This window comes from Kitasatospora purpeofusca, from assembly GCF_034043715.1.
GTDB lineage: Bacteria > Actinomycetota > Actinomycetes > Streptomycetales > Streptomycetaceae > Kitasatospora > Kitasatospora purpeofusca_A.
This window is the reverse complement of sequence record NZ_JAXCLC010000015.1, coordinates 1-115343: the sequence shown is the minus strand read 5'-3', so window position 1 is coordinate 115343 and position 115343 is coordinate 1. Positions and strand designations below refer to the sequence as shown.

Below are 115343 nucleotides of genomic sequence, written 5' to 3'. Positions count from 1 at the left end.
GCCGAACTGATGAACGCCAAACTGATCAACACCGAGTACGCGCTGGACTCGGCGCGCAACGCGATGGAGATCCACGCCGCCCGCGGCCTGCACGCCGATTTCCACATCGAGCGCTACCTGCGCGACGCCACCCACGTCTACCCGCCGGCCGGCACCTCGGACGTCCAGCGGCTGCGGCTGGGCCAGGTGGCCTCGGGCACCTACGGGAAGCAGTGGTCAGCCGAACTCGCCCCGCTGGCCAGCTGGGCGTGGACCGAGCTGGCCGAGCGCGAGGCCGGGGCGGAGGCGCAGGCGCAGGGCGCGTCGGCGGCCGTGCTGCGGATGCCGCTGGCGGGCTGAGCCGGGCGGCGCCGGGACCTCCCCACAGGTCTCCCCGGTGTTTCCCTGTTCCCCCCGTCGCTCCATCGCTGCTTCACCGCCGCTTCACCGCCGCCCCCTCGGCGCTGCCCGGTCGTCCCCGCCACCGGCGGGGGCCCGGTGGAGCCGCTTGGTCTTGACACGTCCCTGACGGCTTTCCGGTGATCGAACCCCCGCCTCCGGAAAGCCGTCAGGCCCTCCCCGCACCTCCTCCGACCTGCCGTAACGACCCCCGGGGCCGACCCCGGCCGCCCCTGCCGCCCAGTCATCACCCGTTCACATATCGTCAGTTGATGTTGCCTTGAGGGCACCTGGGGCTGGTAGCGTTCCTGCAGTCGGCGGCCGTGCAGCATCCGTCCGGACGGTGACAAGACGTCACCAGATCCGGCAACCCTCCGGGCACCGCCGGCCGTGGCGCCCCGCGACCGCGGTCGGACCGCACACGGACAACCGCCGTTCGGCCCTGCTACAAGGAATCAGATGCCAGGCATATCGGCCCCCCGGACGGGCCACCGCGCCGGCCGGTCCGGCTCCCTCCGCAGCTCGCTCCTCGCCCTCGTGGTGGTCCCCTGCCTCGGCCTCGCCGCCGCCTGGGGTTACGCCGCCTACCTGCTGCGCGACGCCGGGGAGCGCACCGCCCTCTACGGCGGCACCGCGGTGGTCGCCGTCCTCCTGCTCTGGAGCCTGGTCCGCGGCCTGCGCGCCGCGCGCACCCTCCCGGGCCGGCTCGCGGACCTGCACGCCGAGACCCTGGCCCTCGCCCAGCACGAGATCCCCCAGGTGGTCGGCCGGCTCCAGGCCGGCGAATCGGTACCGACCCCGCCCGCCTGGACCCCCTCCCGGCGGATCGGCGACGAGGTCCAGCAGACCGCCGACGGCCTCGCCGCCGTCCGGCAGGCCGCCGTCGCAGCGATCGTGCACCAGGCCCAGGGCCGCGAGGGGACGAAGAAGGTCTTCCTCAACATCGCCCGCCGCACCCAGATCCTGATCCACCGCCAGATCAGCATGCTGGACGCGCTGGAGCGCGAGCACGAGGAACCCGAGCTGCTGCGCGAACTGTTCGCGGTCGACCACCTCGCCACCCGGATGCGGCGCAACGCCGAGAACCTGGTCATCCTGGGCGGCGCCCTGCCGGCCCGGCGCTGGCGCAACGCCGTCCCCATGGTCAACGTGCTGCGCAGCGCCGTCTCGGAGACCGAGAACTACTCGCGCGTCGTCGTCCAGGGCGTGCCCCGCGCCTCGCTCAGCGGCCAGGCCGTCGCCGACGTGATCCACCTGGTCGCCGAACTGATCGAGAACGGCACCACCTTCTCGCCGCCGTACACCCAGGTGCAGGTCTCCGCGCAGGAAGTGCCCAAGGGCCTGGCGGTGGAGGTCGAGGACCGCGGCCTCGGCATGGCCGAGGACGAGTACGAGCGGTTCAACGACTACCTGGCCAACCCGCCCGAGCTGGACGTCTCCGCGCTCGGCGACGACCTGCGGCTCGGCCTGTTCGTGGTCGCGCGGCTCGCCGCGCGGCACGACATTCAGGTCACCCTGCGGCCCTCGCCGTACGGCGGGACCAGGGCCGTGGTGCTGGTGCCCGCGCTGCTGCTGGAGCAGGCCGGGCAGCCGGCCGCCCTCCCCGGCCTGCCGTCCGGCGCCCGGGTCACCCGTACGCCCGTGCCCGACCTGCCGCCGGGCGGCGGGGCGGACGCGGACGCGGAGCTCGGCGAGATCGACCAGGAGCTGTCCGGCGCGCTCGCCGGGGTCCTGGGCGGGCTGCTGGGCACCCGGCCGGGTGCGGGACAGGAACAGGCGCAGGCGCAGGCGCTCGGGCAGGGCTCGGGCGGCGGGGCCGACGCGGGGGCGGAGTACCCCGCGGTCGGGCCGTCGGACGTCGAGCGGTGGGGCGGCGGACAGTCGGACCTTGGACAGTCGGACGTCGAGCAGTGGGGCGGCGGACAGTCGGACCTTGGACAGTCGGACTTCGGTCAGTCGGTGGCCGGTGGGATCGGAGCCGCCGCGACGGAGGGACTCCCCGCCCTCGGCGCGGGCCCGGCTGCGGCTTTCGCTCCGGTGCAGGCTCCGGCTTTCGCTCCGGCTCCCGTCGCGGACCCGGTTCTCTACGGTGACGATCCGTCCGGAGTGCTCGGCGGGACGGCGGACCGCTTCGACGGCAGCGTGGTGATCGGCGAACTGCTCGCGCGCTACCCCCAGGGCGGCACCCGCGACGAGGACGACCCGACGGTCAACGCCGGCCTGTCGGTGGGCTCGTCGATCCCCGGCCTGCCGGGCGCGGTGGTGGTGGCCCGACCGGCCATGCCCCGGCCGTACGACGGCGCGGAGGACGAGCCCGGCCCGGAGGACGGGGCCGGACCGGAGGACGGGGTCGGCCCGGACGGGGTCGGCCCGGAGGACGGGGCCGCCGTGGCCGGGTCCGGGGAGTCTGCGGCGCTCGCGGCGACGACGACGCCCACGCACCAGCGCGCCGAGGAGGCAGCGACGGAGCGCGGCCCCGACGGCGAGCTGCGCACCCCGCGCGTGCTGCCGCAGCGGGTCCGCAACGCCAGCCTCGCCGAGCAGTTGCGCGAGGCCAAGGTGCCGGGCACGGCGTTCGGCCAACCCGGCGCGTACGGACGGCCCGACGCTCCCGCCGCCGCACCGTACGGCCGCACCGGTCCGGCGGGTCCCGCCGGGGCCGACGGCGCCGGCGGGACCGGCTCCTTCGGACCGTCTGCGGACGACCCCTCGCCGCAGCGCTCGCGCGCCACCATGGCCGCCATCCAGCGCGGCACCCGCACCGCCCGTGCGACGACACCCGACGCGGACGCGCCGGACGCGCCCGCTGCCCCGGCCGCACCTTCCGCAGCTAAGGAACAGCAGTGATGACGCAGTACACCGATACCCAGCGCGACCTCAACTGGCTGCTGGACCAGCTGGTGGCGCGGGTCCCGGAGACCCGGCACGCCATCGTCCTCTCCGAGGACGGCCTGCTGATCGGGCTCTCCCAGGGCCTGGACCGGGCCGACGCCGAGCACCTGTCGGCCGTGGCCTCCGGTCTGCAGAGCCTCGCCCGCGGCGCCGGCCACCGGTTCAACGGCGGGCGGGTCCGGCAGACCGTGATCGAGATGGACCAGTTGTTCCTGTTCGTCACGACCGCCGGCCAGGGGGCCCGGCTCGCCGTGCTCACCAGCGAGGCGGTCGACGCCGGGCTGATGGCCTACGAGATCAACATGCTGGTGAAGCAGGTCGGCCAGTACCTCACCGCGGCGCCGCGCAGCGACGCCGGCCAGCCGGGCGTGGGTGGCGGTGCGTGACCGTCGACGCCGACGAGGCCTGGTTCTTCGACAAGGACGCGGGCCATCTGGTCCGCCCTTACGCCATCACCAACGGGCGTACCGGACCGGTCCGTGACGGATTCGCGCTGATCACCCTGGTGGTCACCGCCGACCCGCGTACGGACACCAGCCGGTTGACGCCCGAACCGGCCGCGATCCTGGACCTCTGCCGCGAACGCCCGCTGGCGGTGGCCGAGATCGCGGCCACCATGGATCTCCCGGTGAGCGTGGTCAAGGTATTACTCGACGACCTCGCCGAGGCCAGGATGATCCTCACCCGGGCACCCGTCCAGCTCGCCGAGGCACCGGACATCGCGTTGATCCGGGCTGTGATCGAGGGTGTCCGGCGGCTCTGACCGGGTCGGGTTCGGTCGGAGGCCGGGGTTCGGTCGGGCCCAGTCCGACCGGGCCGGGCCTGCTCCGGCGCTCTCCGCTTTCAGCTCCTCCGACTTCCCAGCCCCTCCGACTTCCCAGCTCTCCGACTTCCCAGCTCTTTCGACCTTTCGCTCCTCCGCTCAGTTCCCCTCCAGGAGACCAGACGTGACGACCCAGAGCCTGGTGCCGGGCGCGGTCAAGATCCTCGTGGCCGGCGGCTTCGGCGTCGGCAAGACCACCATGGTCGGCTCGGTCAGTGAGATCGAACCGCTCCAGACCGAGGAACGGATGACCCGGGCCAGCATCGGGGTCGACAGCCTCGACGGCGTCCAGGGCAAGTCGACGACCACCGTCGCGATGGACTTCGGCCGGATCACCGTCCGCCAGGACCTCGTGCTCTACCTGTTCGGCACCCCGGGCCAGTTCCGGTTCTGGTTCATGTGGGACGACCTGGCCCTCGGCGCGCTCGGCGCGATCGTGCTGGCCGACACCCGCCGGCTGGAGTCCAGCTTCGCCGCCGTCGACTTCTTCGAGCAGCGCGGCATCCCGTTCGCCATCGGCGTCAACTGCTTCCACGGGCGCCGCGACTGCGCGCCCGACGACGTCCGGCGCGCGCTCGACCTCGACCCGGGTGTGCCCGTCGTGCTCTGCGACGTCCGCGAGCGCGCGTCCAGCAAGGAACTGCTGCTCGCCCTGCTCGACCGGGTCCACGAGGAAGCGCTCACCTCACGCCGCTGAGCACCGGCCGTCCGGGCGCTCGGGCATCAGGTCCTCCGGGCGGCCTGATGCCCGGGCGCCCGGGCGTCCCGCTCCCCCGCGCCGTGCTCAGGACCCGGCCGGGGAGGCGGGAGCGGGCTCCAGGTCGTGGAGCGCGCGCACCAGCGGCGCCAGTTCGGGGATCTCGGCGGCCCCGGTGAGCGTCGCCTCCAGGGTCGCGTCGTGCAACGGCCGCGCCGCCCGGAGCAGTTCGCGGCCCTGCGGGGTCAGCTCGGTGTAGATGCCGCGCCGGTCGTCCGCGCACAGGTAGCGGCCGAGCAGCCCGCGCTCCTCCAGTCGGCTCACCAGCCGGGTGGTGGCGCTGCTGCTCAGCGCCGCCGCGCGGGCCAGCTGCTGCATCCGCATGTGCCAGCCGTCCTGCCGCGACAGCGCCTCCAGCACCGTGTACTCGACCACTGAGAGACGGTACTCAGCCTGCAGGGCCTTCTCCAGGGCCGAGTCGATCAGCCCGTGCAGCGCGGCGAGCGTGCGCCAGCCGCCGGCACGGACCTCGGCGGCATCGTCCTGGATCCCCATGGCTCGCGTCTCCCTGCTCGGGTCGTGTGCTCGTCGAACGTTCCGCTTCGTTCAAGTATGCCATTTGGCGCGGCATATCTGCTTGTGCAAATAGTTCTCCTTATGGCTGACTGCCGGGAGCCTCCTCGGACCAGGCGGTCGCGCAGAGGGCCGAGGCCAGCTCCTCCTCGTACCAGGCCGCCGCCGACCAGGCGGCCGCGAAGGTTCCGTGGTCGTCCGCGACCACCCGGCCGAAGACGTCGCGCTGCTGGTCCACCGCCGCCCCGAGCAGAGCCTCCAGCAGCGAGGCGCCGGTGGCCAGCCCCGCCGACCGCAACCGGGCCCGGTCATCGCGCGCCGCCCCCGTCCCCAGCGCCAGCGCCGCCCGGCCGCCGGTCACCGCCTGCTCCACCCTGCGGGCCAGCAGATGCACCGGCGTGGTCGGCGGGAGCGGTCCCGCCGGCAGGGCCGTGAGCGGCGGCGCGGCATCCCGGGGTGGGAGGGTCAGGTCCGCCGTCTGGAGCCGCTCCAGGCCGAGATTGACCCGGCCGGCGCGATCGGCGGGCAGGGCGAGGGACGGGGCCAGGGGCCGGGGCTGGGGTTGGGGCTGGGGTAGGGGCTGGGGCTGGGGCTCAGAGGGTTGGGTGGACGGGGGCTCGCCGACGGCCAGCAGGCGCAGCTCGGGGCGGGCCGCGCGCTCCAGGCGGCCGATCACCCGCAGCCGCAGACCCGGGGCGGTCGCGAGCAGCGCGAGATTGCCCCGGTGGGCGAGCCCCGGGTGGTCCTGCGCGGCGCGCAGCGCCACCACCACTCCCCCGCAGTCCGCCAGCAGTCGCGGCTCACCGCCCGGCCCGTACGGGACCGCTCCGAGCAGCGTCACGTCCAGGAACAGGAGTTCGCCCCCGGCCGGCCGGACCTCCGGAGGCAGTGCGGCCGCGCCGAGCGCCCGCGCCACCTGGGCGGCCGGCGGCTCGGCCCAGAGCCGGGCCGCCGGCTCGGCCGTCCAGGCCGCCCCGGCCGCGCGCACCGCCCGGACCGAGGCGCCCGCCCCGAGCCGCCCGGCCGCCGACCTGGTGGCGCCCTGAACGGCCAGCCCGGCCCGGGTGAACTCGCGGTGGCTGAGCATCGCGTCACCCAGCCGGACCGCCCGGTTGCCGGCGCCGACCGCCTGCGGCGCCGCTGCGGCGGCGTCGGTGTGCGGCATGATCTCGGCCATCGTGTGCAGACCGCCGCCCGCGTCGACCGCCCAGGTCAGCACGCCCGCGTGAGTGGCCGTCAGCACCGGCTCGGCGAAGAGTCCGTACAGCCGCAGGCCGCCCGCCGGCGCGTACACCTGGCGGGCCGTCCCGCGCAGGGCGGCGACGTCCGGACCCGTGGAGTCCGCCGCCGCGGCGGCGGACAGGGCCGTGCTGAGACCGAGCAGCTCGCGCAGACCGGCCACCAGATCGGCGAGCCGGTAGTCCGGCTCGCCCGAACGGGCCGCCCGGATCCGGGTGACCACCGCCACCGCCGCGGCCGCCGGCCGGTGCAGCCCGGCCAGCCGGGCCCGGTGGGCCGCCCGCAACAGCTCCGCCTGGAGCACCGCGCCCGTACCGCCCACGCCCGCCGCGAGCGCGGCGGAGCCCACCCGGTGCAGCTGGTCGACGGCGGCGCGTTCGGCGGCGCCGAGCGTTCCGACGGCCGGAGCGTCGCCCTGCGGACCTTCCGGGAGAGGGGCCGGGGCGGAGGTCCGGGACTCGCTGTCGGCCACGGCCCGTTCGGGCTGTCCGGGCTGATCGGCCTGCTCGGCCTGCGCTGCGCCTGCGGCCGACTCCGCCGGCGGTTCGCCGTCGGCCAGCGGGCAGACCGTGACCGCCGCCGCCCGGTGCACGCAGGCGGGCGCCAGCAGGCAGCCGCAGCGCACATCACCCGGCGCGGCGACCACCCCGCCCGGCGCGTGCAGGACGAGTTCCGTCTCCTCGTCCACGGCGATCCGCCAGTCCTCGCCCGTCCGTTCCACCGGCCGTTCGGCCAGTTTGGCGGCGGCCCCGTCCAGGCGCTTCTGCAGGCGGGCCGAGAGTCCGGCCACCACCTCGGCGACCACCTCCGGCCGCACCGCCGGCCACTGCAAGCGCGTCCCCGTCACGTCCCGTACCGCCTCCGTCATCGGACCTTCTCCCCCACCCAGCGGGCCAGTTCGAGCGGGCTGAGCGCCGCCACCGGCATCCCGGCCGCGACCAGCCGGCTCGCGATCGCCTTCGAGTACCGGGCCGTGCCGGTGTCGTCCAGCGCGGCGCAACCCAGCAGATGGCACCCGGAGTCGACCAGCGCCCGGGTCTGCGCGAGCAGCCCGCCCACCGGACCGCCCTCCTCGAAGTCGCTGACCACCGCGATCAGCGTGCGGGACGGCACCGTGACCAGCTCCCGCGCGTACTTGAGCCCGGCGGCGATGTGGGTGCCGCCGCCGATCCGGACCTCCAGGAGCAGGCCGAGCGGATCCGTCACCCGGTCGGTCAGGTCGACCACCTCGGTCGAGAAGGCGACGAAGTGCGTGCTCAGCGAGGGCACCCCGGCCAGGATCGACGCGGTCAGCGCCGCCCAGACCGTGGACGACTCCATCGAGCCGGAGACGTCCACGACCAGGATCAGGCGCCAGTCGGACGCCTGCCTGGCCCGGGTGCGGAAGATCGGGCGCTCCGGCACGATCACCATCCGGCCCGGCTCGGTGCCGGAGCCGGTGCCAGGGCCGGTATCGCTGCCGGCCGAGGGGGCGGCGGGGCGGGCGGTCGCCAGGTTGGCGCGGATGGTGCGGTGCAGGTCCAGGCCGCCGCCGGGGCGCCGGCTCGGACGCGGCACGCTGATCCCGGTGAGGGCGGGGCGCAGCCTGGTCGCCAGCTCCCGGCTCAACTCGTCGACCAGGCGCCGGACCAGCGGCCGCAGTCCGGCCAACCGGGCCTCGGGCAGACCGCCCGCGTGCTCCAGGACGGTGCGCAACAGGTCGACCGACGGCCGGACGGCGCCCGGGTCGATCGCCTCCAGGGCATCGCCGCGCCCGTGGGCCACGGCCGCCGCCAGCACCTCCTCCCGGATGCCGGGCCCGAACAGGGCGGTCAGCTCCTCGGACCACTCGCGCACGCCCGGGTACGGCGCCTCGCGGCCGCCCCGGTTGCCACCCGCCCCGCCCCGGCCGTCGAGACCGGGGCCGGAGCCCTCGCCGTGCCCCGTGCCGTAGAGCTCGTCGAGCGCGGTCGCGAGCCGCGAGGCACGGCCGCCGGGGCGGCCGTCGCCAGGGCGGCCGAGCAGCAGCCGCCAGCGCTCGGCCGCGCCGAGGGCGTGGGAGCCGGACGGGTCGGGGACGCGTTCGGGGACACGTTCGGGGACGGGCGCCTTGTCGGTGGGTGCCGCGCCGGTGGGTGCCGCGCCGGTGGGTGCCGGGAGGCTCGGTGGGAGCAGTCCCCGGCGGGCGAGTGCGGAACGGGCCGCGAGGTCGGCGCGGGACCAGTCGGCGAGCAGGGCGGGCGGCACCTCCTCCGGAAGCGCGTCCAGCCGGGCTCCCAGGCGCTCCTCGACGAGCGTCAGCAGCCGCTCCCGGGCCGCCGGGCTGAGCGTGTCGAACCCGCCGCGCAGGGCGGGCAGACGGTCGAGGAAAGCGTTGTCCGGGAGGGTGGCGGTCCGCTCCAGCAGTGGTTCGAGTACCTCGGGGGCGGTGGAGAACAGCCCCTCGGCGGCCGTCAGCAGACCGACCAGCGACCGGCCGAGGGCATGCCGGGCCTCGGGTGCGTTGGCGCCGTCGACCCAGGAGGCGGCCCGGTCGCCGAACACCGCCGGGACCTCCTGCCGGAGCAGCACCCGCACCGCACCGGCCGCACCGCGCACCAGGGGGCTCCCCCGGTCGGCGAGTTCGGCCAGTGCGTGGCGCAGCCGCAGACCGCCGGAGAGATCGGCCCGACGTGCCAGCTCGACCAGCGCCCTGGCGTCGTCGGCCTCGTCCGATCCGCCCAGCCCCTCCAGCTGCCGCACCGCCGCGACCGTCACCACCTCCGCGGCGGCGGCCACAGCGGCCAGGAACCTGTCCTCCGCCTCGGGGTCGGTGAGGCCGGGGGCGGTCGCGGTGGCGCCGGTGGCGGCGCTGCCCGTGCTCGTGGCCGGGACAGGGACCGGGACCGGGCGGTGGGTGGCGGTGAGGCGGTCGAGGAGGGCCAGGGCGTCGAGGAGTTCGGGCAGGGTGCCGCTCTCCGGGAGGACGGCCGTGAGCTGGGTGAGGCGGGTGCCGGTGAGGGCCGGGAGGCCGCAGGCGTCGGCGTCGGCGAGGCCCTGGAGGACCTCGCGGGCGGTCGGGCCGTCGGCCTGCCGCTCTCGGCGCAGCCGCTCGCGCAGTGCGCCTTCGGCGGCCTGGGCCGGGGTGACGCCCTGGGTGCCCGCGACCGTGAGCATCGCGGCGACGGCCGGGGTCCAGCGGACCCGCCAGCGGGTGGTGAGGGTCTCGGTGCCGCCCGCGCCGGTGGACCCGACCGGTTCGGCGTAGGGGACGCCGCAGGCGGTCAGCCGGTGGAGCAGGAGTTCGCGGCGGCGGTCGAGGGTCGAGCGGAGCGGGTCGGGGCGCAGCTCGCGCGGGGTGGGCTCGGCGGTGTCGCCCGGGCCGGGCAGGCCCAGCTCGGCGAGGAGTCGCTCGACGGCGGGGGCGAGGCCGCTGCGCGGGGCGGCCGGGGTGGGCGCGCCGGTGCGGGTGCCGACCAGGACCCGCTCCAGCGCGCGGGCCACCGCCCGGCCCCGGCCGAGCGGTTCGCCCTGGGCGAGGGCGGTCTGCACGGCCTCGATCAGTTCGCCCCGGCCGGGGGCCGCGAGGCCGCGCAGCCGGGCGAGGTCGCCGGCGACGCGGACGATCTCGCGGGCGTCGGCCGGGCCGGAGGGGTGGTCCTGGCCGCGCAGGGCGCCGCAGATCCGCACGGCGGTGGTGATCAGCGCCTCGGCCAGCCGGTCCTGGTCCCCGGCGGCGTCGAGCACGGTGTGCTGCCACTCGGGGTCGCGGATGCCGGCCGGGTAGCCGGAGCGGGCGTCGAGCAGCGGGTAGGTGTAGGGGATCAGGGAGACGACATGGCGACCGTCCGGCACCCGGTCGGGAGCGAGGTCGGGGTTGGGGTCGGGGTCGGGTGCCTCGGCGCCGTCCGCCCCGGCCGGGAGGAGCGCGGGCGCGTGGAAGGCTCCGACCACGGCGGCGACCCGGCGGCCGCCCTCGGCCGCCTCCTGGATGCGCGCCCGCATCCAGGCCTCGCGCCGCAGGTCGTACGGGTCGATGCCGGTGCCGTCCCGGGCGTCGCGGCGCAGCGCCCAGCCGACGAGCAGCGCGGCGCGGCGGACGGCCTCCGGGGTGGAGCCGGGGGCGGCGGTCTCGACGAGGCGGTCCCAGAGGTCCTCGTCGTCCTCGCGTCCGGTCAGGCGGTGGCGGAGGGCGTCGGCGACGCCGGGGCCGGGGGCGCCGGGGCCGGTACCGTCCCGGTCGGCACGGTCGGCGTGCCGGTCGCGGACGGCGAGGGGCAGATCGCAGGCGATCGTCCCGACGCCGTTCCGGCGGGCCCAGCGCAGGGCGGCGAGCTCGGGCGAGAAGTCGGCGAACGGGTAGAAGGCGAGCCCGGCGCCCTCGGCCGCGTCGTCCGGGCGGTCGGCGGCGGGTGCGGCGGCGAGGGCGACCGGGGCCCGGGTGGCCTCGTCCGCGAGCAGGTCCAGCCAGGGCTGGAACTCGGTGGGCAGTTCGACCAGCAGGACATCGGGCCGGGCGGCGTCCAGCAGCGCGGGCACGACGACGCTGAGCGAAGGGGCGTGGTGACGCACCCCGATCAGGTAGGGCCCGGGTGCGTCGAGGCCGGAGGCGGCCAGTCGGGCCGCCTCGGCCGCGACCGTCCCTCGCGGGTCGTCGTGGCCGGGGTCCGCCCCGCCGGGCGGCACCGCGCTGCTCATGTGTTGACCTCTCGGTGGAAGTTCGGGAACGGGGAGGGTCGGGGGTGGTGCGGGAGGGCCGGGGTGGTGCGGGAGGGAGGTGTGCGGGGCCGGGGGCCGGCCCGCCGCCTCGTGACGGCGGGCCGGCCGAGCCTCAGTGCTCCAGGGCGGAGCGCAGCTCCCACAGGGTGCGCCAGGTGGCGGCGCCCTGTTCGGCGCGGCGGCGGACCGGGCCGTCCCAGTAGCCGAGCAGCCGGGCGGCGTCGGCCGGGTCGTCCTTGCGGACGACGCCGATCAGCTGGCCGGGGAGCCGGCCGAGCAGGTCGCCGCCGTCGGGCAGGTACGCGGCGCCGACCCCGAGCGCGGTGGCCACCGAGACCGCCTCGGCGGTGCTCATCACGGTGGACGGGCGTTCGACGTCCCAGCCCTCGGTGGAGCGGCCGGTCCGCAGGTCGCGGAAGGCCGTGACGAGGGCCTCCAGCACCGCGTCGTCGACCGCGTAGGCGGCCCCGGCGCGGGCGACGGCGGCGGTGGACTGGCGGCGGACCAGCTCCACCTCGGCCGCCAGGCTGCCGATCGGCCCGACCGTCTCGAAGTTGAACCGGCGCTTGAGTGCGGCGGACATCTCGCTGACGCCCTTGTCGCGCAGGTTGGCGGTGGCGATCAGGGTGAAGCCGGGGGCGGCGTGCAGCTGGCCGTCCGGGGTGCCGGCCAGCTCGGGGACGGCGATCCGCCGCTCGGAGAGCAGCGACACCAGGGCGTCCTGGACCTCCGGGAGGCAGCGGGTGACCTCCTCGACCCGGGCGACCGCGCCGTTGGTCATCGCGCTGAGCACCGGGGAGGGCACCAGCGCCTCGCGGCTGGGGCCCTTGGCGAGCAGCAGGGCGTAGTTCCAGCCGTACTTGAGCTGGTCCTCGGTGGTGCCGGCGGTGCCCTGGACGGTGAGCCCGCTGGTGCCGCAGACGGCGGCGGCGAGGAGTTCGGAGAGCATCGACTTGGCGGTGCCGGGCTCGCCGACGAGCAGCAGGCCGCGCTCGCCGGCGAGGGTGACGACGCAGCGTTCGACGAGGGCCCGCTCGCCGACGAACTTCTGCTCGATCGCCAGGCTCCTGCGCCCCGCCTTGAGCTTCTCGCCGCCGCTGCCCATCACGAAGGTGACGACGGCGCGCGGGGTGAGCCGCCAACCGGGCGGGCGCGGGCCGGAGTCGTGCGCGGCGAGGAACTCCAGCTCGGCGGCGAACCTCTCCTCCGGCGGGACGACCTGCCGGGCCGGGGCATCGGTGCCGACGGTGGTAGTGGCACCGGAGGTGCTGGTGGTCGTGGTGGTGGCGGTGGTGGTGGCGGTGGTGGTCATCGGCGGGCCTTCCTGCGCTTGCCGGTCCGGAGTTCTTCGAAGCCGGGGGCGTCCCCGTCGGTGACGCGCTGCCAGGCCCGGGTGAACAGCTCCGGGACGGCGAACCGCGGCAGCACGTCGTGGTGGGTGGGGAGATCGTAGAGGGCGGCCTTCCAGGTCTCGACGGGCAGGCCGGGGGCCTTGGCCTCCTGCCAGCCGCCGGGAAGGAAGAGGGTGCGCCCGGCGCGGGCCCGCTTGGCCTCCATGACCAGGCCGGAGGCGAGGAGTTCGGTGCGCGCCTTCTTCGAACGGGCCGGCTTCCAGCCCGTCCAGCGCGCGACGTTGCGGTCGGTCGGATCGGGCAGCGCGAGCAGCTGGAGGTAGAGGACGGCGGCGTCCTCGCCGAGCCCGTGGGTCTTGGCGGCCTCGGTGACCAGCTCGGGCACCGTGAGCAGCGGGTGCTGGAGCCAGACCTCGGTCCCGGCGGCGGGAGACCCGGCGACGGGGGCACCCTCGGCGGAAGCACCGGCGGTCCCGGGGAGCTCCGGCAGGGTGACCAGCCGGTCCAGCTCCCCGCTCAGGAGAGCCGTGAGCACGGACCGCTGACGGGACAGCCAGTAGCTGTCGCCCAGGCCCGCCAACTGGTCCAGCGCCTGGTCCTGCGCCCCGTCGAGGCCGGCCGGGCGCCACCAGATCTGCTCCGCGTCGTCGTGGGTGGGCGAGAGCACCAGGGCCCCGCCGCAGCGGACCAGCCCGTCCGCGTCGGCGCCGCCCTCGGCGGGCAGGCCGTAGCGGGTGCGCAGCACGGCGGCGAGCGGCTCGCCCTTGCTGTTGCGGCGCAGGTCGTAGGCGAGCAGCAGCTCCGGGTCGGCCAGGCGGGTGTGCAGGGCCCGGACGGCGGGCGCGAGCGAGGCGCGCAGCGGACTGTTCCAGGGCAGCCGGTAGGCGAGCCAGGCGATCGCGTCGGCGGCCTCGGACAGGGTGCTGTAGTCGGGCACGGCCTGCGGGTCGTCGGCCTGGAGGACGGGCGTGGCCGACTCCCCCTGGGGGCGAATCCGTTGGCGGGTGGTGCGGCTGAGCCACGGGGTGGTCGCGAAGTTCAGGATCTCCTCGACCTTCTGGATGCTGGTGCCGCTGACGGTGGCCTGCTCCGCCTCGGGCAGGGTGACCAGCCGGCCGAGGCGCGCAGTCCAGTGCGCGGCGCCGGCGGCGCTGTCCGGACCGGTGCTCCAGAGTTCCTCCGGGTCGGCGGGCAGCAGGGCGGACCAGACCTCGCCGAGGGCGTCGCGTTCGCACCCGCGCAGCCAGTCGCGGGCGGCCTTGGCCTCGCCGGACTTGATGCCGTACTCCTTGAGCGCCTCCGAGGGCAGCGGCGCTCCGTACCAGTGGATCAGGGCCTCGGTGGGGCTGAACAGCAGCGTGGAGCGGATGGCGCCGATGCCGGTGCGCGCGCCGAAGTCGGCGGCGCGGTCGGCGCGGTGGGTCATGGCGCCGTGCTCGGGGAGCAGGGCGGTGAAGCGGGCGATCCACGCCGCGTCGACCGTCTCCTCGGTGCCGCGCTCCCCGGCGGTGCCGAAGTGGGCGACCGCGCCGAAGGCGCCGCTCGGGTCGTGGTCGACGGCGAGCCAGTACGCCCTGTCCTCTTGGTGCTGGCTGCAGGCGAGGACGATCACGGTGCGGTCGCCGTGCCGCCAGACCTGGCCGGCCCGGCGCTCGTGCTTGCCCTCGGCGGCGGTCGGGTCGGTGAGCGGCTCGGTGAGGACGATCTCGCGCAGGGTGGCGCCCCGGTCGGCGAGCGGCCCGGCGGTCAGCTCGGTCAGCAGCAGCGCGAGCGAGGCGCGCTGCTCGGCGGAGGTGAGCGGGGCGGCGGCCGCGTAGGCGAGGGTGCCGAGCCGGCCGAGCGTCCGCAGCCAGCCGTGGTGGTCGTCGTCGCCGTGCAGCTCGATCCGGTGCGGGGTGCTCCAGCCGGCGCCCTCGGCCGCGGGGGGCTCGGCGAGGACGGCGGTGACGGCCCTGAGGTTGTTGAGGACGCGGTGGTTGGCGCTGCGGTCCCAGGAGCGGCCGAAGCCGCCGACGCCGGGCAGCAGCAGGGCGACGGCCTGGCCCAGCTCGTAGTCGGTGCCGTGCTCGGGCCGGTAGGTGTACTCGGCGGCGCCGGAGCCGATGGTGCGGCCGTCGTCCTCGGGCTGCGGGAGGTAGCGCGCGACCCGGTCGAGCAGATCGGCGGCGGTGCGGGCGAGGCCGGTGACGCCGGCCAGCAGCAGCCGGTGGGTGACGCCGGGCAGGACGCCGGCGACGGCGTCGACCGGCAGGCCCTCCTGGGCCTTGCCGCTGCTGACGACCGGGCGGCGCACGCCCTGGACGGTGATCCAGCGCTGCCGGGCGGCGGGCACGGGCTCGGCGTCGGCCGGCCAGGCGGCGTCGATCAGCCGGGCGGCCTGCTCGTGGCTGACGGCGCGCAGCTCGGCCGAGCCGTGCTCGTCGCGCGGGCGCAGGACGTGCCAGTGGGTGAGCGGCAGGACGAGGGCGGTGCCGGCGCCGGCGAGGCCGCCGGGGCGGCCGGGTTCGAAGTCGGCGGTGAAGCCGGCCGGGTCCACGGTGACGGTGCCCTCCGCCGGGGAGTCCGCGGCGGGCAGGCCGAGGGCCAGGTGGCGCCCGTGGCCCTCCTGGACCACCGGCCGGCCGCCGCCGGGCAGGCTGAGCCGGCCGAGCGGGTACAGCGAGCGGCCGGCGCGGGCGTTGTCGACGACGAGCCTGGTGCCGTCGGCGGTGACGGTGGTGGTCCGGGTGCCGTCGGCCCGGACCCAGCTGCCGAGGACGGTGCCGTCGGTGCCGAGCGGGGTGGCCTCCAGGCCGGGCTGGAGCGGCAGCAGCCGGGTGCGGCCGACGTCGAGCCGGCCCGCCGCGGCGCTCGCGGCGATCCGCGGCGGCTCGGCGGCCCGGCCCGCGGTGCCGGTGGCGGCGTCGAGTTCCTCCAGTACGGGGCCGCCGGAACGCTGGTGGGCCGTCCAGTGGCCGGTGCCGTCGCCGAGGACGCGGCTCCGGGCGGGCAGCACGGTGTCGCCGACGTGCAGCGGCCGGTGGCCGCCGGTGCGGCCCCCGCCGGGGAGCGGCAGGGTCGGCGTCTCGATGTCGCCGCCGCCGTAGTAGTGGGCGATCTGCTCGCCGCCGAGCTCGAAGGTCTCGGCGGGCCGGCCGGACCAGTAGGCGCGCTGCTTGCCCTCGTGGGCCCAGGCGACCAGGAGTTCGCCGTCGACGAAGCGGAAGCGGGGGCGGTGCCAGCTCTCGAGCTTGTCGGGGATGCGCAGGGTGTGCTCGAGCAGGATGCCCTGCGGACCGGCCACGACGACCTGGTTGCCGCGGGCGAGCACCAGGTGCGGCCAGGCCTCCTCCAGCAGCAGCCCCTCGGGGAGGCTGCGGCCGTTGCCGACGCCGGGGGTGTCGCCGGCCTCGATGCCGAGCCGGGCGAGCGCCTCCTCCAGGGCGGGCCAGCCGAGTTCGTCGAGGATGCCGCCGCGCAGGGTGTCGGCGAGCAGCCCGGTCACGTCGAGTTCGGCGATCCGCCGGGCGGCGGCCGGGTTCTCGTCGCGGATGCCGGTGCGGTGGGCGCTCAGCTCGCGCAGGATGCCGTTCGCGCTCTCCAGGCCGCGGGCGGCCGTCAGTTCGTCGGCGCGGGCGTCGGACCACTCGACGAAGAGTTCGCGCAGGACCGGGCGGGCGGCGAGCCCGCGGCTGTCGACGGTGACCCAGACGGCCGGGACGGCGGCGCGCAGTGCGGGCCGGAAGCGGGGGTCGGCGGCCAGGGCGGCGAGGGTGCGGCCGTCGGTGGCGGAGGCGGCGACCCAGTCCTGGAGGACGAAGGTGTGGCCCTCGGCCGGGTCGGCGACCGGGACGCCCTCGGTGAGCAGCAGGTCGAGGAGTTCGAGCTGGGTGGCGCTGCGGCGCACTCCGGTGAAGAGGTCGACCGGCACGGCCTCGGCGCGCAGCCGGTCGAGCATCCGGTGGACCAGCTCGACGGTCTCGGTACTGAGGCCGAGGGTGCGCCAGCCCCGGCCGAGGTGGTTGGTCCAGCGCTGGAGCCAGGCGGCGGCCGGCTCGGCCGCCGGGGCCCCGGCGGGCAGGTCGGCGGGCGGGTCGGCGGGCGGGTCGGCGGGCGGGTCGGCGGGCGGGTCGGTGAGCAGGCGCTCGGCGCCGCTCTCCGCCAGCACGGCGAGCCAGGCGGCGTCCTGGCGGTTGCGGTCGTCGTTGCCCGACGGGTCGGGCAACAGCTCCAGCAGGCGGGCGCGCACGGCGGCGTCGCCCCGGCCGGCCTCGACGACGGCCTCGTGCCAGCTCTTCCAGAAGGTGCCCGGTGCGCGGTTGACGGCGGGCGAGGCGAGGAGTTCGAGGAGCAGGGCCCGCTCGTGCTCGTCCCGGTCCAGCCCGGCGGCCTTGAGCAGGGCGCGGGCGTCCTCGGCGACCCCGGCGTAGGGGGCCATGCCGGCCGCCGAGCGCTCGGTGCACAGCTGGCGGAACCGCTGCCAGGCGGTCAGCGGGTCGAGCCGGGCGCTCAGCTCCTTGACGTACTGGCGCAGCGCCTTGACGGTGAGGGCGCCGGCCAGCGCGAACTCCAGGAAGACGGCGCGCAGCCGCTCCTCGTCGACGGGGAGGTTGTGGGTGCGCTCGGCCTCGCGGGCCCGGCCGAAGAAGGTGCTCGCGTAGGTCTGGTTCTCCTGCTCGAGGAAGATCCGGCCGACCTGCTCGCAGTAGGTGGGCAGGAAGTGCGGGACGGCGCGGCCGAGCCGGCGGGCCAGCTCCTCGAAGCCGTCCTTGGCGTGGCCGGGCTTGGACTTGGCCTGGCGGGCGAGCCGCTCCATCTCCTTGACCAGCGCGAGTGCGTGGTGGCCGTTGGCCGGGTCGTGGACGAGCGCCCAGGCGGGGAAGCCCAGCGCCTCCTGGCGGACCTGGCCGACCTCGACCGGCTCCTCGGCGGGGACGAGGCCGAGGAAGTCGACGGCGAGGTCCTCGGCGGGGCCGAGGGCGCCGGGGACCAGCCGGACGATCCGGCGGCCGTCCAGCGCGGGGTGGGAGTAGCCGCGGGCGGTGAGGACGTCGGCGGCGCTGTCGGGGCCGCCGACGCCGGGCAGGGTGCCGGGGGCGAGGATCGCCCCGGAGTCCAGCAGCCGCTGGTGGCGCTCGGCTCCCCCGGGGGCACCGGTGGCGGCGCGGTCGAGCCCGGTGCGGTCGGGTCCGGTGGTGGTGGTGGTGCTCATGCGGCTTCCTCCCCTTCGATCACGCGGCCGGCGTGCAGTGCGGCGGCCATCCGCATCCCCTCGGACCAGGCGACCGGTCCGACCTCGGCCAGCGGCAGGACCTTGCCGTCCGGGCCGGTCCAGCTGAGCGCGCCGGTCTCGCACTCGTCGTACTCGTAGTAGTCGCCGACCCAGACCCGGGCCTCCAGGGCCCGCCCGTCCTCGACCACGGGCAGGACGGCGTGCCCGCCGCGGACCCGGTGGCCGAGCCGGGCGCAGCGGCCGAGCAGGTCGCGCAGCGCGGCGTAGCGGCCGCCCGCGTAGGTGTCGACCTCGGTGCCGGTGACGCCCGCCGGCCGGTGCCAGACCTCCCGGTACAGCTGCTGGACCTGTTGGGAAACGCCGAGTTCGACGGCGAACTCGCGCAGCTCGTCCAGCTCGTCCAGCAGGACCGGGTGGGGTATCCGAAGCTCGCTGCCGGTGAGCCGGACGGTGTCCCCGTCGAGGTCGACCAGGCCGATGCCTCGCTCGGGGTCGGCCCCGCGCAGGAAGCCGGCCACGGCGCCGTCCGCCCCGGTGACCACGAGGTCGCGCAGGACCTCGCGCCACGCCTCGTCCGCCCAGACCGTGGTGACGACCGCGGCGGGCACCGGCAGCGAGCGCACCATCCACCGCTCGGCGGTCTCCAGGCAGCCGCGCCGGTGGGCGTCCAGCCACTCGGTGAGCTGCCGGAGTCCGAGGACCACCGGATCGTCGTTCAGCTTCGGCGGGACGGCTTTCAGCTGACGGCCCGCCGCATTGCGGCAGACCACCTTGCCCTCCTCGTCGAAGGCGACGGAATAGCCGCCCGAACCTGTTTCCACCCACGCCACGGCCGCTCTCCTACCAGCTGGTCGATCAGTTGGGAGGAACGTAACGGGACACACTGACAACGCCGCGGGCAGGGAGGGGTACTGAACGGTAGGAAGCGGCGGATCCCCGGTCGAACCGCGTTCAAACCGCTCGAACGGGTGGCCGGATGCGACTCCCCGTCACCCGCTCTTGACGTCCAGTCGCAGAATCCGGTCGTCGCCCGGCCGCGGCGAGCCCCGGCCGTCGGTGTTGTCGGTGACGAGCAGCAGGGTGCCGTCCCCGTCGGCCGCCACGGTGCGCAGCCGGCCGTACTCGCCCCGGAGGAACTCCTGCGGGGCGCCGGCCGCCCGGTCGCCGTCCAGCGGGACCCGCCAGAGCCGGGTGCCCCGCAGTGCGGCCACCCAGACGGCGCCGGAGGCGAAGGCGATGCCGCTCGGCGAGGCGTCGGCGGCGTGCCACTGGGCGACCGGATCGGTGAATCCCGCCCGCCCGGCGGCGCCTTCGACGGTGGGCCAGCCGTAGTTGCCGCCGGAGGTGATCAGGTTCAGCTCGTCCCAGGTGTCCTGGCCGAACTCCGAGGCCCAGAGCCGCCCCTGCGGGTCCCAGGCCAGCCCCTGGACGTTGCGGTGGCCGAGCGACCAGACCGGCGAGCCGGGGAACGGGTTGCCGGGCGCGGGGTCGCCGTCCCGGGTGAGGCGCAGCACCTTGCCGCCGAGGGAGTCGCGGTCCTGGGCGAGCGAGCGGTCGTTCGCGTCGCCGGTGCCGGCGTAGAGGAAGCCGTCCGGACCGAACGCGATCCGCCCGCCGTTGTGCCGGGGGCCGTGCGGGATCCCGCTCAAAAGCACTGTGGGAGTGCTGAGTTGGGAGCCGGCGGGCCGGGAGGGGTCGAGGTCGAGCCGGGCGATCCGGTTGTCCGAGCCGGTGGAGAAGTACGCGTACACCCGGTGGTCGGTGGCGAAGTCGGGCGAGAGGGCGAGGCCGAGCAGGCCGCCCTCGCCGCCGGAGGTGACGCCCGGGACGGTGCCGGCCACCGTCCTGCCGCCGTCCTTCGCCGAGACGCGCAGGATCCGGGCGCTGTCGCGCTCGGAGACCAGCAGGTCGCCCCCGGGCAGGACGGCCAGGCCCCAGGGGGACTTGAGGCCGTCGGCGACGGTCCCCCGGACGGCCACCGAGGCGGCGGCGGGGGCGGAGGGCTCGGCCGGGGAGGGGCTGGGCGCCTCGGCCGGAGCGGAGTCCGTCGGAGCAGTATCCGTCGGAGCAGTATCCGTCGGAGTGGAATCCGTCGGCGCAGGAACCGTCGGTGCGGAAGCCGTCGATGCGGGAACCGCCGACGTGGAAACCGCCCCCGAGGACGCCCCGGCGGCACGGTCGGGAGCGGCGGCCGAGGAACAGCCCACCGCGGCGGCCGAGCCGAGGGCGATGGCGACGAGCAGGGCGGCGGTACGGCGGGGCATCGGTGACCCTTCCGGAGGCGGCGCGGGCGCGGCGGCGGCACGGACGTCCGGCGGACGCCCGTCCAGCAGACCACACCGGACCCGCCGGCCGCCCGGCAACCCGCCGCGCCGGTCAGGCAACCCGCCGTGCCCGTCAGGCCGTTCGAGGGATCCCCGGGCGGGCGGCCCGGTCAGACCGCCGTCCGGCTCCCCGCACGCGGGACGATCACCGGCGCGCCGTCCCCGGGGGCCTCGAGCACATCGCTGTCGATGTCGTACAGCGCCCGCACCAGCGGCGCGTCCACCACCTCGCGCGGCGGGCCGCAGGCGATCACCTCGCCGCCGCGCAGCGCCACCACCAGGTCGGCGTAGCGGGCCGCCGCCGCGAGGTCGTGCAGCACCATGACGACGGTGCGCCCGCCCGCCGCGACCTCGCGCACCAGCTCCAGCACCTCGACGGCGTGGCCGAGGTCGAGGGCGCTGGTCGGCTCGTCGAGCAGGACCACGGGCGCGTCCTGGGCCAGCACCATGGCGAGCCAGCAGCGCTGCCGCTGCCCGCCGGAGAGCCGGTCGAGCCGGCGGTCGGCGAACTCCTCGACGCCGGTGGCCCGCAGGGCCTCGCCGGTGAGCCGCTCGTCGTCGGCGGACCACTGCCGGAACAGGCCCTGGTGCGGGTGGCGGCCGTAGCGGACCAGCCCCGCCACGGTGACCGCCTCCGGTGCCTGCGGGCTCTGCGGCAGCAGCGCGACCCGGTGGGCGGCCTGCCGGGGGCGCAGCTTCCAGATGTCCTCGCCACCGACCAGCACCCGGCCGGAGTCGGGCCGGTGCAGCCGGGCGATCGAGCGCAGCAGGGTGGACTTGCCGCAGCCGTTCGGCCCGACGACGGCCACCACCTGCCCGCCGGGCACGGTGAGGTCGACGCCGCCGAGCACCGGGCGCCCGGGGCCGTAGCCGACCGTGAGGCCCTCGACCGTCAACTCCATGGCGGATTCCTCGGTTTCGCAAAGGTGGCGGGGTGGCGGGGAGAGGCGGAAAACGGAACGGCGGAAAGGGGAAAACGGAACGGCTGAACGGCGGAACGGCGGGCGCCCGGTGAGGAGGTCGCCCGCCGCCGGCGGGTCACTTGGCGGCGAGCGCCTTGCCGATGTCGCCGATCACGACGTCCGCGGCGAGCGGGCCGCCGCGGGTCGACCAGACCGAACCGTCCACGGTCACGGTGTGGTTGTTCTTCACCGCGCCCAGCTCCTGGTAGGCGGGCTTGGACTGGACGTCCTTCAGCGCGGCCTTGCCGTCGTCGGTGAGGGTCGACAGGAACAGCCAGTCGCCGTCGATCTCGTTGATCTTCTCCAGGCTCAGCGCCGGGGTGTGCGCGTTGCCGTCCTTGTCCTGGGCCTTCGGGCGGGTCAGGCCCATGTCCAGGGCGACCCCGCTGGCGAACTGCTTCTTCTCCATCCAGCTCGGGCCGGTCGGGTTCCAGCGGACGATGGAGACGGCCGCGCCCTTGCCGGCGCCCAGCTCGCCGCCGGCCTTGACGGCCTTGGCGTCGTAGTCGGCGATGACCTTGTTGGCCTGCTCCAGCTTGTTGAGGGCGTTTCCGATGCCGCGGAAGGAGAGCTTCCAGTCGTCGGTCGGCGCCATGGTGACCAGCGTGGCGGGGGTGATCTCGCGCAGCTGCTTGAGGACCTGCTGGTCCTGCATGTCGCCGGCCAGGATGAGGTCGGGCTTGGCGGCGATCACCTTGTCCATGACGGGCTGGAGCAGGTTGCCGACCACCGGGATGCCCTGGACCTTGTCCTTCAGGTACGCCGGCGGCTCGTTGAGCCCCTGGCCGTTGGTGATGCCGGCCGGCTTGAGGCCGAGGGCGAGCACCGCGTCGAGGTCCTCCTGGGTGAGGGTGACGATGCGCTTGGGCTCGGCGGGGATCTCGACGGCCGTGCCGGTGGCGTCCTTGACGGTCCGCTTGCCGCCGGCCGCGTCGGCCGCCGGGCTGCCCGCGGCGGCGGCGGACGGGGAGCCCTTGTCGGTGGACCCCTGGTCGGAGGAGCCCGACGAGCCGCAGCCGACGAGCAGGAGCGTGGCAGCCCCGGTGGCGGCCACCGCCTGGACCGCGCGACGGCGGGCGAGGTGCAGCGGGCTCTGGGGGGACGACATGGATGCCTCCGGGCAAGGGTGTTGCGGACGGGCGGTACGGACGACGGTGCGGACTGCGGCGGTGCGACGGCGGTTCAGCGGCGGTGCGACGGCGGCGCGGAGACCCGGACCGGGACGATCCGGACGGCTGCCGCCCCGGGTCGGACACCCGTCCGACCGCGCCGACCATTAGGTTAGCCTTACCTTATGACATTGTCGCAAGTGGGTGCCGTCGAAGCGGCCGGCGCGGACCCCTCCGCCCCCGCACCGCCGACGGCCGACCGGTCCCGCCGCACCGCCTGGATCACCCTCGGCGGCATCCTCGCCGCGCTGCTCGTCCTGACGGCGCTCTCGCTGTCCGTCGGCGCCGGCGAGGTCGGCCCCGGCCGCGTGCTGGACTACCTGCTCGACACCGGCGGCGCCCGCGCCGACAGTCACCTCGCCCTGGTCGTCGGCGACCTGCGCCTCCCCCGCACCCTGACGGCCCTGCTGGTCGGCGCCGCGCTCGGGGTGGCCGGTGCCCAACTCCAGTCCGTCACCCGCAATCCGCTCGCCGAGACCGGCCTGCTCGGCGTCAACGCCGGCGCCTCGCTCGGCGTCGTCCTCGGCATCGCCGTGCTCGGCGTCCAGACCTCCTACGGCTACCTCGCCTTCGCCTTCGGCGGCGCCGTCCTGGCCAGCGGAATCGTGCTGGCGATCGCCGGCAGCCGGGGCGGCGGCTCCCCGATGCGACTCGTCCTCGGCGGCTCCGCCGTCGGCGCCACCTTCGGCGGCCTCACCGGCGTCCTGATCGTCAACTCCCCCGAGGCGTACGACCGCTACCGGGTCTGGGTGCTCGGCTCCCTGGCCGGGGTGGAGGGCTGGACCACCCTCGGCCGGCTCGCCCCTGTGGTCGGGGCCGGCTTCGTGGTCGCCCTGCTCACCACCCGGCCGCTGTCCGCGCTCGCACTGGGCGACGACCTCGCCCGCGGCCTCGGCCACCGCCCCGGCGCCACCCGCGCCGCCGTCGCGCTCGCCGTCACCCTGCTCACCGCCTCCGCCGTCGCCCTCGCCGGGCCCATCTCCTTCCTCGGCCTGCTCGCCGGCTTCCTGGCGCGGGCGGCGGCCGGACCCCGGGTCGGCCGGCTCACCCTGCTCGCCGGACTCGTCGGCGCCGCCGTGCTGACCGGGGCGGACGTGCTCGCCCGGGTGGTCGCCCGCCCCTTCGAGGCCCCGGTCTCGGTGATCGTCGCGCTGATCGGCGCGCCCACGCTGATCGCCATCGTGCGGTCCAGGAAGACCGCCGCGCTCGGCCTGACCGACACCGCCCCCGCCGACTCCTCCGGCCGGAGCGGCCACCCGGAGGAGAAACCGCCCAGGCCGGACGTGGTGATCCGGCGCGGCGCGCTGTCCGTCCTGCTCCCGCGCCGCTCGGCACTGGCCGCGCTGGGCCTCGCCGCCGCGCTGCTCGCCGCTGTGGTGGTCTCCGCGCACGCCGGCCAGAGCGAACTCGGCCTCGGCGACACCTTCCGGGCCGTCCTCGGCTACGGCGACCGCCTCGACGTCCTGCTGGTGCAGAAGTTCCGGCTCGGCCGGATCGTCGCGGGCCTGGCCGCCGGCGCCGCGCTCGGCCTCGCCGGCTGCCTCACCCAGACGCTGGCCCGCAACCGGCTCGCCACCCCCGAACTGCTCGGTGTCAACGACGGCGCCACCGCCGCCGTGCTGATCTCCGTCACCGCGACCGGCGCGTTCGGCGCCTGGTGGGCCGGACCGATCGGCGCGCTGGTCGCCGTCGCCGTGGTCACCGCCGTGTCCGGCGGCCTCGGCGCCCGAGGCTACCGGGTGCTCGTAGTCGGCCTCGCCATGTCGGCGCTCGCCTCCGCGATCATCCAGGTCGCGATGGCCCGGCGCTCGCTCAGCTCCGCCTCCTCGCTGTACGTCTGGACCTCCGGCAGCCTCAACGGCCGTGACTACGAGGTCGCCGCCCCGGTGCTGATCGGCCTCGCCGTCCTGGTGCCGATCGCGCTGGTGGTGGCCCGCCGGCTGGCGGTGCTGCGCTTCGACGACAACGTGGCCTCCTCGCTCGGCGTCGACCCCGGCCGGGTCCGGCTCGCCTGCCTGCTGCTGGCCGTGGCGCTCGCCGGCCTCGCCGTCGGGATCTGCGGGCCGGTCGGCTTCGTCGCGCTGGCCGCACCGGTCGTCGCCGGGCGGCTGGCCGGGCCGTCCCGCGTCCCGGTGCTCGGCTCGGCCCTGGTCGGCGCGGTGCTGATCGTGCTCGCCGACACCCTCGGCCGGGTACTGATCTCCGGCGTCGAGATCCCGGTCGGCATCGTCACCACCGTGCTCGGCGGCCCTTTCCTGCTCTGGGTGTTGCTCGGCCGCAAGGGCAACCCCGCCTGACCATCGAGGAGTTATCGCAGTGCAGCACGAACAGCTCGCCGCCGCGGCGCAGAAGGACCAGGCCCTCCCCGCAGCGCAGCACGAACAGCTTGCCGCCGACGAAGCGTTCTGGGCCCGGGTGGCCGCCGAGGGCGCCCCGCTGGTCGACCCCGACCCGGAGGACCCGGCCTACCGGCAGGTGACCTTCGTGCTGCGCGACGAACCGGGCGGGGCGCCGTACGACGGCGTGCTCGCGCTCGTCCACACCGTCACCGACAAGGACCGGCACGCCGGCGACCTCACCCCGCACCTGATGGAGCGCCGGGCCGGCGGCTGGTCGCGCACCTACCGGCTGCGCGCCGACCACCGGGCCTCCTACCAGCTGTACCCGGTGCGCGGGGCCGTCCCCGGCACCCGGCGGGCCGACTGGCTGAAGGTCCTGGACGACGCCCGCCCCGACCCGCTCGGCCGGGGCCCGCGGCTGCCCGGCCGCGACGGGCGCCACCCGTCCTCGGTGCTCGCCCTGCCCGAGGCGCTCGCCCAGCCGTACGCCGAGCGGCGCCCGGACGTGCCGCGCGGGCGCACCGTGCGCGCCGAGGCGGCCGGGCGGACGATCGACGTCCACCTGCCCGCCGGGCACCGCGCGGACGGCGGCCCCTACCCGGTGCTGGTCCTGCTGGACGGCGACGTGTGGGGCGAGCAACTGTCGGTCGGCGACACCCTGGACAACCTGACGGCCGAGGGGCTGATCCCGCCGACCGTCGCGCTGCTCGTCCACACCCCGCCCCGGACCAGGCCGGAGGACCTCAGCTGCAACCCGGACTTCGTCGACCTGCTCGCCGACCGGGTGCTGCCCTGGGCCGGCGCCGAGTACCGGGCCACCGCCGACCCGGCCCGCACGGTGATCGCCGGCCAGAGCGCGGGCGGGCTGACCGCCGCCTTCGCGGCCTTCCACCGGCCGGCCCGGTTCGGCAACGCGCTCTCCCAGTCCGGCTCGTTCTGGTGGCCCGACGCCACCGAACTCAACGACGGCAGCGAGTGGCTCACCCGTCGGTTCGCCGCCGCCGAGCGGCGCGACGCCCGCTTCTGGGTGGAGGCCGGCCTCCAGGAGTGGCTGCTGCTCCCGCAGAACCGCAACCTGCGCGACGTGCTGCTCGACCGGGGCTACGACCTCGCCTACCGCGAGTTCAACGGCGGGCACGACTACGCCTGCTGGCGCGGGGGCCTCGCCGACGGCCTGGTCCACCTGCTGGGCCACCGCGGCTGACGCCCGGCCGGGGCCCCGGGGGCCGGACCGGCGCACCGCGTACCGGGGCGGCGCCGGTACCCCGGGCGTCAGGCCCGGACGGCTCCGGCGTCAGCCCCGGACAGCTCCGGCGACCGGGGCGCGCAGGCTCCGGGCGACCGCGCCGAGGAGCAGGGCGCCCGGCAGGATGCCCGCCACCGTCGCGACCACGGCCGCCGGGACGCCCGTCGCCGCGAGGGCGAGGCCCGCGGCGCCGCACCCGGACATGGCGGCGGCCAGCGCGTTCAGCGACGGCTGCCGCCAGACCGCGGCGAGGCCGAAGAAGTGCAGGCCGACCACCAGCGCGATCCAGCCGACCGTCGCCTTCGGCGCGTGCAGCACCGGGTTGATGACGACCAGGCCGACAAGGCCGACGGCCACTTCGGCGGCCACCACCAGGCGGTAGCCCCGGCCGAAGAGCGGCGCCGCGGCTTCCCCGCCAGTGGCACCGGCACCGCCATCGGTGTCGGCCCCGGTGCCGGCACCGGCCGGGCGGCGGCGGAGGGCCAGGAGCAGCCTGAGGAAGGCGAGGATCGCGAGGACCCGGAGGAGGACGCCGACGGCCGCGGGGAGGGCCGCGGCGTTCGCCAGGACGAAGGCCAGTCCGAAGGCGGCGCCGATGAACGGGGCGGTCTGTTTCTTGTGCACGGCGCAGAATCCCATCGAAGTGGATCATGATGCAACGGACGCCGCTCACCGGAGACCCGAGCCGGAGGCCGGAGCCGGTGGCCGGTAACCGGCCCCGGACCGCGAAAAGCCCGGACGGAGTCCCTCGGCGGCCAGTACCGTGTCACATGTGACGCATTCGATTCTGTCCGGCGGCCACGGGTGATCCGCCCGTTCCAGCCCGGCACCGACTACCCCGCACTGGCGGAGCTGCTCTCCGCCGACGGGGCCGGGCCGCCCGTCACGGCCGCCGAACTCCGCGGGCGGGACCGGGCGTTGCCGAGCGAGGACCGGCTGGCCACCGACCAGCGGGGGCGGCTCACCGGGCACGGCCGGGTCCGGCTCGTCCAGCCCGGGCCCACCGGCGACCTGCTCGGGTACGCCACCGCCTGGCGCGCCCCCTGGACGCTGCCCGGCGACCTCGCCTCGCTCGTCGTCAGCGCGCCGGGGCGCGCCCCGGCCTGGCAGCTGCCGCTCTACGACGGGCTGGAGCGCTGGGGCCGCGAGGCCGGAGCCGGCCGGCTGCTCGGCGAACTCCCGGACGGGCACGACGGGTCGGCGACCGCGGGGCGGGACCCCACCGCCGACCTGACCGGGCTGCTGCTCGGCCGCGGATACCGGGTGGACGCCCATGTCCGGTCGGCGAGCGCCCCGTTGGGCCCGCACCTGCCCGCCCCGCAGCCGCCGCCCGGCCTGTACCTGGACACCCTCGCCACCACCCTCGCACCCGAGCCCGATCGGCAGCTCCACCACCTCTACCGCGAGACGCTCCGCGACAACCCCGGATTCGCCGACGCCCTGCCGGAGTTCGACGGCTGGCGGGCCGAGGTCCTGGCCGGTCCCGGCAGCCGCCCCGACTGGGTGTTCACCGCCGAGTCCAGCGGGCGGATCGTCGGCGCCAGCGTGGTGCACGGGACGAACGACCCGCTGGCCTGCCGCGTCCACTACACGGCGGTACTGCGGGCCTGGCGCGGACGCGGGCTCGCCCGGGCGCTCAAGCTGCACGCGGCGCGCCACCTCGTCGGGCACGGTGTGCGGACGGCGCACACCGAGGTCGAGGCCGGCAATGTGCCGATGGTCGCGGTGAACGCCGCCCTCGGGTACCGGTGGGGCGCCGGACACCGGCGGCTCGTCAAGGAGTTCTGAGCCGGCCGGACACGATCGCGAACGGCCGCAGGACGGCACCCCGGGCGGGGTGCCGTCCTGCGGCGCGGTCGCGGTGGTGCGAGGTCCTCAGTCCATCGGCGGCGGCCCCGGGGCCTCCTTCGGCAGCCGGGCCGCGACCAGGGCGCCGAGCGCGACCGCACCCGCCGTGGCGACCAGCGCCACCCGGTAGGGCCCGGGGTCGGCGCCGTGCGTGCCGTCCTCGGCCAGCGCGCCGATCAGGGCCGCGGCGCCGGCGATGCCGAACGCGCCGCCAAGCGTGCGGACGATGGTGAACAGGCCCATCGCCCGGCCCATCGCGGGCCCCGGCACGTCCGCGAAGCCCGCGATCTGCACCGTCAGCACGGCGGTGCCCAGGATCAGGCCGACGCCGAACATCAGCGCCCGTACGGCCCAGGCGTTCCCGCCGACGCCCGGCAGGGCCAGGGCGGCCAGCACCAGGGCCGCGAGCAGCAGGGCCGGCAGCGCGAGCCGGCGCGGGCCGAGCCTCGGCAGCAGCCGGTCGACCACCTGGGAGGCGGCCATCAGGCCGATCGCCTCCGGGAACACGCTGAGACCCGCGTCGAGCGCCGAGGCGCCGAGCGCCGCCTGGTAGAGCAGCGGGAAGGCGAACAGCGCGCCCATCAGCCCGGCGGCGGTCAGCAGGGCCAGCCAGCTCGCCGCGCCGAAGGTCCGGTCGGCGAGCAGCCGCAGGTCCACCAGGGGCTCCGCGGCCCGCAGCTGGTGCCGGACGGCGAGGCCGAGCAGCAGCGCGCCGAGGATCCCGGACAGGCCCACCGCCGGGGAGGTCCAGCCGTGCGCGGGGCCGAAGCCGAGCGCGTAGGTGAGCAGGCCCAGGCCCGGGGTGGCGAGCAGGAAGCCGGTGCTGTCGAAGCGCCCGGCCGGCGGCTCCTGCTGGTCGCGCAGGGCGAACACGCCGGTCAGGACGGCCGCCACGCCGATCGGCACATTGACCAGGAACAGCCAGTGCCAGGAGAGGTGTTCGGTCAGGAAGCCGCCGAGCGGCGGGCCGAGCGCGGGCATCAGGGCCGTCGGCACGATCAGCACCCTGCCGAGGCCGGCCCGCTCGTGCGGCTCGAAGGCCCGGAACAGCAGTGTCATGCCGACCGGGGTGAGCAGGCCGCCGGCCACGCCCTGCGCCGCCCGGGCGGCGGTGAGAGCGCCGAGGCCGGGGGCGGCCGCGCACAGGGCGCTGGCCAGGGTGAAGACCGCGAGCGAGCCGAGGAAGACCCGTCGGACCCCGAACCGGTCGCCGAGCCAGCCGGCCGCCGGGAGGCCGACGGCGAGGCCGACCAGGAAGGCGGTCTCCACGGCGTTGGCGGCGGAGACGGGGCGGCCGAAGTCACCGGCGATGGTGAACAGGGCCGGGTTGACGATCGTCGAGTCCAGGCCGTTCATGCACATCGCGGCCGTGTACACGAGCACCACGGCGAGGCGCCCCGCGAACAGGGGGCGGGCCGGGGCGTCGGCGGGGGTTCCGGCGCCCCGGCCGGGCCTGGTGTCCGCGTCGGTCATCGGGCCGGGCTCAGCTCGGTCCAGTGGGCGGTGATCCAGGCCAGCGCGGCGGCGCGCTCGCACGGCCCGTGGGCGACGGTCCAGCCGGCCGGGACGGCGGCGAAGTCCGGCCAGAGCGAGTGCTGGCCCTGGTCGTTGACGAGCGCGAGGAACTCGCCGTCGCCGTCGAAGGGGTTGGCGGGGGCGTCACTCATGGGGTGGGTTCTCCTGTTGGTCGGACGGGGCGGTCGGTTCGGACCGGCGGTCAGTTCGGACCGGGCGGTCGGTTCGGACCGGCGGTCGGTTCGGACGGGGCGGCGTTCAGCGGCCGGAGTCGAGGGCGGTGAGGTGCTCGGCGACGACACCCGCGATGTGCGCGATCGGCTCCGGCAGCGTCATGTCCTTGTGCGAGCAGGCGACGTCGGTGCTGTCGATCCGCCCGGCCACGTACGGGGTCCACAGCTCGGGCACCAGGGTGTCGTCGATGGTGTCGACGACGGCGCGGAAGAACAGCACGTCGCCCGTGAGGCGGCGGTGGTCGTAACCGCGCACCAGGTGGTTGATGTGCAGGTAGATCCGGTTCAGCGCCTCGACGGTGGCCTCGTCGAGACCGGCCAGCGGGCTGCCCTCGCGGCGCAGCACCTCGGTGACGTGGGCGAGTTCCAGCGGGCGGCCGTCGAGGTCCTCGGGGCCGAAGCCGCCCATGGTGAGCAGCGCCTCCAGGGCCTCGGCCTGGTCCGGCACCGGCAGTTCGCGGAAGCCCTCGGCCGGGTAGGCGTCGAGGACGGCCAGCAGTTCGACGGCGTGGCCGAGTTCCTCCAGCCGGGCGGCCATGGCGTGGGCGATGATGCCGCCGGTGGACCAGCCGAGCAGCCGGTAGGGGCCCTCGGGCTGGACCTCGCGGAGGCGGTCGACGTAGTGCGCGGCCAGTTCCTCCATGGTGGCGGGCAGCGGCTCGCCGGCGGTGGCGGCGCCGACGCCCTGCGCCTGGAGGCCGTAGATCGGCACGTCCGCCGGGATGTTGCGGATCAGTCCGGTGTAGCACCAGCTGAGGCCGCCGGCCGGGTGGACGGCGAAGAGCGGGTTGCGGCGGCCGGGGGCGACGGGCCGCAGCGGCAGCAGGACGTCGAGCGCGTCGGTGCCGGGGGCGTCCGCGGACAGCGCGGCGTCGAGCGCGGCGACGGTCGGCGCCTGGAACAGGGTGCCGATGCCGACCTCCAGGCCGAGCACGGCCCGGATCCGCCCGGCGAGGCGGACGACCAGCAGGGAGTGGCCGCCGAGCGCGAAGAAGTCGTCCTCGACGCCGACCGCCGGCACTCCCAGGACCTCGGCGAAGAGTTCGCGGAGCTGCTGTTCGCGCGGGTTGCGCGGCGGGCGGCCGGCGCCGGCCGCGGGGGCGTCGGGGGCGGGCAGGGCGCGCCGGTCGAGCTTGCCGTTGGCGGTGAGCGGCAGCCGGTCGAGCAGGACGACGGCGGACGGGACCATGTGGACGGGCAGGTCGGCGGCGGTGCGGGTGCGCAGTTCCTCAGCGGTGACCTGGTCGACCTGGTCCGCGCCGGCCGCGAGGACGGCGTAGCCGACCAGCCGCTGGTCGCCGGGCACGTCCTCGCGGACGATCACGGCGGCGTCGGCGACCGCCGGATGGGCGGCCAGGACGGCCTCGATCTCGCCGAGTTCGATCCGGAAGCCGCGGATCTTCACCTGCTGGTCGGCCCGGCCGAGGTACTCCAGCACCCCTTCGGCGCGGCGGCGGGCGAGGTCGCCGGAGCGGTACATCCGGGTGCCGCGCTCGCCGAAGAGTCCGGCGTACGGGTCGGCGACGAAGCGCTCGGAGCTGAGTGCCGGGCGGCCGAGGTAGCCCCGGGCCAGGCCGGCGCCGGCCACGTACATCTCGCCGGTGACGCCGGGCGGGACGGGCTGCAGGTACTGGTCGAGGAGGTAGATCCGCAGGTCGGGGATGTTGACGCCGATGGTGCTGCCGTTGCCGGTGGCGGCACTCGCCCGGTCCAGGGCGAGGTGGGTGACGTGCACGGTGGTCTCGGTGATGCCGTACATGTTGACCAGGGTGGGCGCGTCCTCGGCGTGCCGCTCGTACCAGTCGTCGAGGCGGCCGAGTTCGAGCGCCTCGCCGCCGAACACCACGTAGCGCAGGGCGAGTTCGGTGCCGGGCCGGTCCCGGTCGGCGGCGCTGAGCTGGTAGAAGGCGGACGGCGTCTGGTTGAGGACGGTCACCCGCTCGCGGGCGAGCAGGTCGAGGAAGGCCGCCGGGTCGCGGCTGACCAGGTGCGGGACGACGACGAGCCGCCCGCCGTGGAGCAGGGCGCCCCAGAGTTCCCAGACCGAGAAGTCGAAGGCGTAGGAGTGGAACAGCGTCCACACGTCCTCGGCGCCGAAGCCGAACCAGTGGTCGGTGGCGGAGAACAGCCGGACCACGTTGTGGTGGGTGACCGGCACGCCCTTGGGGCGGCCGGTGGAGCCGGAGGTGTAGATGACGTAGGCGGTGTCCTCGGCGGTCAGCGGCCGGGTGCGCTCGTGCTGGGCCAGCGGGACGGCCGGGTGGCCGTCCGCCTCGCCGCCGTCGACCAGCAGCTGCGGCACCCGGTGCTCGGGCATCCGGGGAGCGGTCGCGGTGTCGGTGAGCAGCGCGGCGGGCGCGGCGTCGGCGAGCATGTAGGCGAGCCGGTCGGCCGGGTACTCGGGGTCGAGCGGCAGGTAGGCCGCGCCGGACTTGGCGACCGCGAGCAGGGCGGTGACCAGCTCGAGGGAGCGCGGCAGGGCGAGGGCGACGATGGTGCCGGGGCCGATGCCGCGCGCGGCCAGCAGCCGGGCCAGCCGGTCGGCGCGGGCGGCGAGTTCGGCGTAGCTGAGCGTCTCGCCGTCGCAGCTGACGGCGGTGGCCGCCGGGTCGGCGAGGACGGCGGCCTCGAACAGCTCGGGCAGGGTGGCGCCGGGCACCGAGTGGACGGGGGTGCCGTTCCACCCGACCAGGGCGCGGTGGTGCTCCTCGGCGCTGATCAGCGGGAGCCGTCCGATCGTGGTGTCCGGTGCGGTGGCGGCGGCGGTGAGCAGCCGGGCCAGGCGTTCGGCGAGGGCGCGCGCGGTGGCCTCGTCGAAGAGGTCGGTGCGGTACTCCAGGAAGCCGGCGATGCCGCCCTCGCGCAGTTCGCCCGCGTTGAGGGTGAGGTCGAACTTGGCGGTGCCGGAGGGGATCGCGGCGACGGTGGCGGTGAGGCCGCCGCCGAGCGCGAAGGCCCGGTCGGGGACGGACTGCCAGGCCAGCATGACCTGGAACAGCGGGTGCCGGGCGAGGGAGCGGCGCGGGTTGAGCTCCTCGACCAGGCGGTCGAAGGGCAGGTCGGCGTGGTCGTGGGCGCCGAGGACGGCGGTGCGGGTGCGGCCGAGCAGTTCGCGGAAGGTCGGGTCGCCGGAAGTGTCGGTGCGCAGGACCACGGAGTTGACGAAGTAGCCGACCAGGGCGGCGGTCTCGTCGGAGTCGCGGCCGGCGACGGGGGTGCCGACGGGGATGTCGGTGCCGCAGCCGTGCCGGGTGAGCAGTGCGGCCAGACCGGCCTGGACGGCGGTGAACACGCTGGTGCCGGTGGTGCGGGCGAGCGCGGCCAGGGCGGTGTGGGCGTCGGCGTCGAGGCGGAACGGCACGGTGGCGCCCCGGTGGCCGGCGACGGCGGGCCGGGGGCGGTCGGTGGGCAGGTCGAGCTGGTCGGGCAGGCCGGCCAGGGTCTTGCGCCAGTGGTCGAGCTGGCGGACGGCGAGGGCGCTGGGTGCCTCGCGGGTGCCGAGCAGCTTCGCCTGCCAGTCCACGTGGTCGGCGAACTGCACGGTCAGCGGCGGCAGTTCGGGGGCTTGTCCGGCGAGGCGGGCGGTGTGGGCGGCGGCCAGGTCGCGGGCCAGCGGGGTGGTGGAGGCGCCGTCGCCGGCGATGTGGTGGAGCAGCAGCAGGAGGGTGTGGGTGCCGTCCTGGTGGGCGAACAGGCTGGCCCGCAGCGGCGGTTCGGCGCCGAGGTCGAAGGCGTGGCGGACGGCGTCGGCGATCTCCCCGGTGCCGGTGTGGAGTTCGACCGGGCCGGGCGGCAGGATCCGCTGGTAGGGCTCGCCGTCGGCGGACTCGCCGTAGACGGTGCGCAGGGTCTCGTGCCGGGCGGCGAGGTCGCCGACGGCGAGCGCGAGGGCGTCGCGGTCCAGCGGGCCGGTGAGGGTGAGGGCGAGCGGGATGTTGTAGGTGGGGCTGGGGCCCTCCAGCCGGTAGTGGAACCACAGGCCGCGCTGGGCCGGGGAGAGCGGCAGGTGCTCGGCGCGGTCGACCGGTACCAGGGCGGGGCGGGGTTCGGGGGCGGAGCGCTCGCGCAGCAGGGCGGCGAGGGCGGCCGGGGTGGGGTGGCGGAAGACGTCGGCGAAGCCGACGGTCACGCCGAGGGCCTCGCGGAGCCGGGCGGCGAGGCGGCCGGCCAGCAGCGAGTGGCCGCCGAGGTCGAAGAACTCGGCGTCGCGGGAGAGCGGTCCGGCCAGGTCGAGGAGGTCGGCGAACAGCCCGCAGATGATCTCCTCCTGCGGGGTGGCGGGCGCGGCGCCGCCGGCCTCGGTGGCGGACTCGGGCTCGGGCAGGGCGCGGTGGTCGAGCTTGTCGTTGCCGGTGCGCGGCAGGTCGTCGAGGACGAGGACGGCGTCGGGCACCAGGTGCTCGGGCAGCCGGGCGGCGAGGCCCGAGCGCAGTGCGGCCGGGTCGAGGACGGCTCCGGCGGCGGGTACGGCGTAGCCGAGCAGCCGCTTGCCGCCGGGGCCGGGGCGGGCGATCACCACGGCCCGGTCGACGCCGGGGAGTCCGCCGAGGGCGGCGGCGACCTCGCCGGGTTCGATCCGGAAGCCGCGGATCTTCACCTGGTCGTCGGCGCGGCCGAGGAACTCCAGGGTGCCTCCCCCGGCGTCCGGCCGGGGGTGCCCCCCTGACCGGCGTCGGACGAGGTCGCCGGTGCGGTACATCCGGGAGCCGGGCGGCCCGAAGGGGTCGGCGAGGAAGCGTTCGGCGGTGAGGTCGGGGCGGCCGAGGTAGCCGTGGGCCAGGCAGGCGCCGGCCAGGTAGAGCTCGCCGGTGGCGCCGTCGGGGGCGGGGCGCAGCGAGCCGTCGAGGACGTAGGCGCGCGAGCCGCGGACGACCCGGCCGACCGGGGCGCCGTCCGGGCCGGGGGTCCAGGTGTAGGCGTCGACGGTGGCTTCGGTGGGGCCGTAGAGGTTGACGGGGCGCAGGCCGTCGACGGCGGTAAGGCGGCGCCAGAGCGGCTCGGGGGTGGCCTCGCCGCCGACCGCGACCACGGCGGGGTGGTGGGCGTCCTCGGCGAGCAGGCCCTCGGCGATCAGCACGTCCAGGTAGGAGGGGGTGACGTCGAGGTAGTCGATCCGCTCGTCGCGGACGTGGCCGACGAGGGCGGCCGGGTCGCGGTAGGTCTCGTCGTCGAGCAGGTGGAGTTCGTGGCCGTGGAGCATCCACAGCACCGGGTCCCAGGAGGCGTCGAAGGCGAACGAGGCGCTGTGGGCGATCCGCAGCCGCGTGCGGCCGGTGCGGGCGAGGGCGGGGGCGATGTGGTCCTCGCCGTGGCCGGCGGCGAGGTTGGCGAGCGAGGCGTGGGTGACGACGACGCCCTTGGGGCGGCCGGTGGAGCCGGAGGTGTGCAGCAGGTAGGCGGTGTGCGCCGGGTCGGGGGCGGGCAGCGGTCCGGCGGGCAGGGCGGCGAGTCGGGCGCGGACGGCGGGGTCGTCGAGGGCGACGGCCGGGCGGTCGGCGGCGCCGGGCAGCGCGGCGAGGGCTTCGGCGGTGCCGACGGCGCACACCGGGCGGGTGTCGTCGAGGATGTCGGCGGTCCGCTGCCGGGGGTGGGTGAGGTCCAGGGAGAGGCAGGCGCCGCCGGCCTTGAGCACGGCGAACATCGCGACCAGGGTGTCGGCGCCGCGCGGCATGGCGAGGGCGACGGGGGTGTCGGCGCGGACGCCGAGGGCGGTGAGGAGGTGTGCGAGGCGGCTGCTGGCGGCGTCCAGTTCGGCGAAGGTGAGGGTGGTGGCGCCGCTGCGCAGGGCGACCGCGTCGGGGGTGCGGGCGGCCTGGCCGGCGAGCAGTTCGGGCACGGTGCGGGTGGCGGGCGGCTCGGTGCGGCCGACGGTGGCGCGGCGCAGCGCGTCCTGGTCGAGCAGGTCGATCCGGGCGATCGGGGTGTGCGGGGCGTCGAGCAGCAGCGTGGCGAGGCCGTCGAGGTAGCGCAGCAGGCCGTCGCGGTGGGCGGCGAGGGCGTCGGCGCCGTAGCGGTCGGGGTGGGCCTCCAGGCCGATCCGCAGGGCGCCGTCGGGGCCGGGCGAGACGGCGAGCGCGAGGTCGTCGACGGGGCCGGCGGCGAGGTTGCGGACGGTGCCGGGCAGGCCGGCGAGGTCGAGGTCGCGCTCGAAGGCCTTGATGTTGACCATCGGTCCGAACAGGGCGCGGCGGGTGCCGGTGAGTCCGAGGTCGCGGCGCAGGTCCTCCAGCGGGTAGCGCTGGTGGCGGCGGACGTCGCGGACTTCCAGGACGACCCGGCGCAGCAGTTCGGCGGCGGTGTCGCGGGGGCGGACGGCGAGGCGCAGCGGCAGCACGTTGGCGGTGGCGACGGGGGTGCGCAGGGCGGCGGGGCCGCGGCGGTTGGCGAGCGGCAGGCCGAGCACGACGTCCTCGGTGCCGGCGAGGCGGTGCAGGTAGCCGGCGGTGGCGGCGATGACGAGTTCGGCCCAGGTGGCGCGGGCGGCCCTGGCGGCGGCCTCCAGCCGGGGCAGGGTGCCCGCGGGGAGGGCGGCGGCCATCCGGGGCAGTCCGGCGGGGCCAGCGGGGGTGCCGCCGGGGAGGGTGGCGGGGGCGTCGGCGCCGGCCAGGCGGTCGCGCCAGAAGGCGCGGTCGGCGGCGTGCTCCCCGCCGGCGCGGTAGGCGGCCTCCTCGGCGGCGACCTCGGCGGGGGTGGCGAAGGTGCGGTCGGTGGGGCGGGTGCCGGCGGTGAGGGCGGTGTAGAGCTCGGCGACCCGGCCGGTGAGGAGGGTGAGGGCGTAGGCGTCGACGGCGAGGTGGTGGACGCGCTGGTACCACCAGTGGCGGTCCTCGGCGAGGCGGATCAGGGCCTGGGTGAAGAGCGGGCCCTCGGCGAGGTCGACGGGGCGGGCCAGGTCGGCGCGCATCCAGGTCTCGGCGGCGACCTCCGGGTCGGTCTCGGCGCGCAGGTCGAGCCGGTGCAGGGTCCAGGGGCGGCCGGGGGTGAGGCGCTGACGGGGCGCCGGGTCGGCGTCCTCGCCGCCGTCGGGTCCGGCGGCGTCGGCGTCGACGACGGCGGTGACGACGACGGCGGAGAGCGCCTCGGCCTCGTCGACGGTGCGGCGCAGGGCGCTCTCGAACAGCCCGGCGTCGAGCGGACCGGTGATCTCGACGGCGTCGCCGGTGTTGTAGACCGGGCTGTCGGGGTCGAGCGCCTGGGCATACCAGATCGCCGCCTGGGTGGCGAGCAGCGGTACGTCGGCTGCGGCGGGGACGGCGACGGGGTCGGACGCGGCCTGGTGGCGACGCATGGTTCTGAAAGCTCCTCGGGTCCGGCGAACGGCACGCCAACTGCCTGGTTAGGTTAGCCTAAGCTATCTACATATCGTCTGGTCAACAGCCTGCCGACGGGCAGGCCCTGACAGCCCCGGAGGCACCGATGTCCCCCTTGAACGCGAGCGTGCCCGCGCCCGGTCCGGCCGTCGCCGCCGGACCGGCCGGCCCCACGCCCAAGGAGGCCGTGCGCGAGCGCGTCCTCGCCCACCGGGACGAGCTGCTGGCGCTCAGCCGCCGCATCCACGCCCACCCGGAGGTCGCGTTCGAGGAGCACCGGGCCGCCGAGTGGTGCGCCCGACTGCTGCGCGAGCACGGCTACTCCGTCACCCCTGGCATCGCCGGCCTGCCCACCGCGTTCAGCGCGAGCACCGGCAGCGGACCGGTCACGGTCGCGATCGTCTGCGAGTACGACGCCCTGCCCGGCCTCGGCCACGCCTGCGGCCACAACCTCATCGCCGCCGCCGGCCTCGGCGCCGCGCTCGGCCTCGCCCCCTACGCCGACCGGCTCGGGCTCACCGTGCGGGTGATCGGCGCACCCGCCGAGGAGCGCGGCGCCGGAAAGGCGCTGCTGCTGGACGCGGGCGCGTTCGACGGCGTGGACGCCGCGATGATGGTCCACCCCTGCCCGGTGGAGGTCGCCGACTTCCACTCCTTCGCGCTCGGCACCCTCTCCGTCCGCTACACCGGCCGCGCCGCCCACCCCAGCCTCAACCCGCACGAGGGGCGCAACGCCGCCGACGCCCTCACCGTCGCCCAGGTCGCGCTCGGGCTGCTGCGGCAGCAACTGCCGCCGCAGTGGCGGGTGCACGGCATCACCACGGCCGCCGGCACGGCGCCCAACCTCATCCCCGACAGCGCCACCGCGGAGTACGAGATCCGGACCTCGGCCGCCGAGGACCTCGCGGCGCTGCGCGCCCGGGTCGAGGACTGCTTCCGGGCCGGCGCGCTGGCCACCGGGTGCGAGGTCGAGCTGACCCGGCCGGAGCCGGACTACCTGGACTTCCGCGGCGACCCCGGACTGCTCGCGCTGTGGCGGGCCAACGCGGCGGCGGCGGGCCGCCCGGAGCCGGTCGAGAGCGGGCCGTTCGCCTGCACCGACATGGGCAACGTCTCGCACGCCGTGCCCTCCATCCACCCGGTGCTGGACATCACCGGCGGCTCCTGCGGCCCGCACGAGGCGGCGTTCGCCGAGGCCGCCGTCTCGCCGGAGGCGGACCGGGCGATCCTGGAGGGCGCGGTCGCGCTGGCCTGGACCGCGGCCGACTTCGCGGTGGCGCCGCGCGGGTGACGGGACGCTGACGACGGGCCGCGGACAGCGGCCGACGGGCCCGGAAGTCCGTCGGCCACTGTCCGACCGCCGTCCGACCGCCGTCCACCAGGCCCGTCAGCCGCGCTCCGGGACCAGGTGCACCGGCCCCGGCTCGGGCAGCAGCTCGCCGAGCACCGACGGCGCCGCGCGCAGCGCGGTCACCCCGGCCGCCCGGACCAGCTCCCCGACCTCGCCCGGCCGGTCCGGATCGGCCAGCACCAGTGCCGCACCGGTCCGCAGCGGCCACAGGAACTCCCAGAGCGGCAGCCCCAGTTGCAGCACCCGGTCGCCCGGGCCCAGCCCGTACACGGACTGCAGCTCGCGCACCCGGCGGTCCACCTCGGCGTGGGTCGTCCACACCCCCGCCGGACGCCCGCCCGGCCCGTACGCCCGGTACAGCGGATGCTGCGGGGTCAGCGCCCGCGGCGGGTCGGTGACCGCCCGCCCGGCCAGCTCGGCGACGCTCGGCCGCTCCGCGTGCGGCAACCCCTCCCCCAGCACGCACACCGGCGCGGCGTCAGCCAGCAGCCAGGACAGCCGCCCAGGGGCGTCGTCCGGGTCCAGCGGCAGGTACGCCGCACCCGACTTGGCCACCGCCAGCAGCGCCGGCACCAGGTCGGCCGGGCGGGTCAGCGCGAGGCCAACGACCGTGCCGGGGCGGGCGCCCCGGTCCATCAGGCAGCGGGCCATCCGGTTGGCCGCGGCGTTCAACTCGCCGTAGCGCACCGGCGCCGCACCGGCCGGCAGCAGGGCCGGGGCGTCCGGCGTCCGCGCCGCCCGGGCCTCGATCGGCCCGACCACCGTGGTGGCCGGCCACCGCTCCGTTCGTGAGGGCCCCGCCACCGCCGTACCGGACTCCATCAGGACGCGCCCAGCAGTTCGGCCCAGGCCCCGACGGCCGGACGCTCGGCCAGCTGCAGGAACGCCACCTCGGCGCCCTCCGCCCGCCAGCGCTCGGCCAGCGCCATCAGCCGCACCGAGTCCAGGCCCCAGTCGGCCAGGTTCTCGTCCAGCGGGATGTCCGCCGGGTCCTCGCCGAGCAGGTCGGCGACCTCGGCCCGGATTCGCTCCACGGTGAAGGCCATGGCTGTCACTTCCCTTCCACGACGGCGTCGGTGCCGGTGACGACGCCGCAGCGCCCGGCCACCCAGCTGAGTGCGGCGCGGTGCTCGTCCGCGCCGAAGTCGGCGACCGCGTCGGCCACCACGAAGGCCCGGATGTCCCGCATCCAGGCGTCGCAGGCAGTCGCCTGCACCCCGATGTGCGCGTACACGCCGGTGATCACCAGCTCGTCGCGGCCCTGCTCGCGCAGCAGCTCGTCCAGGTCGGTCCGGACGAAGGCGCTGTACTTCCACTTGGTGAGCAGCCGGTCGCCCTCGGCCGGGGCGACCTCGTCGGCGACGGCCGCCGCCCGCGGGTCGTCCGGAATGCCCGGACCCCAGAAATCCTGCTGCAGGCCGCGCTGTTCGGCGCTCTGGCCGCCCGGCTGCGCCGAGTAGACGACGGGTACGCCGTGCTCGGCGGCCCAGGCGCGCAGCCGGTTGACGTTGGCGAACAGCTCGGTGACCGGCGCGGCCGAGGTGTCGAAGGCGCCCATGAAGTGGTTCTGCAGGTCGTGCACCAGCAGCACGGCCCGGGAGGGGTCGACCGTCCAGTCGACCCGGTTGGCCGGCAGCTCGGCGGCGGCGGGCATCGGATAGGAGGGGATGCGGGGCAGGCCCACGGCGGTGCGTCCTTAACGTTCGGGAGACTGGGAGGTCGGAGGCGGAGACTCGGGGCTCGGGGCTCAGGAGGAGGTGAGGGAGGCCGCGATGGCGGCGCGCAGGTCCTTCTTGCTGACCTTCCCGATGCCGGTGGCGGGGAAGGCGTCGACGAACTCGACCCGGTCCGGCACCTTGAAGTCGGCGAGCCCGCGCTGCCGCACGAAGCGCTTCAACTCCACGGACTTCGGCGGCCGCGCGCGGTGCTCCTCGCGCAGGACGACGTAGGCGCAGGTGCGCTCGCCGAGGTACGGGTCGGGCATCGAGACCACCGCCGCGTCGTGTACGGCCGGGTGGGCCAGCAGATGGTTCTCGATCTCCTCGGCGGCGACCTTCTCGCCGCCCCGGTTGATCTGGTCCTTGGCCCGGCCCTCGACCACCAGGTGGCCGGTGCCGGTGCGGCGGACGAGGTCACCGGTGCGGTAGAAGCCGTCCGCGGTGAAGGAGGCGGCGTTGTGCTCGGGCGCGTTCCAGTAGCCGCGGATGGTGTACGGGCCGCGGGTGAGCAGGTGGCCGGTGGCGCCGTCGGGCAGGTCGCGGTCCTCGTCGTCGACCACCCGCACCTCGTCGTCCGGGGAGATCGGCCGGCCCTGGGTGGTGACGATCAGCTCCTCCGGGTCGTCCAGCCGGGTGTAGTTGACCAGGCCCTCGGCCATCCCGAACACCTGCTGGAGGGTGCAGCCCAGCACCGGGCGCACCCGCCGGGCCGCCTCCTCGCTGAACTTGGCGCCGCCGACGAGCAGCACCTCCAGGCTCTCCAGGCCGGTACGCCCCCGCGCCTCGCGGAGCCGCTCGGCGGCGTCCAGCCAGAGCAGGGCCAGCGGCGGCACCAGGCCGGTGATGGTCACGCCCTCGCGCTCGATCAGCGGGAACGCCGTCTCCGGGCTCGGCTGCGGGCAGAGCACCACCCGGCCGCCCGCGTACAGCGTGCCGAGCGAACCCGGCGAGCTGAGCGGGAAGTTGTGCGCGGCGGGCAGCGCCACGAGGTAGACGCTGTCCGCGTCCTGGCCGCAGAGTTCGACCGAGCCGCGCAGTGAGTAGATGTAGTCGTCATGGGTGCGCGGGATCAGCTTGGGCACCCCGGTACTGCCCCCGGACAGCTGAAGGAAGGCGACGTCCCCGGGCTGCGGCTCGCCCCCGGGCTGCGGTTCGTCCCCGGGCGCCCCGGGTGCCTCCGCCGGGTCGGCCGGGTCGGCCGGGACCTCGGCCAGCGGCGTGTGCTCCCCGGCGTCCCCGCCGACCACCAGGACGTGCCGCAGCGAGGGCGTCTCCGCCCTGATCCTGCCCGCCAGTTCGCGGTAGTCGAAGCCGCCCTCGACGGCCGGGACGGCATAGCCGACCGCCCCGGTGAAGGCGCAGAAGTAGGAGATCTCGGTGTACCGGTGCGCGGGCAGCGCGAAGACCGGCAGCGCGCCGACCCGGAACAGCCCGAAGACCAGCTCGAAGAACTCGGCGACATTGGGGAGCTGGACCACCACCCGGTCACCCCGGCGGATGCCCCGGGCGCGCAGTCCGGCGGCCATCCGGTCGGCCCGCAGGTCGAGTTCGGCGTACGTCCAGCGGCGGGTGGGGTCGTCGCCGGTACCGCCGGCCGGGTCGACGATCGCGATCCGGTCGGGGTGGGCGGCCGCGCGCTCGCGCAGCATCGAACCGAAGGTCTCGCCGCGCCAGTGGCCGTCGGCCCGGTAGCGCGCGGCGAACTCGGCCGGGTAGGGGGCGAATCCCGCCAGCACCTCGGCCATCGGACGGTGCGGATCGGTCACGGCGGAGGCTCCCGGGGTGGTCGGGTCGGTCACCGGGGCACCCCGGCGGCGTCCAGGAAGGTGCGGAACTTGGCGCTGGTCTCGGCGAGTTCGGACTCCGGCCGGGACTCGGCGACCACACCGGCGCCGGCGAACACCCGCAGCGTCCGCTCGTCGGCCTCGGCGCAGCGCAGGGTGACCACCCACTCGCCGTCGCCGTCCGCGTCGCCCCAGCCGACCATGCCCGTGTACAGGCCCCGGTCGAAGGGCTCGATCCCGCGGATCGCCTCGCGGGCCAGCGGCGTCGGACTGCCGCAGACCGCCGGGGTCGGGTGCATGGCGACGGCCAGCTCCAGGGCGGAGACGGCCGGGTCGATCAGCTCGCCGGTGACGGTGGTGGCCAGGTGCCACATCGCGGCGGTGCGCACCAGGGTGGGCCGCGCCGGCACGTCGAGGTCCCGGCAGTAGGGCGCGAGCGCGGCGTGGATGGCGTCCACGACGAAGGCGTGCTCCTGGAGGTCCTTGGGCGACTCCAGCAGCGCGGCGGCGCGGCGGACGTCCTCCCCGAGGTCGGCGCTGCGCGGCACCGAGCCGGCCAGCGGGTTGGCGACGACGGCGGTGCCGCTGCGCGAGAGCAGCAGTTCGGGGCTGGCGCCGATGAGGGTGCGGCCGCCGCCGGCGGGGACGGCGAAGGTGTAGCCGCCGGGGTCGCGGCGGCCGAGGCGCTGGAGGATCGCGGGCAGGTCGAGCGGGCGGTCGGCGTGCAGCTCCAGGGTCCGGGCGAGCACGACCTTGCTCAGCTCGCCGTCGGTCCTGAGCAGTTCCACGGCCTCGGCGACGCCGGCCCCGTACGCCTCGGGCATGGGCACCGGGCGGACGTCCCAGTCGATCCGGTCGGCGGCCGGGGCGGGCAGCGCGATCAGCGGATCGTCGCGCAGCGCGCCGCAGGTGCGGAGCGTCGCGGGTACCGCCAGCTCGGCCCGGCTGTCGTGGTCGAACGCCACCGCGCCCACCACCAGCGGGTGTTCGACGCCGCTCCGGCGGGCCCGGGCGAGGGTCTCGGCGACCCGGTCGACCAGCGGGCGCCCGTCCTGGGGCACCCGGGCGTGCACGCCCTCGGCGAGCAGCGTGCGGGTCGGGGAGGCGAAGAACGCCTGGTCGGCCGCGGCCCGGTACTGGCCCAGCAGCCCGCTGGCCGCGCCGATGACGGTGTGGTCCGTCCCGGCGGGGGCGTGATGCACCGTGGTCACCTGGAATCTCCCAGTCTGCGAGTGGTCGCCGGGCCGTCGCTCGTCGCGGCGGTCGGCGGTGGTCTGGTCCGGGACGCGCCCCGGTGGGGGTGCGGTCCGGTGGGGCGCCGGGCCCCGGGTGCTGTCGTCGTGGGGTCGTGCCGAAGCAGTGCTGGAGGCGCGCCGGATCCGGGTCGGAGCCTGCGCCCGGGGCGTCAGGCCCGGAGGGTGGCGCCGCCGTCCACGTAGAGGTCGTGCATGGTGATGTGGCGGGCCCGGTCGGAGACCAGGAACGTCACCGCCTCGGCGATGTCGGCGGGTTGGGCGATCCGGCCGAGCGGGATGCCGACCCGGTAGCTGGTCGGGTCGCCGTCGATGACGCGCCGTTCGGCGGCCGCCGCGTCGTCCTGCCAGAGTCCGCGCTGCATCTCGGTGTCGGTGGAGCCGGGCGAGACGATGTTGCAGCGCACCCCGGAGCGGCCGAGTTCCAGACCGAGACACCGGGTGTACATGGTGGCCGCCGCCTTGGAGGCCGCGTAGGCGGCCATCCCGGTGCGCGGGACACCGGCCGCGTTGGAGCCGACGGTGACGATGGCGCCGCCGCCGCGCTCGGCCATCCGTCGGCCGAGCGCCCGGGTGGTGTGGAAGACTCCGGTGGTGTTGACCGCGAAGCTGTCCGCCCAGTCCTGGTCGGTGAGTTCCACCGCGGGGGCGACGCGCAGGATTCCCGCGACGTTCACCAGGATTCCCACCGGCCCGAGTTGGCTTTCCATCAGCTCGACGGTGGATTCGACCGCCGCCGCGTCGGAGACGTCCAGCAGGTAGGGGTGGACGGGTCCGCCGGAGGCACCGCCGCCCTGGACGGGCCCGACCGGACGGTCCGACAGCTCGTCCGCGAGCTCGGCGAGCGGGCCGGGGTTGCGGTCGACCGCCGCGACGACGGCGCCCGCCGCGACGAGTGCGCGCGTCACCGCCGCGCCTATCCCCTGCCCGGCGCCGGTGACCATCGCGACGGCACCCGCGAGTTCGGACTGCTGCACTGAAAATCCCCTCCGACCAGCAACATTAGGCAAGGCTAACCTAACACAATTGTTCGGACCCGCCGAGGGGTCGCGCACGCCCGGACGGACCCTGGGGGGTCGTCAACTGCGTTCGGCCGGAGGCCGGGAACGCGTCGGTCGCTCAACGGCCGACCGAGGGTCGGCCCGGCAGTGAATGTAGACGCAACGTTGCGTCCAGTGTTAGCGTCGAGATGTCGAGCCGAGACGCAACGTTGCGTCCAGGTTCAGCTCCGACGGCGCGGGCCGTGACCGAAGGCCCCGACGCGCCCTCCTCCTCCCGCCCCCTCACCTCCGAGGAGCACCCATGCCCTCCGCCCCGCCCCGGCGCCCCGGCGGCCCGCTCGCCCCGGCCGCCGTCGCCCTCGCCTTCTGGGTCACCATGGCCGGGACCACCGTCCCGACCCCGCTCTACCCGCTCTACCAACGCGCCTTCGGCTTCTCGACCTTCACCGTCACGGTGGTCTTCGCCGTCTACGCGCTCGGCGTCGTCGCCGGACTGCTGACCCTCGGCCGCCTCTCCGACCGGATCGGCCGGCGCCCCGTCGTCCTGGCCGCCCTGCTGCTGGCCGCAGCCGCCGCCACGCTCTTCGAACTCGCCGACTCCCTGCCCTGGCTGCTGGCCGCCCGGGTCCTCTCCGGCTTGGGCGCCGCCCTCGTCACCGGCGCCGCCACGGCCGCCCTGCTCGACCTCGCCCCGCCGGAGCGCCGGCTGCGCGCCCAGACCGTCGCCCTCGCCGCCAACATGGGCGGGCTGGCCGGCGGCGCCCTGCTCGCCGGCGTCCTCGCCGAATGGGCCGGCTCACCGCTGCGCCTGCCCTGGACGGTGACACTCGTCCTCTCCGGCGCCGCCCTGCTCGGACTGCTCGCCGTCCCCGAGACGGTGCCCGCCGAGGTCCGCCGCGCGGGCCGCTCCGGCTCCCCGGCCGGGAGCGCCTTCCGGCTGCGGCCACCGCACGTCCCGCCCGGCATCCGCCCCGCGTTCCTGCGCGCCGCGCTCGCCGGCGGGGCCGGATTCGCCGTCACCGGCGTGCTCACCGCCGTCAGCGGACTCTTCCTGGCCACCGTGCTCGGCCTGCACAACCACGCGCTCACCGGGCTCGTGGTCGCCCTGGCCTTCCTCTCCACCGCCGTCGGACAGCTGCTCGTCCGCGTCCTGCCCCCGGCCCGAGCCCTGCCGGCGGCCTGCGCCGGACTGGTCCTGGCCGCCGCGCTGGTGGCCGCCGCGCTGCTCGCCGGGACGCTGCCGCCACTGCTGCTCGGCGCCTGTGTCAACGGCCTCGCCACCGGCACCGCCATCGGCACCGGGCTCGGCACCGTCAACGGCGGCGTGGAGCCGCACCGGCGGGGCGAGGCGGTGTCGGCGTTCTTCGCCGTCCTGTTCACGATGCTCTCGGTGCCGGTGATCGGGGTCGGCGTGCTCGTCCGGGCGACCGGGCTGCGCACGGCCGGGGTCACCTTCAGCGCGGTGGTGGCCGTACTGGCCCTCGCCGTCGCCGCCGGACTGGTCCGCCGGCCGGGGCGCGGAGCGTCGCCGGTGCCGACGGCCGTGGAATCCGCACCGGCACCGGCACCCACGCCCGCAGCGGCAGCTGCCGCCCGTGCCGGGAAGGCGTGAGAGGATGGCGGCGACCGTCGTCAACGGCCAGCAGCCGCCCCCGGACAAGGATCACGCCGCCATCGCCGCCCAGCCCCGCCCCGCCGCCGGAAGCCGGTCCGACGCGAGCCGCGCCACCGGTGACCACGCCGTCGGCGGACGTGCTGCCGGTGCAGCGCGCGCGGCCGAAGCTGGTCGGAGCGGGAGCGCGGACAAGGGCGGCGCGGCCAAGGGCGCTGCGGCCAAGGACGCCGCGGTGAGCACCGGCGGCAGCGGTCGGCGCAGCGAGGCCGCACGGCTGGCGGTGCTGAACGCCGCCGACGACCTCCTGGTCGAGCAGGGCTTCGAGGGCCTGACCATCGAGGGCATCGCGACCGCCGCCGGGGTCGCCAAGCAGACCATCTACCGCTGGTGGAAGTCGAAGGTGGACATCCTCTTCGACAACCTCGTCCTGGACGCCGCCACCGGTCTCGCCTGGCCCGCCGAGACCCCCGCCGACCCGGCCGATCTGCGCGCCTACGTCCACCGGTTCGCGGACTTCCTCGGTGCGGCGCCGGCCGGCAAGGTCCTCCAGGCACTCCTCGGCCACGCCCAATTGGACGCCAGGACGGCCGAGTTGCTGCACGGCGGCTTCCTGGACGCACTGCGCGCCCGGGACGTCGCGCACACCCGCGCCTGCCTCGGGGCCACGACCGGCGAGGACGGCACCGAGGTCACCGAGGTCGGCACCGAACACGGCACCGACGAGGCCGCCGTGCTGCTGGACGCCCTGCTCGCCCCGCTCTACCACCGCGCCCTGGTCCTGCGCCGCCCGCTGGACCCCGCGTTCGTCGACGCGCTGCTCGACCAGCACCTGCCGCGCTGAGCCCGCCCCTTCCACTTCTCCCCGCCGCGCCGCACCGCGCCACCCGTGTCGATTCCGGGGCCGCGCCCGGCGCCACCCGATTCCCTGGAGTCTCCGTGTTCCGTCGCCCCCGGCCGACCCACGACGTACGGGTCACCGCCGTCACCCCGCTCACTCCCGCCCTCCTCCGGCTCACCCTCTCCGGACCGACCCTGGACACCCTCGCCGTCGAACACGCCACCCAGTGGGTGAAGTTGGCGACCCCCGACGGGCACTCCCGGGCCTACACCGTCCGGCACCACCGCGCCGCCGAGCGCGAGACGGACATCGACATCGTGCTGCACGGCAACGGCCCGCTGTCCCGCTGGGCCGCGACCGCCCGCCCGGGCGACCGGGCCCGGATCGCCGGTCCGCGCGGCCGCAGGCCCTCCTTCGAGGGCGCCGGGCACGTCCTTCTCGCCGCCGACGAGAGCGCCCTTCCCGCCGCGCTCACCATCCTGGAGGAGCTTCCGCCGGCAGTGCCGGTGACCGTCTTCGCCGAGGTCGGCGATGCCACCGGGGCCGGCCTGCCACTGCCCGTCCGGGCCGGTCTGACCGTCCACTGGCTGACCCGCCCCCAGGGCCACCCCAAGGGCCGGACGCTCACGGACACCCTGCTCGCGACCGACATCCCGCCCGGCACCACGGCCTGGCTGGCCGGAGAATCGCAGGCCGTGGCGACCGTCCGCCGCCACCTGCTCACCGACTGGACCCTGCCCCGCGAACGCGTCCACGGCAAGGGCTACTGGAAGCTGGGCGAGGCGAACCACAGGGACTGACGTCCCATCAGCTCGCCTCCGTCTCGGGCTACTTGCCGCTCGGGACCGCTCCGCCCGCCGACAGACGGTGCGGGCCCAGGAAGTAGGACAGGGCCGCCAGTGAGGCGCCGTCCGCCACCTCGCCCGACGTCAGCAGTCCGACCACCTCGCGCTCGGTCAGCCATTCCACCCGGCTCGCCTCGGCCCGGTCGACCGGCCCGCCGGTCGGCGTCGCCCCGGTGGCGTGGAAGGCGTGGAAGTGCATCGTCGAGATCCCGGACATCGCGTCGAACTCCGTCAACGGCTCGACCGCCCCCGGCCGCCGGCCGGTCTCCTCCTCGACCTCGCGCGCGGCGGCCGTGGCCGGCGCCTCGCCGGGTTCGATCCATCCGGCGGGCAGCTCCCAGGCCCAGCGCCCGGTGATGAAGCGGTGCCGGTGGAGCATGAGGAAGCGGCCCTCGCTGTCGGTCACCACCGTGACGGCGCATTCCTTGGGCATGCGCAGCACATGGTGGTCGACCCGGCCGACGCCGGGGATGTCGACGTCGTCCAGCCAGAGTTCGACCCACGGCGAGCCGTACACCTGGCGCCGCCCGTGCACCGTCCACTCGGTCACCGCCGCTCCCTCACTGCCGCTCCCTCACTGCCGCACCCCTCGAAGCTCAGCGCGAGGCGGTCGGGGCGGCGGTGGGCGGGGCGGCACTCCGCGCCGCCGGGGCTGCGGGCGCCGAGCCGGCCGGACCCGTGGTGCGCGCGGGCGCGGACGGGGAGACGGACGGGGAGGCGGACGGCGACGCGGGCCCGACGGCGGCCCCCGGGGCGGGGGCGAGGCCGGTGCAGCCCCGGAGCCCGTCCCGGCGCTTGAGCGCGGCGGTGGCGGCGGCACCGGTCTGCGGCACCGGCACGCCCTTGTCGTCGATGGTCGCCGGTGCGAACGCCTCGCCGAGCACCTTGCCGCCCGGGCCCACGGTCAGGGTGGTGACGCCGGTCTCGTTGGAGTTGGCGTAGTTGGAGGTGCCGTACCAGAGGAAGTTGCCGAAGCCGTACCCGATGTAGGTGGAGCCGAGCATGCCCGAGCCGACCATGGTGTGGGCGTGCGTGCCGACCACGGCGGTCGCGCCCGCGGTGGCGAGCCTCTTGGCGATGGCGGTCTGGGCGCCGGTCGGACAGGCCTTGCCCTCCTCGCCCCAGTGCAGGTAGACCAGCACCACCGGCGCCTGCTTCTTCGCCTCCTCGACCGCCTTGACGATCGCGGCCTGGTCCAGCGCCGAGGCGATTCCGGGCTTGTTCACCCCGGCGCGCCACTTCTGGTTGGTGAGGTCCTCGACCTGGCTGGCCGCGACCACCGCGACCTTCACCCCGCGCACGGTGGTGACGTACGGGGCGTACGCCTCCTGGGAGTTGCGGCCGAAGCCGACGATCGGGAGCGGCGAGGACGCCTTGGCCGCGAGGGTGTCGGCGAGCCCGTCGGCGCCGAAGTCGACGGCGTGGTTGTTGGCGAGCGAGACGACGTCGACGCCGGAGTCCTTGAGCGCCGTGAGCGCCTTCGGCGAGGTGCGGAAGGTGTAGGTCTTCGGCTCTGGAGCGCCGCGTTCGGTGATCGCGGTCTCCAGGTTGAGGACGGAGAGGTCGGCGGCGGCGAGGCTCCTGCCGATCGGGCCGAGCGCCGTCTCGGGCGGCTGGACGGAGAGCCGGCCCTCGGTGCGGCCCTCGAAGTGGACGTCCCCGGCGAACGCCACCGTGATGCTGCCGTCCGGGCGGGGCGCCGCGCCGTCGGCGGAGGTCTGGTCCCCGGGGGCGCCGGACCCGTCGGCGGCGTCCGGCGCGGGCTTCGCGGCAGCGGCGGCGTCGGCGGCGTCCTTGGCGGCGCGGGCGGCCTTGACGGCGGCCGGGTCGGGGTCGTCCGGTCCACAGGCGGCCACGGGTATCAGCCCCAGCAGCAGTGCGACGGCGGCCGCGGCACGGCGCATGTGTGTTCCCCCAAGGGTCGTTCCGGAAGCGGTCAGCCTACGCCACTCCCCCGCGCCGCCCCCGCGCCGCGGCCACGGCCCGCGCCGGGCCGCCGGGCGGCGCGCGGAGTGGCAGCGTGGAGGTACGGAGGCATCCGCAAGCACGGCGGAACCCGCCAGGACGGAGGTGCGGTGCACGCGCGGCGGGGAACGGCAGGCACGGGGGGCGGCAGGCACAGGGGACGGCAGGCGAGGGCTCGGGGACCGGACGGCAGGTGGTGGGTCATGGCTGACAACGGGAGCACGGACACCGGGCGGCGGATCGTGGTCGGGATCGACGGTTCGACGCCGTCCAGGGCGGCGCTGCGCTGGGCGGTCGGGCAGGCCGCGCTGACCGGGGCGACGGTGCACGCGGTGGCCGCGTGGGAGCCCCCCTCGCTCCACGGGTGGCTCGTACCGCTGCCGGACGACGACTTCGAGCGGACGGCCATGCGCACCCTGACCGCCGAGGTGGACGAGGTGGTCGGCCGGGACCGGCCGGTGCCGGTGGTGGAGAGCCTGCTGCTCGGGCACCCGGCCGAGGTATTGCTGGAGCTGGCGGAGGGCGCGGAGCTGCTGGTGCTGGGCGGTCACGGTCGCGGGACCCTCGCCCGGACGCTGCTGGGGTCGGTGAGCAACCGGTGCGCGGCGCACGCGTCGTGCCCGGTGGTGATCGTCCGCGCGGACGGCGGCACCGCCGCGCCGGAGGGGCGGCCCGCGGCGGTTGCCGGGGAGGAGGGCGGCGCGGAGCCCGCCGTCCGCACCACCAAGAACTGGCAGCTGAGCCTGCACCTGGCGGAGGAGCGCGACATCACCCGGGTGCACGCCGTACTGGACGCCGACGGCGAGGTGCTGCACAGCGACGCGTACGCCCGCCGCAATCCGCTCGACGATCCGGCGCCCGCGGTGGGCGACGAGTTCGCGGTCGGCCGGGCGCTGATCGATCTCGGCCACCAACTGCTCCGCGCGGGCACCCGGCACGCCACCGGGCCCGCCGAGGAGTGACATGCTGGCTGCCGGGGGACAACGGTCCACGACCGACCGGCGACCCGCGCTCACGGCTCACGGCTCACCACTGACGGACTTCGGATGACGGACAACAGATGACAGATTCTGTCGGCCCACGCCCCGGCCCGGGCCCCGGCCCACGCCCCGGCCCGGGCGACGACCGGGCGCCCGACTTCACCCCCGCCGAGGTCGCCCGGGGCCGCGCGCTGCGCCGCGCCCAGCTGCCCTGGGCGCTCGGCGCGCGGGCCACCGGCCTGGCGCTGGCCCTCGCGCTCGGCCTGACCCCGGCCGGCGCCGGACTGGTGTCCACGGCCGGCGGCTGGTTCGGCGGTTCCCGGACGGCGGAGGTGCTCGCCGGGACGGCCGCCCTGGTGCTGGTCGGCCGGGCGGCGCAGCTGCCGTTCGGCGCGGGCGCGCGGTCGGTCCGCGCCCGGTTCGGCCTGGTCACCCAGGGCTGGGCCGGCTGGGCGGTGGACGCGCTGCGCGGACTCGCCCTCACCCTGGCCCTCGCCCTGCCGGTGGTCCTCGGCCTGTACGCGCTCACCGGCCGCTCCCCGGAGCGCTGGTGGCTCCCGGCGGCGGGCGCCGCCGCACTGCTGACCGCCGCGCTCTCCTTCCTCTACCCGCTCCTCGTCGAGCCGGTGTTCAACCGCTTCACGCCGATGGCCCCGGGCCCGCAGCGCGAGGCGCTGCTCGGCCTGGCCGCGCGGGACGGCGTCCGGGTGAAAGACGTCCTGGTGGCGGACGCCTCGCGCCGGACCACGGCGCTGAACGCGTACGTCTCGGGCCTGGGGGCGACGCGGCGGATCGTCGCCTACGACACGCTGCTTACCACCGCCGATCCGCGCGAGGTGGAGTTGGTGGTGGCGCACGAGCTGGGGCACGTCAAGCACCGGGACGTCCTGACCGGGACGGTGCTGGGCGCGGTCGGCGCGGCCGTCGTGGTGGTGCTGCTGGGCCTGGCGTCCGGCTGGGACGCGCTGCTGTCGGCGGCCGGCGCGGCGGACGCGGCCGATCCCCGGTCGCTGCCGCTGCTGGCGGCGGGCGCGGCGCTGCTGGGTGCGCTGTCCGGCCCGGTGCAGTGCGCGGTGAGCCGCCGGGTGGAGGCCAGGGCGGACCGGCACGCGCTGGAACTCACGGGGGACGCCGAGCAGTTCGTCGCGATGCAGCGCAGGCTCGCAGTGGCCAATGTGTCCGATGTCGACCCGCCGCGGCTGCTCGGGCTACTGTTCGCGACTCATCCGAGCGCCACCCGCCGGATCGCGGCGGCGCGCGCCTGGCAGGCGGGCCGGGCCGGTGCCGCGGACCGCCCGCCGGGGGCTTCGAGCACATCCGAAGCCGTTGTATAGTGCAACTATTGCACCCAGTGAACTACCCGCGCAGTGAATCCCCGCGAATCCCCCGGCGCCCCGAGGAGGCGAGTCCCCGTGCCCGACCGCGAGACGTCGATCGCGACCATCCAGCGCGAACTGACCGCCTTCGCCCGCCGCGCCCGGCACAAGGCCTCCCAGCTGCACCCCGACCTCTCCCTGGTCACCTACAGCATCCTGGACCTCATCACCGAGCGCGGCGGCTGCCGGGCCGCCGACGTCGCCGCGCACTTCATGCTCGACAAGTCCACGGTGAGCCGCCAGGTCACCGCACTGGAGAAGCTCGGGCTGCTGCGCCGCGAGACCGACCCGGAGGACCAGCGCGGCCAGATCCTGCTGGCCACCGAGGCCGGACTCACCCTGCTGCGCGAGGCCAACGAGCAGCGGCGGCTCTCCTTCTCGGCCCGCTTCACCGCCTGGTCGGACGAGGACGTCGCCCGGTTCGCCGACTACCTGGCCCGCTACGGCGCCGAGGACTGACCCGGCCCGGCCGACCTGCCGGTTTCCCCGCCGAGCGCCCCGCCGAGCGCCCCGCCCAACGCCCCGCCGAACGCCCGGCTGAGCGCCCGGCTGAGTACCCCGGCGCCGGCTCGGGGTGCGGCGGACCACCCGGACGGTGTACAGAGGAGAGGTGCCACCCCGGCAGCCTCCCCGCGAGCGGCGTCCCGGCGGACGGCGTCCCGACGAGCCGCGCCCCGGCGCACATCCGCGCGCGCGGCACCCCGACGACCGGCGTCCCCACGACCGCCGTCGGTCCTGGCCGCCCGACCGCCGGGCGCTGACGGCCGTACCGCTCGCCCTGATCGTGGTGATCACGGTGGTGGACGTGGTCGCCCCGCCGGACATCCACCTGGGCCCGCTGCTGATCGTCGCCCCCGCGCTCACCGCGTCCCTGGCCGGTGCCCGCGCCACCGCCGTCGTCGCCCTGCTCTCGCTCGCCGCGCTCACCGTCATCGGCATCCTGCGCGACGGTGTCACCACGGCCAACCACGAGACCCAGCTCGGCGCCCTGCTCGCCGTGTCGGTGCTGATCGTCGCCCTGCGGGTGCTGCGCGACCGGCACGAACGGGAGCTGGCACAGGTCCGCTCCGTCTCCGAGGCCGCCCAGCGGGTCCTGCTGCGCCCGCTGCCCGACCGGACCGGCCTGCTGCGCCTCGCCTCCTTCTACCTGGCCGCCGAGGCCGAGGCCCAGGTCGGCGGCGACCTCTACGCGGCGGCCCGCACGGCCACCGGCACCCGGCTGCTGGTCGGCGACGTCCGGGGCAAGGGCCTGGCCTCGCTCGGCGACGCGGCGCTGCTGCTGGGCGACTTCCGGGCCGCCGCGCACCTGTACCCGGACCTGCCCGGCCTGGTCGCCCACCTGGACGGCAGCATCGCCTGGGACCTCGCCCAGCGCGCCGAGCAGCGGCGCACGCAGCGGGAGGACGGCCTCCGCGCCCGGCCGCGCCTGCGAGCGTTCCGCCGCGCCGGGCCGACGGAGGCCGGGGCTCCACCGGGCACCCCGGCGCCGGACGACGGGCCGAACGGCGGGCCGAACGGCGGACCGGACGCTGGGCCGAACGACAGCACGGCCGACGACAGCGGCGAGTCGTTCATCACCGCCGTCGTCCTGGACGTCCCGGACGACGGCGCGGTGGTGCGCCTGGTCGACTGCGGACACCCCCCGCCGCTGCTCCTGCACGGCGGCCGGGTCACCGCGCTGGAGCCCCGCCGCACCTCGCCGCCGCTGGGCCTCGGCGAACTGGTCCCGATGCCGTACGTGGTGGAGGAGTTCCCGTTCCTGCCCGGCGACCGGCTGCTGATCCACACCGACGGCGTGATCGAGGCCCGCGACGCCGAGCGGCGGTTCTACCCCCTGGCCGAGCGGGTCGCCGAACGGATCGCCGCCCACCCCGCCGAAGCTCCGGCCGCCCTGCTGCTGCACCTGCGCCGCGACCTGCTGGCCCACGCCGGCGGACGGCTCGACGACGACGCGGCCATGGTCGTCGTCGAGCGCCTCGGCCGACCGGGCCCGGTCCCGAACCAGTGAGCGCCGGCTGAGCGCCCGCCGGGCCACCCGCGGCCTCAGCCGACAGTGAGGACGATCTTGCCCCGGACATGGCCGCGCTCGCTCTCGCGCTGCGCCTCGGCCGCCTCCGCCAGCGGGAGCACCCGGTGCAGCGGGAGGTTCAGGCCGCCCTCGGCCGCGAGGGCGATCGCTGCCTCCAGCGCCGGGCGGAGGTAGTCGGTCGGCTCGTCGCCGGCGGTGAAGCGGACCCCGTGCCGTGCGGCGCCCGGTGCGTCGGCGATGGTCAGCACGTGCTCCGCGCCGCCCGCCAGGTCGATCGACAGCGGCAGCACGTTCGCCCCGGCGGTGTCCAGCACCCGGTCCACGCCTTCGGGCGCGGCGGCGCGGACCCGCTCGGCCAGTCCCTCCCCGTAGTGGACCGGCTCGGCGCCCAGCTCGCGCAGGTACGGGTGGTTGGCCTCGCTCGCGGTGCCGATCACCCGGATCCCCCGGGCCCGGGCGAACTGCACCACCAGCGTGCCGACGCCGCCCGCCGCCCCGTGCACCAGCAGCGTCCGGCCGGGCTCGACGCCCAGCAGGTCGAGCGACCGCCAGGCGGTCTCGGCGGCCACCGGGAGCGCCGCGGCCACCGTCCAGTCCAGCCCGGCCGGCTTGCGGACCAGCTGGTCCGCCGCCGCCAGGGCGTACTCCGCGTACCCGCCGCCCCAGACCTGCCCGAACACCTCGTCGCCGGGCCGCCACTCGGTGACGTCGGCGCCGACGGCCTCCACGACGCCCGCGATCTCGTAGCCGAGGACGGCCGGGAAGGTGACCGGGAACAGCTCGGTGAGCGAGCCGGAGCGCACCTTGTGGTCGAGCGGGTTGACGCCGACCGCGCGCACGGCCACCCGGACCTGGCCGGGGCCGGGCGCGGGCACCTCGACCACAGTCGGCCGCAGGACGTCCGCCGTGCCGTACTCGGTGATGGCGACGGCCTTCGTGGCGAGGGCGGCGACGTTGGGGGTGCTGCTCATGGAGGGTCTCCACCGTTCGTTCGGACCTGGGGACTCCGGGGGCGCGGGGCCGCCGTCGTCCTGGTGACGGGCTCCAGCCTGGTACGGCGGACCCGGCCGGGCGGCCGGCTGTTCGGACGGTTCCACCTGGCCGTTCGGCCGGGTGGGCGCGGACGGGTGCGGACTAGGGTTGGGCGCATGGTCGAGCGCGGTGGTGGGCACGGTGGCGGTCCCGATGGCGATCCTGGTGACGGTCCCGGGGGCGAGTGGTCCTGGGAGGACGCCGAGGGGGTGCTCGCCCTCGCCGCCGAGGTGCTGCGCGAGCCCCGGGTGACGATCCTGCCGAAGCTCTCCGAGGTGCTCGCCGGGCTCGTCCCGCACCTCGCGGTGGCGCAGCTCAGCGGCGTCTGCACCTACTCGCCCGCGAGTGCCGTCGGTCCCGAGGAGCTGTCCGCCCGGATCACCGGCACCGAGCTGGCCCGGCTCGCCCAGGAGGTCACACCCGGCCGCCCCTGGCAGGGCGAGGCCGTGCTCGGCGGGCGCCCGCGCCCGGCGGTCGCGGTGGCTTCGGCCCCGGCCGGGAGCAACGGCGCCGTGCTGGTCCTGGTCCGCGCGACCGCGACCGGACCGGTCGTCCCGACCGGACGCGCCGCCGGCCAGACTTCCGGACGGGTCGGCGGAAGGTCTTCCGGACGGGCACCGGAGCCGCCGGAGCCGCTGCCCGAGCGGTCGCTCGGCCTGCTCCAGCGGCTGTGGGAGCTGGTGACCACCCACTCCCACCACCGCGCCGTCGACGCCGCGCCCGCGCAGGCCGCCGCCTCCCGCGCCTCGGCCGGTGCCCGGGCCCGGGCGATCGCCGAACTCAGCGGCGCCCACGCCTCCGCCCTGTCCGCGATCCTCGGGCCGCTGCGGTCCGCCGGCCTGGACGACGCCACCGCCCGGCGCAACGCCACCGAGCTGGCCGTGACCGCCCTGCTCGACCTGCGCAGCGCCGGCGACCTCGACCGCGAGCTGAGCGAGGAACCGGCCGCCACCGCGTTCGCCCGGCTCGCCGACGTGGTGCGGCCGTTGCTGCGGCACAGCCCGGTCCGGCTGGACCTGCTGGCGCCGACCGAGGGGGACCGCTCGGTGCCCACCGACACCGCGCACACCGCCCGCACCACCGTCCGCTCCACCGTGCTCGCCATGCTGGAGCAGGACGGTCTGACCCGGCTGCACGTGAGTTGGCAGTTCGTGGCGGACGGGCTGCGGGCCGTCGTCCGGGACGACGGGCCGGGTCTGCTGACCGCCGACGCGCTGGCCGTCCACCGCACGGCCGACCGGATCGCCGCGCTGGCGGGCCGGTTGACGGTCGAGGCGGTGCCGGGCTGGGGCACCACGGTGACGGTCGACCTGCCGTTGCACGCCCCGGCCGGGCCGATCGGCGCGGCCCGGCCGCTGGAGGGCCTGCAGCCCAGGGAGTTGGAGGTCCTGGACCAACTCGCCCTGGGCCGCCGCAACCGGGAGATCGCCGGCGCCCTGCACATCAGCGAGTCGACGGTGAAGTTCCATGTGGCCAACATCCTGGCCAAGCTGGAGGTCGGCTCCCGGGGCGAGGCCGCCGCCCTCGCCCACCGCGCCGGCCTGCCGGCGACCCCGGCCGCGTGCGCGCCGGCCACCCTGCACGCCGCCTCCTGAACCGCCCGCATCCTTCGGAGGACCCGTAGCCGGTCGGAACTCTCAGTAGTAGCGGCGCAGTTCGGGCCAGAGCGCGGACCACGGCCGGTGCGGGCCCGGGCAGACGAGGACCGGGGCGTGCTGCTCCTCGTTGCGGACACCGTGGCCGTTGTCGACCCGGGCGACCTGGCGGCAGTCGGCGAAGTACCGCTCCACGCCGGGGAATCCCTCCGGGTGGACGAGCAGGACCGGTCCGTCCAGGCCGTCCGGCGGCGGCCCCCAGTCGGCGAGGCTCATGTGGCCCGAGTACGGCGCCGGGAGGCCGAGCGGCGGGCCGTAGTGGGCGAGGGCGCCCGCCTCGCCGTAGTTGACGGCGAACACCACGGCCCGGTCCCGGAGTTCGGGCGGGACGGTGCGCCAGCCCGCGGCGGCGGCCGCGGCGAGTTCGGGCCAGCCGATCTGCTCTCCCTGCTCGTGGTAGATCCAGCTGACGGCCGGGGTCAGCCGGGCCGGGAGGACGGGAAGGGTGATGACCAGGTTGACGGCCGCGCCCAGGGCCAGCGCGCCCGCGAACGACCGGAGCCGGCGCGGTCCGGCCGCCGTCAGCCGCCGGGCGACCGGTTCGCAGCCCGCCGCCGTCAGCACCAGCAGCGCGGGCAGCGCGTAGTACGGCTTGCCGCCGCTCGCCACCACGAGCAGGCACACCAGCGGGTAGGCGACCGCGAAGGGCTTCGCCCAGGCGAGTTCGGCGTCCCGGCGCAGCCGCCGGAAGCCGGCCAGCCAGACGGGCACCAGCACGGGCGACAGGTAGAGGAACTGCATCGGCACGAACAGCAGCCGGTTCTCCGTGCCGTCCTGGTCGCTGATGCCGCCGGCGACGGTCAGTTCGGGCCAGCCGTGCGCGGCCTGCCACCACAGGTCGGGCAGCGCGACGGCCGCGGCGACGGCCAGGCCCGCCACCGGCCACCACCCGCGCAGCACCCCGCGCGGCCCGACCAGCAGCACGGCGAGGACGAGCGCGGCGGCCAGTAGCAGGACGAGGTCCTTGTTCAGCAGCGCGACTCCGGTGGCCGCGCCGACGGCGAGCCACCAGCGGCCGTCACCGGTGCGCAGCAGGCGCAGGGCGAGCAGGCTGACCAGGAGCCAGGCGCACAGGTCGAAGGTGGCGGTGTTGAGCAGGTGCCCGACCGCGAGCACGAACGCCGAGCAGGCCGCGGCGGCGGCGCCGAGCAGCTGCCCGGCCCGTCCGGCGCCCGACTCCCGCGCCAGCAGGGCCACCAGGACGACGGTGGCGGCGCAGAGCAGGGCCGGCACGACCCGCAGGCCCACCGGCCCGTCACCGGGTCCGCCGCCGAACAGCGCCGTGGACAGCCGCGCGAGGAGCGGGGTCAGTGGCGGCTGGTCGACATATCCCCAGGCGGGGTGCCGCCCGGCGATCAGGAAGTACAACTCGTCGCGGTGGAAGCCGTAGCGGCCCGCCGTCGCGATCTGCAGCGTGGCGACCCCCACCGCGACGGCGGCGACCGGCCCCCGGGCGAACGGCTTCGGCGCGAACAACCCCCGTGTGTTCACGAGGGGAGTGTGGCACTCGCGCGGCGGCGCGGGAAGTCGTCGCGGCCGACTTCCCCCACCGGCCGGGCCGCCGGGGACCGGCCCCGAACCCGGAGCACCGGGACCGGGAGCACCTGGCCGGGAGCACCGGGGCGGGCTCAGGACTCCTTCGGGCGGGTGCGGGCGCGCAGATGGATGCGTTCGCCCTGCTTGCCGAAGAGGCTCAGGACCTCCACGTCCCCCGTGCCGGTGGAGCCGAACCAGTGCGGGTTCTGGCAGTCGAACTCGGCCGCCTCGCCCGGCGCGAGGACGACGTCGTGCTCGCCGAGGAGCAGCCGGAGGCGGCCGGAGAGCACGTAGAGCCACTCGTGGCCGGTGTGGGTGGCGAGGGTCGGGGTGTGGTGGGCGGCCGGGATCAGGATCTTGAACGCGCGGGGCTCGGTGCGGTGGCGGGAGAGCGGCACGAAGGTCCGCCCGTCGGCCCGGCCCGGGTGCTGGTGGACCCTCGGGTCCTGGACCCGCGGCCCGGCGACGATCTCGTCCAGCGGGACGGCGAGCGCGGCGGCGATGGGCAGCAGGAGTTCGAGGCTCGGCTTGCGCTGCTCGGACTCCAGGCGGGAGAGCGTGCTCTTGGAGATGCCGGTGGCCTGGCTCAGGTCGGCCAGGGACATGTCCTTGCGCTCGCGCAGCCGGCGCAGCCGGGGGCCGATCTGGCGCAGGGTGGCGGCGATCGCGGGGGCCGAGGCGGCGGCGCGGGCGGGGTGGGCGGCAGTGGCGGGGCCGGGGGCGGCGTCGGATTCCTGGTCCATACGGACGATCGAACCAGGGCGTCCCGGTTCCGGCAACGCGGCGTCCCCGCCACGGCGCCCGCGACGCGCCCCCGTCCCCCGACCCGTCCTCGCCACGGCGCCCCACCGGGGCGGGCGGCCCGGTGGGGCGCCCACCCCGGCGGGACGCCGGGCGCCCGCCGTCAGCCGACGAGCAGCTGGCTGCGCAGGTCGCGCAGGTCCCGCCGGTCCAGGCCGAGGCCGGACTCGAGGTAGGCGTCGAAGGAGCCGAACTTCCGCTGCACCTCGTCGAACCCGGCCGCCAGGTACTCGGACCGGACGTCCAGCAGCGGCTTGTAGATCGCCTGGTAGGCCGGCGGCAGCTGGGCGAGGGTGGCCGCGATCTCGGCGGCGCGGTAGGTGTTGCTGGCGAGGTAGTCGGCCTCGACGGTCTCGCGCGGCACGCCGAGCGCGGTGAGCAGGGCGGCGGAGGCCCAGCCGGTGCGGTCCTTGCCGGCGGTGCAGTGGAAGAGGACGTTCTCGTCGTTCCGCTCGACCAGGGAGTTGAACACCGAGTGGTAGGCGGTGCGGGCGCTGTCGGCCGAGACCATGGTGCGCTCGGCGTCCACCATGGCCTGGACGGCGGCCTGCGGGCTGGTGACGTTGAACGCGCCGGTGTCGGCGACGCCCAGCACATTGGCGTTCACGACGGTGGCACCGGCCGGGACGCGGTCCGGGGCGGTCTTCTGCTCCCCGGGGGTGCGCAGGTCGAAGACGGTGCGGACGCCGAGGCGGCGGAGCTTGGCGAGGTCCTGGTCGGTCAGCTTGGAGAGGTCGCCGGAGCGGTAGACGACGCCCGTCCGCACCCACCGGCCGTCGGCGGTGCGGTAGCCGCCGGCGTCACGGAAGTTCGGCGCCGAGGCGAGGTGCAGCGAGCGGTCGGCGACGACCAGCGGCGCGCCCCGGTCCGGGACCAGCTCGAAGAACCAGCGGTCGGCGGCGGCCAGGCCGGTGACCGTGACGGTGGCGGAGCCGGCGCCCTTGGCGACGGCCTTGCGGTGGCGGATGCCGTCCGGGTCGGTGCCGGCGTAGACGGTGACGGCGCGGGCGCCGGGGGCGGTCCAGGTGAGGGTGAAGCTGCCGTCGGCCTGCTGGGTGGCGGTGGCCGAGGTGAAGGGGATCGCGTGCCGGGCGACGGCCGGGGCGGCGGCCGAGCCGGCGGCGGAGGCGGAACCGGCGGCCGGGGCGGCGACGGCCAGCGCGGGGGTGCCGAGGACGAGGGCGCCGGTGAGCGCCGCCACCGCGGTCAGCCGGGTGCGGGAGATGGTCATGGTCCGGCACGCTAGGCAGTGCGGAGTGTCGCCCCGTGGCCGCCGGATGGCGTGACGGCAACAACCTGTTGAACGTCCTGGTGGGCACCCGTGCGCGGCGGCGCGAAGGCCCGGCAACGGCTACCCGGGAATGGCGCCGGTGCGGAGCACGGCCTGATCGCCGTGGGGGCCGAAGAGGTGGAGGATCTCGACCGCCTCGGCGCCGGCAGGGCCGAACCAGTGGGGTTCGGCGGTGTCGAACTCGGCTGCCTCGCCCGGGTGGAGGGTGAGGTCGCGGTCGCCGACGAGGAGGCGGAGTTCGCCCGCGAGGACGTAGAGCCACTCGTAGCCGACGTGGCTGACGAGTTTGGGCTCGCGCGGGGCCAGGACCTGTTTGAAGACCTGCACCCGGCCCGGGTACTGGGTGAGCGGGACGAGGACGCTGCCGGGGTCCCGGTGGCGGGGCCGGAGGTGGAGCCGGGGATCGCCGGTCGCGGGGGCGGCGATCAGGTGGTCCAGGGCGACGCGGTGGGCGCGGGCGAGCGGGATGAGCAGGTCGAGGGTGGGGCGGCGGTGCCCGGACTCCAGCCGGGAGAGGGTGCTCACCGAGATCCCGGTGATCGCGGCCAGCGCGTCCAGGGTGAGGCCCCGGCCGAGCCGCAGCGCGCGCAGCCGGGGCCCGATGGCCGCGACGATCCCCTGGACGTCGTCGGTCGCGACGGGCGTGGTGTCCGCCACAGCCGGGCACTCGGACCCGGCGGGGCCGGGGGGAGCAGCGGAAGCGGCGGCGTCGGGGGAAGCAGCGGGGTCGGCGTCCATGGGGCCGATTCTGCCCCGTCCGCCGCTTTGCGGTTTCCGCAAGGACGCTGGGCCGCCGCCCGTCACCGGTCCGAGCATGGCGGTCGGCAGGACGACCCGTACTCCGACCGGAAGGCGCCCCACCCATGACCACCTCCCCCGCGGCCCCCGCCGCCGCCACCGCCACCACGGCGGCCCCCGCCCCTCCCCCGCTGAGCGCGCGCCGACGGTGGACCGTGCTCGCGGTCTGCGCGCTGAGCCTGTTCCTGGTCGGCCTGGACACGACGATCGTCAACGTCGGCCTGCCCGCGATCGGGCACGGGCTGGGCGTCGGCACCCGCGACCTGGAATGGATCGTGGACGCCTACACCGTGGTGCTGGCCAGCCTGCTGATCTCGGCCGGGGCCCTCGCGGACCGGTTCGGCCGCCGCCGGGTCTTCCAGTGCGGACTGGTCGTCTTCGGCCTCGCCTCGCTGGTGTGCGCGCTCGCGCCCTCCGCCGGCGCGCTCGTCGCGGCGCGCGCCCTCCAGGGGGTGGGCGCGTCGATGCTCAGCCCGGTGGCGCTGGCGATCGTGGTGAACGCGATGCCCGACCCCCGGGAGCGGGCCCGGGCGATCGGCGTCTGGGCGTCGGTGTTCGGGTTGAGCATGGCGGCCGGGCCGGTCACCGGCGGCGCGCTGGTCTCGGCCCTCGGCTGGCGCTCGGTGTTCTGGGTGAACGTGCCGGTGGTGCTGGCCGCCGTGCTGCTGAGCGTCCGCTTCCTGCCGGAGTCCCGCGCACCCCGGGCCCGCCGGCCGGACCTGCCCGGCCAGCTCCTGCTCACCGTCGCGGTGTCCGCGACCGTCGCCGTGCTGATCGAGGGGCCCCGGATCGGGTGGGGTTCGCCCTGGGCGCTCGCCGGGTACGCGGCGGCCTTGGCGGCGACCGCCGGGTTCGTGCGCGCCGAACGCGGCCGGGCCGAACCGCTGATGGACCTCGGGCTGTTCCGGCGGCCGGCGTTCAGTACGGCCGTGCTGGGCGCGGTGGCGGTGTTCGTCGCGCTGACGGTGACCCTGCTGCTCACCACCTTCCAGCTCCAGCACGCCCGGGGGTGGACGCCGCTGGCCGCCGGGCTGGCCTCGCTGCCGATGGCGCTGGGCGCCACCGTGTGCGCGCCGCTGTCCGGCGTCCTGGTGGGCCGGGGCGGGCCGCGCCGGCCGCTGCTGCTCGCGGCCTGGTTCACCACGGCCGGCGGGGCGCTGCTGCTGGTCCGGGCGTTCCTGGTCGAGGACGTCCCGCACGGCGCGGGCGGCCTGTCCGGCGCGGCGGACCTGCCCGGCCTGCTGCTCGCCCTCCTGCTGCTCGGGGTCGGCTTCGGCTTCGCGAACGCGCCGATCACCAACACGGCCGTGGGGGGACTCCCGGCGGACCGCGCGGGGGTGGCCGGGGCGATCACCTCCACGGCCCGCCAGCTCGGCTCGGCGGTGGGCATCGCGATCGCCGGCGGTCTGGTCGCGGGTGCGGCCCCGGGCGGCCTGGCCGCCGCCTCCCGGGCCGGCTGGGTGGTGGTCACGGTCTGCGGCCTGTTCCTGCTCCTGGTCGCCCGCGCCGCCCGCCGCCGCTGAGCCCGGCCGGGGCGGAGCGGCGGCGGGGGCGGCGGGGGCGGAGCGGCGGGGCCGCGCCGTTCGGGCGGTTCCCGGCCGTCCGGGGCCGCCCGAAAACCTCTCGCGCCCCGTCCGGGGCCCGTGTTACCGTCGATCGCCGAGCCCGGCCTAACGGCCGTTCGAGCTCGCGCGAGGTCCGCTACGGAGACAGGGAAGGTGAATTGTGGTCGCGGTGACAGCCGCTGCGCACGTGCTGCGCGGCACCCGGACTGTTCTCACCTCCCGGGTCCCGGTCTGACGCCCTTCGCTCTCCGGGGCCCCTTCTCCAAGGGACTCCCATGTCTTCTTCCCCGTCTTCTTCCCTGCCCTCTTCCTCCTGGCTCACCCGGGTCGAGCAGCCCCGCGACCTCCCGGCGGTCCACGAGCTGACGGTCGCCGCCTTCGGGCGGCCCTACGAGGCCGAACTCGTCGAGGCCCTGCGCGCCGACGAGGCGTGGATCGACGGTCTCTCGATCGTCGTCACCGAGGCCGGTGCCACAGAGTCCGGTGAGTCCGTCGTCACCGGCTCCCCCGTCGGCCATGTGCTGCTCACCCGCGCCTTCATCGGCGACGCCCCGGCGCTCGCGATGGCTCCGGTCTCCGTGCACCCCGACCACCAGCGGTCCGGCGCCGGCTCCGCCCTCGTGCGGGCCGGACTCGACGCCGCCCGCGCCCGGGGCGAGCGGTTCGTGATCCTGCTCGGACACCCGTCGTACTACCCGAGGTTCGGTTTCGGCCGGGCCTCCGAGCACGGCATCGCGCTCACCGTCGACGCGCCGGACGAGGCGTGGATGGCCCTGAGCCTGGACCCGGCCCGTCACCCGCTGCCGTCCGGGACGGCCCGCTGGGCCGACGCGTTCGGCATCGCGTAACACCCGGCCCGGCGGACCCGGGGGCGACCCTGGTCCGCCGGGCCGTCTCCTCGCGGCGCCGGGCGCGGCGGCCGGGACGGAGCGTGGCTGCGGATCCGGCCACGGACCCGGCGGCCGTGAACCCGCGCCGGGGGTGTTCCCGTTCCTCCGACGGGAGCCCCCCGACCGGCGAGCCGGGGGCGGCGGACACCGTCCGACCAGCCCCGGAAGGGTGTCGGAGCACCGGCGGGAGGCCCTGTGCGAGCGTGAACCGCGTGCTACCGCAGTGTTAAGGACTTGTGTGTGCGTCGTCCGAAGATCGAACGGGCTTTCACTCCTAACACACCGTATGACTAGTATCGCTTCGTCATAAAGCCCGTGCCCCGGACGGTCCGACCCTCGCAGGCCGACCGCCAGCCCCAAGGAGTCAGCTCTGCGCGCGCGTGCGAATCGGCGGCCCCCGACGCCGAAGGCCCCCCGCAGGCGTCGACCGCGCCTGTCGCTGCGGACGGCACTGCTCGTCCTGGCCCTCGTCCCCAGCATCGCCCTGGCCGCCCTCTGGGCGGTCACCAGCGGCGTGACCTTCTTCGACTTCCAGCGTCTGGCCGCCCAGGGCATGCTGGCGCAGAAGGCAGGCCAGCCGTCCAACATCGTCTACTACAACCTCCAGGAGGAGCGCCGGCTCAGCGCCGAAGCGCTCTCCCGGCCCGGCACCGTCACCGACCAGCTGAAGCGCCAGCGCCGGCTGACCGACGAGGCCGTGGAGAAGTTCCAGGCCCTGTCCGGCGAGACCGCCGACAGCGCGCCCACCGAGGTGCGCACGGCCGTCGCCGAGGCCCGGCGCGCGATGGACAAGCTGGGCGACCAGCGGGCCCTCGTCGACAAGGGCACCGCCGACCAGCAGGGCGTCTACGCCTACTACACCGACCTGATCGCGGTCGACCTGCGGCTGTTCACCGCGCTCAGCCATGTCGACACCGGTGAGGTCACCTGGATCTCCAAGACCCTGGTCAACTCGTTCTGGGCCAAGGAGATGCTGGCCCGCGAGGACGCGATCCTGGCCCGGGGCTGGCCGTCCGGCAAGCTCAGCGCCTCCGACTACCAGCTCGTGCAGCAGGCGATCGGCGCCCAGGACCACCTGTTCACCGTCCAGGTCGTGCCCTATGTGCCGACCGACGAGCGGGCCGCCTGGTCCGAGCTGATGAGCGGACCGGCGTGGCAGGCCAAGGCCGCCGTCGAACAGGCGCTCACCCGCCCGGCCGTCGCCGACGCCACCGGCACCGTCCGGCTGCCGCAGCTCCAGGACCAGTGGCGGCAGGCCGTCGACCAGGTCAACCCGCAACTGGTGAAGGTCTTCGAGACCCGTACCGAGGGCGTGGTCGAGGTCGGCAAGGGCTCGATCCTCTCGCTGCTCACCCGGGTCGCGCTGACCTCGGTGATCGGTCTGCTCGCGGTGGTCGTCGTGGTCCTCGCCAGCTGGCGGCTGACCCGCTCGCTGCGCCGCCGGATCAACGAGCTGCATACCCAGGCGCAGGACATGGAGCACACCCTGCCCGAGCTGGTCGAGCGGCTGGCGCGCGGCGAGCAGGTGGACGCCGAGGCGGAGAGCCGGGCGATCACCGCCGGGGCGCACGCCCGCGGCGGCGACGAGCTGGCGCAGCTCGGCCAGGCCATGAACCTCGCCCGCGCCTCGGCGCTGGGGGCCGCCGTCCGGCAGGCCGAACAGCACCGGGGCTTCGAGCGGCTGCTCCAGCGGATCGCCCGCCGCACCCAGCTGCTGATCGGTCAGCAGCTGCGCAAGCTGGACGCCCTGGAGCGGCGGCACGAGGACCCGGAGGTGCTGGAGGGCCTGTTCGACCTCGACCACCTGACCGCCCGCCTGCGCCGCTACGAGGAGAACCTCGTCATCATGGCCGGCGGCCAGCCGCAGCGGAAGTGGCGCAAGCCGGTGCCGCTGCTGGACGTGCTGCGCGCCGCGCAGGGCGAGGTCCAGGAGTACCGCCGCGTCGTGCTGGACGTCGAGGGCTACCCCTGGCTCTCCGAGCGGGCGGTCGGACCGATCGCGCACGTGGTCGCCGAGCTGATGGAGAACGCGGCGAGCTTCTCCAAGCCGCCGACCCCGGTCGACGTCCGGGCGGCCGTGGTCGGCCGCGGGCTCGCGATCGAGATCGAGGACCGGGGCCTGGGCATGGACCCGGAGCAGTACGACCGGGCCAACGCCCTGATGGCCGCCGCGCTCGCGGACGAGCCGCCCCGTACGGACATGCTGGCGCGCGGTGACGACATCCGCCTCGGCTTCCACGTGGTGGCCCGGCTGGCCTCGGCGATCGGCCTGCAGATCGAGTTCCGGCCGTCGGCGTTCGGCGGGACCAGGGTGGTCGTGCTCGTCCCCGGCGACCTGATCCTCGACGGCGACTCCGGGCTGCCGGACAACGCGGCGGTCACGCCGATCCCGCTCGCCCGGCGGCAGCGTCCGGCGGACCGGGACCGGGCGCCCGTGCCGCTCGCCTCGGTGACCGAGATGCCCGCCCCGGCGGCCTCGGCCACGACGGAGACGGCGCGGACGGCGGACACCACGACCTCGTCGGCGGTGGTCGCGGTGGACGAGGAGGAGGAGCGGGCGGCCCACTCGGACGCCGCTCCGCACCCCGGCCAGGCCGTCGGCGACTGGTTCTCCCCCGGCAGCGCCCCCGTCCTCACCCCGGGCGCGGCCTCCGGCGCCCCGGTACCGGCCCAGGCGTTCGGGTACGTCGAGTACGTGCCCCCGTCGGACGACGAGCTTCTCGGCGCCCCGGTCCGGGCCGATTTCGGGAATCACGACGGCTTCGAAGATCCCGACGCGTTCCCCGCGTTCCCCGCGTTCCCCGAGCCCGGCGCCCTCGGCGCGCGGGAGATCTTCGGCGGACCCGACTCCTTCGGCGAGCGCGACGCTTTCGGCGAGCGCGACGGCACCCTCCCCGGCATCGAGGCGGACGGCTCTGCGGACCCGTCGGCCGAGCACGGCCAGCCGGTCCAGCACGGTTCGCCGGCCGAGTACGGTTCGCCGGCCGAGTACGGTTCGCCGGCCCCCGCCGGGGGCGGCTACGGCTACGACGGGCGGCCCTACGACACTTCCCCCCGCTCCACCGGGGACGCCCCTCCCGCCTACCCGGACATCGCCTACGCGACGGTGATGCCCGCCGAGGCGCCGTACGCCGACGAGCAGTACCGGCCCGCCGACCACTACCGGCTGGCGGAGCGGCGGCAGCACGGCGGGCAGCCGGCGATCCCGCTCCCCGGGTCCGCCACCGCACCGGCCGACGCCCCGAGCGGCCCGAGCACCCCCGGCGCCCCGGGCGGCGGTGCCCAGCCGCCGCTGCCCCAGCGGGTGCGCCAGGCCAGCCTGGCCGCCGAGCTGCGCATCCCGCCGCCGCCGCGCACCCCGTACACCGGGGGCGGAACGGGCACCGGCTCCGGCTTCGGCCCCGGTTTCGGCCCCGGTTTCGGCCCCGGCTCCGGAAACGCGACCGGATCCGGCACCGGCGAGGGCCCGTTCCAGCGCCCGCCGCGCCGCTCCGGCGCCACGGTCGGCGCCTTCCAGCGCCAGTCCCGGGCCGCCCGCGGCCTCGGCAACGCGGAGGACCGGTCCCCCGCCGTCGGCCTGCCGCCGGAGCGCGGCGCCCTCCCCCCGTCCGGCCCGGCCTCCCCCACGGCCCCCGGAACCCCGACTCCCGCGCCGGGTCCCTCCCCCTGGGCCCTACCGGCCGCGGACCCCCGAACCACGAGGACGGAAGAGCAGTCATGAACCGCACCATCGCCACCCACCAGGACCTCGACTGGCTGCTGGACGGACTCGTCGACACGGTCCCCGGGACGAGAAGCGCCGTGCTGCTCTCCGACGACGGTCTGGTGGTCAGCCACTCCCGCACCATCGAGCGGTCCGACGCCGAGCGGCTGGCCGCCGTGGCCACCGGTCAGCAGAGCCTCGCCCGGGGCATCGGCCAGCTGTTCGACGGCGGCCCGGTCCACCAGGTGATCGTCGAGCTGGCCGAGGTCTGGCTGTTCGTCATCGCCGCCGCGCAGGGCACCCACCTGGCCGTGGTCGCCGACCAGGAGGTGGACGCCGAGGTGATGTCGGTGGCGATGCACCAGCTCGTCCAGCAGGTCGGCCAGAAGCTCACCACGCCGGTCCGCAGCGAGTTCGACGCCTTCGCCGCCAGGAACCGGGCGTGATTCCCCGGTGAGGCCGCACTGGAGCGAGCTGCCCGAAGAGGACGAGGACGACGACTACGGCGCGGGCACGATGGTGCGCCCCTACACCATCACCCGCGGCCGGACGGCGCCGGAGCGCGACGACCTGACCCTGATCACGCTGATGACCACGGTGGAGGAGCTCGCGGACCAGGCGCTCGCCACCCGGTCGTCCGGTCCGCGCGGGCTCCAGCCCGAGCACCGGCTGATCCTGGAACGGTGCCGCCGGCCGGCCGCGGTGGCCGAGGTGGCCGCCGGACTCAACCTGCCGGTGTCGGTCACCAAGATCCTCCTGGGCGACCTGATCGCCCAGGGAATGCTGTTGGCCCGGGCTCCGATCTCGGTGGCCCGGGCCGCCGGGGACGGCGGTCTGGACCTCGGGCTGCTGACGGCCGTACGTGAAGGACTCCGGAGGCTCTGAACCATGGCACCATCCGCACCCCGCCCCTCCTCCTCGCCCTCCTCCCCCGCCGTTCCCGCCCCCCTCCCCGTCCCCGTCCCCGCAGCCGTCAAGATCCTCATCGCCGGCGGCTTCGGGGTCGGCAAGACCACCCTGGTCGGCGCGGTGAGCGAGGTCGCGCCGCTGCGCACCGAGGAGTACCTGACCCGCGCCAGCGAGGGCGTCGACGACCTGGCCGGGGTGGACAACAAGGAGACCACCACGGTCGCCCTGGACTTCGGGCGGATCACCGTCAACCCGGAGCTGGTGGTCTACCTGTTCGGCACGCCCGGACAGGAGCGCTTCTGGTTCATGTGGAACGACCTGGTGAACGGCGCGCTCGGCGGCGTCGTGATCGCCGACACCCGCCGGCTGGACACCAGCTTCGCCTCGATCGACTTCTTCGAGAGCCGGGGCATCCCGTTCGTGGTGGCGATCAACTGCTTCCACGGCCACAACACCCGTACAGCGGAGGAGATCCGGGCCGCCCTCGACCTCGACCCGCAGGTCCCGATGCTGATCGGCGACGTACGGGTGCGGACGTTCGGGCGGGACCTGCTGCTCGCGCTGGTCGACCACCTCATGGAGCTGTCGGCCGGCGCGCCGGTCCGCTGAAACGTTTCCCCCCTCCTCCCACCACAACCTTGGAGCAACCCCGTCATGACCCCACCCCTGCGCGTCCTCGTCCACGGCGGCGGCATAGGCGGCCTGACCGCGGCCACCGCCCTCGCCCGCCGCGGCCACCGGGTCGACGTCGTCGAGCTGCGCGACGCCCTGGAGGCCCTGGGCGTCGGCATCATCCAGCCGTCCAACGCGCTGCACGTGATGCGCGAGCTCGGTGTGCTGGAGCAGTGCCTGGCAGCCGGGTTCGAGTGGGAGGTGCTCACCATCTGCGACCCGACCGGCGGCATCCTCGCGAAGATCCCGCAGCCGCGGATGGACGGGGCACCGTCCAACAACGGCATCCCCCGCCCCGCGCTGGCCCAGGTGCTGGGCGAGGCCGCCACCGCCGCCGGGGCGACCCTGCGGTTCGGCACCACCGTCACCGAACTCGCCGACGAGGGCGAGGAGGTGGCGGTCACCCTGAGCGACGGCAGCAGCGACCGTTACGACCTGGTGGTCGGCTTCGACGGCATCGGCTCGCCGCTGCGCAAGCGCCTGTACGGCGAGAAGTACGCGCCCGAGTACACCGGCTTCGCCAACTGGCGTGTCACCCTGCCGCGTTCGCCCGAGGTGCAGGGCGTCGTGATGTCCACCGGCAACCTGGCGGCCAAGGCGCTGCTCACCCCGATCAGCGCGGACCTCATGTACCTGGGCTCGGTGTTCGCCGAGGCGGAGGACTTCCGGCCGGACCCGGAGCACGCCCACGAGCAGCTGCGCGAGCGCCTGGCCGGCTTCGGCGGGCCGATCGCCGAGGCGCTGGCGCAGGTGACCGACCCGGCCGCGGTGGTGTACTCGCGGATCTCGCAGGTCACCGTCGAGGAGCCGTGGCACGTCGGCCGGGTGGTCCTGGCGGGCGACGCGGCGCACGCCTCCACCCCGCACCTGGCCCAGGGCGCGGCGATGGCCGTGGAGGACGCGCTCGTCCTCGCGCAGAGCCTGGACGCGGCGGAGACGGTGCCCGCCGCGCTCGCCGCCTGGGAGGAGCGCCGCCGGCCGCGCGCGATGTGGGTGCAGGCGCTGTCCCGGGCGATCCTCAAGCAGGAGACCGGCACGCCGACCACGCCGGAGGAGGACGGGCTGCTCAAGGTCGGCATCCCCGGCGCGGCGCACTTCCTGGTGAAGCCGTACTGACGGAACGGCGGTTGCGGGTCGGCGGTCGACGCCTTTCGGCCGTCGGCCGCCGGCCGCCGGCCGCCGGCCCGTTCGCCGTCGGTCCGTTCACTGTCGGGCCGTCAGCGGGCGGCCCGTCAGCCGGTCGCCGCCGGGCCGGTGATCGTGTGCCGCCGGGCCCAGACCGCCGCCGAGACCCGGGCGACCAGCCGGGCCGCCGGATCGTCCTCGGCGCCGTCCGCGCCGGTGGCCAGCGGGCCGGTGTAGCAGACGGCCAGCAGGTAGGGCGGGCAGTCCCCGGGCCGCACCAGCCCCACGCAGTGCCGCGCGCCGGGGACCCAGCCGTTCTTGAACGCGACCGCGGTCCCCGGCGGCAGCCCGGCCGCGAGGTCGACCCGGAACGCGTTGCGCTCCAGCAGCGCGAGCAACTCCGGTTCCCCGGCCAGGGACTGGAGCAGCCGGACGAGGTCGCGGGCCGTCACCCGGTTGTGCAGGCCCGCCTCCCGCGCCGGATGGTCCTCGATCCCGCGCGGACTGCCGCTGCGGGTGGCGCCCGCGCGCCGCCAGACCTCCGCGACGGCCTCGTGACCGGCCCGGGCGAGGCAGAGGTTGGTGGCCAGGTTGGACGAGTGGGTGATCATCCGCTCGGCGAGCAGGCCCAGGGGCGCGGTGCCGCCGAGGAGGCCCCACGGGACGGGATCGCTGTCCTGGTCCGGATCGTTGGCGAACCGCCCGCCCGCCCGCGACGCGAAGGAGTTCACCACCGGCACGGCCTCGTCGGGATCGGCCCCGGCGCGGTGCAGGGCGGCCAGGACGGCGATCTTCATCGTGCTCGCGGCGTAGTGCGGCTCGTCCCCACCGCGCTCGAACACCGGCTCCCCGCCCCAGGGGGCGACCACTACCGACAGCATGCCCGCCACCGTGCCCACCACCGCCCGCCCCGAAACCGGCCGCCCACGGCCGGGCCACCGTGCACCGGCGGGTCAGCCGGGACCGGCGCCCGCGGCGGGGCGGTGCCCGTGCCCGGGCCCGTGACCGTGGCCGTGTCCGTGACCGTGACCGTGACCGTGCCGGTGACCGGGCGGCCACGCCGGGCGGGGCTTCGCGGGGGCCAGCCGGACGGCCGGGAGCCGGGCGGTGTCCAGTGCCGCCCCCGGCCCGGTCCCGGCGGCGAGCGCGGCGAGGTAGTCGGCCCGGGGCTGCGGGGCGGCGCCGAGGGAGCGCACGTGCGGGGAGTCCCACTGGGCGTCGAGCAGCCGACCGCCCGCGGCGGCGAAGCGGGCGGCGAGGTCCGCGACCGCGACCCGGGCGGCGTCCGGGCGGCGGTGGAACATCGAGTCCAGGCTGAGCACCGGACCGGCAGCGATCCCGAACACCCCTCCGACCAGCTCCCCCTCCTCCCAGACCTCGACGCTGTGGGCCGCGCCCAGCCGGTGCAGGGCGGCGAGCGCCTCCTGCAACTCACCGGTGAGCCACGGGGGTTCGCGGCCCTCGGCACAGGCCGCGAGCACCCGGTCGAAGGCGGCGTCGGCGGTGGTCGACCAGTCCAACCGGTTGCGCAGCAGGCGGGAGAGCTTGCGGCCGAGGCGCACGCCGTCCGGGGCGAGGACGGGGCGGGGGTCGGGCGACCACCAGGCGAGGGCGTACGGGTCCGCGTCCCCGGGCCCTGGCAGCAGGGCGATCCCGCCGGCCTCCACCGCCTCCTCGTAGCGGGCCTCGTTGAAGGCGCTCGCGTAGTCGTCGGCGGCCGGGAGCGGGAACAGCCCGTGCCGGTAGGCGGCGAGCAGGGTGGCGGGCGCGAGGTCGCCGCCGAACGCCGCCGGTCCGTCGGCGGGGGCGCGGGCGACGTCCACCGCCGCGAAGAACTCCTCGGGGGTGGTGGCGGTCATCGCACCGCCCCGAGCGGCGAGGTGCCGAGCGGCGGGGAGAGGAAGCCCTCGGCCGCCAGCCGGTCGAGGTAGAAGTCCAGCAGGCCGCCGTCGACGGCGGGCAGCACCACGCCGCTGCCGGCCAGGGCGTGTTCGGTGTTGGACCGGTCGAAGCGCGGGAAGGTGGGGCGGAAGTACATCTCGCTGATGGACAGTCCGGTGCCCGGCACGCGGTCGACGAACAGCGGCACGAACGGCGTCATCGGGTGGGTGGGGTGCCCGGCGGCGAACCGGACCAGGCCCTGCACCCACTGCTCGTACGGCACTTCGTCGACGGGGTGGCCCCGGGCGCGCAGCCGTTCGGCGAGTTCGGGGAGGTCCGCCGGGCCGGGCGAGGTCAGGTGGTAGACCTCGCCGGCGGCGGGCGCGTGGGTGACGATGTGGCAGACCGCGCGGCTGAACCGGTCGGCCGGGACGAAGTCGAGCGGCAGCCGGACCGCCGGGCAGGTCCCGCTCTCGGCCATGTACTTGATCAGCGCGCACATCTCGGTGCCGGTGTTCATCACACCGGTGCGGAGGTCGCCGGTGACGTCGTTGGTGCGCAGCACGGTGACCGGCAGCCCGGCCTCGGCGGCGTGGTGCAGGAGCTGTTCGGCGACCCATTTGCTCTCGACGTAGCCGACGGCGAGCCGGTCGGCGTGGGCGAGCGGGGTCCGTTCGGTGACCTCGCCGATGCCCGCCGCGCCGAAGCCCGCCACCACGGCGAGGGTGGACAGGTAGTGGACGGGGATGCCGCGCGAGTGCCCGGCGAGTCGGACGATCTCGCGGGTGCCGTCGACGTTGGCGCCGCGCAGCTGGTGGTAGGGGTAGATGAAGTTGACCTGGCCGCCGAGGTGGTGGATGGCGTCCAGGGTGTTGGCGAGGTGTTCGAAGCGCTGCTGGGTGAGGCCGAGCAGGGGTTCGGCGAGGTCGCCGACGAGCGGGACGACGCGGCGGTCGGCGAGGTCCTGGAGGAGGAAGCGCTGCTGGGCGGCGCGGAGGCGTTCCAGGGCGTGTTCCTCGTCGGGGGCCCGGACCAGGCAGTGGATGCGGGCGTCAGTGGTGTGCAGCAGGGCGTCGAGCAGGTGGGCGCCGCAGAAGCCGGTGGCGCCGGTGAGCAGGATCTCGGTGGGTTCGGCGCGGGACGGCGCGGGGCTCCAGGACTGCCGGACGGGCGTGTCCAGGCGGGCTTCGGCGGCCCAGTCGACGGCGGGTTCGCCGCTGCCGTCGCGGTCGCCGTCACCGTCACTGTCGCCGTCACCGTGGCGGTCGCCGTCGCTGCCCGCGGGGTCCTGGGCCCGGGCGGTACCGGCGGCCCGGGCCGGTCCGCCGGTGCGGGCGGCGAGGGTGTCGGCGGCGAAGGCCCGCAGGGTGGCGTCGCGCAGCAGCGAGCGGGTGAGGAAGCGGATCCGGGTGACGTCGATGCCGAACATGATCCGCGCGCGGGCGAGCATCTCCATGGCGAGCAGGGAGTTGCCGCCGAGGTCGAAGAAGTCGTCCTCCGGTCCGACCTCCTCGACGCCGAGCAGTTCGGACCACAGCTGGGCGACGCCCGCCTCGACGGCGGAGCCGGTGCCCCCGGCCGGGGCCGAGCCGTTGGGAGCCGAGTCGTTCGGGGCCGAGCCGTTCGGGGAGGCGTCTCCGACCCCGGCCCCGACCCCGACCCCGCGCGCGGCTCCGGCCCGGCGGGCGCCGGTCGGGTCGCCGCCCCCGGCCGCCTCCTGGCCGTCCCGCCGCTGCAGCTGCGGCCGGGCGTCGGGCAGCCGGCGGCGGTCGATCTTCCCGGCCGCCGTGAGCGGCATGCTGTCGAGGAGCACGAAGTCCGCCGGGACCATGAAGTCCGGCAGCCGTTCGACCAGGTAGGCGCGGATCCGTCCGCGCCGGGCGTCGGCGCCGGACGCGGCGCGTTCGCTGAGCGTGTAGTAGGCGATGAGGACGCGGCTGCCGTCGGCGCTGCCCTCGGCGGCGACCCGGGCCTGCCGGACGTCGGGGTGGGCGGCGAGCACGGATTCGACCTCGGCGGGGTCGACCCGGTGGCCGCGGACCTTCAGCTGGTCGTCGAAGCGGCCGAGGATCTCCAGGTTGCCGTCCGCCCGCCAGCGCCCGGCGTCGCCGGTGCGGTACATGCGCTCTCCGGGCGAGGGCGCGTACGGGTCCGGCAGGAACGTCTCGGCGGTCAGCCCGGGTGCCCGCCAGTAGCCGCGGGCCAGGCCGGGGCCGCCCAGGTGGATCTCGCCCTTCTCCCCGGGCGGCACGGGGCTGAGCCGGGCGTCCAGCAGGTGCACCCGCACCCCGGGCAGCGGCCGCCCGATCGGGACCGGCGCGGCGGACGGATGGGCAGGACGGCCGGGATGGGCGTGATGGGCGCAATGATCGGGATGATCTGGATGGCCGGGACCGGCGTGCTGCGCCCCGGGCTCCAGCACCTCCGGTGTGAGTTCGCAGAGCGTGGAGGTCACGGCGGCCTCGGTCACTCCGTAGGCGTTGACCAGCCGGACCCCTGGCAGCCGCGCCAGGCAGGCCCGGCAGTCGTCGGCGTGCACGGTGTCGCCGCCCACGATGATCAGCCGCAGCCCCTCCGGCGCGGGCCCGCCCGGCGGGAACAGGCCGAGCAGGTGGTGCCAGTACGCGGGCGTGAGGTCGGCCACGGTCAGCCGCAGCTCGCGCATCCGGTGGGCCAGCTCGGTGGGGGCCCAGGTGCGGGCGCCGCCGAGCACCAGGGTGGCCCCCGCGGCCAGGGTCGCGAAGACCTGTTCCAGCGAGGTGTCGAAGCCGAGTGCGGCCAGTTGGAGGACCCGGTCGCGCGGAGTGAGCCCGTAGGCGTGGATCACCCGGTCCAGGGTGAAGACCAGCGAGCGGTGGGTGACCGGTACGCCCTTGGGGGTGCCGGTGGTCCCCGAGGTGTAGATCAGGTAGGCGAGGTCGTCCGGGCCGGCCGGATCCTCGCCCGGGTCGACGTCCCCGCCCCCGTCCCCGTCCGGCGCCACCGTCCGCACGCCCGGGAAGGGCCGCCCGTCCGCCGAGACCACCAGCTCCGCCCCGCAGTCCTCGACCAGCCGGGCCAGCCGCCGCCGCGGGTGCGCCGGGTCCAGCGGCAGGAAGGCGCCGCCCGCCTTGAGCACCCCGAGCAGGGCGGTCACCAGGTCCGCGCCGCGCTCCAGGCAGACCGGGACGATCCGCTCCGGGCCGACGCCCAGGCCGCGCAACACGCCCGCCAGCCGGTCACTGCGGGTGTCCAGGTCACGGTAGGTGAGCGTCTCCTCGTCGGTGACCACCGCGACGGCGTCCGGGGCCTGCGCCGCCCGGGCCCGGACCAGCCCGTGCACGGTGTCCGCGGGGCCCGACCGACCTGCGCCACCTGCGCCACCTGCACTACGACCGACGGCACCCCCGGGACCGCCCGGGCCCGCGCCGAGTTCCGGCGCACGCCACTCACTCTCGACGAACCGACGGCACTCCTCACGCCCGGCGGGCCCGAAGACCGTCCGCCAACCGCTCGGAACCGTGAAGTCCCCGGGCCAGATCGTATACTGACCGTCCTCGTTGACCAGCACGGCGTGACGACCGGAGCCCACTCCGGCACGTGCTCCCCGTGCGCTGTCCGCTGCTTCATCCACCGGCTTGACCTCGTGCTGTAGCGGCAGAATGCTGGGAGGTGCGACATTTCCGACTATACGCACTCAAGGCCCATTTCGAACGTCCGATCGGACCACCCCGGCCCGGCCCGGACGCTCGCGAGCCCCTGCCCGGAAATCCCACCACCCGTCACCACGGGAGGACGGGGTGATGTCGCGGAGGAGGTAGCTCGTTGACACGTCGGCGCCAACGCCTGATGGCCTGTTACCTGGCGTGGATGGTCCTGTTCACCGGCATCTACTACGCCAATCCCTCCCAGCGGATCATCTGGTGGACCGGCATCGGCCTCGGCGGCGTCGCCGCCATCGTGGTCGGCGTCCGCCTCAACCGCCCCTCGCACGCCCGCTACTGGTACCTGCTCGCGCTCGCCAACCTCGGCTTCACGGCGGGCGAGGTGGTCCAGGTCGTCCAGATGCAGTTCCTGCACCTGGGCAGCCCGTTCCCGTCCATCGCCGACGGCTTCTACCTCGCCGAGTACCTGCTGTACGCGGCAGGCGTGTTGGGCTTCATCCGCTGGCGGACCGCGCATCAGGACCGCGCCAGCCTGCTGGACGCGCTCATCCTCACCATGGGCCTGGCGCTGCTGGTCTGGATCTACCTGATCCTCCCCTATGCGCGGAACCCGGACCTCGGCTGGTTCCAGAAGGCCGTCTCGATCGCCTACCCGCTGGGCGACGTCGTGGTGCTGGCCCTGCTGCTCCGCCTGGTCGTACCACGCGGCGGCGTCAGCCGCTCCCTGCAACTGCTCGCCGTCGGCACCGTCGGCCTGCTGGTCTCCGACATCGCCTACGGGCTGATCGTGCTGCACGGCAACTGGCACATCGGCACCCCCGTGGACTTCGGCTGGGCCGCCTTCTACACCGCCTGGGGCGCGGCCGCCCTGCACCCGTCCATGGTCGAGCTGACCAGACCCATCCCCAGTCAGCAGCCGGACCTCAGCCCCGGCCGACTGGCCCTGCTCACCGGGGCCTCACTGATCGCGCCGACCATCCTGATGATCGAGGCCGGCGCGGGCAACACCAGCAACGCCGGGGTGATCGGCGCCTTCTCCGCCCTGATCTACCTGCTCGTGCTCGCCCGGCTGGCGGTCGTGGTGCGTGCCCGCCGGCAGGCCGTCGCCAGGGAACGCGCGCTGCGGGTCGCGGGCTCCGCCCTCACCTCGGCCGTCACCGTGGAGGAGGTCGCCGACGCCGTCCAGGCCGCCGCCTCCACCCTGATGCCGACCGAACCCGGCCATGTCGCGCTGCTCGCCGTCACCGAGGGCGGCGTCCTGCACGTGCGGCACGCCGAGCGCGGCGCCGGCCGCCACCTGCTCGGCGCCGAGCACGACTCCGACGAGGTGCTCGCCCTCGCCGCCTACCGGGAGACCAGGCTGCTGTCCGTCGAGGACGTCGGCAACGACCTCGCCACCCGGCTGAACGGCATGCCGTGCGCCCTGCTGTGCCCGCTCACCCTGGCCGAGCGCCCGTCCGGGGACCCGCTGATCGGCGCCCTCATCGTCACCGGCACCGAGCAGGAGCTGACCAGCCTCTGGGACTCGCTGGAGATCCTGGCCGGCCAGGCCGCCTTCGCCGTCGAGCGCGTCATGCTGAGCCAGGAGATCACCCGGCGGGACAGCGAGGCGTACTTCCGGACCCTGGTGCAGAGCGCCGGCGACGTCATCCTGATCCTCAACTCCGACGACTCCGTCCGCTACGCCTCGGGCGCCTCCGCCGAGCGCGTCCTCGGCTACCCGAGCCTCCCCGGCACCCTGATCACCGACCTCGTCCCGACCGAGGACAGCCGGTCGGTCGGCAAGGCGCTGGCGCGGATGCGCAGCCGGGACGCGGGCCTCCCCGCCGCCCACCCCGCCCGTCCCGGCCGTTCCGGCCGTTCCGGTTCGGACGCCCAGCGCGACCACTGGCGGCTGCTGCGCGCCGACGGCACCCCGATCGAGGTCGAGGTGCACGCCAACGACCTGCGGGCCGATCCGACGGTGGGCGGGCTGGTGCTCACCCTGCGCGACGTCACCGAGCAGCGGCAGATGGAGCGCGAGCTCACCCACCGGGCCTTCCACGACTCGCTGACCGGCCTGGCGAACCGGGTGCTGTTCCTGGACCGGGTGGGCCACGCGCTCTCCCGGGGCGAGCGCAGCGGGGCCGTCACCGGGGTGCTCTTCCTCGACCTGGACGACTTCAAGATGGTCAACGACACCCAGGGGCACGCGGTCGGGGACGAGCTGCTGATCGCCGTCTCGCTGCGGCTGTCGACCGCGCTGCGCAACTCGGACACGGCGGCCCGGTTGGGCGGCGACGAGTTCGCGGTGCTGGTGGAGGACGCGTTGGAGCCGGCCGACGTCGGGGCGCTCGCGGACAACGTGCTGGCGGCGTTCGCCGAGCCGTTCCGGCTGAGCGCGGGCGCGGTGCGGGTGTCGGCCAGCATCGGGGTGGCGACGACGGAGGACAGCGTGGACACCACCGAGCTGCTGAGCCACGCGGACCTGGCCCTGTACTCGGCGAAGTCGGCGGGCAAGCGGCAGTGGTGCCACTACCAGCCGTCGTTGCAGGCGGGGCTGGTGGCCCGGCACGAGCTGAACGAGAACCTGGACACGGCGATCGCCGAGTCCGCGTTCCGCCTGTACTACCAGCCGATCGTCGACCTGGCCTCGGGGGCGCTGGTGGCCTTCGAGGCGCTGGTGCGCTGGCCGCACGACCGGCGCGGCATGGTGCTGCCGGACGAGTTCATCGCCCTCGCCGAGGAGAGCGGCCAGATCGTGCCGCTCGGCGCCTGGGTGCTGGAGCGCGCCGCCCAGGAGACGGCCGTCTGGCACGCCGCCAGCTCCGCCGCCCGCGCCGCCGTCGGCCTGCCGCCGCTGCGGGTCAACGTCAACGTCTCGGCCCGCCAGTTCCGCGACCCGGGCTTCGTGGAGGTGGTGCGCGGCGCGATCCGCTCCTCCGGGGTCCCGCCGCAGTCGCTGGTCCTGGAGCTCACCGAGTCCGTCCTGATGCGCCGGGACGACCGCGTCCACACCGATATGCGCACCCTGGGCGACCTCGGTGTCGGCATCGCGATCGACGACTTCGGCACCGGCTACTCCTCGCTCTCCTACCTGCGCGAGTTCCCGATCTCGATCCTGAAGATCGACAAGTCCTTCATCGACGGCCTCGGCCACTCCCGGCAGCAGTACGCCCTGGTGGAGGGCATCACCAGGATCGCCGACACCCTCGACGTCCAGGTGATCGCCGAGGGCATCGAGCACCCCGAGCAGCGCGACCTCCTCGCCGCCATGGGCTGCCCCCTCGGCCAGGGCTACCTCTTCGCCCGTCCCCTCACCCCCGACCAGGCCCGCGCCTTCATCGACCAGCACACCGCCCCGGTCGCCCCCGTGGGCGAAGCCGCCCCCCTCGACGAACCCGCTGAGCCCGCCGAGCCCGCCGGCTCGACCGGCTCCACCGATTAGGCGGCCGAGCGTCCGGCCCCGGCGGACCCGCCGTCCTCCGGCCGGTCTCCGTGCGGGGAGAAGACGAAGGAGGAGGCGTCCCCGTCGAGGTCGATGGTGAGCCCCGCGTCCAGGGCCCGCGCCAGCCGTCGGAGCAGCGGGAGCGTCGGCAGCGAGTCCCCGCCCTCGATCGTCGAGATCTGCGGCTGCGTCATGCCCGCACGACGGGCCAGTTCCGTCTGCGACAGTCCGAGTTCGGCCCGCCGGTCGTGGACCGCCTGACCGAGCGCGAACGCGTCCCCGGCCTCCACGTAGGCCACCGATTCCTCGACCGTCCCAGCCAGGAGCTTCCTGGTCCGCCGGGTCCTCCACTCGCTGTGGTTCACGGTTCCTCCTTGGTCCGGTTGTATCCGTGCTCGGCGGGGCCGTGCCGGGCCTTCTCTGTATACCCGTGCCGGGGTCAGGTGCGGCGGAAGGTCCCCGCGTGGGCGGCGGCGAGGGTGGCGGCGGCGGCGCGGTCGGCGGTGGCCTCGTCGAGGGGGTCGGGGGTGGTGAGCATCCGGTAGTAGAGGGGTGCGGAGACGGCGCGGACGACTTCGGCGGGGTCGGTGTCCGGCGGGAGTTCGCCCCGGTCGACGGCTTCGGTGACGCACGGGGCCCACTCCTCCACCCGGGCGCGGTAGAAGCGGTGCAGGGCCTCGGCGGCGTCGCGGTCGCAGGCTGCGGCGACGAGGACGGCGCGGAAGAGGGCGCCCTGCCGGGGGTCGGCGAGGGTGCGGGCGACGAGGCGGGCGTTGGTGCGGAGGTCCTCGGCGAGGGAGCCGGTGCGGGCGCGCGGGAGGGACTGTTCGGCCATGTCGGTGAGCAGGTCGGCGAGCAGGGCGCCGACCGTGCCCCAGCGCCGGTAGACGGTGGTGCGGCCGACCTCGGCGCGGCGGGCGACGTCGCCGAGGTCGAGTCCGGCGAAGCCGACCTCCACCAGGGCGTCCTCGGCGGCCTTGAGGACGGCGGTCCGGACGCGGGCGGTCCGGCCGCCGGGGCGCTGCATGTCCGATGCTGTCATTAACGGGATTCCTGTTCCATTAGCGAGCGCGGCGGTGCTAGGGTCGAGACATCTTAACGGCACAGAAGTCCCGTTAGCGAAAGGAACGCCTCTCATGGAGTACCGCCGCCTCGGCGCGTCCGGCCTCACCGTCCCCGCGCTCTCCCTCGGCACCGGCACCTTCGGTGGCCGTGGCCCGCTGTTCGGCGCCTGGGGCACCACCGACACCCAGGACGCGCGCCGCCTGCTGGACATCGCCATCGACGCCGGAGTCACCCTGTTCGACACCGCCGACGTCTACTCCGACGGCGCCTCCGAGGAGGTCCTCGGCCAGGCGATCAAGGGCCGCCGCGACCAGGTGCTGATCTCCACCAAGGCCGGCCTGCCCACCGGCGACGGCCCCAACGACGCCGGCACCTCCCGCGCCCGCCTCACCACCGCCGTCGACGCCGCCCTGCGCCGCCTCGGCACCGACTACCTCGACCTCTTCCAGCTGCACGCCTTCGACGCCGCCACCCCCGTCGAGGAGGTGCTCGGCGCCCTGGACGAGCTGGTCCGGGCCGGCAAGGTCCGCTACACCGGCGTGTCCAACTTCTCCGGCTGGCAGCTGATGAAGTCGCTCGCCGCCGCCGACCGCGACGCCCGCCCCCGCTACGTCGCCCACCAGGTCTACTACTCCCTCGTCGGTCGTGACTACGAGTGGGAGCTGATGCCGCTCGGTCAGGACCAGGGCGTCGGCGCACTGGTGTGGAGCCCGCTCGGCTGGGGCCGCCTCACGGGGAAGATCCGCCGCGGCACCCCGGTCCCGCCCGGCAGCCGCCTGCACGACACCGCCGACTACGGCCCGCCGGTGGAGGACGAGCTGCTGTACGACGTGGTGGACGCGCTGGACGCGATCGCCGCCGAGACCGGGCGCACCGTCCCCCAGGTCGCGATCAACTGGCTGCTGCGCCGCCCCACCGTCTCGTCCGTCATCATCGGCGCCCGCAACGAGGAGCAACTGCGCCAGAACCTCGGCGCGGTCGGCTGGGAGCTGACGGCGGAGCAGGTCGCCCGGCTGGACGCGGCCAGCGTCCGCACCGCGCCGTACCCCTACTTCCCGTACCGCCGCCAGGAGGCCTTCGCCCGGCTGAACCCGCCGCTCGCGGGGTGAGGAGCCGATTGCGGGTTGAGCGGGGTCGCGGGACGGGACGGGACGGGCGCGGCACCGGGCGCGGCACCGCGCGCGGCACCGGGCGCGGGCGCGTAAACCACTTGTCCCCGCAGGTGGGGGCGGTGCATGGTCGGTGCCATGATCGAACTGCGCGAGCTGACCTCCGACGACTGGCCGCTCTTCCGGGAGCTGCGCCTCACCGCCCTGGCCGAGGCCCCGTACGCCTTCGGCTCCACCCTCGCCGCCTGGCAGGGCGAGGGCGACCGGGAGGAGCGCTGGCGTTCGAGGCTGGAGATCCCCGGTGCCCTCGACCTCGTCGCCCTCGTGGACGGCGAGCCCGTCGCGATGGCCACCGGGGTGCCGGACGGCGGCCACGCGGAGCTGATCTCGATGTGGGTCGGCCCGAAGGCGCGCGGCCGGGGTGTCGGCGCCCGGCTGATCGCCGAGATCGAGGGATGGGCGGCCCGGCAGGGCTTCGCCGCGCTGCGCCTCGCCGTGATGCCGCACAACCCCCACGCCATCGCCCTCTACGAGCGCGTCGGCTTCACCGACACCGGAGAGCCGGGCGACCTGCTGCCGGACGGCGTCTCCCGTGAGTTGGTGCTGGCCAAGCCGCTGTCCCCCTGAGTACCTGCGGCACCGGGCTACCAGCTCCCAGCTCCCTCGACTCCCTTGTGTTCCACCTCCCACCAGGCCCTGGCGGGAGCGGGAACCCGAGCGCCCCCGGCCGCTCGCGGCCGGGGGCGTGTGCGCGCGGGGGCGGGTGCGCGCGGGGCGTGTACGCGCGGCTAACCCTCCGGGGGGACGGGGTGGGGGTGGCCGAGGTGGGGGAAGGTCGGGAGCAGGTCGGTGTGCGGGGGGATGTGGTCGCTCGCGATCTTCCCGCCGGAGACCATGGCGAGCCGGGCGGAGGTCACGTCGTCGGTGAGGGTGCGGCCGTTGGGGTAGGCGGCCGGGCGGGAGCGGTCGTAGCGGAGGATGTCGGGCAGGACCAGCCGCAGCGTCTCGGTGGCGGCGTCGGCGGTGTAGCCGCCGGTGTGCTGGAGGACGGCCGTCCACGGCTCCCGGTACTTCGCCCAGTCGTCGGCCGGCTCACCGGCGTTGTACGCGTCCTTCACCTCCTCCGCGTTGAAGTACGCGGTGAGGGAGGGGTGGGCGCCCCGGTCGACGGAGAGCAGTTGGCCGTCCTGGTGCAGGCCGACCCGCGCCCACACGCCGATCTCCGGCTCCGGCCCGAGGTCGGCGTCCGGCACTTCGAGGGCGATGCCGAAGATGTTGGCCTCCGCCATGGCGTCCTTGCCGGTCCAGGTGAAGTCGTTGACGATGCCTTCCAGGTCGGCGAAGAAGGGGTCGCTGCGCAGCCCGACGGAGACCTTGCGCCCGTCGGCCTCGGCGACGTCCGGGGTGCTGCCGAAGGCCACCGGGACATCGGCGAACAGCACCTCGCCGGTGGCCTCGTGCTTGCGCGCGGCCTCGCCGGTGGCGCGGCGGACGGTCATGCTCTGGGCGCCGTCGGCGGGCGCGGAGAAGGTGAAGGAGTAGGCGACGTCGGCCTGGTGGTCGCCGTCGTTGTCGATGTTGATCCGGTAGACGGCGTCCGGGTGGAACTCCGCACCGCCGGTCGGGGCGTAGGGGTTGACGTTCATGATCAGGACGGTCCGGCCGGGGGTGTCGGCGGCCGGGAAGGCGAACAGGTCGGTGAGGTCGAGCCGGGCGTCGCCGCGCGGGGAGCGGAGGTTCGGTCCGCTGAGGTGGTGGGACATGGCCGAACAGCTACCAGTACCCGCCGGGGCGGCGCCGGAGGACACCCGGCTGCGGGGCGACTGTCCACCGATCGGCGGCACCGCGCTCAGAGCAGCCAGGACGTCGTCCCGCCGTCGGGCGCGGTGAAGCCGACCGTCTGCGGGCCGTCGGCGCGGACGGTCAGCGTGAGCCACTCGCGGCGGGGGCGGTGGTGGCTCCGCCAGCCGGTCCAGGCGGACTCGACGAGCTGCCAGAGGTCCCGCGGCCCGCTCGTGGTGACGGCGGACGGGCGGCCGGGGTGGTCCCGGTGGTCGTCGACGTGGGCGGTCGAGCCGTCCGCCGGGTCGTGCAGGGTGCCGCCGTCCCGGAGGACGGTCCGGGGCAGGCAGAGCCCGGCCCAGAACGAGAAGGCGTGGTCGTCCAGGACGCGGGCGCCGACGACGCTCGTCCGACGCCGGCCCGTGACCTGCGCCGTGACCTGCGCCGGGATCTTCCCGGGTTCCGCCGCGGCGTCCGCCCGCAGGGGCATGAACGCGGCGGGCCGGTGCAGGAACCGGCCCGCCGCACCGCCGCCGGGCAGCTTGGTGAGGCAGGCGACCGCGCCGCCGCCGAGCGCGTTGCCGATCGGCGCGACGATCACCCCGCCGGTCACGCACTGCTCCAGCCACGCCGGGGGGACGCGGCGGACGGCGCAGGTGGCGATGATCCGGTCGAACGGCCCGCCCGCCGGGGGCGTGCCCGCACCGTCGGCCCGCAGGACGGCGGGCTCGAAGCCGACCTCCCGCAGCCGCTCCCGCGCCGCGTCCACCAGGCGCGCGGTGCGGTCGACGGTGGTGACGCCCCCGGCGCCCGCGAGGTGGCAGAGCAGCCCGGCGTTGTACCCGGTGCCGGTCCCGACCTCCCACACCCGGTTGCCGGGCCGGACGTCGAGCGCGTCCAGCATCTCCGCCATCAGCCCGGGCGCGGTGGAGGAGGAGGTCGCCTCCCCGGCGACCCCGCCCTCCGGCGCGTCCTCGGCGCGCACCCCGTCCACCTCGGTCACCAGCACCTCGTCCGCGTACACGGCCCGCAGCCACGCCGGCCCGGGGCCGCGCGTCGGAACGTACTTCGCACCGTCACGCCGGTAGAAGGCCGGGACGAACGGATGCCTCGGCACGTTGAGAAAGGCTTCGACCACCCGGGAGGAGAGCACGGACGCCCCCCGCTCGACCTCCCGGGCCAGCCGGATCCTCGCTTCGAGTTCCGCGGTCATGTGCTGCTTCCTTCCAGGTAGTCGCAGATGGCAGCGGTGATGGGCAGCCCCGTCGCCTGCTCGACGAACCCGTACTGCCCGTTGGGGTTGACCTCCAGGAACACCCATTCGCCGGAGGGCGTGACGACGAAGTCGAACGCCCCGTACGGCAGCCCGAGTTGCTCCAGTACGCGGTGCACACCCGCCGCCACAGCGCGCGGCGGCTCGCACACGCGGTAGTCCAGGCTGTCGTAGTCGCTGCGCCAGTCCACCCGGGCGGCGGCCGAGCCCGCGTGGATCTCGGCGGCGAACAGCCGCCGCGCGACCGCTGTGAGCCGGACCTCGTACGCCTTGGGCACCCATTCCTGGAACAGGTGCGCGGTCGTGGCGATCGACGGATGCCCGAGGTCCTCCGGCCGGAGCAGGCTCGCGTAGACCGCGACCGACTGCCCGCCGACCGTCCCCCGGACCGGGGTGAACGGCTTGTAGACGACCGGCCCGCCGATCCCCTCGGCGAACTCCGCTGCGGAACCGGGGCAGTTGGTAATCAGCGTGCGGGGGACGCGCAGCCCGGACTCCGCCGCCACTCGTAGTTGCAGCGGCTTGGACTCGGCCTCGGCGGCCCGGCCCGGCGGCGGGAGCCACCGGGCCGGCAGCGCCGCCAGCAGGCCGCCGAAGCCGCGCCGGGCTTCGGCGGCCGCCACCGCCCGGGCCTCCGCGGGGAGTTCGGGAGGAAAGTCGGACGGGGTCGGGCGGCGGTAGTAAACGGATCGGACTGCGGCGAGGTCCAGCACGCGGTGGCCGGTGGCGACCGTCCCGTGCCACCCGGTCGGTCCGTCGAGGCCGGCCGCGACGGCCAGCCTCGACGGGAACCATGCCGTGTCCGCCCGGAAGACCGGCACCGCACGCCGGTTGAGTTCCTCGATCACCAGATCGGCGGTCGGGTCGAACGTCCCCGTGATCACGAGAACGGCTCCGGAGTCGGACATCTCAGTCGTTGCTGCTTCCGGGATCGTCCGGCGCGTCCATCTCACCGGAGGGCTGCGTCGGACCGTAGGTCTTCGGCGGGTTGCTGGTCATGTAGACGCCGGGCGGCAGGCCCGCGTAGGTGCAGGTCTGCGTCACCTCGTCGTACCCGAGGTCGGACGCGAGGATGCCTCCGGCGCCCGTGACCGGGCTCAGGAACCTGAACGCGAACGGACGCTCCGGGCCGACCAGTTCGTCCAGCACCGGCAATACTGCGGTGGACATGGATCTCCCTCACCTTCTGCCCGCCGAATTCCGGCGGGCGGGCTCCACGGTAGGGGTGGATCCGAGGGGGAATCAGGAGGTTTCCCGTTGCCGCAAGAACTCGTCCCGGAGGTGCGCGAGCATTTCGCGCATCGCATCGCCATCCAGGGACACCTGCTCGAATCGGCGGAAGCGCGCCAGATAGAGGTCCACGTCCTTGGGATCGGTGGTGGAGATCTCGGCGTGCGGGATCTCCACAATGACCAGCCGATTGTCGTAGACGATGAAGGAGGAGGAACTGACCTCCGTCATGCGTGCGGAGAGCGGAACAACTCCGATATGCACGTTCGGAAGCCGGGACAGGGCCATGATCCTGTCGATCTGCACCGCCATCTGCGCGGGCGGGACGATCAGCCAGCGCAGGACGGACTCGGTGATCAGGTAGCGGAAGGACTTCCGCGCATCGAAGAGCACCGACTGCCGTTCGAGCCGGGCCGCCACGGTGCGCGCCAGGACATCGGGCGTGAGCCCTTTGGGGGCGAGGACGGCCCGTACGTACTCCGGGGTCTGGCAGAGACCGGGGACGCAGGAGGGTTGGAAGACCCGCTGCACCGCCGTCTCCGCCTCGACCGCGCGGATGCTGTCCTGGTGATGGTGGAACCCCGCTCGCCGGAGGAACCGCCAGGCAACGGTCTCGGTAGCCTCCCGGCGGGCCATCTCGACGAGATCGGCACGCACGGCGTCGGGAACGCCGATGGCGGAGAGGATCCGCTCGACGTCGATGGTGGAGGGCGTGGTTCTGCCGGTCTCGATCCTGCTCAGCTGGGACGGCGACATGGCGGCGCCACGGGCGACCGCCTTGGCCTCTTTCCCCGCCGCCTGACGGAGCTTCCGCAATGCGCCGCCTATGTCGATCGTCATGCTGGTCGATGTTCCCGATTCCCGCCCATGGGTGGCAAGCGCGGCGCCTTGCGGGAACGCGAAATCGGGGCGGTGCACAGGAAGTCGGGCGGGCCGACTTCCTGGAGGTCGCCGAGCAAGCTTCCGGTCTGGCATCGTGAGCAGGATCTGGAGCCGGCCGGGCAGTACGCCCGCGCGGCCATGAAGATCAGCGACCATCACAAGGAGCTGCTGTGACCGTCACCTCTCCCGAGTTCGTGGCCGGCCTGGCGGCCGATGCCTCGGCCGCCGGCATCACCGGCTTCGTCGCCGCCGCCGTGATCAGCCACGACGGGCGGGTCCTGCTCCTGCGCCGTAACCCCGATGACTACATGGGTGGCCTGTGGGAGGTCCCCTCCGGGAGGGTCGAGGCCGGGGAGACCATCCTGGATGCCCTGCGTCGTGAGACGAATGAGGAGACTGGCCTGACCATCAGCCAGGTAATCGGTTATATCGGTCACTTCGACTACGGGAACAGCTACGGCGGCACCACCCGCCAGTTCAACTTCGCCGTCACCGTGGAGAAGACCGAGCCGATCGTCCTGACCGAGCATGACGCCCACCAGTGGGCCCAGCCCGACAAGCTGCCCGAAGTCAGCGACGCGGTCCGCAGGCTGCTCACCTCCTGAGCCGGAGCCGGTGTGAAGGGCAAGACCGGGGCGGTGCGCAGGAAGTCGGGCGGGCCGACTTCCTGCGGGTCAGCCGATGCCGGTGGCGGTGGAGGCCAGGGAGAGGAGGAGGGCTCCGGTGGCGCCGAGGGTGGCGCGGATTCGGGCGGGGCGGGGGTCGGGGTGGTGGCGGAGGTAGTGGGCGGTCGCGGCGGCGAAGGCGAGGCCGCCGGCGATGAACCACGGGCCCCACAGGTAGAGGTACCAGTGGGTGAGGCCGAGGAGGTCGGCGTCGACGGCGCTGGCGCCGGTCTCGACGAGGATGCCGTGGACGACGAAGAGGCCGCCGTGCCAGAGGAGGAGGACCGCCCCGCCGCCGCCGCAGAACACCAGGGCGCGGCCGGTCAGACGGCCCCGGAGGCGCGTCAGGCCGATGCCGATGGCCGCCCCGAGGAGCTTGAGGAAGCCCGTCACCCACAGGACGGCCAGGAACCACGGCACCCGGTCCTGGGCGAGCCGCACCAGTTCGGGCGCCACGGTCGACCGCGCGCCGAAGGTGCTCCCCATCGCCCAGAGGAAGCTCGGCACCGCGAACAGCACCCCCCACACCGCTACGGCGTACCCCCACCGCGTGCCCGTACCGCTCTTGATCGACATGACTCCACCGTGGCAGGACGGCGGCGGAGGGGGGTCGTCCCCGTGGATGATCCCCCTCCCCCGTGGGAGGCATACCGCCCCGCGTGGGAGCCACACCGCCCCGCGCGGGAGCCGCTACGAGCTTCGGGCGCGCAGGGCGTCCGTGAACCAGCCGAACACCGGCGCCAGGCCGGCCTGGACGGGCCACCCGTTGATGACGGACAGCAGGTGCCAGTAGCGCTCCGCACGCGGGTCGCCGGCGATCTCCAGGCGGGCCAGCAGCCAGAGCCGCAGGTCCGCGTCGTCGGCGCGGTCGAAGGTCTGCGCGTAGCGCGCGGTCAGGGCGTCGACGACGGCCGCGGCCTCGGGCGAGGCCGGAGCGAGACCGGCCTCGAGCGCGCGGCCGACCTGGTCGCGGACGGCCTCGGTGAGGTCGTGGTGCAGGCCGGTGCGGTCGCCCCGGGCGCGTTCGGCCGCCTGGTACTCCGCCATGCGGCGGACGGCGGCACGGAAGTCCGGGTCCTGGGTGAGTTCGGCGAGTTCCACCCAGGCTTCGACCTGCTCGGGTCCGGGGTCGTCCGGCAGTTCGGGCATGGCCGAGCGCATCATGTCGACGAACTCGGCGTTGGCGTCGAGCCCGCCGAAGGTGTCGTCGATGAAGTCCGTGATCAGGCGTCGGCGTTCGTCGTAGGAGAGCTTTGCGAGCTTGTGCATGAGGTCCATTTCCTCGGGAGTGGAATCGCGTTCGGCCACCGCGCGCAGCACCGCGCGCCGCAGGCGGAGGACGCGGATCTGCACCTCCAGGGCGTCGGCGTGCGCCGCCGCGACCTCGGCCACCGAGACCTCGCGGTCCAGCACCCGCCGGACTACGGCGAGGTCGAGGCCGAGTTCGCGCAGGGTGCGCACCAGGTCGAGGCGCGCGAGCGCGCCGAGGTCGTAGAGCCGGTAGCCGGCCGCGCTGCGGTCGGTCGGCGGCACGATCCCGGAATCCGACCAGAACCGGATGGTCTTGACCGTCAGCCCGGTGCGCCGGGCCAGGTCGCCGATCGTGAAGAGCGTGTCCCCGTCCATGCCCCTACTCTCGCGTCTCCCCCCACGGGAGACTCAAGCCCCTACCGAGCCGCGCAGGTAATCGTCCCTGACGCCTTCGACGGCAACGCGCATCGGGTCGTCGTGGACGGCCGCGGCGGCGAAGCGGTCGAAGGTCTCCCGGTAGGCCCTGAGGTCCTTGGGGTCCCGGGTGGTGATCTCCGAGTGGAACGTCTCCACGATGGCGAGGCGGTCGTCGTGAAGGCTGAAGCAGGTCATCGGGAAGTCGGGCATCCGAGCGTCCTGGAGGAGCAGGCCGACGGCCACGTTGGGAAGGCGGGAGAGCGAGACGAGCCGGTCCAATTGCCCGACCATGACCGTCGCGTCGCAGACTCTCCACCGCAGCACGTGCTCGCAGATCAGGAAGTGGAAGGAGCGGCTCTGGTCGTGGAGTGCCTGCTGCCGGGCCAGCCGGGCGGCGGCGGTCCTGATCCGCGATTCCTCCGACAGGTCGGGCAGGAGGTCGAAGACCGCCGAGATGTACTCCGGCGTCTGGAGCAGCCCGGGAACCAACTGTCCCTGGAAGAGCCTCAGCTCGGTCGTGCGCTGCTCGATGGCCTGGATCGCCTGCTGGTGCTTCCAGAACCCCGTGCGGTGGATGAGCCGCCAGGCGGTCGCCTCCGTGACGGCGACACGAGCCTGTTCGAGGAACTGCTCCTTGGCCGCTTCGGACACACCGAGTGCCGTGAGGACGAGGTCGACATCCACGACGCTCGGGAGCACCTTCCCGTGCTCGATCCTGCTCAACTTGCCCGGAGACATGGAAGCCCTACGGGCCACGGTCTCCCCGGTGAGTTCCGAGGCATGACGCAGGGCTCGTAGGGCCTTTCCGATGTCTTCGGCAGTACTCAAGGCCGGTGCTGCCGCCAGTACTCGGCGAAGGGGACCGCGTTCGTCTCGGCGATCCGCTGGTAGCGGCGGTATTCGGGGGTGGCTTCCGCGGGGAGGTGTTCGGCCCCGGTGAATCTGCCGTCCGCCGTGTAGTGCATGCGGTAGGCGTCAGTGTCGTCGAAGAGCCAGAAGTCGTGGTCAGGCAGCCCGGCCACCGGACGGGCTGCCCGGTCGATGATGCCGATGGTCTCGCCCGCCGCGATGTTCCCCGGGTAGGCGGAGAGTTCGTACCGCAGGTAGTCGGTCAGGGGCGAGGCGAGGACGTGGACGCGGGCCACGGTCTCGCCCTGGGGAAGGTCGATCTGGGCGAGCTGCTCGGGGTCGGTGACCACGTAACCCTGCACGAGGAAGGCGGTGTTGTCCTCCGTCTCCCACAGCGTCGGGCAGGTGCCGCTCTTGCAGTCCGAGTCGCCGGACAGTTTGCGAAGAGCCACTGTTCCTCCTCGTTCTGTTGTCGGGTCGATGGTTCATGCTCATCCTGCCGAAAGGCAAGGGGCCGCGCTTTCCACTACGGGAAAGCGCTGAGCAATGGCTCTGGTCGGGGACGGCTGATCAGGTGGCCAGGGCCGGGGCGCTGTCCGCCCTCGGGCCAGGAGCAAGGTCCACACCTGGTACTAGGTTCACCATGAAATCGGGTACAGGTTTCATGGCATCACCCTGCTGCGGTGCCCTAGCGTCGTGCCATGACGATTCCAGCTGGACTGAGACGCACGGTCCTCCGGGCGCGGCGGGACACCGGCTTTCTTGCCGCCGGTGTGCTGCCGCACCTGGCGCTGGTGCCCGTGTGGGCCTGGGCGGCGACGACTGCCGCCAGGACGGGGGACTGGCTCCTTCCGGTTTCCGTGTCGGCCGTCCTGGTCCTGCTCTGCACCCCGGGGCTGACGGGCGTTCAGCGGGCTCGCTACCGGGTGCTCATCGGTGTGGACGTCCCCCGGCCCGACCCCACCGGGCCGGCGCCACGGACGTGGGCCTCGACCGCCCGGTGGCTCGCGGCGGTGCGGCCCTGGCGCAAGATCGGCTACCACCTCCTGCTGGCTCCGCTGCTCGCGCTGCTGGAGCTGCTGGTGCTCGCGGCGGCAGCGGCGTGCCTGGCGGGCGTCATCGCCTTCGCCGGGTCATGGACGCTGCCGGCCGGATTCCGCCGGGACTGGTTCGGCCACCTGAACCAGCTGCCGGCCTACACGGCGGCGGCCGGGCTCATCCTCCTGTGCGGCCTGCCCTGGACGGCGCGGGCAGTAGCCCGGGCCGAGGCGCGGCTGGCGTTGGGCCTGCTCGGGCCCAGTCGGGCGCAGCGGCTCCAGGAGCGGGTCGATCAGCTGGCCGTGAGCCGGACGGACTTGATCGAGGCCGTCGACGCGGAGCGCCGCCGGATCGAGCGCGACCTGCACGACGGCACCCAGCAGCGGTTGGTGTCGCTCGCGGTCAACCTGGGTCTGGCCATTGCCACCCGGCCGGACCTGCCGGGTGATGCCCGCGAGGTCCTCGCGGGGGCGCATCTGGAGGCGAAGGAGGCGATCGCCGAACTCAATGACCTGGTGCGGGGGCTGCATCCGGCCGTGCTCGAGGACCGAGGTCTGGACGCGGCGCTGTCCGGGCTGGCCGCCCGCACGCCGCTGCCGGTGCGGCTGCGGGTCGACCTGGAGGAGCGGGTGGCGCCCCACGTGGAGTCGGTCGCGTACTTCGTGATCTCCGAGGCGCTGACCAATACGACGAAACACGCCCACGCGCTGCAGGCGGAGGTGATAGTCCGCCAGGTCGGCGAGGTGCTGCGAGTGCGCGTCACCGACGACGGGCTGGGCGGTGCCGACGCCGCCGCCGGCACGGGGCTGACCGGGCTGGCCAAGCGGGTCGGCTCCCTCGACGGGGCCTTCCACGTCAGCAGCCCCGTCGGCGGGCCCACCACCATCACCGCGGAGCTGCCGTGCGCGCGGTGATCGCCGAGGATTCGGTGTTGTTGCGGGTCGGCCTGATCAAGGTGCTGGAGATGGGCGGGTTCCAGGTCGCCGCGGAAGCCGGCGACGCGGAGGGGCTGTTGGCGGCGGTGGCGGAGCACCGGCCCGATCTCGCCCTGATCGACGTCCGGATGCCGCCCGGCTTCACGGACGAGGGGGTGCGGGCGGCGATGGAGATCCGTCGGCGCTGGCCGGGGACGGCGGTGGTGCTGCTCTCGCAGTACGTGGAGGAGCGGTACGCGGCCGACCTGCTGTCCGCGAACACCAGCGGTGTGGGCTATCTGCTCAAGCAGCGGGTCGCCGATGTCGCCGACTTCGTGGCGGCGGTCCGGCGGGTGGCGGACGGGGGTATGGCCCTGGACCCGCAGGTCGTGGCCCAGTTGCTGCTGCGGCGCGACAGCGACCCGCTCGCGCGGCTGACCCCCCGCGAGCGGGAGGTGCTCGGCCTGATGGCCGAGGGCCGCTCCAATGCCGGCATCGCGCAGGCGCTGGTGGTCAGCGAGAGCGCCGTGGCAAAACACATCAACAACATCTTCGCCAAGCTCGACCTGCCCGTGGTCGACGCGGACCACCGCCGCGTCCTGGCCGTGCTGCGGTTCCTCGGAGCGTCCCGGGCCTGACCTTCCCGTCCGTGATCACGATCCACGGCTGGAGCATCGGGGCGACGGCCCTGCCCGCGCCCCCACCCTGGGTGGCGCGGGCGCGGGCGGGGGCGTGTCAGCTGTAGTAGGGCGAGTCCAGGTCGACGCTGGCCTCCTTGACGACCTCACCGTCGAACAGGCGCGTCGTCGCCGGGGAGCCGGCCCGGCGAGCCTCCTCGGCGAAGGGGCCCTGGGCGAAGGCCAGGGCGTTCTCGGCGCTGTCGAACTCGTAGAAACCGCCGATGCTGTGGGTGCCGATCCCGGACAGCCAGGTCTTGCGGATCAGGCCCGGTGCGGTCTTCAAGGACGCGTTGACCTGCTGCCAGTCGAACTGGTCGAACGGAACCGCTGCCTGGATCTCGGTGTAGAGAAACGCCTTGCCCATCACGAACCTCCGATTGCGGGGCCTGTGCGGCCACTCACTAGTACGTGCGTCCTAGTGACCCGAGCTTGGAGTAGGATGCACGTACTAGTCAAGGGGGTAGTGATGGCCGCGGACACCAAGTCCCGCATGATCGGCGCCGCGATCGGGCTGCTGCAGCGCCACGGCCTGGCCGCGATGTCCTTCACCGAAGTCCTGGCGGAGAGCGGTGCCGCGCGCGGGGCGATCTACCACCACTTCCCCGGCGGCAAGCAGCAACTCGCACTCGAAGCCGCCCGCCAGAACGCGGCGGACATCCGCGGTCACCTGCACGAACTGCCGGACCGCACACCGCGCGAGGTGGTGGAGGCGTTCCTCGGCAACGTCCGCCCGGTGGTGGAGGCGTCGGCCAGGGGCGGCGGTTGCGCGGTGGCGGCGGTCACCATCGACGGCGGAGCGGCCATCGCCGACCAGGGCAGCCTGCTGGCGGTCGCGGCCGAAGGATTCGCCGGCTGGGTCGGCGAACTCACCGGGAAACTCACCCACGCCGGACTGAGTGAGCCCCGGGCCGCCGACCTGGCCACCCTCATGGTGGTCACGCTCGAAGGCGCCCACGTCCTCTGCCGGGCGGCGGGCAGCGTCGCGCCCTTCGACCGGGCCGCCGCAGCCGTGCTGTCCACCGTCCCGGACCCGGACTGACCCGGGCGCGATCATGGTGGAGCCCGACCCGGACGAGGAGAGCGCCCAACCCAGCGCCGTGATTCCCAGCAGCAGGACGCGCAGGCCGTTGTCGATCGCCGCCGTCCGCTCGGTCGGCGAGAGGTCGGGCCGCAGGTCGACCAGTAGGGTGGCGAGCCCGTGCACGGTGGCCCAACTGGCCACCACCGCCGCCCCGGTCTCCTGCGGCGGGAGGTATCCCGCCTCGGTCAGCCGGTCGAGGGCCGCCAGGAGAATGGCGTCCGGCTTCGGGCGGCCCTCGGGGTCGGGAGCCGGCCCGTGGCCGGGCGTTCCCGGTGTGCCCACACCTGAGGGACTGCCGTCCATGGCGGTCCGGAACAGTCCCGGCTCGTCGAGTGCGAACCGCACGTAAGCACGGCCGACCTCGCGAGGGCCTGCAGGCTGCCGGCCGCGTACTGGCCGACGGAGCAGCCGGTGATCGCCACCGACAGCAGCAGCATCACGGTCCAGCTGGAACGGGAGCCGCGGCGGGGCTACTCGGCCCCCGGCCACTCCCAGCCGAGCTGGAGGAAGAGACCGAGGCGGTCACTCACGGCACGGATCTCGGTGATCCTGCCCTCGGCCAGGGTGAAGATCCAGATCGCCTCGTTCTCGAAGCTCCGGCCGGTCGGCTCGGGCATGCGCGGGTGGGTTCCGCCGTGGACTCCGCGCTGCGTGACACGGGCGACCACCTGGTCACCCTCGCCGATCAGTTCGTCCACCTGGACCGTGAGCGGCTCGAACGCGACCAGCTGCTGACGAAGGCCCTCGAACGCGGCCCCCGGCTCGTCGGCCTCCCCATGGATGATCTTGTTGTGGTCCACGACATCGTGTGCCATGAACCGGGGAAGGTCTGCGAGCCGACGATCACCGACCGCTTCGAAGAATCCCAGAACGACCTTCTTGTTGTGGTCCACCACTGACCGCACCCCCGTCTGATCGATTGCCAGCCACCGGATCCTAATCCCCTTGATCCACGGGCCCGTCAACACGTTCGTGGCCGGCGTCGGTTCTCGGGGTGAGTCGATAGCGACCCACGCGGACTACGAGAGCCAGCACGCGCAACCACGCGCGTAACGAACTGTTCCTTCCAGGTCGGAAAGGCCCAACATCTCCGTCCGGAACGCGGCGCGCCGGAACTCCCGGAAAGCCGGCCGAGTCCGGTCCCGCTATCTCCTGGAACCGCCGAGCAGGCCGCGGATGAAGGGGATCGCGAGGAGGGAGAGGAAGAAGGTGCTGATCCCGTCGCGCGAGACGCTGTAGAAGACGACGAGCCCCACGACCACGGCGAGGGAGCCGATGCAGCCGCAGCCCCGGCGGATGCGGACGTCCATCCGCTCGCGCTCCTGGCGGGCCCACTGCCTCCGGGTCTCCTCGATGAACTGCCGGCGGAAGGCGATCTCCTCGGAGCTCTGCGGTGGTGCCGCCCAGGTGAAGGTGATGTTCCCGTGGACATCCCGGATCTGGTACACCGGGCCCTGGAAGTGCCCACCCGAGATGTGATTGTGGATATTCGGATCCTGATCGCCCCTGTCCCCCATGTGGACCAACGTTAGAGGCAGTTTGACGATCCGTCAGCGGGACAGAACGGGGGTTCTCGGATGGATCCGGTAGCAGTGGGACTGCTCGCCGAGCCGGCCGGGGTCTCGGCGGGGACGGCGGTCGGCGGGCACGGGAGACGCCCGGTGCGCTGGTGCGGCGGCCGACCGGGGTCGGCTCGGGCGAGGCGGCCTGCTCGGTCAGGGACTCCCGACAGCCGAGGTCGACCGAGTCGGCGAAGCTCCCGGGGTCGTGCGGCTCCAGTGAACCGCAGCGCTGTCCGTCGCGGTCCAACTGTGCACCCAGGGCGACAGTCCGGAGAGTCGGCCACGGGCGTCCCGGGCGTGCCACGCGGAGAAATCGTCGGGCCGCAGATCCGTGCTCGGCCAGGGCACGCGACCGTTCGGCGAGGCGCTGGACGACGGGACGCCGTTCGGGGCCGAACTCCCGGTCCTCCAGGTACTCGTAGAAGATGTTCACCCGACCATCCATGCAGGCCGGGCAGGGCCCGAACGCGAACTCAGGCGGAGCGGGCGTAGGCGACGAAGGCCGCCCAGGCGGCCGGGGTGAAGGTGAGGTGGGGGCCGGACTTGTCCTTGGAGTCACGGACGAGGACGGCGGCCGTCGTCTCGGCGACCTCGACGCACTCGCCGCCTTCGTTGCCGCTGTGGCTGCTCTTGCGCCAGGCGATCTCGACGCAGGCTCCGCCCTCGTTGCCGCTGTGGCTGCTCTTGAACCAGACCAGTTCGCTGCTCATCGCTCTCCCTGGAGTGAGGGGTGTCGTGGCGCGCGCCCAGGATAGGGAACAACTCCTCTGCGGGCCAAGGGCACGGCCCACACAGCTGAGCGGTGGGACCCACACAGAAAGCGACCGTCCACCGGTCGGTGGACGGTCGCGAGGCGCTGAGCGGGGAGACTGGTCGTCAGACCGACTGCGCGAACTCGACGAACGCCTCCCAGGCGGCCGGCGAGAAGGTGAGCTGGGGACCCGATTTGTCCTTGGAGTCACGGACGAGGACGGCCGACGTCGCGTCAGCGACCTCGACACACTCGCCACCCTCGTTGCTGCTGTAGCTGCTCTTGAACCACACCAGTTCGCTGCTCATCGTTCTCCCAGGATCTTCTCGATCAACGACATGGACTCCGGCGGAGTGTGCGCCTGCGACCTGAGCGTGCCGTACCGCGCGTTCAGGATCCGGACTTCGCTCTGATCCGTGATCAGCCTACTGCTCGTCTGCACCTCGATGTAGCCCATCTGCGAACGGTCCTTCGGGGTGATCAGAATGAACGGTCCACCCATACCAGCGTGGTCAGTGCGGTCGAGCGGCATGACCTGGACCACCATTCCCCTGGTATTCCCAACCTCCAGCAGATGACGCAACTGCGCCGCATGAATGCCCCAGCCGCCCAGCGGCCTCCTGAGCACGCTCTCACAGATGACCCAGCTGAACATGGTCCGGGGCCACCTCGTGAGAACCTCCTGCCGCGCCATGCGAGCCGCTACACGGGCCTCGATCGTCTCCTCCGTAAGGAGCGGCTGACGCATCGCGTAACCAGCTCGCGCGTGGTCCTCGGTCTGAAGTAGTCCCGGCATGCCGTACATACTCCAGTTGTTGAGCTCCTCCGCCTGGGCCTCCAGGCCCGCATAGCCCCGGAACCACTCCGGATGCCGCACCCGCGCCTTGGCCTTGGCACTCTCGATGTCGTCCGACGTGACGATCAGCAGCCCGCCGGCGTCCAACACCCGCTCCGCCGCCTCCAGCAACTCCCGCTGCGGCGTTCGCTTCCCCTGCTCCACCGCGCCGATCAGGCTCTCGGTGTACCCGACCTTCTTGGCGAACTCCTTCTGCGTCAACCCCGCCCGCTCGCGCAGCAACTTGATCTGCTTGCCGATCGCCTTGAGGAAGTCGGACACCTCCGAGAGGTCCTCCTCCAACTCGGGCCGCACATCGCCGCTGTCTCCGCCGCCCCGAACCTCAGCCATAACGGCCTCCCCTATTTTCCGGTCACGGCCGACGGCCGTCACACAACACGTTCCGCACGCATACAGGCACTCACCGTGCCCACCCGATGCATCGTCAGCGTAAGCCCGGGGGGGCAGGCTTTTCCCCATGAAGTCCGAAATCCCCTTCGACGACCCGGCCCCGCGCGCCCACACCGCGCTCCTCTCTTCCACCCCCAAAGGGGCCGCGATCGGCCGCCGGACGGCCAGGGAGCAGCTGGCCTCCTGGGAGGTCAACTCCCTTTGCCCGGAGGCTTTTCACTCCGCGCTGATCATCGTGGCCGAGCTGGCCGCCAACGCCTCGATCCACGGGCGCGCACCGGGGCGCGGGTTCGAACTGAGCCTCTCGCTCACCTCCGTGCGCCGGTCGCGCACCACCGTGCTCCGCATCGAGGTGTCCGACTGCCGGGGCGACAAGCGGCCCGTCCTCCCGGACCCGAGGGCGTGCTCCACCGACGCGCAGTCGGGGCGCGGGCTCACGCTCGTCGACGCCCTCGCCGACCGCTGGGGCACCCTCCCCCGGAAGCCCGGCGCCAAAACGGTCTGGGCCGAACTCGACCTGCCCGAGGAGAAGTTCGAGGGCACCGATGCCACCGCCTGACCGCCGCCCCGGAGACGCCGCGACCGCCATGACCGCCGCGGCCTGCACCGTCCTGCCGATCACGCTGCTGCTCGCCCTGGTGGCCTGGATCTACCCCGTCCTGAACCACCACCACGTCCCGCGTCCGACCCCCGCCCCCGTCACGTCCACCCCACCCGCCCCTCGGTGACAGCACACCGAAAGCGCCCTCGGGCCCTTCCCTTCGAGGAGGGAACCGAGGGCATCCGCCGTGGCTCAGGAGACGACCACCGCGACCTTCCACCGGGCCACGAACGGCGGGCAGACCGTTCGCGGGTCCGGCACGCAGCGGCCGACGGCGTTGATGTCACTGGTGCCGGCGGTCGAAGCCGTGAAGGTGGCACGGGAGTTGCCGTTCGGATCGGCGCTGGCCGCCACCCCCGCCGGCCCGAAGCTGCGCCGAACGCACAGCCCGCGCACCCCGCACGCTCCCCCGATCACCGTAGGCGGCCCCTGCGCCGCCCTTGTCCTTCTCCCCACACTTTGCAAAGTCGCACTTTGCAAAGTGCGGAGAGGGAGTCCGGTCCCCGCCCGGGGTGCTCACCCCGATCACCGCAGGCAGTTCCCGACCCCCTGAGTGACGGCCCTTGGCCCTTGGACCTTGGACTTTGGCCCTTGGCCCAAGGTCCATGCCACTGCATGGCGGCCCCCGCACCGCAGGGTCCGCCTGCACCGCGTTCGCCCTCCCACACTTTGCAAAGTGCGACTTTGCAAAGTGCGAGGACGAGGCTGCCGCGCAACGCCCGCCACTCACCGCAGCCCGTCTCCCCACCCACCCGGCATCCTCACCCGACTCGTTGGGACCTGCATCGCCGCCTGTCCGGCCGCAGCGGATCTTGCGCCGACAAACGACCGCACCTAGGGTCCCGATGTATCGACTCGATACATCGGACCGATACATCAACACCTGGCGCAGGAGCCGCGATGACATTCACCCGCGCACTGACGGACGGCGAACGACAGCGCCACCGCACCTCGTTCGGCACGGCGGCGGGCGCGTACGCCGAGCACCGGCCGGACTACGCGCCCGAGGCCGTGCGGTGGGCGCTCGCGGGGGCACCCGGGGCACGAGTCCTGGACCTCGGAGCAGGGACCGGGAAGCTCACCGGCACCCTGCTCGGGCTGGACGACGCGCTGGACGACGCGTTGGACATCACCGCCGTCGAGCCCGACGCGGCGATGCTGGCGGAGCTGCGGCGCGGCCTGCCCTCGGTGCGGGCGCTGCAGGGCAGTGCGGAAACGATTCCGCTCCCGGACGGGTCGGTGGACGCCGTAGTCTCCGGGAACGCCATGCACTGGTTCGACATGGCGGCGGCCGGGCCGGAGATCGCCCGCGTCCTCGCGCCCGGCGGGGTGCTCGCGGGGCTGTGGAACGTCTTCGACGACGGCACCGACTGGGTCGCCGGACTGGCGCGGGTCACCGGCCCGGCCGCGATCGGCCCGCGGGACGTGCCCGCCGCCTGGCGGATCGAGACGGCGGAGCTGCACCTGCCCAGGACCGGCGCGGACAGCCCGTTCCACGCCCCCGAGCAGGCGGAGTTCCCGCACGGCCACCGCCGGACCGCCGAGTCCCTGGTCGCCACCCTCGGCACCAAGGCGGGCGTGCTGGTGATGCCGGAGCAGGAGCGGGCGGACCTGCTGGCCCGTGCCCGCGCCCACCTCGCGGGCCACCCCGCCACCGCGGAGGGCGAGTTCACCCTCCCGCTGCTCACCAGCGTCCTGCGGGTGCGCCGGCGCCCGTGACGAGTGCCCGCGCGGAGTGGGAACTCGGAGTGAGAAGTCGGAGTGGGAAGTCGGCGGGACCGACTTCCCACTCGCGCAAGGCAGCTACTCCCCGGCCGCGCGCGGCCGGTACGCGTCGACCTCGATCTCGATCCGCATCCGCTCGTCCGCCAGGCCGGTGACCAGCATCGTCGCCGCCGGGCGGACGTCCCCGAAGCAGGCCCGCAGCACCGGCCAGCACGGCTCGAAGTCCGCGCGCTCGGGCAGCAGGTACCGCACCCGGACGACGTCCGCGAAGGTGCAGCCGGCCTCGTCGAGGGCCGCGCCGATGTTGCGCAGGCACTGCTCGGCCTGCTCCACCACGCCGTCGGCGATCGTCATCGTCGTGTAGTCGTACCCGGTCGTGCCGGACACGTGGACGTGGTCGCCGACGACGACCGCGCGGGCGTAGCCGATCTGTTCCTCGAAGGTCGAACCGCTCAGGATCGTACGTCGCTCCGTCATGCGCCGAACGCTAGGTGACCTGCGGTGATACGTCCAATACCCGAGGATCCATCGTCTGGTATCTCTAGGGATATGGACCGCCCCGAACTCCCCCTCCCCCAGTTGCACGCGTTCACCGTGCTCGCCGAGGAACTCCACTTCGGCCGGGCCGCCGCGCGTCTCGGTATCGCCCAGCCGCCGTTGAGCCAGCAGATCGCCCGGCTGGAGGCGAAGGTCGGGCATCCGCTCTTCGTCCGCGCGCCCGGGCGGGTCGCGCTCAGCCCGGCCGGGCGGGAGCTGCTGCCCTCGGCGCAGCGGGCGCTCGCCGGGCTCGCGGACGGGCTGGCCGCCGCGCGGGCGGTGGGGAGCGGACGGGCGGGGCGGTTGCGGATCGGGTTCTCCGCCTCGCTGGCGCTGACCGTCCTGCCGGGGCTGCTGCGGACCTTCCGGGAGCGGTTCCCGGACGTCGAGCTGGACATCCGTGAGATGACCACGGCGCCGCAGCTCGCCGCCCTGCACGAGGACGCCGTCGACATCGGGCTGCTGCGCGAGCCGCCGCCCGCCGGGGAGGAGGGGGCGTTGGGCTTCCGGACCGTCCTGACCGAGCCGTTCGTCGCCGTGCTGCCCTCGGACCATCCGCTGGCCGCCCGGCGGACGGTGGGGGTGGGCGCGTTGGCGGAGGAGCCGTTCGTGCTGCTCCCCCGGGCGGTCGGGCCGCGCCTGTACGACCGGATCACGGAGGTGTGCGGGTCTGTGGGGTTCGCGCCGAGGATCGTGCAGCACGCGGTGGAGTGGCAGACGGTGTGCGCGCTGGTCGGGGCGGGACTGGGGGTCTCGCTCGCGCCGGCGAGCATCCGGCGGATCCGGCTGCGGGGTGTCGCGTTCCGGCCGGTCGAGCCGGGGACCGCCCGCACGCGGGTGGCTGTCGCCTGGCGCCGGGACGACCCGAACCCGCTGGTGGCGCGGCTGCTGGAGGTCGTCGGCGCCGAGTGAACGGGCGCCTGGGACGGGCGGCTCGCGCGGGTCGCGCAGGGCCGTCCGCCCGGCGACCGGGCGGACGGCGACCGGGCGGACGGCTCACGCGGTGCGGCCCGTGGCGGGGCCGTCAGGTCCGGTCAGCCCGCGGTCGGCGCGGCGTCGGCGGCGTCGGCGGCGTGGGCGGCGTGGGTCGACGTGCGGTTGTCCTTCAAAGTCTGCTGGATCCAGCCCTTGTAGGCGGAGGCACTGGTGTAGAGCCCGGGGCCCTCCGAGCAGGGCACCCCGAGGGCGCCCGGGCCGGAGGTGACGCCGATCAGCTCCCAGCGCCCGTTCCGGCCCTTCTGGACCTGCGGGCCACCGGAGTCGCCGTGGCAGGCCATGGCCTTGGGCTTGGTGGAGACCGTGCACAGCCTGGTCCGGTCCGCGAAGCCGGGGGCGCAGTCGGACGCGGCGCCCAGTCGGGTGTTCAGCTCCTGGAGCCGCTCGGGGAAGGCGAACTCGCCGTCGACGGTGGTGCCGAAGCCGAGCAGCCGGGTGGCGGTGCCGGGGCGTCCGGGCTCGGCGATCCTGATCGGCCGCTCGCCGACCGGGCGGTCCAGGCGGACGAGGGCGAGGTCGTCCTTGTTGGCGGCGACGCCCGCGCCGTTGACGTAGCCGGGGTGGACGAAGGTGCGGTCGATCTTCCGGACGGTGCCGCCGGTCTTCCGGTGGTCGCTGCCGACCCGGACGATACCCTCCAGTTCGATGCCCTCGACGGCGATGCAGTGCGCGGCGGTCAGCACCCACTGGGGGTCGATCAGCGAGGCGCCGCAGTTGCCGTCGAGGAGGCCGAGGGTGGGGGCGGACTCCGGGATCGTCGCCATGAACGGGTAGCGCTCGGTGGAGTCGCCGCCGTTGACGATCGCTCCGGCGCTGCCCGCCATCAGGGTGGCGCAGGCGGCGACGGCGAGGGCGCCCACGGCGGTGGCTCGGAAGGCGGTGCGGGTGGTGCGGGCAGTACGGGTGGCACTGGCGGTGCCAGCAGTACGGGCAGTACGGGCGGTGCGGCTGAACACGATTGGTTCCCTTTGTTCGGAAATGCCGATGTGCTCAGCCTCGTCGACCAAGATCCACCGGGCCAGGGTGGCACCCGGTGGACCGGCCGTCGGGGCAACCGGACGACGCACGGTGGGGGAATCCCCCGGCCGCCGGTGCGGTGAAAGGCCCCGGCCCGGGCCCCCGCGAAGAACAGGGAGGCCCGGGCCGGGGGTTGGGGGGATCACCCGTCAGGTGGTGGTCCACTTCTGGTTGGGGCCGCCGTTGCAGTCCCAGATCTTGAGCTCGGCACCGTTCTCGGCCCGGCCTCCCGGGAGGTCCAGGCACCGGCCGGACGGCGCGTTGACGATGGCGCCGTCACCGCTCATCGCCCACTGCTGGCTGTTCCCGGCGGTGCCGGGGAGGCAGGTCCAGAGGATGAGGCGAGTGCCGTTGTCGCCGCTGTTGTCGGCGCCCGCGAGGCACTTCCCGTACACCCGGAGGGTGCCGTCGGTGTAGAAGGTCAGGTACTGGTTGGAACCGTTCCAGCAGTCGTACACCGTGATCTGCGCGCCGTCGTAGGCGGCGAAGGCGTCGACGCACTTCCGGCGGTCGACCGCGCTGTGGAGCGGGCTGGGCCCGTTGGCCGTGGTGGTCCAGCGCTGGTTGGTGCCACCGTTGCAGCCCCAGAGCGCCAGGTCCGTCCCGTTCTCGCCGTTCGACTGCGGGACGTCCAGGCAGGAGCCCGACGACGGGTTCTGGATGGAACCGTCCGCGCGCAGCTCCCACTTCTGGCTGTCGGTCGCCGAAGCCGTCGGGCCGGACGGGCAGGGCTGGACGACGATCCGGCCGTCCGCCCCGATGGTGACGCACTTGCCCGAGACACGCAGGGTCTTGTCGCTGTGGAAGGTGAAGTGCTGCCGGTCACCGTTCCAGCAGTCCCAGAGGTTCAGGCTGTCACCGTCGTTGGCGGCGCGGGCGTCGACGCACCGGCCGGTGAGCGCCGTGTGGATGCTGACGGTCCCGCCCGGGAAGCCGAGGACGGGCTGTCCGGCGAAGCCGCTGACCGGGGTGGCGGCGGTGCCGTCGGCGGTGGTGCCACGCCAGTTGTCGAGCCCCCCACTGGAGTTGAGAGCCCACAGGTCGGCGATGCCGTCGCCGGCGAGGTCGCCGGAGGAACCGACGGCCGGGTAGACCAGCGGAGTCAGGCCGACACCGATGGCGCTGTCCGTCACCGGGTTGCCGAAGGCGGCGAGGTCGCCCTTGCCGGCGGCGTTCCTGCGGCTCGGGTACTGGAGGAGCTTGCCGGACTGCCGGTCCCGGGCCCAGAGGTCGGCCAGGCCGTCCCCGGTGGTGTCGCCGGGCGCGATCAGGTCGAGGTCGCGCCAGTCACCGGTGGAGAGCAGGACCGGGTTGTCCACGACGCCGGTGGCGGCGGTGCCGCGGAACAGCCAGAGCTGGGTGCCGCCCTGGCCGTTGTCCTCGACGGTGAGCAGGTCCGTGCGGGTCTTGTCCGGAGTACCGCCCTCGGCGGAACCGAACGCGAGGACCTGCCGCACCCTGGTCCAGTCGGTGGCGTAGGCGGAACCGCACGCCTGCCCGTCCAGCAGCTTGCAGCGCCCGGCCGCGGGCCTCTTGACCGCGATCGTGGCGTTCGCGGTGAAGTACTGCGAGGTGGTGGCGAAGGTGCCGGTCGTCAGGGTGTTGCGGTAGAGGGTCAGCTCCCCGTCGCGGTAGGCGTACAGGTCGTCCACGTGGATCCCGTTGCCGCCGCGGTGGGTGACGAGGGTGTTCTTCCAGCCCTTGCCGCCCGGGCTGTTGGCCTTGTCGGACGCCAGGATGCCGGTGGCGCCGGGGTCGGTGGCGGCCGGGTAGACGCGCAGGTTGTCGCCGGAGTCCGGAAGCAGCAGGTCGACCCGGTCGTCGTTGGTGATGTCGCCGAGAACCGTCCTGTCGTTCGGGTCGCTCGGTGCGTAGAAGGTATAGGTGTTCTCCTGCGAGCGGTTGCCGGCCCGGTCGACCGCCTGGACCCGGAGGATGTTGGTGCCCCACATGGTGGGCGTCAGGTTGAGGACCGCGGAGCCGTCGCCGCCGGCGTAGGCCGTCGCGGCGCCGCCGACCGGGATGGCCGAGTTGAAGGCGTACTCGTAGTAGAGGATGCCGCTGGCGTTGTCCGTCGAGCGGACGGTGAAGGCACCGGCCTGGCCGATCACCTTCGCGGAGCCGGGCAGGGTGCCGGACGGCGGGTAGTCGGTGGAGGTGACGGTCGGCACCGACGGCGGGGTGAGGTCCAGGCTGAACATGCAGCCGAACGCCCACTCCGAGGCGAGTTCGCCGTCACCGGCCTGCACCCGCCAGTAGTACGTGTGGCCGTCCGAGAGGTTGCCGGGCACGACGGCGGCCTCGTGATTGCTGTTGCCGAGGTTGCCCCAGCCGCTGCCCCAGACGACCGGCTCGCCGGCCGCGCCGGAGTCGCGGACCTCGAACTGGGCGTCGATCTGGTTGGCGTCCGGGTCGCCGACCCAGGCCGACAGCCGGATGCCGGTGGCGGCGTTGGTGGCGCCGATCCAGCCGCAGCCGTTGCCGTTGGCGTTCACCGGGGTCGGGCTCATGCCCAGGCTCCACGGCTTGTACGGGGCGCGGTTGTACTCGACGTAGATGTAGGGCAGCTTGCTCGGGGTGCGGGTGAACCGCTTGAAGCCGATGTTGCCGGCCTGCTCGGACTCGTCGGCCGCGAACAGCGCGAAGGTCAGCGCGCCGCGCCAGTTGTTCGCGGTCAGGTGGTCGCGGATGTCCCACTCGCCGGTGGCGGTGGCGCCGGGGCAACCGTCGCCGCCGGCGCTGTTGAGCTTGAACGTACCGAGCGGGCCCCAGTCCCAGGGCTGCTGGCCCCACGAGGTGGAGCCGTCGATGGGGTGCGTGGGGTGCAGCACGACACCGAACTCGGAGGCGCAGTTGTTGGCCGCGCCGTAGGACTGGGTGGCCAGCACGGAGGCCTTCCGGATGGCCTTGTCACCCAGGTCGCCGGTGTCGATCTGGAAGTAGTAGCGCTCCAGGCCCTTCCTGACCTGCCACTGCTGGTAACCGACGCCGGGGTCGTACTGGTCGCCGTAGTCGTCGTAGTGGGTCTTGGTCGGGTACGCCTCCTGGACCCAGGTCCAGTGCTGGGTCCCCCGGCTGGTGGGGGTCCAGGGCGGGTCGATGTAGACCGGGTAGGTGGTCGTCGGCGCGTCGAGGAACGCGGTGTCCGGGGTGATCGTCAGCGAGGTGCCGGCCGGGGTGGCGGCCACCTGCGAGACCTTGGCGGCGGCGCCGGGGCCGGCCGCGTCCGAGTGGGTCTTCAGACCGTCGGAGTCGGCGGGCGCGGCGGGGGCGGCGGGCGCAGAGGGGGCGGCGGGCGAGGCCGCCGCGTCGGGGTTCGCGTCCCCGGCCGGTGCGGCTGCCGTCGCGACGGCCGTCCGGAGGCCGGCCTTCGCCGCTGCGGGGGCGGCGGGCACGGTCGGGGCCTGCGCGGCGGTGCTGGAGTCCCACATGGTGGGCGCCGGCGCGCGGAAGACCACCCGGCCACCGGCGTCGGTGGCGTTGAGGTTGCCGCCGGCGTCGGCACTCACCGAGACGCCGTCGGCCCTCATGCCCAGGGTGAGGTCCTTGATCCTGGGGTTCTTCGCGGCCTCCGGGGTCTTGACCACCAGGACCTGGGTGAAGCCGCCCGCCTGGTTCGCGGTGACCTTCAGGTCGACGCCGGGCACGACCTCGGCGTAGGTGGCGGTCTCGCCGTCCAGGGCGGGCGCCGGAAGCGTGCCGGGCCAGCTCAGGGCGAGCTTCTTGCCGTCCTGGTCGAGCGAGGCGAGCGGCCCGGAGCCACCGCCCGAGAGGGTGAGGCGGTTGCTGGTCACCTTGGGGGCGACGCTGCCGTCGGCACCGCGGGCGAGGGTCGCGTCCAGGTCCTTCCAGGCCCCGTCCTGCTGCTTGGCGCGCGCGGGGGCGACCGTGCGCCGCAGGCCGAGCGTGCCGTTCGGGTTGGCGACCACCGTGTCGGTCTCGGTGGTCAGGGCCGGGATCCCGACCGGCTTGCCGGTGCGCTTCGCCTCGGCCAGGGCCGCGGCCTCGGCGGAGCGGTGCTCGGCGTCGGCGGCCTGGGCGGCGGCGGTCCGGTCCGCGCCCGGGGCGGCCGTGCCCGGAGCGACTGCGCCGGGCACTGTCGGGGCGGTAGCGGCCGGGGCGGTAGCGGCCGGGGCGGTAGCGGCCGTGCCGGGCGCGGTGGTGGCGGCAGCGGTCGGGGCGGAGCCGGTCGCGGCGAGCGCCGGTCCGGTGGAACCGAGCGCGCCGACGGTCAGTACGAGGCCGATCGATGCGGCGAGCACCGATCTGCGTCGACGACCGCGGTGCGGGGGGGATATCGACCCCATATGTGGAAACCCCTCGTCAGATCGTGGAGAGCCGTGCGGATATCGGCGAACGGGAACTTAACACCCGCATGTGGCAACCAATCTGACGGAAGGTCGTCGCCAATGTGACGCGGCTCACAGGCGACAGCTCTGCGTAGTCATTCGATTCGCCTCGGTGGGTCGTTCGCCTGCACTCGGTAATGGAACTTCGGGAATCCGGCACAGCAATGCAGGCAAACCACCCACCATTCCTTGACGCTCCGTGGTGGCCGGAGAAGAAGTCGACCTCACATCAGTTCGTTCCCTATCGGTGCGGCCCGGGTTACCGATGGATCGCTTCTCCGACGGGCGTTAGGCTCCGCGCAAATATCTCCGTTCAGCAGGCCTTCCGGTCGGAAGGTCTGCTTCGGCGTGCCAGGGGGCAAGTCGTGTCGTCATCATCAGGGGGACTCCGCGCCGGCGGGCGGTCACGAGGGAGACGACGGCTCAGCACCGTCGCCGTCCTCGTACTGTCGATGCTCGTCGGCGTCGGGCCCGCCCACGCGGTGGAGTGGAAGCCGCGCAATCCCAAGGTCTGGTCGCCCCGCGACCTCGTTCCGGTCCCGGCGGTCGGCGGCAAGAACGCCGCCCCCGTCAAGCCCGCACCGCTCAAGGGCGACGGTGCTCCGGCCTGGCGGGCCAAGCCCGTCAGCTGGCCGGCGGCGGTGGACACCGAGGTCGACCTCGCGCCGAGGAGCGCGACGCCGGACAGCGTCAGCGGATCGGCCTTCGCCGCCGCCCCGTCGGCCGTGCCGGCCGGTGGCCGGGCGGGGGCCGCACCGGTCTGGGTGAGCTCGCCGGCCGTGGCGGCCGTCGCCGCCGCGCCAGGGCTGCTGGGCGCGCGGACGGCGCCCGCACCGCAGAAGGTCCGGGTCACCGTCGCCGACCGGTCGGCCGCCGAGAAGGCGGGCGTCAACGGCCTGCTGCTGTCGGTGCGGCCGGCCTCGGACGGCGGTGCCGGTGCTCCGGTCGAGGTCGACGTGGACGTGTCCTCGGTCGAGGGCGCGTTCGGCGGTGACTGGCTCTCCCGGGCCCGCCTGGTGGCGCTGCCCGAGTGCGCGCTGACCACCCCCGAACGGCCCGAGTGCCGCACCCAGACGCCGGTCGAGACACGCCGCACCCAGGCCCGTCCCGGTCTGCTGAGCACCGACGTCGAGCTGCAGGCGGGGACGGCGCAGGCCGCGCCCGCCGCAGCCGAGCTCTCCGCCGCCCGCTCGGCGGCCTCCGGCCCCTCGGGCGGGACGGTGCTGGCCGCGTCGGCCGCCCCCGGCGGCGGCGCTGGTACCTACGGCGCGACCGGCCTCGCCCCCTCGGGCACCTGGAGCGTCGGCGGCAACACCGGCGGGTTCAACTGGTCCTACCCGATCGCCGTCCCGGACGGCCTGGGCGGGTCCAAGCCGAACGTCAGCCTGTCGTACAGCTCGCAGGCGGTGGACGGCCGGACGGCCGCGACCAACAACCAGTCCTCGTGGATCGGCGAGGGCTGGGACTACACCCCCGGCTTCGTCGAGCGCCGCTTCAAGCCGTGCGCCAAGGACGGTCAGGCCGGCTCCGGCGAGCAGTGCCTCGCCGGCTGGAACGCGACGATCTCGCTGAACGGCCGCTCCTCCGTCCTCGTCCGCGACGACGCCACCGGCAAGTGGCGGCTGGAGGGCGACGACGCCTCCCGCGTCGAACTGCTGACCGGCGCCGTCAACGGCGACAACAACGGCGAGCACTGGAAGGTCACCACGACCGACGGTACCCAGTACTACTTCGGGGCCGGCCGCAAGCCGGGCGGCAACGCCTCCTCGCCGGCCACCAACTCGGCCTGGACCACCCCGGTCTACGGCAACAACGCCGGCGAGGAGTGCAACCAGCCGACCTTCGACGCCTCCTGGTGCGACCAGGCCTGGCGCTGGATGCTGGACTTCGTCGTGGACCCCCGCGGCGGTGTGATCTCCCACTGGTACGAGAAGGAGACCAACCAGTACCAGCGGGGCGTCTCCGCCCAGAACCCGTCCGGCACCCGCACCCCGTACGTGCGCGGCGGCTACCTGACCCGGATCGCCTACGGCTCCAGGCTCACCGACGCGGACAGCGTCAAGCCGACCGGCCAGGTGCTGTTCAGCACCGCCGAACGCTGCCTGCCCGACGCCGGCTTCGACTGCGCGCCGGCCAAGCTGACCACGGCCGACGCGGCCAAGTGGCCGGACGTCCCGTTCGACCAGAACTGCGCCGCCACCGGCGCCTGCGCCAACTACAGCGCCACCTTCTGGTCCACCCGGCGCCTGACCGCGATCACCACCCAGGTCCTCAACGGCGGCGGCTACGCCGACGTCGACTCCTACGCGCTCGACCAGGAGTTCCCGGACCCGGGCGACCGCACCGCCCCGGCCCTGTGGCTGAAGTCGCTCACCCACACCGGGTACGACGGCGCCGACAAGATCCAGCAGCCCGCCATCACCTTCACCGGGAAGTTCCTCAACAACCGCGTCGACTCCAGCACCGACGGCCGCCCCGCGCTCAACCGGCGCCGCATCATCGGCGTCACCGCCGAGACCGGCAAGGTCACCGAGGCCGTCTACGCCGCGACCGACTGCGCGCCCGGCGCGCTCCCCGGCAGCCAGGACGGCAACGGCAAGCGCTGCTACCCGGTCTACTGGAACGCCGACGAGAAGAGCCCGCTCGACCCCAGCCTCGACTGGTTCCACAAGTACGTCGTCGCCCAGGTCAACGAGCGCGACCCGTTCGGCGGCTCGCCCGCCCGCACCACCACGTACGAGTACGCCGGTGACGCGGCCTGGCACCGCGACGACGACGAGTACACCGACCCCAAGCGCCGCACCTGGAACCAGTTCCGCGGCTACGAGCAGGTCATCACGCGCAGCGGCGCGGCCCCCGACCCGATCGGCAAGGCCGTCTCCTTCTACCTGCGCGGCATGGACGGGGACTACAAGGCCGACGGCGGCAAGCGCACCGTCACCTACACCGACATCAACGGCGGCACCGTCAACGACGCCAACCCGCTGGCCGGCTCGCTCCGCGAACGGCACACCTACACCGCCGACGGCGGCACGGTCGTGGCGATCACCAAGTCCGACATGTGGCTGTCGACATCCACCGCCACCCACAACCGCGGCACCGGGCTGCCCCCGCTGACCGCGCAGATGCTGCGCAACGGCACGGGCAAGGACAGCGCGCTGCGCTCGGACGGATCGTGGCAGTCCACCTCCAAGTCCGCGGTCTTCGACGAGTACGGCATGCCCAAGCGGGTCGTCGACCGCGCGGACGGTCTGCCCGACCTGTGCGTGGTCACCAAGTACGCCCGCAACACGGCGGCGTGGATGGTCGACCGGGTCGCCGAGACGATCCAGGGCCAGGGCGACTGCGCCACGGACCCGACCGAGGCCAACACGCTCGGACGCAACCGCGCCTACTTCGACGGCCAGGCGTTCAACACTCTCAACGGCCCCGGCCAGGTGACCCGGACCGAGGAACTGGACGGCTTCTCCGGCGGCCAGCCGGTGTTCTCCCTGGTCTCCACCGTCGGCTACGACGCCTACGGCCGGGTCACCACCAGCACCGACGCCGCCGGCGCGACCACCACCACGGAGTACCAGCCGGCCGCCGACGTGCTGCCGACCAGCGTCAAGGCGACCAACGCCAAGGGCTGGAGCAGCACCACCACCTTCCACCCGACCCGTGAGGTCCCGGTCAAGTCGGTCGACCACAACGGCCGGACCACGCAGCAGACCGTCGACGCCCTCGGCCGCACCACGGCCGCCTGGCAGCCCGGCCGCAACCCGGGCACCGACCTCGCCGACAGCCTGGTCGAGTACCAGCTGACCAACACCGGCACCAGCTCGGTCACCACCAGGAAGCTGCGCGAGAGCGGCAAGAGCTACACCGTCGGCGTCACCATCCTGAACGCCTTCGGCGAGCCGGTCCAGAGTCAGAGCTCCCCGGCCAACGACGCCGCCGACGCCCGGATCATCAGCGACACCTTCTACAACAGCCACGGCCAGACGGTGAAAACCAACCAGCCGTACATCAACCGCACCGGCGACCCCGGCACCACCCGCTTCGTCGCCAACGACAACGAGGTCCCCGGCCAGACCGCCGCGTTCTACGACGGCCTCGGCCGCCCGGTCGTCCAGACCTTCTCGTCCAAGGCGATCGAGCAGTGGCGCTCCACCGTCTCCTACCCGGGCGTCGACCGCACCGACGCCACCCCGCCGCAGGGCGGCGTCGCCACCAGCACCCTCGTCGACTCGCGCGGGCGCACCACCGAACTGCGGCAGTACAAGAACGGCGCGCCGCAGGGCGCGTACGACACGACGAAGTACACCTACGACGTCGAGGGCAAGCTGAGCCAGGTCACCGACCCGGTCGGCAACGCCTGGACGTACGGCTACGACATCCACGGCCGGCAGACCCGTTCGGAGGACCCGGACAAGGGCGCCACCACCACGGTCTACGACGCCGCCGACCGCCCGGTCTCCACGACCGACGCCCGCGGCACCACCGTCGCCGTCAGCTACGACATCCTCGGCCGGCCGCTGTCGCGCAACCTCGGCAGCACCACCGGCACCCCGCTGGCCACCTACGAGTACGACACCCTGCTGCCCGGCCTGCCCACCTCCGCGACCAGCTGGTCCGACGGCAAGGGCTACCGCCAGGAGGTCACCGGCTACAACACCGCCTACCAGGCGACCGGCACCCGGATCACCGTCCCGGACGGCGAAGGCGCCCTCTCCGGCACCTACGGCAGCGAGACCACCTACGACCCGGTCTCCGGCCTGCCGGCCCTGAGCGACCTGGGCGCGACGGGCCCGCTGCCGGCCGAGACGGTGTACCTCGGCCGCAACCCCAACGGCCTGCTGATCTCGATGGGTTCCTCGCTCGGCGACGACTACGTCAACTTCACCGTCCACGACGAACTCGGCCGGCTCGGGCGGATCACCTACGGTGACGTCCCCAAGCAGGTCGCCGTCACCCACACCTACGACGCGGGCACCGGCCGGCTGCTGCGCTCCCTGCTGGACAAGGAGGACGGCCGGACCTCGGTCGACGTCACCGACTACACCTACAGCCCGGCCGGTGACGTCACCTCCGTCTCCACCTGGCGCAACGACGGCGCCACCGACACCCAGTGCTTCACGTACGACCACCTGAAGCGCCTCACCCAGGCCTGGACCGACACCGGCGGCACCACCACCCGCCCCGGCCCGTCCGTGCCCGGCGTCGGCGGCTGCACCAACACCTCCCCCGACTCCGCCGCCCTCGGCGGACCGGCCCCCTACTGGCAGTCCTTCAGCTACGACACCACCGGCAACCGCACCGGCACGGTCGACCACGACCCCACCGGTGACACCGCCAAGGACGTCACCGCCACCCACACCTACCCGGCACCCGGCCAGCCCCGGCCGCACGCCCCGACCGCCACCCAGACCCGCACCGGCGGCGGTCCGACCGTCACCACCGGCTACACCTACGACCAGACCGGCAACACCCTCACCCGCCCCGACGAGGGCGGCAACACCCAGACCATGACCTGGGACCCGGACGGCCACCTGGCCACCGCCGCCACCAGCGGCGGCACCTCCACCTACGTCTACGACGCCGACGGCAACCGCCTGCTGCGCCGCGACCCGGGCAGCACCACGCTCTACCTCGGCAGCACCGAGCTGACCCTCAACACCACCACCGGCACGGTCACCGGCACCCGGTACTACCCGACCGACGGCGGCCCGACCATCGCCCGCACCTCGGACGGACGGCTCAGCTACATCGCCTCCGACCTCAACGGCACGGGCACCACGGCGGTCGACGCCTCCTCGCTCGGGGCGACCCGGCGCGCGTTCAAGCCCTTCGGCGAGGAGCGCGGCGCGCAGCCGGCCCCCGGCGAGTGGCTCGGCGAGAAGGGCTTCGTCGGCGGCGCCCAGGACAAGGCCACCGGCCTGACCCACCTCGGCGCCCGTGAGTACGATCCGAAACTCGGCCGCTTCCTGTCGGTCGACCCGGTCATCGACACGAGCGACCCGCAGCAGCTGCAGGGCTACCTGTACGCCAACAACAGCCCGCTCACCTTCTCGGACCCGAGCGGTCTGTGGTGGGGCTCCAGCATCGTCAAGAAGGCGACGCAGGCGGTCAGCAAGGCCGTCGACGTGGTCAAGGAGAACTACAGCACCATCTCCAACATCGGCCACACCGTCCTGGACGTGGCCGGCATGATCCCGGTGATCGGCGACGCCTGCGACATCGTCAACGGCGTCTGGTACGCGGCCGAGGGCGACTGGAAGAACGCGGCCATGTCGCTGGTCGCCGTCATCCCGGTGATCGGCAGCGCCGCCACCGCGGCCCGCATCGCCTCCAAGGTCGCCAACGCCGTCGACACCGTCACCGACGTGGTCAAGGCCGTCGAACGCGGCAGCGAAGCCGCGAAGGGCGTACGGGGCGCCGCCAAGTCGATGCCGAGTTCGCCGTCCCTTTCGCGGGCCGCGGCCGCCAAGAAGTCCGGTCCCGCTCCCGGAGCCTCGAAGGCGGGCGGCGGAAAGTCGCCCTCCCGGAGCAACGGGGTGTCGAACAGTGGCGCCCGCGCCAAGGCGGGGCCCGGCAAGGGAAATGCGGCGGTATGGAACCAGCGGGGACGCCCCGACAAGCAGAAGGTCATCGCCGGACACGGCGCCTACATCAAGGGATCGGGTGAGGTCGAGGTGCCGAAGGGCACCACGCTGCACTTCTACGTCAAGGACGGCGAGGAGCTCGATCAGATCGATGGGCTGAACGTAGAGCTGGGAGGGTTCCCACAGCCGAAGATCGCGGAGACCATCAAGGGCGGGAAGGGGGCCAAGGTGCAGGACTACACTGTGTTCCCGGGCCCCGACATGGAGATGTCCGTCAAATCGATCACCGTGAGCGACGCGATGCGGCTCAGTGAAATCCTGAAGGAGAACATGGGCGTCGTGCATGTTGCCATCTGCAGGAAGTGGTCGAACTCGTGACGTACTACCCGGACGGATCGCCGTACGCGTACCACAAGCCCGCCGAGGGGATGGTGAACATCGGCTGGTTGGACAGGTCGCACGAGTACCAGCGGGGCGAGGTGGCCGACGAGGTCGTGGACGGCCTGCTGAGGCTGCTCACCAGGCCGGACAATCAGATGCGCGGACTGCACGAGTGCCATTTCTGCGGTGTCATATTTCTGATGGTGGACAACCCGCACGCCAAGAACGGCACCAGCTTGCTGGGGAGCGCGGAGATCCACGTCCGGGGGTCCTCGGACGACACCGTCTTCGTGGCGCCGACCCTGGTGATCCACTACATCGTCGAGCACGGATACCGGCCGCCGGACGAATTCCTGGACGCCGTGGAGGTCGAGGTGCGACGGCGTTCCGGCGAGCAGGTCTGACGAACCGCTCGTTCTGACAGCCGAGGTGACCGCGTCGACGGTCAGGGGCCCCGCCGGATTTCCGGCGGGGCCCCTTCGGCTTGGCCCACTCACCGTCCTACGCCGCGGGCGGCCGAGGGCGGCGGCCGCCGCCGTCATGGTGCCCGGGTCCGCGAGTTCCCGCAGCCGGAGGAGCCGCGCCGGGTCCGGCATCAAGCCGTCCTTGCAGGTCTGCGAAGCAATACCTGGTGGACCTCAAAGATCCTTTCGGGGCATCCTGCCGCATGCACCGGGCAGCGGGCCCGGGCGGGGACGGGAGAACACCTTGATCGACACGCGGCTGATCGAACGCCACGCGGCACGGGCCTGGCCCGCCGAGGAGGTACGGGAGGAGGACGGCTGGCTGCTGCGGCACACTCCCGGGGTGCCGCGGCGGCGCTCCAACTCCGCGCTGCCGGTGGGGCGGGGCCCCGGCCTGCTGGACGGGCTGGAGCGGGTGGAGCGGTACTACGCCGGGCACGGGCTGCCGGTCGCCGTGCAGGTCGCGCCCGCCGAGGAGCACACCGCGCTGGACGCCGCGCTCGACGCGCGCGGGTACCGGCGGGACGCGGCGACCCTGGTCTGCACGGCACCGGCCGCCGCGGTGGCCGAGGCCGTGCGGCCCGCGACGTCGCTGGACGTCACCCTCGCCGAACACCCCACCCGGGCCTGGCTCGACGCCTACGCGGCGCTGGAACCGTCCGGGAGCGGCCGGGCGGAGGCCGAGCGGCTGTTCCACCGCATCACCGGACCGGCGGCCCATCTCGGGGTCGAGCGCGAGGGCCGGCTCGTCGGCATCGGGCTCGTGGTGGCGGCGCCCGGCTGCGCCGGCGTCTTCTGCATGGCCACCGACCCCGCGCACCGGCGCCGCGGCATCGCCGGGGCGATCCTGCACGTCGGCGCGCGCTGGGCCCAGGCGCGGGGCGCGCAGACGCTGTACCTCCAGGTGACGGCCGGGAACACGACGGCGCGGCGGCTGTACGAGCGGGTCGGGTTCGAGGTCTCGCACAGCTACCACTACCGGCTGAAGCCCTGAACGCCCCGGTGGGGTGACGGGCCGCCGACCCGGTGGTCGGTCGTCTGTTGACCACCTGTCAACCCGCGTCGCGGAGGCTCTTCCCCAGGAGGACCGCACGGAAGCGGTCCGGGAACGAAGGGAAGATCCCATGGCACAGCGAAGGACCCTCGTCAGGGCGGCCCTGGCCGCCGCCGGCCTCGCCGCGATGCTCGCCACCGCGGCGCCGGCCGGCGCGGCCACCGGCGAGAGCCAGTCCTCGATCCAGACCGCGGCGCGCAGCACGCAGGTCTCGCTCGTCAACTGGAGCAGCTGTGAGCTCCGGCTGCAGAACTACTGGCTGGACCACGGGGTCTGGTCGGACGGTCTGGCCCCGGCGGACGTGATCTACGACGGGAGCTCCGCGCGCTGGCAGTCCGAGAGCAACGGCTTCCTCACCGGCACCGAGGGCCACGTCATCTACGACGCGTTCAACTGCAAGGTGAGCCTGCTCAACGGCAAGCGCGTGCAGCTGCACTGGAACAACCCGTACGCGGGCAGCAACTCGTACGACAACTTCGGGTCGGACCCGAACTTCCGGTTCGGGCGCAACGGCGGTGACGGCAACAACGCCGCCGTCTACTGGCAGATCATGACCCCCTGACCCGCTCTCCTGACCGTCCCCGGCGGCCGACGGGGACGGTCAGGAGCCGTCCTGGCAGGAGGACTTGCGGCGCTTCTCGAAGTCCTTGGCGTTCAGCAGCTTGTAGTCCCAGTCCCAGCCGCCCGCCGCCCACTTGCCGGCGGGCAGGCCCAGCAGCACGTCGCCGGGCACGGTCACGGTGAGGGCGCGGTCGCGGACGACCTCCACGGTGTAGCGGCGGTCGGCGACCACCGGGCCCGGGGGCTTGCCGGAGGTCGTCCAGCCGGGCGGGAGGGCGCCGAGGTCCACGGTCTCGGTGACGGAGCGGCCCTCGCGGGGGTGCACCTCCAGCTTCTCCGTGCCCGGGAACACCTTCACCCGCACCACGTGCAGCCGCTCGTCGTGGCACATGCCCGTCCGCACGACCAGCCGCCCGGCGTCCAGGCGCACGGCGATCAGCCGTTCGGCCGGCGGCTCCGGATCGCCGCACCCGGCCACCGTCCCGGCGACCACCGCCACGGCCGCGGCCGTCACCGCCGCCCTGTGCCACCACCGCTTCACGAGCCCCCGCTCCCTGCTGTCCGCCTGCGCCGGAAGTCGGCCCGGCCGACTTCCCGCGCCGGGGCGGCGGACGAGTTCCGTCGGGCCATCATCCCAGGGTGTGCGCACCACCCGGGCAGGGGTCAGGGGCGGCAGGGGGGCTGGCGGGGAGTCAGGGCCCAGGAGGGGGAACGCGAACGGGGCGCGGCCCCGAAGGCCGCGCCCCGCGCGAAGGAGTGTGGGGGGGGGGGGGCGCCCGCGCCGCCCGGCGGCCCCCCCCCCCCCC

91 protein-coding genes and 2 pseudogenes (1 of these 93 running past the window's edge) are annotated in these 115343 nt (G+C 74.7%); 40 read left to right on the top strand and 53 right to left on the bottom strand.

Features of this window, described 5'->3' with window-relative positions; all coding sequences use genetic code 11:
* From SM793_RS11025 to SM793_RS11005, 5 genes are all read left to right on the top strand, one after another.
* Positions 1 to 339 carry the final stretch of an acyl-CoA dehydrogenase family protein gene (locus tag SM793_RS11025; protein WP_320437923.1) on the top strand. Its footprint begins 933 nt before the window's first position, so the window shows 339 of its 1272 coding nt (coding positions 934-1272); the start codon falls outside the window, past its left edge; the stop codon is at positions 337 to 339.
* A 498-nt stretch (positions 340 to 837) separates the two neighbouring features.
* Complete coding sequence (locus tag SM793_RS11020) at positions 838 to 3225, top strand: ATP-binding protein (RefSeq protein WP_320437916.1); 2388 nt, start codon at positions 838 to 840, stop codon at positions 3223 to 3225.
* On the top strand, positions 3225 to 3656 hold the full coding sequence (locus tag SM793_RS11015; protein ID WP_045943028.1) for a roadblock/LC7 domain-containing protein: 432 nt from the start codon (positions 3225 to 3227) through the stop codon (positions 3654 to 3656). The genes SM793_RS11020 and SM793_RS11015 overlap by 1 nt, the downstream gene beginning before the upstream one ends.
* Entirely contained in the window at positions 3653 to 4033 is a 381-nt protein-coding gene (locus tag SM793_RS11010; protein WP_030391835.1) for a DUF742 domain-containing protein, read from the top strand. The genes SM793_RS11015 and SM793_RS11010 overlap by 4 nt, the downstream gene beginning before the upstream one ends.
* A 184-nt stretch (positions 4034 to 4217) precedes the next feature.
* Positions 4218 to 4790, top strand: coding sequence for a GTP-binding protein (locus tag SM793_RS11005; protein ID WP_320437915.1), 573 nt, complete (start codon positions 4218 to 4220; stop codon positions 4788 to 4790).
* Positions 4791 to 4877: 87 nt separating this feature from the next.
* Here SM793_RS11005 and SM793_RS11000 read toward each other — a convergent pair whose 3' ends face one another.
* The 9 genes from SM793_RS11000 to SM793_RS10960 all read right to left on the bottom strand — a co-directional run bounded on the left by SM793_RS11000 (position 4878) and on the right by SM793_RS10960 (position 22237).
* Positions 4878 to 5345, bottom strand: coding sequence for a MarR family winged helix-turn-helix transcriptional regulator (locus SM793_RS11000; protein ID WP_320437914.1), 468 nt, complete (start codon positions 5343 to 5345; stop codon positions 4878 to 4880).
* A 100-nt stretch (positions 5346 to 5445) separates the two neighbouring features.
* Entirely contained in the window at positions 5446 to 7470 is a 2025-nt protein-coding gene (locus SM793_RS10995) for a hypothetical protein (protein ID WP_320437913.1), read from the bottom strand.
* Entirely contained in the window at positions 7467 to 11258 is a 3792-nt protein-coding gene (locus SM793_RS10990) for a DUF5682 family protein (protein WP_320437912.1), read from the bottom strand. The genes SM793_RS10995 and SM793_RS10990 overlap by 4 nt, the downstream gene beginning before the upstream one ends.
* Before the next feature lie 133 nt (positions 11259 to 11391).
* Positions 11392 to 12591, bottom strand: coding sequence for an AAA family ATPase (locus SM793_RS10985; protein WP_320437911.1), 1200 nt, complete (start codon positions 12589 to 12591; stop codon positions 11392 to 11394).
* Entirely contained in the window at positions 12588 to 17822 is a 5235-nt protein-coding gene (locus SM793_RS10980) for a hypothetical protein (RefSeq protein WP_320437910.1), read from the bottom strand. Before SM793_RS10980 ends, SM793_RS10985 begins: the two co-directional genes overlap by 4 nt.
* Positions 17819 to 18673: a DUF4132 domain-containing protein gene (locus SM793_RS10975; protein ID WP_413815921.1), complete on the bottom strand. Its 855-nt coding sequence runs from the start codon at positions 18671 to 18673 to the stop codon at positions 17819 to 17821. The genes SM793_RS10980 and SM793_RS10975 overlap by 4 nt, the downstream gene beginning before the upstream one ends.
* Positions 18674 to 18832: 159 nt before the next feature.
* On the bottom strand, positions 18833 to 20107 hold the full coding sequence (locus SM793_RS10970) for a PQQ-dependent sugar dehydrogenase (RefSeq protein ID WP_320437909.1): 1275 nt from the start codon (positions 20105 to 20107) through the stop codon (positions 18833 to 18835).
* 170 nt (positions 20108 to 20277) lie between these two features.
* A complete protein-coding gene (locus SM793_RS10965) occupies positions 20278 to 21069 on the bottom strand; it encodes an ABC transporter ATP-binding protein (protein ID WP_320437908.1) in 792 nt (263 codons plus the stop codon).
* 136 nt (positions 21070 to 21205) lie between these two features.
* Positions 21206 to 22237, bottom strand: coding sequence for an ABC transporter substrate-binding protein (locus tag SM793_RS10960; protein WP_320437907.1), 1032 nt, complete (start codon positions 22235 to 22237; stop codon positions 21206 to 21208).
* 186 nt (positions 22238 to 22423) lie between these two features.
* On the opposite strand from SM793_RS10960, the gene fhuB reads away from it, so the two are divergent.
* Together fhuB and fes are read left to right on the top strand one after the other, a co-directional pair.
* Positions 22424 to 24595, top strand: coding sequence for a Fe(3+)-hydroxamate ABC transporter permease FhuB (gene fhuB / locus SM793_RS10955; protein WP_320437906.1), 2172 nt, complete (start codon positions 22424 to 22426; stop codon positions 24593 to 24595).
* 19 nt (positions 24596 to 24614) lie between these two features.
* A complete protein-coding gene (gene fes, locus SM793_RS10950) occupies positions 24615 to 25841 on the top strand; it encodes an enterochelin esterase (RefSeq protein ID WP_320437905.1) in 1227 nt (408 codons plus the stop codon).
* Between the two features lie 90 nt (positions 25842 to 25931).
* Here the strand turns inward: fes and SM793_RS10945 are convergent, their stop codons facing one another.
* A complete protein-coding gene (locus SM793_RS10945) occupies positions 25932 to 26507 on the bottom strand; it encodes a hypothetical protein (RefSeq protein WP_320437904.1) in 576 nt (191 codons plus the stop codon).
* Positions 26508 to 26687: 180 nt separating this feature from the next.
* On the opposite strand from SM793_RS10945, the gene SM793_RS10940 reads away from it, so the two are divergent.
* Entirely contained in the window at positions 26688 to 27671 is a 984-nt protein-coding gene (locus tag SM793_RS10940; protein ID WP_320437903.1) for a GNAT family N-acetyltransferase, read from the top strand.
* An 87-nt stretch (positions 27672 to 27758) separates the two neighbouring features.
* Here SM793_RS10940 and SM793_RS10935 read toward each other — a convergent pair whose 3' ends face one another.
* From SM793_RS10935 to SM793_RS10925, 3 genes are all read right to left on the bottom strand, one after another.
* Entirely contained in the window at positions 27759 to 29204 is a 1446-nt protein-coding gene (locus tag SM793_RS10935) for a DHA2 family efflux MFS transporter permease subunit (protein WP_320437902.1), read from the bottom strand.
* A complete protein-coding gene (locus SM793_RS10930; protein WP_320437901.1) occupies positions 29201 to 29398 on the bottom strand; it encodes an MbtH family protein in 198 nt (65 codons plus the stop codon). The genes SM793_RS10935 and SM793_RS10930 overlap by 4 nt, the downstream gene beginning before the upstream one ends.
* A 106-nt stretch (positions 29399 to 29504) precedes the next feature.
* The gene (locus SM793_RS10925) at positions 29505 to 36767 is read right to left on the bottom strand and encodes a non-ribosomal peptide synthetase (RefSeq protein WP_320437900.1); all 7263 of its coding nucleotides are present in this window, start codon (positions 36765 to 36767) and stop codon (positions 29505 to 29507) included.
* A gap of 128 nt (positions 36768 to 36895) precedes the next feature.
* Here SM793_RS10925 and SM793_RS10920 point away from each other — a divergent pair, with 128 nt between their 5' ends.
* The gene (locus tag SM793_RS10920; protein WP_320437899.1) at positions 36896 to 38080 is read left to right on the top strand and encodes a M20 family metallopeptidase; all 1185 of its coding nucleotides are present in this window, start codon (positions 36896 to 36898) and stop codon (positions 38078 to 38080) included.
* A gap of 96 nt (positions 38081 to 38176) precedes the next feature.
* Here SM793_RS10920 and SM793_RS10915 read toward each other — a convergent pair whose 3' ends face one another.
* From SM793_RS10915 to SM793_RS10890, 6 genes are all read right to left on the bottom strand, one after another.
* Positions 38177 to 38962: an AMP-binding protein gene (locus SM793_RS10915; protein WP_320437898.1), complete on the bottom strand. Its 786-nt coding sequence runs from the start codon at positions 38960 to 38962 to the stop codon at positions 38177 to 38179.
* Positions 38962 to 39186, bottom strand: coding sequence for a phosphopantetheine-binding protein (locus SM793_RS10910; protein ID WP_320437897.1), 225 nt, complete (start codon positions 39184 to 39186; stop codon positions 38962 to 38964). The genes SM793_RS10915 and SM793_RS10910 overlap by 1 nt, the downstream gene beginning before the upstream one ends.
* Positions 39187 to 39191: 5 nt before the next feature.
* Entirely contained in the window at positions 39192 to 39824 is a 633-nt protein-coding gene (locus tag SM793_RS10905) for an isochorismatase family protein (RefSeq protein WP_320437896.1), read from the bottom strand.
* A gap of 63 nt (positions 39825 to 39887) precedes the next feature.
* A complete protein-coding gene (locus tag SM793_RS10900; protein ID WP_320437921.1) occupies positions 39888 to 41603 on the bottom strand; it encodes a (2,3-dihydroxybenzoyl)adenylate synthase in 1716 nt (571 codons plus the stop codon).
* Positions 41604 to 41653: 50 nt separating this feature from the next.
* The gene (gene dhbC / locus SM793_RS10895) at positions 41654 to 42853 is read right to left on the bottom strand and encodes an isochorismate synthase DhbC (protein ID WP_320437895.1); all 1200 of its coding nucleotides are present in this window, start codon (positions 42851 to 42853) and stop codon (positions 41654 to 41656) included.
* Positions 42854 to 43047: 194 nt separating this feature from the next.
* Entirely contained in the window at positions 43048 to 43905 is an 858-nt protein-coding gene (locus tag SM793_RS10890; protein WP_413815920.1) for a 2,3-dihydro-2,3-dihydroxybenzoate dehydrogenase, read from the bottom strand.
* A 292-nt stretch (positions 43906 to 44197) separates the two neighbouring features.
* Here SM793_RS10890 and SM793_RS10885 point away from each other — a divergent pair, with 292 nt between their 5' ends.
* The 3 genes from SM793_RS10885 (at position 44198) to SM793_RS10875 (ending at position 47149) form a co-directional block, all read left to right on the top strand.
* Positions 44198 to 45508 (top strand): MFS transporter, encoded by a 1311-nt coding sequence (locus SM793_RS10885; protein WP_320437893.1) that lies wholly within the window; start codon positions 44198 to 44200, stop codon positions 45506 to 45508.
* Between the two features lie 4 nt (positions 45509 to 45512).
* On the top strand, positions 45513 to 46352 hold the full coding sequence (locus tag SM793_RS10880; RefSeq protein WP_320437892.1) for a TetR/AcrR family transcriptional regulator: 840 nt from the start codon (positions 45513 to 45515) through the stop codon (positions 46350 to 46352).
* 95 nt (positions 46353 to 46447) lie between these two features.
* Entirely contained in the window at positions 46448 to 47149 is a 702-nt protein-coding gene (locus tag SM793_RS10875) for a siderophore-interacting protein (RefSeq protein ID WP_320437891.1), read from the top strand.
* Positions 47150 to 47177: 28 nt separating this feature from the next.
* Here the strand turns inward: SM793_RS10875 and SM793_RS10870 are convergent, their stop codons facing one another.
* Both SM793_RS10870 and SM793_RS10865 read right to left on the bottom strand, forming a co-directional pair.
* A complete protein-coding gene (locus SM793_RS10870; RefSeq protein ID WP_320437890.1) occupies positions 47178 to 47744 on the bottom strand; it encodes an NUDIX hydrolase in 567 nt (188 codons plus the stop codon).
* A gap of 46 nt (positions 47745 to 47790) precedes the next feature.
* Entirely contained in the window at positions 47791 to 49098 is a 1308-nt protein-coding gene (locus SM793_RS10865) for a CapA family protein (RefSeq protein WP_320437889.1), read from the bottom strand.
* Between the two features lie 264 nt (positions 49099 to 49362).
* On the opposite strand from SM793_RS10865, the gene SM793_RS10860 reads away from it, so the two are divergent.
* From SM793_RS10860 to SM793_RS10845, 4 genes are all read left to right on the top strand, one after another.
* Complete coding sequence (locus tag SM793_RS10860) at positions 49363 to 50121, top strand: universal stress protein (RefSeq protein ID WP_320437888.1); 759 nt, start codon at positions 49363 to 49365, stop codon at positions 50119 to 50121.
* 98 nt (positions 50122 to 50219) lie between these two features.
* Positions 50220 to 51473: a M48 family metalloprotease gene (locus SM793_RS10855; RefSeq protein WP_320437887.1), complete on the top strand. Its 1254-nt coding sequence runs from the start codon at positions 50220 to 50222 to the stop codon at positions 51471 to 51473.
* 78 nt (positions 51474 to 51551) lie between these two features.
* Complete coding sequence (locus tag SM793_RS10850; RefSeq protein ID WP_266273715.1) at positions 51552 to 51974, top strand: MarR family winged helix-turn-helix transcriptional regulator; 423 nt, start codon at positions 51552 to 51554, stop codon at positions 51972 to 51974.
* A 151-nt stretch (positions 51975 to 52125) separates the two neighbouring features.
* On the top strand, positions 52126 to 53523 hold the full coding sequence (locus SM793_RS10845; protein ID WP_413815919.1) for a PP2C family protein-serine/threonine phosphatase: 1398 nt from the start codon (positions 52126 to 52128) through the stop codon (positions 53521 to 53523).
* A 35-nt stretch (positions 53524 to 53558) separates the two neighbouring features.
* Here the strand turns inward: SM793_RS10845 and SM793_RS10840 are convergent, their stop codons facing one another.
* Positions 53559 to 54515: an NADP-dependent oxidoreductase gene (locus SM793_RS10840; RefSeq protein WP_320437886.1), complete on the bottom strand. Its 957-nt coding sequence runs from the start codon at positions 54513 to 54515 to the stop codon at positions 53559 to 53561.
* 177 nt (positions 54516 to 54692) lie between these two features.
* On the opposite strand from SM793_RS10840, the gene SM793_RS10835 reads away from it, so the two are divergent.
* Positions 54693 to 56171 carry a LuxR C-terminal-related transcriptional regulator gene (locus SM793_RS10835; RefSeq protein WP_320437885.1) on the top strand — a complete coding sequence of 493 codons (1479 nt, stop codon included), beginning with the start codon at positions 54693 to 54695 and terminating at the stop codon, positions 56169 to 56171.
* A gap of 42 nt (positions 56172 to 56213) precedes the next feature.
* Here the strand turns inward: SM793_RS10835 and SM793_RS10830 are convergent, their stop codons facing one another.
* From SM793_RS10830 to SM793_RS10815, 4 genes are all read right to left on the bottom strand, one after another.
* Positions 56214 to 57722 carry a glycosyltransferase family 39 protein gene (locus SM793_RS10830; RefSeq protein WP_320437884.1) on the bottom strand — a complete coding sequence of 503 codons (1509 nt, stop codon included), beginning with the start codon at positions 57720 to 57722 and terminating at the stop codon, positions 56214 to 56216.
* 137 nt (positions 57723 to 57859) lie between these two features.
* Positions 57860 to 58372 (bottom strand): cupin domain-containing protein, encoded by a 513-nt coding sequence (locus SM793_RS10825; RefSeq protein WP_413815923.1) that lies wholly within the window; start codon positions 58370 to 58372, stop codon positions 57860 to 57862.
* 299 nt (positions 58373 to 58671) lie between these two features.
* Positions 58672 to 59799 carry a tyrosine-protein phosphatase gene (locus tag SM793_RS10820; protein ID WP_320437882.1) on the bottom strand — a complete coding sequence of 376 codons (1128 nt, stop codon included), beginning with the start codon at positions 59797 to 59799 and terminating at the stop codon, positions 58672 to 58674.
* Positions 59800 to 59919: 120 nt separating this feature from the next.
* Positions 59920 to 60597, bottom strand: coding sequence for an XRE family transcriptional regulator (locus tag SM793_RS10815; protein ID WP_320437881.1), 678 nt, complete (start codon positions 60595 to 60597; stop codon positions 59920 to 59922).
* Positions 60598 to 60722: 125 nt separating this feature from the next.
* On the opposite strand from SM793_RS10815, the gene SM793_RS10810 reads away from it, so the two are divergent.
* The 7 genes from SM793_RS10810 to SM793_RS10780 all read left to right on the top strand — a co-directional run bounded on the left by SM793_RS10810 (position 60723) and on the right by SM793_RS10780 (position 69512).
* Complete coding sequence (locus tag SM793_RS10810) at positions 60723 to 62180, top strand: MFS transporter (protein WP_320437880.1); 1458 nt, start codon at positions 60723 to 60725, stop codon at positions 62178 to 62180.
* Between the two features lie 317 nt (positions 62181 to 62497).
* Positions 62498 to 63070 (top strand): N-acetyltransferase, encoded by a 573-nt coding sequence (locus tag SM793_RS10805; RefSeq protein WP_320437879.1) that lies wholly within the window; start codon positions 62498 to 62500, stop codon positions 63068 to 63070.
* Between the two features lie 556 nt (positions 63071 to 63626).
* Positions 63627 to 66833, top strand: coding sequence for a nitrate- and nitrite sensing domain-containing protein (locus SM793_RS10800; protein ID WP_320437878.1), 3207 nt, complete (start codon positions 63627 to 63629; stop codon positions 66831 to 66833).
* Positions 66830 to 67261, top strand: coding sequence for a roadblock/LC7 domain-containing protein (locus SM793_RS10795; protein ID WP_320437877.1), 432 nt, complete (start codon positions 66830 to 66832; stop codon positions 67259 to 67261). The genes SM793_RS10800 and SM793_RS10795 overlap by 4 nt, the downstream gene beginning before the upstream one ends.
* Positions 67262 to 67268: 7 nt before the next feature.
* Positions 67269 to 67700 (top strand): DUF742 domain-containing protein, encoded by a 432-nt coding sequence (locus tag SM793_RS10790; protein WP_391383129.1) that lies wholly within the window; start codon positions 67269 to 67271, stop codon positions 67698 to 67700.
* A gap of 3 nt (positions 67701 to 67703) precedes the next feature.
* A complete protein-coding gene (locus SM793_RS10785) occupies positions 67704 to 68333 on the top strand; it encodes a GTP-binding protein (protein WP_320437876.1) in 630 nt (209 codons plus the stop codon).
* A gap of 45 nt (positions 68334 to 68378) precedes the next feature.
* Positions 68379 to 69512, top strand: a complete 1134-nt coding sequence (locus SM793_RS10780) for an FAD-dependent monooxygenase (RefSeq protein WP_320437875.1) — start codon at positions 68379 to 68381, stop codon at positions 69510 to 69512.
* A 116-nt stretch (positions 69513 to 69628) separates the two neighbouring features.
* Here the strand turns inward: SM793_RS10780 and SM793_RS10775 are convergent, their stop codons facing one another.
* From SM793_RS10775 to SM793_RS36380, 4 genes and pseudogenes are all read right to left on the bottom strand, one after another.
* Positions 69629 to 70402, bottom strand: coding sequence for a serine hydrolase (locus SM793_RS10775; protein ID WP_320437874.1), 774 nt, complete (start codon positions 70400 to 70402; stop codon positions 69629 to 69631).
* Between the two features lie 72 nt (positions 70403 to 70474).
* Positions 70475 to 71380: a leucyl/phenylalanyl-tRNA--protein transferase gene (locus SM793_RS10770; protein ID WP_320437873.1), complete on the bottom strand. Its 906-nt coding sequence runs from the start codon at positions 71378 to 71380 to the stop codon at positions 70475 to 70477.
* On the bottom strand, positions 71377 to 74724 hold the full coding sequence (locus SM793_RS10765; RefSeq protein ID WP_320437872.1) for a thioester reductase domain-containing protein: 3348 nt from the start codon (positions 74722 to 74724) through the stop codon (positions 71377 to 71379). Before SM793_RS10765 ends, SM793_RS10770 begins: the two co-directional genes overlap by 4 nt.
* Positions 74725 to 74847: 123 nt before the next feature.
* Positions 74848 to 74952, bottom strand: a pseudogene (locus tag SM793_RS36380) (MbtH family NRPS accessory protein); the annotation flags it as partial.
* Between the two features lie 254 nt (positions 74953 to 75206).
* On the opposite strand from SM793_RS36380, the gene SM793_RS10760 reads away from it, so the two are divergent.
* The gene (locus SM793_RS10760; protein ID WP_320437871.1) at positions 75207 to 78473 is read left to right on the top strand and encodes a putative bifunctional diguanylate cyclase/phosphodiesterase; all 3267 of its coding nucleotides are present in this window, start codon (positions 75207 to 75209) and stop codon (positions 78471 to 78473) included.
* Here SM793_RS10760 and SM793_RS10755 read toward each other — a convergent pair.
* Positions 78470 to 78838 (bottom strand): helix-turn-helix domain-containing protein, encoded by a 369-nt coding sequence (locus SM793_RS10755; RefSeq protein WP_320437870.1) that lies wholly within the window; start codon positions 78836 to 78838, stop codon positions 78470 to 78472. The two genes, SM793_RS10760 and SM793_RS10755, sit on opposite strands and share 4 nt — an antisense overlap.
* 74 nt (positions 78839 to 78912) lie before the next feature.
* Entirely contained in the window at positions 78913 to 79515 is a 603-nt protein-coding gene (locus SM793_RS10750; protein WP_320437869.1) for a TetR/AcrR family transcriptional regulator, read from the bottom strand.
* A gap of 94 nt (positions 79516 to 79609) precedes the next feature.
* Here SM793_RS10750 and SM793_RS10745 point away from each other — a divergent pair, with 94 nt between their 5' ends.
* Entirely contained in the window at positions 79610 to 80647 is a 1038-nt protein-coding gene (locus SM793_RS10745; RefSeq protein ID WP_320437868.1) for an aldo/keto reductase, read from the top strand.
* A gap of 138 nt (positions 80648 to 80785) precedes the next feature.
* Complete coding sequence (locus SM793_RS10740; protein ID WP_320437867.1) at positions 80786 to 81274, top strand: GNAT family N-acetyltransferase; 489 nt, start codon at positions 80786 to 80788, stop codon at positions 81272 to 81274.
* 161 nt (positions 81275 to 81435) lie between these two features.
* On the opposite strand, the gene SM793_RS10735 is transcribed toward SM793_RS10740, so the two are convergent.
* The 5 genes from SM793_RS10735 to SM793_RS10715 form a co-directional block, all read right to left on the bottom strand.
* Positions 81436 to 82410, bottom strand: coding sequence for a DUF4331 family protein (locus tag SM793_RS10735; protein WP_320437866.1), 975 nt, complete (start codon positions 82408 to 82410; stop codon positions 81436 to 81438).
* 86 nt (positions 82411 to 82496) lie between these two features.
* On the bottom strand, positions 82497 to 83642 hold the full coding sequence (locus tag SM793_RS10730) for a methyltransferase domain-containing protein (protein WP_320437865.1): 1146 nt from the start codon (positions 83640 to 83642) through the stop codon (positions 82497 to 82499).
* On the bottom strand, positions 83639 to 84610 hold the full coding sequence (gene tgmB, locus SM793_RS10725) for an ATP-grasp ribosomal peptide maturase (protein ID WP_320437864.1): 972 nt from the start codon (positions 84608 to 84610) through the stop codon (positions 83639 to 83641). Before tgmB ends, SM793_RS10730 begins: the two co-directional genes overlap by 4 nt.
* 1 nt (position 84611) lies before the next feature.
* Positions 84612 to 84872, bottom strand: coding sequence for a hypothetical protein (locus tag SM793_RS10720; RefSeq protein WP_320437863.1), 261 nt, complete (start codon positions 84870 to 84872; stop codon positions 84612 to 84614).
* Between the two features lie 72 nt (positions 84873 to 84944).
* Positions 84945 to 85772: a helix-turn-helix transcriptional regulator gene (locus SM793_RS10715; protein WP_320437862.1), complete on the bottom strand. Its 828-nt coding sequence runs from the start codon at positions 85770 to 85772 to the stop codon at positions 84945 to 84947.
* A 27-nt stretch (positions 85773 to 85799) separates the two neighbouring features.
* Between SM793_RS10715 and SM793_RS10710 the strand changes: the two genes are divergently transcribed.
* Positions 85800 to 85988 (top strand): hypothetical protein, encoded by a 189-nt coding sequence (locus SM793_RS10710; RefSeq protein ID WP_320437861.1) that lies wholly within the window; start codon positions 85800 to 85802, stop codon positions 85986 to 85988.
* A complete protein-coding gene (locus tag SM793_RS10705; RefSeq protein WP_320437860.1) occupies positions 85985 to 86419 on the top strand; it encodes an NUDIX domain-containing protein in 435 nt (144 codons plus the stop codon). The genes SM793_RS10710 and SM793_RS10705 overlap by 4 nt, the downstream gene beginning before the upstream one ends.
* Before the next feature lie 69 nt (positions 86420 to 86488).
* On the opposite strand, the gene SM793_RS10700 is transcribed toward SM793_RS10705, so the two are convergent.
* The 4 genes from SM793_RS10700 to SM793_RS10685 all read right to left on the bottom strand — a co-directional run bounded on the left by SM793_RS10700 (position 86489) and on the right by SM793_RS10685 (position 89448).
* Complete coding sequence (locus SM793_RS10700; RefSeq protein ID WP_320437859.1) at positions 86489 to 87055, bottom strand: DUF3995 domain-containing protein; 567 nt, start codon at positions 87053 to 87055, stop codon at positions 86489 to 86491.
* 114 nt (positions 87056 to 87169) lie between these two features.
* Positions 87170 to 88105 carry a MerR family transcriptional regulator gene (locus tag SM793_RS10695; RefSeq protein WP_320437858.1) on the bottom strand — a complete coding sequence of 312 codons (936 nt, stop codon included), beginning with the start codon at positions 88103 to 88105 and terminating at the stop codon, positions 87170 to 87172.
* Between the two features lie 33 nt (positions 88106 to 88138).
* Positions 88139 to 88975: a helix-turn-helix transcriptional regulator gene (locus tag SM793_RS10690; protein ID WP_320437857.1), complete on the bottom strand. Its 837-nt coding sequence runs from the start codon at positions 88973 to 88975 to the stop codon at positions 88139 to 88141.
* Positions 88972 to 89448, bottom strand: a complete 477-nt coding sequence (locus tag SM793_RS10685) for a DUF6879 family protein (protein ID WP_320437856.1) — start codon at positions 89446 to 89448, stop codon at positions 88972 to 88974. Before SM793_RS10685 ends, SM793_RS10690 begins: the two co-directional genes overlap by 4 nt.
* Positions 89449 to 89697: 249 nt before the next feature.
* On the opposite strand from SM793_RS10685, the gene SM793_RS10680 reads away from it, so the two are divergent.
* Positions 89698 to 90948, top strand: a complete 1251-nt coding sequence (locus tag SM793_RS10680) for a sensor histidine kinase (RefSeq protein ID WP_320437855.1) — start codon at positions 89698 to 89700, stop codon at positions 90946 to 90948.
* The gene (locus SM793_RS10675) at positions 90936 to 91586 is read left to right on the top strand and encodes a response regulator transcription factor (RefSeq protein WP_320437854.1); all 651 of its coding nucleotides are present in this window, start codon (positions 90936 to 90938) and stop codon (positions 91584 to 91586) included. Before SM793_RS10680 ends, SM793_RS10675 begins: the two co-directional genes overlap by 13 nt.
* A gap of 97 nt (positions 91587 to 91683) precedes the next feature.
* Here SM793_RS10675 and SM793_RS10670 read toward each other — a convergent pair whose 3' ends face one another.
* Complete coding sequence (locus SM793_RS10670; protein WP_320437853.1) at positions 91684 to 91992, bottom strand: hypothetical protein; 309 nt, start codon at positions 91990 to 91992, stop codon at positions 91684 to 91686.
* Between the two features lie 102 nt (positions 91993 to 92094).
* Between SM793_RS10670 and SM793_RS10665 the strand changes: the two genes are divergently transcribed.
* Positions 92095 to 92667, top strand: coding sequence for a TetR/AcrR family transcriptional regulator (locus SM793_RS10665; RefSeq protein WP_320437852.1), 573 nt, complete (start codon positions 92095 to 92097; stop codon positions 92665 to 92667).
* Positions 92668 to 92757: 90 nt separating this feature from the next.
* Here SM793_RS10665 and SM793_RS36375 read toward each other — a convergent pair.
* From SM793_RS36375 to SM793_RS10640, 6 genes and pseudogenes are all read right to left on the bottom strand, one after another.
* Positions 92758 to 93198: pseudogene (locus SM793_RS36375) on the bottom strand (TetR-like C-terminal domain-containing protein); the annotation flags it as partial.
* Positions 93180 to 93524, bottom strand: coding sequence for an ester cyclase (locus SM793_RS10660; RefSeq protein ID WP_320437919.1), 345 nt, complete (start codon positions 93522 to 93524; stop codon positions 93180 to 93182). The gene SM793_RS10660 and the pseudogene SM793_RS36375, both read right to left, overlap by 19 nt.
* 330 nt (positions 93525 to 93854) lie before the next feature.
* Complete coding sequence (locus SM793_RS10655; RefSeq protein WP_320437851.1) at positions 93855 to 94226, bottom strand: hypothetical protein; 372 nt, start codon at positions 94224 to 94226, stop codon at positions 93855 to 93857.
* A 518-nt stretch (positions 94227 to 94744) separates the two neighbouring features.
* Complete coding sequence (locus tag SM793_RS10650) at positions 94745 to 94981, bottom strand: DUF397 domain-containing protein (RefSeq protein ID WP_320437850.1); 237 nt, start codon at positions 94979 to 94981, stop codon at positions 94745 to 94747.
* Positions 94982 to 95147: 166 nt separating this feature from the next.
* Complete coding sequence (locus SM793_RS10645) at positions 95148 to 95330, bottom strand: DUF397 domain-containing protein (RefSeq protein ID WP_320437849.1); 183 nt, start codon at positions 95328 to 95330, stop codon at positions 95148 to 95150.
* The gene (locus SM793_RS10640; RefSeq protein ID WP_320437848.1) at positions 95327 to 96208 is read right to left on the bottom strand and encodes a helix-turn-helix transcriptional regulator; all 882 of its coding nucleotides are present in this window, start codon (positions 96206 to 96208) and stop codon (positions 95327 to 95329) included. Before SM793_RS10640 ends, SM793_RS10645 begins: the two co-directional genes overlap by 4 nt.
* A gap of 127 nt (positions 96209 to 96335) precedes the next feature.
* Between SM793_RS10640 and SM793_RS10635 the strand changes: the two genes are divergently transcribed.
* Together SM793_RS10635 and SM793_RS10630 are read left to right on the top strand one after the other, a co-directional pair.
* On the top strand, positions 96336 to 96827 hold the full coding sequence (locus SM793_RS10635) for an ATP-binding protein (protein WP_320437847.1): 492 nt from the start codon (positions 96336 to 96338) through the stop codon (positions 96825 to 96827).
* The gene (locus SM793_RS10630; RefSeq protein ID WP_320437846.1) at positions 96814 to 96996 is read left to right on the top strand and encodes a hypothetical protein; all 183 of its coding nucleotides are present in this window, start codon (positions 96814 to 96816) and stop codon (positions 96994 to 96996) included. The genes SM793_RS10635 and SM793_RS10630 overlap by 14 nt, the downstream gene beginning before the upstream one ends.
* Before the next feature lie 65 nt (positions 96997 to 97061).
* Here the strand turns inward: SM793_RS10630 and SM793_RS10625 are convergent, their stop codons facing one another.
* Positions 97062 to 97265, bottom strand: coding sequence for a hypothetical protein (locus SM793_RS10625; protein WP_320437845.1), 204 nt, complete (start codon positions 97263 to 97265; stop codon positions 97062 to 97064).
* A gap of 504 nt (positions 97266 to 97769) precedes the next feature.
* Between SM793_RS10625 and SM793_RS10620 the strand changes: the two genes are divergently transcribed.
* On the top strand, positions 97770 to 98588 hold the full coding sequence (locus SM793_RS10620; protein ID WP_320437844.1) for a class I SAM-dependent methyltransferase: 819 nt from the start codon (positions 97770 to 97772) through the stop codon (positions 98586 to 98588).
* An 84-nt stretch (positions 98589 to 98672) separates the two neighbouring features.
* Here SM793_RS10620 and SM793_RS10615 read toward each other — a convergent pair whose 3' ends face one another.
* The gene (locus SM793_RS10615) at positions 98673 to 99071 is read right to left on the bottom strand and encodes a RidA family protein (RefSeq protein ID WP_320437843.1); all 399 of its coding nucleotides are present in this window, start codon (positions 99069 to 99071) and stop codon (positions 98673 to 98675) included.
* 72 nt (positions 99072 to 99143) lie between these two features.
* Here SM793_RS10615 and SM793_RS10610 point away from each other — a divergent pair, with 72 nt between their 5' ends.
* The gene (locus SM793_RS10610) at positions 99144 to 100043 is read left to right on the top strand and encodes a LysR family transcriptional regulator (RefSeq protein WP_320437842.1); all 900 of its coding nucleotides are present in this window, start codon (positions 99144 to 99146) and stop codon (positions 100041 to 100043) included.
* Between the two features lie 122 nt (positions 100044 to 100165).
* Here the strand turns inward: SM793_RS10610 and SM793_RS10605 are convergent, their stop codons facing one another.
* Positions 100166 to 100987: a S1 family peptidase gene (locus SM793_RS10605; RefSeq protein ID WP_413815922.1), complete on the bottom strand. Its 822-nt coding sequence runs from the start codon at positions 100985 to 100987 to the stop codon at positions 100166 to 100168.
* 306 nt (positions 100988 to 101293) lie between these two features.
* Complete coding sequence (locus tag SM793_RS10600; RefSeq protein WP_320437841.1) at positions 101294 to 105406, bottom strand: RICIN domain-containing protein; 4113 nt, start codon at positions 105404 to 105406, stop codon at positions 101294 to 101296.
* A 539-nt stretch (positions 105407 to 105945) separates the two neighbouring features.
* On the opposite strand from SM793_RS10600, the gene SM793_RS10595 reads away from it, so the two are divergent.
* The 4 genes from SM793_RS10595 (at position 105946) to SM793_RS10580 (ending at position 114538) form a co-directional block, all read left to right on the top strand.
* Positions 105946 to 112455 (top strand): putative adhesin, encoded by a 6510-nt coding sequence (locus tag SM793_RS10595; protein WP_320437840.1) that lies wholly within the window; start codon positions 105946 to 105948, stop codon positions 112453 to 112455.
* Complete coding sequence (locus SM793_RS10590) at positions 112452 to 112862, top strand: hypothetical protein (RefSeq protein ID WP_320437839.1); 411 nt, start codon at positions 112452 to 112454, stop codon at positions 112860 to 112862. Before SM793_RS10595 ends, SM793_RS10590 begins: the two co-directional genes overlap by 4 nt.
* Positions 112863 to 113166: 304 nt before the next feature.
* Positions 113167 to 113916 (top strand): GNAT family N-acetyltransferase, encoded by a 750-nt coding sequence (locus SM793_RS10585; protein WP_320437838.1) that lies wholly within the window; start codon positions 113167 to 113169, stop codon positions 113914 to 113916.
* A 130-nt stretch (positions 113917 to 114046) separates the two neighbouring features.
* Positions 114047 to 114538, top strand: a complete 492-nt coding sequence (locus SM793_RS10580) for an aegerolysin family protein (RefSeq protein ID WP_320437837.1) — start codon at positions 114047 to 114049, stop codon at positions 114536 to 114538.
* Between the two features lie 39 nt (positions 114539 to 114577).
* On the opposite strand, the gene SM793_RS10575 is transcribed toward SM793_RS10580, so the two are convergent.
* Complete coding sequence (locus tag SM793_RS10575) at positions 114578 to 115051, bottom strand: hypothetical protein (protein ID WP_320437836.1); 474 nt, start codon at positions 115049 to 115051, stop codon at positions 114578 to 114580.
* Positions 115052 to 115343 lie beyond the last annotated feature (292 nt).

Excerpts from the sequence above, each read along its gene's own strand:
- SM793_RS11020 (WP_320437916.1), top strand. The coding sequence starts at position 838 with ATGCCAGGCATATCGGCCCCCCGGACGGGCCACCGCGCCGGCCGGTCC.
- SM793_RS11015 (WP_045943028.1), top strand. The coding sequence starts at position 3,225 with ATGACGCAGTACACCGATACCCAGCGCGACCTCAACTGGCTGCTGGAC.
- SM793_RS11000 (WP_320437914.1), bottom strand. The coding sequence starts at position 5,345 with ATGGGGATCCAGGACGATGCCGCCGAGGTCCGTGCCGGCGGCTGGCGC.
- SM793_RS10995 (WP_320437913.1), bottom strand. The coding sequence starts at position 7,470 with ATGACGGAGGCGGTACGGGACGTGACGGGGACGCGCTTGCAGTGGCCG.
- SM793_RS10990 (WP_320437912.1), bottom strand. The coding sequence starts at position 11,258 with ATGAGCAGCGCGGTGCCGCCCGGCGGGGCGGACCCCGGCCACGACGAC.
- SM793_RS10985 (WP_320437911.1), bottom strand. The coding sequence starts at position 12,591 with ATGACCACCACCGCCACCACCACCGCCACCACCACGACCACCAGCACC.
- SM793_RS10980 (WP_320437910.1), bottom strand. The coding sequence starts at position 17,822 with ATGAGCACCACCACCACCACCGGACCCGACCGCACCGGGCTCGACCGC.
- SM793_RS10970 (WP_320437909.1), bottom strand. The coding sequence starts at position 20,107 with ATGCCCCGCCGTACCGCCGCCCTGCTCGTCGCCATCGCCCTCGGCTCG.
- SM793_RS10965 (WP_320437908.1), bottom strand. The coding sequence starts at position 21,069 with ATGGAGTTGACGGTCGAGGGCCTCACGGTCGGCTACGGCCCCGGGCGC.
- SM793_RS10960 (WP_320437907.1), bottom strand. The coding sequence starts at position 22,237 with ATGTCGTCCCCCCAGAGCCCGCTGCACCTCGCCCGCCGTCGCGCGGTC.
- fhuB (WP_320437906.1), top strand. The coding sequence starts at position 22,424 with ATGACATTGTCGCAAGTGGGTGCCGTCGAAGCGGCCGGCGCGGACCCC.
- SM793_RS10935 (WP_320437902.1), bottom strand. The coding sequence starts at position 29,204 with ATGACCGACGCGGACACCAGGCCCGGCCGGGGCGCCGGAACCCCCGCC.
- SM793_RS10930 (WP_320437901.1), bottom strand. The coding sequence starts at position 29,398 with ATGAGTGACGCCCCCGCCAACCCCTTCGACGGCGACGGCGAGTTCCTC.
- SM793_RS10925 (WP_320437900.1), bottom strand. The coding sequence starts at position 36,767 with ATGCGTCGCCACCAGGCCGCGTCCGACCCCGTCGCCGTCCCCGCCGCA.
- SM793_RS10920 (WP_320437899.1), top strand. The coding sequence starts at position 36,896 with ATGTCCCCCTTGAACGCGAGCGTGCCCGCGCCCGGTCCGGCCGTCGCC.
- SM793_RS10915 (WP_320437898.1), bottom strand. The coding sequence starts at position 38,962 with ATGGAGTCCGGTACGGCGGTGGCGGGGCCCTCACGAACGGAGCGGTGG.
- SM793_RS10910 (WP_320437897.1), bottom strand. The coding sequence starts at position 39,186 with ATGGCCTTCACCGTGGAGCGAATCCGGGCCGAGGTCGCCGACCTGCTC.
- SM793_RS10900 (WP_320437921.1), bottom strand. The coding sequence starts at position 41,603 with ATGGCCGAGGTGCTGGCGGGATTCGCCCCCTACCCGGCCGAGTTCGCC.
- SM793_RS10885 (WP_320437893.1), top strand. The coding sequence starts at position 44,198 with ATGCCCTCCGCCCCGCCCCGGCGCCCCGGCGGCCCGCTCGCCCCGGCC.
- SM793_RS10880 (WP_320437892.1), top strand. The coding sequence starts at position 45,513 with ATGGCGGCGACCGTCGTCAACGGCCAGCAGCCGCCCCCGGACAAGGAT.
- SM793_RS10865 (WP_320437889.1), bottom strand. The coding sequence starts at position 49,098 with ATGCGCCGTGCCGCGGCCGCCGTCGCACTGCTGCTGGGGCTGATACCC.
- SM793_RS10860 (WP_320437888.1), top strand. The coding sequence starts at position 49,363 with ATGGCTGACAACGGGAGCACGGACACCGGGCGGCGGATCGTGGTCGGG.
- SM793_RS10855 (WP_320437887.1), top strand. The coding sequence starts at position 50,220 with ATGACAGATTCTGTCGGCCCACGCCCCGGCCCGGGCCCCGGCCCACGC.
- SM793_RS10840 (WP_320437886.1), bottom strand. The coding sequence starts at position 54,515 with ATGAGCAGCACCCCCAACGTCGCCGCCCTCGCCACGAAGGCCGTCGCC.
- SM793_RS10835 (WP_320437885.1), top strand. The coding sequence starts at position 54,693 with ATGGTCGAGCGCGGTGGTGGGCACGGTGGCGGTCCCGATGGCGATCCT.
- SM793_RS10825 (WP_413815923.1), bottom strand. The coding sequence starts at position 58,372 with ATGTCCCTGGCCGACCTGAGCCAGGCCACCGGCATCTCCAAGAGCACG.
- SM793_RS10820 (WP_320437882.1), bottom strand. The coding sequence starts at position 59,799 with ATGACCATCTCCCGCACCCGGCTGACCGCGGTGGCGGCGCTCACCGGC.
- SM793_RS10815 (WP_320437881.1), bottom strand. The coding sequence starts at position 60,597 with ATGGACGCCGACCCCGCTGCTTCCCCCGACGCCGCCGCTTCCGCTGCT.
- SM793_RS10810 (WP_320437880.1), top strand. The coding sequence starts at position 60,723 with ATGACCACCTCCCCCGCGGCCCCCGCCGCCGCCACCGCCACCACGGCG.
- SM793_RS10805 (WP_320437879.1), top strand. The coding sequence starts at position 62,498 with ATGTCTTCTTCCCCGTCTTCTTCCCTGCCCTCTTCCTCCTGGCTCACC.
- SM793_RS10795 (WP_320437877.1), top strand. The coding sequence starts at position 66,830 with ATGAACCGCACCATCGCCACCCACCAGGACCTCGACTGGCTGCTGGAC.
- SM793_RS10785 (WP_320437876.1), top strand. The coding sequence starts at position 67,704 with ATGGCACCATCCGCACCCCGCCCCTCCTCCTCGCCCTCCTCCCCCGCC.
- SM793_RS10780 (WP_320437875.1), top strand. The coding sequence starts at position 68,379 with ATGACCCCACCCCTGCGCGTCCTCGTCCACGGCGGCGGCATAGGCGGC.
- SM793_RS10775 (WP_320437874.1), bottom strand. The coding sequence starts at position 70,402 with ATGCTGTCGGTAGTGGTCGCCCCCTGGGGCGGGGAGCCGGTGTTCGAG.
- SM793_RS10770 (WP_320437873.1), bottom strand. The coding sequence starts at position 71,380 with ATGACCGCCACCACCCCCGAGGAGTTCTTCGCGGCGGTGGACGTCGCC.
- SM793_RS10750 (WP_320437869.1), bottom strand. The coding sequence starts at position 79,515 with ATGACAGCATCGGACATGCAGCGCCCCGGCGGCCGGACCGCCCGCGTC.
- SM793_RS10745 (WP_320437868.1), top strand. The coding sequence starts at position 79,610 with ATGGAGTACCGCCGCCTCGGCGCGTCCGGCCTCACCGTCCCCGCGCTC.
- SM793_RS10740 (WP_320437867.1), top strand. The coding sequence starts at position 80,786 with ATGATCGAACTGCGCGAGCTGACCTCCGACGACTGGCCGCTCTTCCGG.
- SM793_RS10735 (WP_320437866.1), bottom strand. The coding sequence starts at position 82,410 with ATGTCCCACCACCTCAGCGGACCGAACCTCCGCTCCCCGCGCGGCGAC.
- SM793_RS10730 (WP_320437865.1), bottom strand. The coding sequence starts at position 83,642 with ATGACCGCGGAACTCGAAGCGAGGATCCGGCTGGCCCGGGAGGTCGAG.
- tgmB (WP_320437864.1), bottom strand. The coding sequence starts at position 84,610 with ATGTCCGACTCCGGAGCCGTTCTCGTGATCACGGGGACGTTCGACCCG.
- SM793_RS10720 (WP_320437863.1), bottom strand. The coding sequence starts at position 84,872 with ATGTCCACCGCAGTATTGCCGGTGCTGGACGAACTGGTCGGCCCGGAG.
- SM793_RS10715 (WP_320437862.1), bottom strand. The coding sequence starts at position 85,772 with ATGACGATCGACATAGGCGGCGCATTGCGGAAGCTCCGTCAGGCGGCG.
- SM793_RS10710 (WP_320437861.1), top strand. The coding sequence starts at position 85,800 with ATGGGTGGCAAGCGCGGCGCCTTGCGGGAACGCGAAATCGGGGCGGTG.
- SM793_RS10700 (WP_320437859.1), bottom strand. The coding sequence starts at position 87,055 with ATGTCGATCAAGAGCGGTACGGGCACGCGGTGGGGGTACGCCGTAGCG.
- SM793_RS10695 (WP_320437858.1), bottom strand. The coding sequence starts at position 88,105 with ATGGACGGGGACACGCTCTTCACGATCGGCGACCTGGCCCGGCGCACC.
- SM793_RS10680 (WP_320437855.1), top strand. The coding sequence starts at position 89,698 with ATGACGATTCCAGCTGGACTGAGACGCACGGTCCTCCGGGCGCGGCGG.
- SM793_RS10670 (WP_320437853.1), bottom strand. The coding sequence starts at position 91,992 with ATGGGCAAGGCGTTTCTCTACACCGAGATCCAGGCAGCGGTTCCGTTC.
- SM793_RS10665 (WP_320437852.1), top strand. The coding sequence starts at position 92,095 with ATGGCCGCGGACACCAAGTCCCGCATGATCGGCGCCGCGATCGGGCTG.
- SM793_RS10660 (WP_320437919.1), bottom strand. The coding sequence starts at position 93,524 with ATGGCACACGATGTCGTGGACCACAACAAGATCATCCATGGGGAGGCC.
- SM793_RS10655 (WP_320437851.1), bottom strand. The coding sequence starts at position 94,226 with ATGGGGGACAGGGGCGATCAGGATCCGAATATCCACAATCACATCTCG.
- SM793_RS10650 (WP_320437850.1), bottom strand. The coding sequence starts at position 94,981 with ATGAGCAGCGAACTGGTCTGGTTCAAGAGCAGCCACAGCGGCAACGAG.
- SM793_RS10645 (WP_320437849.1), bottom strand. The coding sequence starts at position 95,330 with ATGAGCAGCGAACTGGTGTGGTTCAAGAGCAGCTACAGCAGCAACGAG.
- SM793_RS10640 (WP_320437848.1), bottom strand. The coding sequence starts at position 96,208 with ATGGCTGAGGTTCGGGGCGGCGGAGACAGCGGCGATGTGCGGCCCGAG.
- SM793_RS10635 (WP_320437847.1), top strand. The coding sequence starts at position 96,336 with ATGAAGTCCGAAATCCCCTTCGACGACCCGGCCCCGCGCGCCCACACC.
- SM793_RS10630 (WP_320437846.1), top strand. The coding sequence starts at position 96,814 with ATGCCACCGCCTGACCGCCGCCCCGGAGACGCCGCGACCGCCATGACC.
- SM793_RS10620 (WP_320437844.1), top strand. The coding sequence starts at position 97,770 with ATGACATTCACCCGCGCACTGACGGACGGCGAACGACAGCGCCACCGC.
- SM793_RS10615 (WP_320437843.1), bottom strand. The coding sequence starts at position 99,071 with ATGACGGAGCGACGTACGATCCTGAGCGGTTCGACCTTCGAGGAACAG.
- SM793_RS10610 (WP_320437842.1), top strand. The coding sequence starts at position 99,144 with ATGGACCGCCCCGAACTCCCCCTCCCCCAGTTGCACGCGTTCACCGTG.
- SM793_RS10595 (WP_320437840.1), top strand. The coding sequence starts at position 105,946 with ATGCTCGTCGGCGTCGGGCCCGCCCACGCGGTGGAGTGGAAGCCGCGC.
- SM793_RS10580 (WP_320437837.1), top strand. The coding sequence starts at position 114,047 with ATGGCACAGCGAAGGACCCTCGTCAGGGCGGCCCTGGCCGCCGCCGGC.